93 protein-coding genes, 5 pseudogenes and 1 other annotated feature are annotated in these 97513 nt (G+C 61.4%); of the genes and pseudogenes, 29 read left to right on the forward strand and 69 right to left on the reverse strand.

The window, feature by feature from the left end; genetic code table 11:
* Positions 1 to 44: 44 nt before the first annotated feature.
* Positions 45 to 389: a YajD family HNH nuclease gene (locus tag MST27_RS05320; RefSeq protein ID WP_243604965.1), complete on the forward strand. Its 345-nt coding sequence runs from the start codon at positions 45 to 47 to the stop codon at positions 387 to 389.
* Positions 390 to 407: 18 nt separating this feature from the next.
* Here the strand turns inward: MST27_RS05320 and MST27_RS05325 are convergent, their stop codons facing one another.
* Positions 408 to 839 (reverse strand): universal stress protein, encoded by a 432-nt coding sequence (locus MST27_RS05325; protein WP_243604966.1) that lies wholly within the window; start codon positions 837 to 839, stop codon positions 408 to 410.
* A gap of 136 nt (positions 840 to 975) precedes the next feature.
* On the opposite strand from MST27_RS05325, the gene MST27_RS05330 reads away from it, so the two are divergent.
* Genes MST27_RS05330 through MST27_RS05340 form a run of 3 tightly spaced genes read left to right on the forward strand, consistent with a single transcriptional unit; the run spans position 976 to position 2833 of the window.
* Positions 976 to 1428 carry a group II truncated hemoglobin gene (locus MST27_RS05330; RefSeq protein WP_243604967.1) on the forward strand — a complete coding sequence of 151 codons (453 nt, stop codon included), beginning with the start codon at positions 976 to 978 and terminating at the stop codon, positions 1426 to 1428.
* Between the two features lie 55 nt (positions 1429 to 1483).
* On the forward strand, positions 1484 to 2032 hold the full coding sequence (locus tag MST27_RS05335) for a non-canonical purine NTP pyrophosphatase (protein WP_243604968.1): 549 nt from the start codon (positions 1484 to 1486) through the stop codon (positions 2030 to 2032).
* 9 nt (positions 2033 to 2041) lie between these two features.
* Positions 2042 to 2833: an SIR2 family protein gene (locus MST27_RS05340; RefSeq protein WP_243604969.1), complete on the forward strand. Its 792-nt coding sequence runs from the start codon at positions 2042 to 2044 to the stop codon at positions 2831 to 2833.
* Positions 2834 to 2898: 65 nt separating this feature from the next.
* Here the strand turns inward: MST27_RS05340 and MST27_RS05345 are convergent, their stop codons facing one another.
* Positions 2899 to 3414, reverse strand: a complete 516-nt coding sequence (locus tag MST27_RS05345; RefSeq protein WP_243604970.1) for a hypothetical protein — start codon at positions 3412 to 3414, stop codon at positions 2899 to 2901.
* Positions 3415 to 3691: 277 nt separating this feature from the next.
* A complete protein-coding gene (locus MST27_RS05350; protein ID WP_243604971.1) occupies positions 3692 to 5629 on the reverse strand; it encodes a sodium:solute symporter family protein in 1938 nt (645 codons plus the stop codon).
* Positions 5630 to 6207: 578 nt separating this feature from the next.
* Here MST27_RS05350 and MST27_RS05355 point away from each other — a divergent pair.
* Positions 6208 to 6627 carry an NUDIX hydrolase gene (locus tag MST27_RS05355; protein ID WP_243604972.1) on the forward strand — a complete coding sequence of 140 codons (420 nt, stop codon included), beginning with the start codon at positions 6208 to 6210 and terminating at the stop codon, positions 6625 to 6627.
* A 6-nt stretch (positions 6628 to 6633) separates the two neighbouring features.
* Here the strand turns inward: MST27_RS05355 and MST27_RS05360 are convergent, their stop codons facing one another.
* The 8 genes from MST27_RS05360 to ispF form a co-directional block, all read right to left on the reverse strand.
* Positions 6634 to 6780 carry a hypothetical protein gene (locus tag MST27_RS05360; RefSeq protein WP_243604973.1) on the reverse strand — a complete coding sequence of 49 codons (147 nt, stop codon included), beginning with the start codon at positions 6778 to 6780 and terminating at the stop codon, positions 6634 to 6636.
* A gap of 555 nt (positions 6781 to 7335) precedes the next feature.
* Positions 7336 to 8334: an RNA polymerase sigma factor RpoS gene (rpoS, locus tag MST27_RS05365; RefSeq protein ID WP_243604974.1), complete on the reverse strand. Its 999-nt coding sequence runs from the start codon at positions 8332 to 8334 to the stop codon at positions 7336 to 7338.
* A gap of 98 nt (positions 8335 to 8432) precedes the next feature.
* Entirely contained in the window at positions 8433 to 9257 is an 825-nt protein-coding gene (locus MST27_RS05370; RefSeq protein WP_243605059.1) for a peptidoglycan DD-metalloendopeptidase family protein, read from the reverse strand.
* 44 nt (positions 9258 to 9301) lie between these two features.
* On the reverse strand, positions 9302 to 10237 hold the full coding sequence (locus tag MST27_RS05375; protein ID WP_243604975.1) for a polyprenyl-phosphate transporter: 936 nt from the start codon (positions 10235 to 10237) through the stop codon (positions 9302 to 9304).
* A 17-nt stretch (positions 10238 to 10254) separates the two neighbouring features.
* A complete protein-coding gene (locus tag MST27_RS05380) occupies positions 10255 to 10890 on the reverse strand; it encodes a protein-L-isoaspartate(D-aspartate) O-methyltransferase (protein ID WP_158190168.1) in 636 nt (211 codons plus the stop codon).
* Positions 10891 to 10931: 41 nt separating this feature from the next.
* Positions 10932 to 11681, reverse strand: a complete 750-nt coding sequence (surE, locus tag MST27_RS05385) for a 5'/3'-nucleotidase SurE (protein ID WP_243604976.1) — start codon at positions 11679 to 11681, stop codon at positions 10932 to 10934.
* Positions 11681 to 12721, reverse strand: a complete 1041-nt coding sequence (gene truD, locus MST27_RS05390; RefSeq protein ID WP_243604977.1) for a tRNA pseudouridine(13) synthase TruD — start codon at positions 12719 to 12721, stop codon at positions 11681 to 11683. The genes surE and truD overlap by 1 nt, the downstream gene beginning before the upstream one ends.
* Positions 12718 to 13191 carry a 2-C-methyl-D-erythritol 2,4-cyclodiphosphate synthase gene (ispF, locus tag MST27_RS05395; protein ID WP_243604978.1) on the reverse strand — a complete coding sequence of 158 codons (474 nt, stop codon included), beginning with the start codon at positions 13189 to 13191 and terminating at the stop codon, positions 12718 to 12720. Before ispF ends, truD begins: the two co-directional genes overlap by 4 nt.
* 177 nt (positions 13192 to 13368) lie before the next feature.
* Between ispF and MST27_RS05400 the strand changes: the two genes are divergently transcribed.
* Positions 13369 to 13671, forward strand: coding sequence for an ArsR/SmtB family transcription factor (locus MST27_RS05400; RefSeq protein ID WP_243604979.1), 303 nt, complete (start codon positions 13369 to 13371; stop codon positions 13669 to 13671).
* A 41-nt stretch (positions 13672 to 13712) separates the two neighbouring features.
* Entirely contained in the window at positions 13713 to 14762 is a 1050-nt protein-coding gene (locus MST27_RS05405; protein WP_243604980.1) for an alkene reductase, read from the forward strand.
* Positions 14763 to 14908: 146 nt separating this feature from the next.
* Here MST27_RS05405 and fghA read toward each other — a convergent pair whose 3' ends face one another.
* Together fghA and MST27_RS05415 are read right to left on the reverse strand one after the other, a co-directional pair.
* Positions 14909 to 15748 (reverse strand): S-formylglutathione hydrolase, encoded by an 840-nt coding sequence (fghA, locus tag MST27_RS05410; protein ID WP_243604981.1) that lies wholly within the window; start codon positions 15746 to 15748, stop codon positions 14909 to 14911.
* A gap of 76 nt (positions 15749 to 15824) precedes the next feature.
* A complete protein-coding gene (locus MST27_RS05415; RefSeq protein ID WP_243604982.1) occupies positions 15825 to 16940 on the reverse strand; it encodes an S-(hydroxymethyl)glutathione dehydrogenase/class III alcohol dehydrogenase in 1116 nt (371 codons plus the stop codon).
* Between the two features lie 132 nt (positions 16941 to 17072).
* Between MST27_RS05415 and MST27_RS05420 the strand changes: the two genes are divergently transcribed.
* From MST27_RS05420 to MST27_RS05430, 3 genes and pseudogenes are all read left to right on the forward strand, one after another.
* Positions 17073 to 18116: a LysR family transcriptional regulator gene (locus tag MST27_RS05420; protein WP_243604983.1), complete on the forward strand. Its 1044-nt coding sequence runs from the start codon at positions 17073 to 17075 to the stop codon at positions 18114 to 18116.
* A pseudogene (gene hpf / locus MST27_RS05425) lies at positions 18101 to 18400 on the forward strand (ribosome hibernation-promoting factor, HPF/YfiA family); the annotation flags it as partial. The gene MST27_RS05420 and the pseudogene hpf, both read left to right, overlap by 16 nt.
* A gap of 100 nt (positions 18401 to 18500) precedes the next feature.
* Positions 18501 to 19667 carry a baeRF3 domain-containing protein gene (locus tag MST27_RS05430; RefSeq protein ID WP_243604985.1) on the forward strand — a complete coding sequence of 389 codons (1167 nt, stop codon included), beginning with the start codon at positions 18501 to 18503 and terminating at the stop codon, positions 19665 to 19667.
* 15 nt (positions 19668 to 19682) lie between these two features.
* Here the strand turns inward: MST27_RS05430 and ispD are convergent, their stop codons facing one another.
* The 23 genes from ispD to rpsB form a co-directional block, all read right to left on the reverse strand.
* Positions 19683 to 20387, reverse strand: a complete 705-nt coding sequence (gene ispD, locus MST27_RS05435; protein ID WP_243604986.1) for a 2-C-methyl-D-erythritol 4-phosphate cytidylyltransferase — start codon at positions 20385 to 20387, stop codon at positions 19683 to 19685.
* The gene (ftsB, locus tag MST27_RS05440) at positions 20384 to 20662 is read right to left on the reverse strand and encodes a cell division protein FtsB (RefSeq protein WP_243605060.1); all 279 of its coding nucleotides are present in this window, start codon (positions 20660 to 20662) and stop codon (positions 20384 to 20386) included. Before ftsB ends, ispD begins: the two co-directional genes overlap by 4 nt.
* Before the next feature lie 185 nt (positions 20663 to 20847).
* A complete protein-coding gene (gene eno / locus MST27_RS05445; protein WP_243604987.1) occupies positions 20848 to 22137 on the reverse strand; it encodes a phosphopyruvate hydratase in 1290 nt (429 codons plus the stop codon).
* Between the two features lie 34 nt (positions 22138 to 22171).
* Complete coding sequence (kdsA, locus tag MST27_RS05450; RefSeq protein ID WP_243604988.1) at positions 22172 to 23017, reverse strand: 3-deoxy-8-phosphooctulonate synthase; 846 nt, start codon at positions 23015 to 23017, stop codon at positions 22172 to 22174.
* Positions 23014 to 24645 (reverse strand): CTP synthase, encoded by a 1632-nt coding sequence (locus tag MST27_RS05455; RefSeq protein ID WP_243604989.1) that lies wholly within the window; start codon positions 24643 to 24645, stop codon positions 23014 to 23016. Before MST27_RS05455 ends, kdsA begins: the two co-directional genes overlap by 4 nt.
* A 156-nt stretch (positions 24646 to 24801) precedes the next feature.
* A complete protein-coding gene (gene tilS, locus MST27_RS05460) occupies positions 24802 to 26103 on the reverse strand; it encodes a tRNA lysidine(34) synthetase TilS (RefSeq protein WP_243604990.1) in 1302 nt (433 codons plus the stop codon).
* Between the two features lie 123 nt (positions 26104 to 26226).
* Positions 26227 to 27177: an acetyl-CoA carboxylase carboxyltransferase subunit alpha gene (locus MST27_RS05465; protein WP_243604991.1), complete on the reverse strand. Its 951-nt coding sequence runs from the start codon at positions 27175 to 27177 to the stop codon at positions 26227 to 26229.
* Positions 27178 to 27353: 176 nt separating this feature from the next.
* Positions 27354 to 30875, reverse strand: coding sequence for a DNA polymerase III subunit alpha (gene dnaE, locus MST27_RS05470; protein ID WP_243604992.1), 3522 nt, complete (start codon positions 30873 to 30875; stop codon positions 27354 to 27356).
* Between the two features lie 110 nt (positions 30876 to 30985).
* A complete protein-coding gene (rnhB, locus tag MST27_RS05475; RefSeq protein WP_243604993.1) occupies positions 30986 to 31627 on the reverse strand; it encodes a ribonuclease HII in 642 nt (213 codons plus the stop codon).
* Positions 31627 to 32760 carry a lipid-A-disaccharide synthase gene (gene lpxB, locus MST27_RS05480; RefSeq protein ID WP_243605061.1) on the reverse strand — a complete coding sequence of 378 codons (1134 nt, stop codon included), beginning with the start codon at positions 32758 to 32760 and terminating at the stop codon, positions 31627 to 31629. The genes rnhB and lpxB overlap by 1 nt, the downstream gene beginning before the upstream one ends.
* A gap of 1 nt (position 32761) precedes the next feature.
* Positions 32762 to 33538 (reverse strand): acyl-ACP--UDP-N-acetylglucosamine O-acyltransferase, encoded by a 777-nt coding sequence (gene lpxA / locus MST27_RS05485; protein WP_243604994.1) that lies wholly within the window; start codon positions 33536 to 33538, stop codon positions 32762 to 32764.
* A complete protein-coding gene (gene fabZ / locus MST27_RS05490) occupies positions 33535 to 33975 on the reverse strand; it encodes a 3-hydroxyacyl-ACP dehydratase FabZ (RefSeq protein ID WP_243604995.1) in 441 nt (146 codons plus the stop codon). The genes lpxA and fabZ overlap by 4 nt, the downstream gene beginning before the upstream one ends.
* Before the next feature lie 99 nt (positions 33976 to 34074).
* Positions 34075 to 35133, reverse strand: a complete 1059-nt coding sequence (gene lpxD, locus MST27_RS05495) for a UDP-3-O-(3-hydroxymyristoyl)glucosamine N-acyltransferase (RefSeq protein WP_243604996.1) — start codon at positions 35131 to 35133, stop codon at positions 34075 to 34077.
* The gene (locus MST27_RS05500) at positions 35133 to 35636 is read right to left on the reverse strand and encodes an OmpH/Skp family outer membrane protein (protein ID WP_243604997.1); all 504 of its coding nucleotides are present in this window, start codon (positions 35634 to 35636) and stop codon (positions 35133 to 35135) included. The genes lpxD and MST27_RS05500 overlap by 1 nt, the downstream gene beginning before the upstream one ends.
* A 46-nt stretch (positions 35637 to 35682) precedes the next feature.
* Positions 35683 to 38109, reverse strand: a complete 2427-nt coding sequence (gene bamA / locus MST27_RS05505) for an outer membrane protein assembly factor BamA (protein ID WP_243604998.1) — start codon at positions 38107 to 38109, stop codon at positions 35683 to 35685.
* Between the two features lie 69 nt (positions 38110 to 38178).
* Complete coding sequence (gene rseP / locus MST27_RS05510; RefSeq protein ID WP_243604999.1) at positions 38179 to 39531, reverse strand: sigma E protease regulator RseP; 1353 nt, start codon at positions 39529 to 39531, stop codon at positions 38179 to 38181.
* An 89-nt stretch (positions 39532 to 39620) separates the two neighbouring features.
* Complete coding sequence (gene ispC / locus MST27_RS05515; RefSeq protein ID WP_243605062.1) at positions 39621 to 40811, reverse strand: 1-deoxy-D-xylulose-5-phosphate reductoisomerase; 1191 nt, start codon at positions 40809 to 40811, stop codon at positions 39621 to 39623.
* Positions 40808 to 41623, reverse strand: coding sequence for a phosphatidate cytidylyltransferase (locus tag MST27_RS05520; protein ID WP_243605000.1), 816 nt, complete (start codon positions 41621 to 41623; stop codon positions 40808 to 40810). Before MST27_RS05520 ends, ispC begins: the two co-directional genes overlap by 4 nt.
* The gene (gene uppS, locus MST27_RS05525; protein WP_243605001.1) at positions 41617 to 42378 is read right to left on the reverse strand and encodes a polyprenyl diphosphate synthase; all 762 of its coding nucleotides are present in this window, start codon (positions 42376 to 42378) and stop codon (positions 41617 to 41619) included. Before uppS ends, MST27_RS05520 begins: the two co-directional genes overlap by 7 nt.
* Before the next feature lie 149 nt (positions 42379 to 42527).
* Complete coding sequence (frr, locus tag MST27_RS05530; protein ID WP_243605002.1) at positions 42528 to 43085, reverse strand: ribosome recycling factor; 558 nt, start codon at positions 43083 to 43085, stop codon at positions 42528 to 42530.
* On the reverse strand, positions 43082 to 43825 hold the full coding sequence (gene pyrH / locus MST27_RS05535; RefSeq protein ID WP_243605003.1) for a UMP kinase: 744 nt from the start codon (positions 43823 to 43825) through the stop codon (positions 43082 to 43084). The genes frr and pyrH overlap by 4 nt, the downstream gene beginning before the upstream one ends.
* A gap of 188 nt (positions 43826 to 44013) precedes the next feature.
* Positions 44014 to 44883: a translation elongation factor Ts gene (gene tsf / locus MST27_RS05540; RefSeq protein WP_243605004.1), complete on the reverse strand. Its 870-nt coding sequence runs from the start codon at positions 44881 to 44883 to the stop codon at positions 44014 to 44016.
* A 128-nt stretch (positions 44884 to 45011) separates the two neighbouring features.
* On the reverse strand, positions 45012 to 45752 hold the full coding sequence (gene rpsB, locus MST27_RS05545; protein WP_243605005.1) for a 30S ribosomal protein S2: 741 nt from the start codon (positions 45750 to 45752) through the stop codon (positions 45012 to 45014).
* Positions 45753 to 46040: 288 nt separating this feature from the next.
* Between rpsB and map the strand changes: the two genes are divergently transcribed.
* Positions 46041 to 46823: a type I methionyl aminopeptidase gene (gene map, locus MST27_RS05550; RefSeq protein ID WP_243605006.1), complete on the forward strand. Its 783-nt coding sequence runs from the start codon at positions 46041 to 46043 to the stop codon at positions 46821 to 46823.
* Between the two features lie 28 nt (positions 46824 to 46851).
* Positions 46852 to 49554 (forward strand): [protein-PII] uridylyltransferase, encoded by a 2703-nt coding sequence (locus MST27_RS05555; RefSeq protein WP_243605007.1) that lies wholly within the window; start codon positions 46852 to 46854, stop codon positions 49552 to 49554.
* 20 nt (positions 49555 to 49574) lie between these two features.
* Here MST27_RS05555 and MST27_RS05560 read toward each other — a convergent pair whose 3' ends face one another.
* The 7 genes from MST27_RS05560 to MST27_RS05590 form a co-directional block, all read right to left on the reverse strand.
* The gene (locus MST27_RS05560; protein WP_243605008.1) at positions 49575 to 49904 is read right to left on the reverse strand and encodes a Na+/H+ antiporter subunit G; all 330 of its coding nucleotides are present in this window, start codon (positions 49902 to 49904) and stop codon (positions 49575 to 49577) included.
* Between the two features lie 9 nt (positions 49905 to 49913).
* Positions 49914 to 50183 (reverse strand): K+/H+ antiporter subunit F, encoded by a 270-nt coding sequence (locus tag MST27_RS05565; protein ID WP_243605009.1) that lies wholly within the window; start codon positions 50181 to 50183, stop codon positions 49914 to 49916.
* The gene (locus tag MST27_RS05570) at positions 50168 to 50665 is read right to left on the reverse strand and encodes a Na+/H+ antiporter subunit E (protein ID WP_243605010.1); all 498 of its coding nucleotides are present in this window, start codon (positions 50663 to 50665) and stop codon (positions 50168 to 50170) included. The genes MST27_RS05565 and MST27_RS05570 overlap by 16 nt, the downstream gene beginning before the upstream one ends.
* A complete protein-coding gene (locus MST27_RS05575; RefSeq protein ID WP_243605011.1) occupies positions 50662 to 52164 on the reverse strand; it encodes a monovalent cation/H+ antiporter subunit D in 1503 nt (500 codons plus the stop codon). Before MST27_RS05575 ends, MST27_RS05570 begins: the two co-directional genes overlap by 4 nt.
* Positions 52161 to 52490 (reverse strand): Na+/H+ antiporter subunit C, encoded by a 330-nt coding sequence (locus tag MST27_RS05580; RefSeq protein ID WP_243605012.1) that lies wholly within the window; start codon positions 52488 to 52490, stop codon positions 52161 to 52163. Before MST27_RS05580 ends, MST27_RS05575 begins: the two co-directional genes overlap by 4 nt.
* Positions 52490 to 55282: a monovalent cation/H+ antiporter subunit A gene (locus tag MST27_RS05585; RefSeq protein ID WP_243605013.1), complete on the reverse strand. Its 2793-nt coding sequence runs from the start codon at positions 55280 to 55282 to the stop codon at positions 52490 to 52492. The genes MST27_RS05580 and MST27_RS05585 overlap by 1 nt, the downstream gene beginning before the upstream one ends.
* A 289-nt stretch (positions 55283 to 55571) precedes the next feature.
* Complete coding sequence (locus MST27_RS05590) at positions 55572 to 56033, reverse strand: outer membrane lipoprotein (protein ID WP_243605014.1); 462 nt, start codon at positions 56031 to 56033, stop codon at positions 55572 to 55574.
* 181 nt (positions 56034 to 56214) lie between these two features.
* Here MST27_RS05590 and MST27_RS05595 point away from each other — a divergent pair, with 181 nt between their 5' ends.
* Positions 56215 to 56454, forward strand: coding sequence for a hypothetical protein (locus tag MST27_RS05595; RefSeq protein ID WP_243605015.1), 240 nt, complete (start codon positions 56215 to 56217; stop codon positions 56452 to 56454).
* Positions 56455 to 56499: 45 nt separating this feature from the next.
* Here MST27_RS05595 and pdxH read toward each other — a convergent pair whose 3' ends face one another.
* The 4 genes from pdxH to dinG all read right to left on the reverse strand — a co-directional run bounded on the left by pdxH (position 56500) and on the right by dinG (position 61490).
* Positions 56500 to 57147, reverse strand: coding sequence for a pyridoxamine 5'-phosphate oxidase (gene pdxH, locus MST27_RS05600; protein WP_243605016.1), 648 nt, complete (start codon positions 57145 to 57147; stop codon positions 56500 to 56502).
* Positions 57148 to 57276: 129 nt separating this feature from the next.
* The gene (locus tag MST27_RS05605; protein ID WP_243605017.1) at positions 57277 to 57909 is read right to left on the reverse strand and encodes an OmpA family protein; all 633 of its coding nucleotides are present in this window, start codon (positions 57907 to 57909) and stop codon (positions 57277 to 57279) included.
* 140 nt (positions 57910 to 58049) lie between these two features.
* Positions 58050 to 59198 (reverse strand): serine hydrolase domain-containing protein, encoded by a 1149-nt coding sequence (locus MST27_RS05610; RefSeq protein WP_243605018.1) that lies wholly within the window; start codon positions 59196 to 59198, stop codon positions 58050 to 58052.
* Positions 59199 to 59345: 147 nt separating this feature from the next.
* Positions 59346 to 61490, reverse strand: a complete 2145-nt coding sequence (gene dinG, locus MST27_RS05615) for an ATP-dependent DNA helicase DinG (RefSeq protein WP_243605019.1) — start codon at positions 61488 to 61490, stop codon at positions 59346 to 59348.
* An 84-nt stretch (positions 61491 to 61574) separates the two neighbouring features.
* Here dinG and MST27_RS05620 point away from each other — a divergent pair, with 84 nt between their 5' ends.
* Positions 61575 to 62039: a CopD family protein gene (locus MST27_RS05620; protein WP_243605020.1), complete on the forward strand. Its 465-nt coding sequence runs from the start codon at positions 61575 to 61577 to the stop codon at positions 62037 to 62039.
* A gap of 92 nt (positions 62040 to 62131) precedes the next feature.
* Here MST27_RS05620 and MST27_RS22735 read toward each other — a convergent pair whose 3' ends face one another.
* The gene (locus MST27_RS22735) at positions 62132 to 62773 is read right to left on the reverse strand and encodes an OmpA family protein (RefSeq protein ID WP_476756127.1); all 642 of its coding nucleotides are present in this window, start codon (positions 62771 to 62773) and stop codon (positions 62132 to 62134) included.
* A 171-nt stretch (positions 62774 to 62944) separates the two neighbouring features.
* Here MST27_RS22735 and MST27_RS05630 point away from each other — a divergent pair, with 171 nt between their 5' ends.
* On the forward strand, positions 62945 to 63442 hold the full coding sequence (locus MST27_RS05630) for a DUF6231 family protein (RefSeq protein ID WP_275973073.1): 498 nt from the start codon (positions 62945 to 62947) through the stop codon (positions 63440 to 63442).
* 3 nt (positions 63443 to 63445) lie between these two features.
* The gene (locus MST27_RS05635; RefSeq protein ID WP_243605021.1) at positions 63446 to 63937 is read left to right on the forward strand and encodes a YchJ family protein; all 492 of its coding nucleotides are present in this window, start codon (positions 63446 to 63448) and stop codon (positions 63935 to 63937) included.
* 72 nt (positions 63938 to 64009) lie between these two features.
* Here the strand turns inward: MST27_RS05635 and fpr are convergent, their stop codons facing one another.
* Positions 64010 to 64786 carry a ferredoxin-NADP reductase gene (gene fpr / locus MST27_RS05640; RefSeq protein ID WP_243605022.1) on the reverse strand — a complete coding sequence of 259 codons (777 nt, stop codon included), beginning with the start codon at positions 64784 to 64786 and terminating at the stop codon, positions 64010 to 64012.
* 112 nt (positions 64787 to 64898) lie between these two features.
* Between fpr and MST27_RS05645 the strand changes: the two genes are divergently transcribed.
* Positions 64899 to 65825: a LysR family transcriptional regulator gene (locus MST27_RS05645; RefSeq protein WP_243605023.1), complete on the forward strand. Its 927-nt coding sequence runs from the start codon at positions 64899 to 64901 to the stop codon at positions 65823 to 65825.
* 23 nt (positions 65826 to 65848) lie between these two features.
* On the opposite strand, the gene erdR is transcribed toward MST27_RS05645, so the two are convergent.
* Complete coding sequence (erdR, locus tag MST27_RS05650; RefSeq protein ID WP_243605024.1) at positions 65849 to 66499, reverse strand: response regulator transcription factor ErdR; 651 nt, start codon at positions 66497 to 66499, stop codon at positions 65849 to 65851.
* A 236-nt stretch (positions 66500 to 66735) separates the two neighbouring features.
* On the opposite strand from erdR, the gene MST27_RS05655 reads away from it, so the two are divergent.
* Complete coding sequence (locus tag MST27_RS05655; protein WP_243605025.1) at positions 66736 to 67656, forward strand: DMT family transporter; 921 nt, start codon at positions 66736 to 66738, stop codon at positions 67654 to 67656.
* On the opposite strand, the gene MST27_RS05660 is transcribed toward MST27_RS05655, so the two are convergent.
* Positions 67636 to 68376, reverse strand: coding sequence for a tRNA-uridine aminocarboxypropyltransferase (locus MST27_RS05660; RefSeq protein WP_243605026.1), 741 nt, complete (start codon positions 68374 to 68376; stop codon positions 67636 to 67638). The two genes, MST27_RS05655 and MST27_RS05660, sit on opposite strands and share 21 nt — an antisense overlap.
* Before the next feature lie 120 nt (positions 68377 to 68496).
* On the opposite strand from MST27_RS05660, the gene MST27_RS05665 reads away from it, so the two are divergent.
* The gene (locus tag MST27_RS05665) at positions 68497 to 68889 is read left to right on the forward strand and encodes a PA3611 family quorum-sensing-regulated virulence factor (protein ID WP_243605027.1); all 393 of its coding nucleotides are present in this window, start codon (positions 68497 to 68499) and stop codon (positions 68887 to 68889) included.
* 21 nt (positions 68890 to 68910) lie between these two features.
* Here MST27_RS05665 and MST27_RS05670 read toward each other — a convergent pair whose 3' ends face one another.
* Positions 68911 to 71316: a phosphoketolase family protein gene (locus MST27_RS05670; protein ID WP_243605028.1), complete on the reverse strand. Its 2406-nt coding sequence runs from the start codon at positions 71314 to 71316 to the stop codon at positions 68911 to 68913.
* 128 nt (positions 71317 to 71444) lie between these two features.
* Here MST27_RS05670 and MST27_RS05675 point away from each other — a divergent pair, with 128 nt between their 5' ends.
* Together MST27_RS05675 and MST27_RS05680 are read left to right on the forward strand one after the other, a co-directional pair.
* On the forward strand, positions 71445 to 72839 hold the full coding sequence (locus tag MST27_RS05675; RefSeq protein WP_243605029.1) for an MBL fold metallo-hydrolase RNA specificity domain-containing protein: 1395 nt from the start codon (positions 71445 to 71447) through the stop codon (positions 72837 to 72839).
* 101 nt (positions 72840 to 72940) lie between these two features.
* A complete protein-coding gene (locus tag MST27_RS05680) occupies positions 72941 to 74026 on the forward strand; it encodes an LOG family protein (RefSeq protein WP_243605030.1) in 1086 nt (361 codons plus the stop codon).
* 21 nt (positions 74027 to 74047) lie between these two features.
* Here MST27_RS05680 and recX read toward each other — a convergent pair whose 3' ends face one another.
* The 5 genes and pseudogenes from recX to MST27_RS05705 form a co-directional block, all read right to left on the reverse strand.
* Entirely contained in the window at positions 74048 to 74503 is a 456-nt protein-coding gene (gene recX / locus MST27_RS05685) for a recombination regulator RecX (protein ID WP_243605031.1), read from the reverse strand.
* Between the two features lie 5 nt (positions 74504 to 74508).
* Positions 74509 to 75366 (reverse strand): annotated as a pseudogene (recA, locus tag MST27_RS05690) (recombinase RecA); the annotation flags it as partial.
* Between the two features lie 132 nt (positions 75367 to 75498).
* Positions 75499 to 75626: pseudogene (locus MST27_RS05695) on the reverse strand (IS30 family transposase); the annotation flags it as partial.
* A gap of 11 nt (positions 75627 to 75637) precedes the next feature.
* The gene (locus MST27_RS05700; RefSeq protein ID WP_020309267.1) at positions 75638 to 78280 is read right to left on the reverse strand and encodes a DEAD/DEAH box helicase; all 2643 of its coding nucleotides are present in this window, start codon (positions 78278 to 78280) and stop codon (positions 75638 to 75640) included.
* Between the two features lie 2 nt (positions 78281 to 78282).
* On the reverse strand, positions 78283 to 79794 hold the full coding sequence (locus MST27_RS05705) for a site-specific DNA-methyltransferase (protein ID WP_042938859.1): 1512 nt from the start codon (positions 79792 to 79794) through the stop codon (positions 78283 to 78285).
* A 175-nt stretch (positions 79795 to 79969) separates the two neighbouring features.
* Here MST27_RS05705 and MST27_RS05710 point away from each other — a divergent pair.
* Positions 79970 to 81179 (forward strand): annotated as a pseudogene (locus MST27_RS05710) (IS3 family transposase).
* Positions 80235 to 80351 (forward strand) — a sequence feature (AL1L pseudoknot). Its footprint overlaps the pseudogene before it by 117 nt.
* 179 nt (positions 81180 to 81358) lie before the next feature.
* Here MST27_RS05710 and MST27_RS05715 read toward each other — a convergent pair.
* A complete protein-coding gene (locus MST27_RS05715) occupies positions 81359 to 81973 on the reverse strand; it encodes a DUF6088 family protein (protein ID WP_020309305.1) in 615 nt (204 codons plus the stop codon).
* A 646-nt stretch (positions 81974 to 82619) separates the two neighbouring features.
* Here MST27_RS05715 and MST27_RS05720 point away from each other — a divergent pair.
* Together MST27_RS05720 and MST27_RS05725 are read left to right on the forward strand one after the other, a co-directional pair.
* Positions 82620 to 82904, forward strand: coding sequence for a helix-turn-helix domain-containing protein (locus MST27_RS05720; RefSeq protein WP_033956485.1), 285 nt, complete (start codon positions 82620 to 82622; stop codon positions 82902 to 82904).
* Positions 82905 to 83217: 313 nt separating this feature from the next.
* On the forward strand, positions 83218 to 83460 hold the full coding sequence (locus MST27_RS05725) for an AbrB/MazE/SpoVT family DNA-binding domain-containing protein (protein ID WP_020309227.1): 243 nt from the start codon (positions 83218 to 83220) through the stop codon (positions 83458 to 83460).
* A gap of 269 nt (positions 83461 to 83729) precedes the next feature.
* On the opposite strand, the gene MST27_RS05730 is transcribed toward MST27_RS05725, so the two are convergent.
* From MST27_RS05730 to dsbD, 7 genes and pseudogenes are all read right to left on the reverse strand, one after another.
* Entirely contained in the window at positions 83730 to 84161 is a 432-nt protein-coding gene (locus tag MST27_RS05730; RefSeq protein WP_243605032.1) for an antitoxin Xre-like helix-turn-helix domain-containing protein, read from the reverse strand.
* A gap of 327 nt (positions 84162 to 84488) precedes the next feature.
* Positions 84489 to 84932, reverse strand: a pseudogene (locus MST27_RS05735) (SOS response-associated peptidase); the annotation flags it as partial.
* Positions 84933 to 85185: 253 nt separating this feature from the next.
* A complete protein-coding gene (locus MST27_RS05740; RefSeq protein ID WP_017940153.1) occupies positions 85186 to 86103 on the reverse strand; it encodes a c-type cytochrome in 918 nt (305 codons plus the stop codon).
* Positions 86100 to 86747 carry a c-type cytochrome gene (locus MST27_RS05745; protein ID WP_045431035.1) on the reverse strand — a complete coding sequence of 216 codons (648 nt, stop codon included), beginning with the start codon at positions 86745 to 86747 and terminating at the stop codon, positions 86100 to 86102. Before MST27_RS05745 ends, MST27_RS05740 begins: the two co-directional genes overlap by 4 nt.
* A 57-nt stretch (positions 86748 to 86804) precedes the next feature.
* Complete coding sequence (dsbG, locus tag MST27_RS05750; RefSeq protein ID WP_017940151.1) at positions 86805 to 87581, reverse strand: thiol:disulfide interchange protein DsbG; 777 nt, start codon at positions 87579 to 87581, stop codon at positions 86805 to 86807.
* Positions 87578 to 88393 (reverse strand): TlpA family protein disulfide reductase, encoded by an 816-nt coding sequence (locus tag MST27_RS05755; RefSeq protein ID WP_017940150.1) that lies wholly within the window; start codon positions 88391 to 88393, stop codon positions 87578 to 87580. The genes dsbG and MST27_RS05755 overlap by 4 nt, the downstream gene beginning before the upstream one ends.
* Positions 88393 to 90138, reverse strand: coding sequence for a protein-disulfide reductase DsbD (gene dsbD, locus MST27_RS05760; protein ID WP_075750112.1), 1746 nt, complete (start codon positions 90136 to 90138; stop codon positions 88393 to 88395). Before dsbD ends, MST27_RS05755 begins: the two co-directional genes overlap by 1 nt.
* Before the next feature lie 192 nt (positions 90139 to 90330).
* On the opposite strand from dsbD, the gene MST27_RS05765 reads away from it, so the two are divergent.
* From MST27_RS05765 to MST27_RS05775, 3 genes are all read left to right on the forward strand, one after another.
* The gene (locus tag MST27_RS05765; RefSeq protein ID WP_132764320.1) at positions 90331 to 91026 is read left to right on the forward strand and encodes a response regulator; all 696 of its coding nucleotides are present in this window, start codon (positions 90331 to 90333) and stop codon (positions 91024 to 91026) included.
* Entirely contained in the window at positions 91023 to 92351 is a 1329-nt protein-coding gene (locus MST27_RS05770) for a sensor histidine kinase (protein WP_243605033.1), read from the forward strand. The genes MST27_RS05765 and MST27_RS05770 overlap by 4 nt, the downstream gene beginning before the upstream one ends.
* 89 nt (positions 92352 to 92440) lie before the next feature.
* The gene (locus MST27_RS05775) at positions 92441 to 93829 is read left to right on the forward strand and encodes an MBL fold metallo-hydrolase (RefSeq protein ID WP_045431018.1); all 1389 of its coding nucleotides are present in this window, start codon (positions 92441 to 92443) and stop codon (positions 93827 to 93829) included.
* 55 nt (positions 93830 to 93884) lie between these two features.
* Here MST27_RS05775 and MST27_RS05780 read toward each other — a convergent pair whose 3' ends face one another.
* The 4 genes from MST27_RS05780 to MST27_RS05795 are packed head-to-tail and all read right to left on the reverse strand — an operon-like array spanning position 93885 to position 95920.
* Complete coding sequence (locus MST27_RS05780; protein ID WP_243605034.1) at positions 93885 to 94667, reverse strand: sulfite exporter TauE/SafE family protein; 783 nt, start codon at positions 94665 to 94667, stop codon at positions 93885 to 93887.
* Positions 94668 to 94718: 51 nt separating this feature from the next.
* Complete coding sequence (locus MST27_RS05785) at positions 94719 to 95144, reverse strand: YeeE/YedE family protein (RefSeq protein WP_028238033.1); 426 nt, start codon at positions 95142 to 95144, stop codon at positions 94719 to 94721.
* Between the two features lie 9 nt (positions 95145 to 95153).
* On the reverse strand, positions 95154 to 95585 hold the full coding sequence (locus MST27_RS05790) for a YeeE/YedE family protein (protein ID WP_045431015.1): 432 nt from the start codon (positions 95583 to 95585) through the stop codon (positions 95154 to 95156).
* Positions 95582 to 95920 (reverse strand): ArsR/SmtB family transcription factor, encoded by a 339-nt coding sequence (locus MST27_RS05795; protein WP_028238035.1) that lies wholly within the window; start codon positions 95918 to 95920, stop codon positions 95582 to 95584. The genes MST27_RS05790 and MST27_RS05795 overlap by 4 nt, the downstream gene beginning before the upstream one ends.
* 188 nt (positions 95921 to 96108) lie before the next feature.
* Here MST27_RS05795 and MST27_RS05800 point away from each other — a divergent pair, with 188 nt between their 5' ends.
* Together MST27_RS05800 and MST27_RS05805 are read left to right on the forward strand one after the other, a co-directional pair.
* A complete protein-coding gene (locus MST27_RS05800) occupies positions 96109 to 96543 on the forward strand; it encodes a hypothetical protein (RefSeq protein WP_021207410.1) in 435 nt (144 codons plus the stop codon).
* An 11-nt stretch (positions 96544 to 96554) separates the two neighbouring features.
* Entirely contained in the window at positions 96555 to 97304 is a 750-nt protein-coding gene (locus tag MST27_RS05805; protein ID WP_028238036.1) for an MBL fold metallo-hydrolase, read from the forward strand.
* Positions 97305 to 97513: the final 209 nt, after the last annotated feature.

Raw genomic sequence — 97513 nt, forward strand, 5'->3', positions numbered from 1 at the left:
TGCAGACCAAACTGGTAGAGGACAACGAGCGAGCAGGCCCCACGATGAGTACCGGCAAACCACACACGCCCTACGCCCAGCGCGAACAGGGCTACCGCGAGAAAGCGCTGAAGATATACCCCTGGGTTTGCGGGCGCTGTGCCCGAGAATTTTCCGGCAAGCGCTTGAGCGAATTGACGGTCCATCACAAGGACCACAACCATGACAACAACCCGGAGGACGGCTCGAACTGGGAGCTGCTCTGCCTCTATTGCCACGACAACGAGCACGCTCGCTACACCGACAACCAGTATCAGGCCGAAGCCAGGCCGGGTAGCGATTTGGGCCCGAAGGAGACGTTCAAGGCCTTCGCCAATCTGGCGGAGCTGCTCAAAAACAAGCCGGACTGACATCCGGCTTGCGACGCCTCACTTGACCAACAGGACCGGCACGGAAACTTCGTGAATCACGCGGTTGGCGACCGAGCCAAGCAGCATGCCGGTGAAGCTTCCCAGACCACGGGTGCCCATCACCACCGTATCGCAACCCAGGCGCTTTACGGCTTCATTGACCTGTTCCGCGACGTTGCCGATGGCGGTGTGGGTTTCGTAGGAAATACCGGCCGCCGCGAGCTGTGCACCTGCCTCTTCAAGCAGGCCGCGCGACTTCTTCATCAAACTCGCGTTGAGTTCCTCCACCATGGCGCTGGTCACGTATTCGCCGTACATGACCGGCTCGTGCTGGGCATTGAAGACCTGGACCTTGAGCGGCTTCGGCGCCTCCTTGGCGAAATCGATGAGGTGCTGCAGGGCCCGCTTGGCATTGTCGGAACCGTCGTAGGCCAAAAGAATGTTGCGCATGTCCGTTCTCTCCCATGTGGTGACTGCTTTGAGCATAGCCAACGCCATTGCAGCCCGGCCAAGCACCTGCAGGTCCGTTGATCCAGCGCAATTTTTCAATCACCTTTGCACCGCCCCATCACCGAATCCTGACAGCATGACCACCTCTCAAGCACCGTTCGGCGTGGCCGACAGCTCTTTCCAGGCCGCTGGCGGCGAGGCCGGTATTCAGCGACTGGTCGACGACTTCTATCAGATCATGGAGCAGTCGAGCCTGGGTCAGAGCGTCCGTCGCCTGTATCCAGCCGATCTCGAGGGCTCGCGCGCACGCCTTACCGCATTTCTCTGTGGGTGGCTGGGCGGACCACGACGCTACGCCGAACAGTACGGCAGCATCAGTATCCCGCGCTTCCACACACGCTGGCAGATTGGCGAGGTAGAGCGCGAGGCCTGGCTTGGCTGCATGGCTGCCGCCATCGCGCAACAAGGTTATGCCCCGGCCTTCGCCGACTATCTGCTGACTCAACTGCGCGTGCCCGCCGAGCGCATCGTTCAGGCGAACTCTCGGCACTGCCCACTCGCCGCCATCCAAGAACCCTCGCAGCCTTGACGCGTCATACCCCTTAGAGGGGCCAGTGCGCCCCGCAGGCAGCCAAGGGGTCCCGATGAAAATCCGCTTCGCCTCCGTGAACCCGCGGAAGATCCAGGAAGCCCGGGATTTCCTCGGCCAGAGCGGCATCGAAATCGTTACCTTTCCGGTCCGGGTCGTGGAGACCCAGACCGAAGACTTGCAGCAACTGGTCAGCGACAAGCTGCTCGACGCCTTCAAGCTGATCGGCAAACCGGTCTTCGTGGAACACTCGGGACTGTTCATTAAAAGCCTGAACGGCTTTCCAGGCGGGCTGACTCAGACGTTCTGGGACCGTCTGCATGCCGTGCGCTTCTCCGAGCTGATCGGCAATCTGGACGATCCCTCCGCCGTGGCTCGCACGCTGATCGGCTACTGCGATGGCCGCAAACGACACTTCTTCCGGGGCGAGGTCGCCGGCCGGATCGCGCCCCAACCCTCCAGCGACACGGGTTTCGAGTGGGACAACGTGTTTATCCCCGACGGCTACGACCGCACCTTCGCCGAGCTGGGCGAAGGCCACAACGACCTGTCCATGCGCAAGCGCGCACTCGAGGCGCTGGCGAACCATCTGCGCGCCAACTGAGGAGTTTCGATGCAGAAGCTAGTCGAGGCCTACCAGCAGAATCGCCTCATCCTTTTCGTGGGGTCCGGCGTATCAGCCAACATCGGCCTGCCGCCCTGGCGCAATCTGATCAACGAGATCGCCCAGCAGCTCGATTACGACCCGGACGTGTTCGATACCTACGGCAACTTTCTTTCGCTCGCCGAGTACTACCGCATCAAGAAAGGCAACATCGGACCGCTTCGAAGCTGGATGGACCGCGAGTGGCACCGTGACATCGAGATTCGCGATTCGGAAATCCACCGCTTGATCGTTCAGGGCCGTTTCCCGGCCATTTACACGACCAACTACGACCGCTGGCTCGAAAACGCCCACGATGCCCATGGGGTGAAGTACATCAAGATCGCAAATGCTAGCGACCTGGTGAAAGCCCGCGACGATGTGCGGCAGATCGTCAAGTTCCACGGTGATTTCGATGATGACGATTCCATCGTGCTCGACGAGACCAGTTATTACGAAAGGTTGCAGTTCGAAACGCCGCTGGACATAAAGCTGAGGGCCGACACCTTGAGCAAGGCGGTGCTGTTTATTGGTTACAGCCTGTCGGATACCAATATCCGACTGCTGTTCTACAAACTATCGAAGATGTGGAACGAACATGAAACACTTGGCGTCCGGCCAATATCCTATGTCTTTTCCCATAAACCGAATCCGGTGCAAGAAGAGATACTCAGCCAATGGGGAATTCGTATGATCACATCGGAAGACGATGAACCCGGGCTTGCGCTGCGCAACTTTCTCAAATCACTGGTCGAAGGCTGAATGGCACTGCCCCAACAAACGAAGCGCAAGTGCGGCGCCCCATAGCGCCACACTTGCCGACGCACTCAGAAGTTGTAACCGAGACCAACACTGTAGAAGAACGCACCGTCGTCATAACGGTCGCGCGCATCGCTGCCACTCTTGAACAGGAACTGGTATTCAGCCATCGCCGTGATGAAGGTCTTGTCCTGCACCCAGTACTTCACACCGACTTCCGGGCCACCCATGAAGGTCTCGTCGACCTCTTCACCATAGAGCCCACCGAGGCTCAGGCCTACGAAGGGTCGCGTATTGCCGCTACCGAAGTGATAGTCGTAGAACACGCGAGTCGAACCATCGAACTGTACACTTTCGCCTTCTTCGTCACGCGCGTTGATTGTTTGGCGAATACCCCACATGGAGGACTCGTCCAGATATTTACCCCAGCTTCCCTGCACGGAGAACACGGTATCGTCGAAGCTCTTGTCGCTGCTTCCTGCCCCGCTGAGGGTAATTTCCCTATCGCCGGCCTGCGGTACGGCAAGTGCAATTGCGGGAGCCACGGCGACGGCCAGGATGGACATTTTGAATAGCCGGTTCATAACAACACCTCTTGTTTTGCATTGGCTGGACACGACATCGCTCGCGCGATGCGTAATTAAGTGACCCAACCCACTCCCGACCGTTCACTTTAATTTAAGGATATGACGTAACCTCCGGAGATATCAGTACTTTTTACTTTACCGCTGCGATTGTTCTAATCCCATTGCACGCTCACTCAATTAACAAGCGAGGCGAGAACAAATATCGAATTGAATAAATAACCAGGCCCCGAACGACGCGAATCGTTCGGGGCCCGGAAGGTCCGCCTGATTCAGCTCAGGTCGTACGATGCGATTGAATGGCGGGTTCCTCGGCGGGTTCATCCTCAGGATCGGTGTCGAACTCACGCCCCATTGCGATCCGCAACCAGACCGGTATGAGCAACACGCCCACACCTATACAGATCCAACTGAGCAGCGGGCCGGTATCAGGTGCGGGGAACAGCAGCCGCCCTACGCCGACCAGCAGCGAAAAGAGCGAAATCGCCGTCACCACCACGGCAAATAGACGGGATCCCAGCGCCTTGACCGAGACGCCCGGGCCGACGCCATTCAGTGATGCCGCATGTCCCCAGAAGCCGAACGGCCTCACACGGCGATAGAAACGCTTGAGCGTCGCGTCATCGGTTGCCGGCGTGATGAAGGTCACCAGGATCGCCGCCGTGGTCGTTGTCAACGCCATGATGCCGAGGCGTATCCACTCCCGCTCGGGATCGGTTCCCAGGTAATAGAGCAGCAGCGGCGCGGTGATCAGCGATACCGCCATCGCCGTCAGCTCCGAATAGAGGTTGATCCGCTCCCACAACCACCGTAGCACCAGCACCGAGCCCATGCCGGCGCCAAACAGCAGCGAGATGAACCAGGCCGTCTGGATCGAGCCCAGGTTAGCCATGATGATCATCGCGATCACCAGGATCAGGACATTGGACAGCCGGGCAACGATCACCAATTCGCGGTCGCGCGGCTTGCGTTTGAGCACGTGCGGGGCGATGACCCCGCCGTAAATATCGTTGCTCCAGTACGAAGCGCCCCAGTTCAGGTGGGTGTCCACCGTCGAAGCCAGCGCCGCGAGCAGACCCACGAGCATCAAGCCGCGTACGCCAGGGGGCAGCAGATCCTCGATCCCCTGCACGAACAGCGCCTCGCGGGCCGCCGTAAAGCCGTCCCCCGATGCCTCTCCGGAGGTAAAGGGGAACAGCACCAGCAGCCCCACCGCGATGGCCATCCAGAAAAGACTGCGCAGGAAAATCTGCAGCCAGGCGAAGACCAGTCCCGCTATTCGCGCGTCTCGGTCTGTCGGGCAGGCCATGCTTCGCTGCGCCAGGTAGCCCGTACCATCCGAGTTCATCTGGAAGAACCATTGCAGGCCGACGATCACGAGAAACGGCATCAGCGCCTCTCCGGCATTGGCCGGCGGCGAGAATGACAGCATCTTGCTGGCCTGGTCACTGCCGTAGAGCTCCACGATACGGTCGGTCAAACCGCCCAGGCCCCCTGCCGCGTCGAGTACGAACCAGGCGTACAACGCCGTCCCGATCATCGCCAGGCTGAACTGCACCACGTCGGTCTGGACCACTGCGCGTAACCCCCCGGTAATGGAGTACATCGCAGTGAAGGCCAGGATGAGCAGGATCGAAATCAGGTTGTTCGCTGTCATCACCTCGGGCTCGAGTCCGGTGATGCTCTCGCCAAGCTGTAGGCCGATGCTCGCGACGAAGCTCACCACCGGCTCGTAGAGCCCCGCCGGCAACCATTGATGCCACGGAAGGAATACCTCAGCGATTCGAATGGCGGCCACCAACACCATCGCCAGCACGACGCAATTGATCACTGTGCCGTAGTAGATGGCCTTGAGCAGTCGCAAGGGCGTGACGCCCTGGCCGCTGTAGCGAACACGCGTCAGTTCGGCATCGGTAAGCACACCGGCGCGACGCCACCCCACAGCGAACACGAAGGCCATCAGCAGGAATGCAAGGCCGTAAATCCATAAGCGCCAAAGCGCGAAAATGCCCGCCGTCGCGACCAGCCCGGTCACCAGCAGTGGCGTATCGGCCGCGAACTGCGTCGCGCCCATAGAAAAACCCGCTCGCCACCCCTTGATCGTCTTGCCCGCGAGGAAATACTCATCGAGGCTCTGAGAGGCCTTGCCACGCGCGCGAAGACCCGAGCCAAGGCCGTAGAGGATGAACGCCACCACTATCGCTAGATCCAACATCTTGTTATGTCCTTTGTTGGAGGGCTGTTCTGTTTGAGAGCCTGCGACAGCACGAAAATTCAGCGTCCTGATGAACGGAGCGCGCCGCGTCACCACACGCCCTCCAACGGCTTTTCCCGTGGCAGAATCGCTATCCGCCGATCACACCCAACGACCGCCATGCTCGAACTCGAACCCCGCCAGCTAAGGGCCGAACATCGCCCACTCCTGCAGCGGTTTTACCGCACTCAGCAGAGCCGTACGCGTATCGCACCAGAGGCCGAATGCTGGGCAATCGGCTCACCAATCGCGGCTGGGCTCTGCCTGACGCCGGTTGAAGGGGGGTGGTGGCTGACGGGTTTGCTGGTCCAACCAGCACGGCGTCGACAAGGCCTGGCGCCGTGCATCGTTGCCGCTGCCCTGCATGACCGCCCCGGCCCGACCTGGCTGTTCTGCCATCCTGACCTCGGTGACTTCTACCGCCGACTGGGTTTCCGCGAGGCGGATGAGCTTCCAGCCAGCCTATTCACGAGGCTTCAGCGTTATCGCCGACACAAAAGGCTGATGGCGCTCATGCATGAAGGTAACTACCGCAATTCATGAAGATTCTGACCATCGCTACCGCCTGCTTGCTGGACGAAGAAGGCCGCCTGCTGACGGTTCGCAAACGCGGCACCCAGCATTTCATGCTGCCCGGCGGCAAGATCGAGGCCGGCGAAAGGCCGCTTGACGCGGTCGCGCGGGAGCTGGCTGAAGAGATTGGCTTGACCCTTGACGAATCGGATTTGCACCCTCTGGGCCAATTCGAGGCGCGGGCGGCGAACGAGCCGGACCATTGGGTCAAAGCCGACGTGTTCGTCGGCCAGGTGAATCGCGGCAGCGCGATCCTGGCTCAGGCGGAAATAGATACATTGCTGTGGATCGCCCCGCACGCCCCACGAGACGCGCTACTCGCGCCCTTGCTCCGAGAGCGAATTCTTCCGGCGTTGAGCCAATGGCTCGGCGGGGCGACTGGCTGAACAATGTTACGGCGAGATGGGATCGCTAGCCGGGAAGGTTTCTTCGAGGGCCTCGTCCAGCTGGTCCTCGTCAGCATCTTCCGGTGAGCGCTTGACCTCGTCGCTCTGGTCATCGGTCGGCTTGACCGGTTCGTTCGGGTCATGGGCGTTCATGGCTACTCCGCGGCGTAAGGGTACGACAACTTAGGCCACGCAATAGGCACTACGTTCGATGCCAAAAAGACATCAGAACCTGCAAAAAAAAAGGGGCGGGGGTTTAAGCCCCCGCCCGCCTCCTTCCATGCTTCCTTTTATTTCCTGGCTCATCGTCCTGATGAATCCGCAATCCTGCGGACGATCCTGACCGACATCCTTGCCGGTTGTGCTTGTCCCTGAGCACAGGCCCGATATTAAGGGTTCCCGTGACAACGGCAACTGACAAAAATGCCTGATGGCACCAATGCCATTATTCTCCCAGCTAAATAAAGCTTTGATTTTCAAAGACTTAAGAATGTAAAAAAATGATTCAGGGCACCAGAGTGCGCGCGCTCGATGGTTTTGCTTACATGAGATGTAAGCAAAGGCTTACAAGCCGAACAATAAAAGTAGAAGCACGCGACTTGAGGCCAACGACCAACGTTCCTGGCGGAAGCGCAGGGCACAACGCAGGATCAAGTGGAAAGGATTAGGTCGGATCGCCCCCTCGCCTCGCAGCGAAGGGGACGCTCCTCAGCGGAACAGGGCGTCGCTCGACAGGCCGTTACGCTCAAGAATCTCGCGCAGGCGCTTGAGTGCCTCGACCTGAATCTGCCGAACCCGCTCCCGAGTCAGGCCGATTTCCTGACCCACCTCTTCGAGGGTACAGCTTTCGTGACCGCGCAGCCCAAAGCGGCGGATCACCACGTCCCGCTGCTTCTCGGTGAGGTCAGATAACCACTGGTCGATGCTCGCCGAGAGATCGTCATCGAGCAACAGCTCGCAGGGATCCGAGGGCCGGTCGTCCGTCAGGGTATCGAGGAGCGTCTTGTCTGTGTCCGGCCCGAGCGACACGTCGACGGAGGTCACGCGCTCATTGAGTCCGAGCATGCGCTTGACCTCAGCGACGGGCTTTTCGAGCAGATTGGCGATTTCTTCGGGACTTGGTTCGTGATCGAGTTTCTGGGTCAGCTCACGAGCCGCGCGCAGGTAGACGTTGAGCTCCTTGACCACATGAATCGGCAACCGGATGGTGCGGGTCTGATTCATGATGGCGCGCTCGATGGTCTGGCGGATCCACCAGGTCGCGTAGGTTGAAAAACGGAAACCCCGCTCCGGATCGAATTTCTCGACAGCACGGATCAGGCCCAGATTGCCCTCTTCGACCAGGTCCAGCAGCGACAGCCCACGATTGACGTAGCGTCGTGCGATCTTGACGACAAGGCGCAGGTTGCTTTCGATCATTCGCTTGCGGCCTGCCGGGTCGCCCTTTTGAGCCAGGCGCGCGAAGTGCACTTCCTGCTCGGGTGTCAGAAGGGGGGAAAATCCGATCTCGTTGAGATAGAGCTGCGTGGCGTCGAGCGCGCGCGTGTAGTCGATGAACTTGTGTTGCTTGACCGTTGCGGTCTTGGACTTGGTGCCAATCGAACCGGCGCGGGAGACCTCGGTAACCGGATCTGTAACCGCGGTCGGCTCCATGAGTAGAACGGCATCGTCTACGTCAAACTCCGGCACTTCTTTTTTGAGAGCCATTATTGTTTTCCTGTTCTGAGTTCGACAACAGGCTTGGGCGACACTCGGTCCCTGGTATCGCTCAAGCCCATCCTAGGGCCGGAACAGGATGTATCAAATCAACGCTTCGGAAGGTATTGGAGGGGGTCTACCGGTTTGCCCTGGCGGCGAATCTCGAAATGCAACTTCACTCGATCGGTCCCGGTCGATCCCATCTCGGCAATGCTCTGCCCAGCCTTGACTTGTTGACCCTCCTGAACCAGCAGCCTGCGGTTGTGACCGTAGGCGCTCACATAGGTATCGCTGTGCTTGATGATCACAAGTTCGCCGTAGCCCCGTAAACCACTGCCGGCGTACACAACAGCCCCATCAGAAGCAGCTAAAACAGGCTGTCCTAATTCCCCGGCGATATCAATGCCTTTATTCAAACTGCCGTTTGAGGAAAAACGCCCGATCAGCGTGCCGTTTGCGGGCCATGCCCAGCCGCTGGCTGAACGCGTGACAGGTTGCACCGGCGTGCTCGCCACAGGCTTGCTGGGCGCCGGCACGGATGGCTTGACCAATGGCGGCTGGCTGGGCACTGGCGTGGCAATTGGCGTAGAAGGCGCCGGCCGCGGCGGTGCTGGTTGCGCAGCCGGACGAGCGGTCACTGCGCGAGGTGCCCCGCCGCTGAAACGGATGGTCTGCCCAGGGTAGATCACATGCGGTGGATCGATGCGGTTCAGACGGGCCAGATCGCGCCAGTCCCAGCCAAAGCGGAAAGCGATGGACCAGAGCGTGTCACCGCGTTTGACGACATACTGTCCGCTCGTCACCCGCTCCCGGCTATTGCGGTCAACCACATGAACGCCCCCGGACGGAGGGCTGGCACAGCCGCCGAGCAACGCGGTGGCGAGCACGGCAACCAGCGCCCAGCGTATGGATGGCATGTCACTGCAGCGCATGCGAGATATGAACTTCAATACCCGCTCCCTTTGACGAGCCTGTTTCAGACGCTTTCTGCCATGGGCTGGCGCCGCCCGGCAAACCACTCAAGTCCCAGGACCAGCACGATACCGGAAAGCGCCAGCAGTATCGCCAGCATCAATTGCGGGTCCTGGCCGGTCAGATCGCCGAACCCGGCAGGCGACAGGTTTCGCTCCAGCACCGCGACCCGTTCTCCATGCGAATCGAGGCGCCAGGTCAGGGTTTCCTTCCACGGCCAGACCTTGTTCAACGAGCCGAGCATCAGCCCGGTCAAAAAGGCCAGTGTCAGGTCCCGCCAACGGCTCAGCACATAGCTCAGCAAGCGGGCAAAGCTGAGCAGTCCCACCAGGCAGCCGCCGGCGAAGACCAGCATCACGCCGAGGTCCAGGGCCTTCACCGCGCCAAGCACGACCGGGTACAGGCCGAGCAGCACCAGAATGAAGCTGCCGGATATGCCCGGCAGAATCATCGCGCAGATGGCGATGGCGCCGGCCAAAAACAGGCTCAGGCTGCCCGTGCCCCATTGCATCGGCGAGGCGACGGTAATCCAGTAGGCAAAGGCAATACCGAGCAGCAGGCTGATCAACTGGAACCATCCGCGCTGGCGAACCTCCTTGCCAACGAGGTGTACCGATACCAGGATCAGTCCGAAGAAGAACGACCATACCGGGATGGGGTGGTGTTCGAGCAAATAGCTGATGAGTTTGGCGAGGGTCAGAATGCTGGTGATGATCCCGGCAAAGAGCACCGTGAGAAAGGTGCCGTTGGCAACACGCCAGGCTTCGGCTATACGCCCCCGGACCAACGGCGCCACGGCATTGGGCACAGCTCCAATGGAGCGTAGCAGCTCGTCATAGATTCCCGTGATGAACGCGACCGTCCCGCCTGAGACGCCCGGAACGACGTCCGCCGCGCCCATCGCCATGCCCTTGGCATACAACAGCAAGGTGTTTTTCATGCTTCCTTCCGCCGAAGTCAAACGACAGGTCCATTGAGTAGCGGCACGAAGCGGACGGTATCCAGTAGGTGACGGGAAAACCCGTCTTCTTCTCGAATGATCAGCATCAGTTGCTGGACTTCACCGACACCGACCGGGATCACCAATCGGCCTCCGGGCGCCAGCTGATCGAGCAAGGCCTGAGGTACGTCGGCCGCGGCCGCTGTGACGATGATGCCGTTGTAGGGCGCCAATGCAGGCCACCCCTCCCAGCCATCACCCCAGCGAAAGACCACGTTGCGCAACTTCAGTTCGACGAGTCTTTCCTTCGCCCGATCCTGCAAGGCCTGGATGCGCTCGACCGAGAATACGCGTTCCACCAACTGCGCCAGCACGGCCGTCTGGTAACCGGAGCCGGTGCCGATCTCCAGCACCTTGTCCAACGGGCCGTCGGCGAGCAGCAGCTCGCTCATGCGGGCCACCATGAACGGCTGCGAAATGGTCTGGTTGTGCCCGATCGGCAGCGCGGTGTCTTCATAGGCGCGGTGCGCCAGTGCCTCGTCGACGAACAGATGGCGTGGCGTACGGCGGATCACTTCGAGCACGCGGGGGTCGGACAGGCCTTCCTCGTAGAGGCGCTGGATCAGCCGGTCGCGCGTGCGCTGCGACGTCATGCCGGTGCCGTGCCGCAACAGATCGTCGGGTCCGCGGTGGTTCACAACACATCCTCCAGCCAGTTGCCGAGACCTTCGAAGGCCTCGTGGAAGGTCCGGTCGAGCTGCAGCGGCGTGATGGAGACGTAGCCCTGCATCACGGCATGGAAGTCCGTGCCGGGACCGCCATCCTCGACGTCGCCCGCCACGGAAATCCAGTAGCCGTCCTTGCCGCGCGGGTTGGCTTGCCGGACCGGCGGTTTGGCGCGACGACGATGGCCAAGGCGGGTCAGCTGGACGCCACGGATGTGGTCGAGCGGCAGGTTGGGTACGTTGACGCTGAGGACGGTGCGCGGCGGCAGCTCGAGCGTCTGCTGCTGTTCGACGAGCCGGCGCGCGATGTAGGCGGCGGTGGGCAGATTGTCGGTCAGGCGCGACACCAGGGAAAAGGCGAACGCCGGCTTACCGGTGAAGCGCCCCTCGATGGCCGCCGCGACAGTGCCGGAATACAGGACATCATCACCCAGGTTGGCACCCAGGTTGATACCCGAGACCACCATGTCCGGTGCGTCGTCGAGCAAACCGTTGATGCCCAGGTGAACACAGTCGGTGGGCGTGCCGTTCACACCGATGAACCCATTGGGCATGGTCACGGGATGAAGCGGGCGATCCAGGGTCAGCGCACTGCTGGCACCACTCATGTCCTGGATAGGGGCAATTACCTTGCACTCGGCATAATCCGCCAGCGCGTCATAAAGCGCGGCGAGCCCAGGTGCATACACCCCGTCGTCGTTGGCGATCAGAATACGCATCAGATGTCCGTCTGCCCTGCCAGGCTGACCAGCTCACGCACCACGGCCGTGGCGAAGCATCCGGTCGGCAGGACGAATTCAAGTTGCAGAATGTCAGGCCCGGGATAATGCCACGACAAGCCGCCGATGGGGAGGCGAAGAATGCGCCGTTCATGCTTCATTCCGGCTTCTGCGAGCCACTTGGCGATTGCCGGTTCGGAGGCGGCGATTCCCGCCTCCAGCACTTGTATTTCGCCGCCTGAGGGTGATTCGCCCAGGCCCCACAGTGGGCCGGTCGGATGCAGATCCATGATGTGCAGTCGCGGATCGTTGCATTCGGCTTCGCCCGCCGGAAAGAAGCTGCGACTGTCGGTGAATGCCAGCAGATCGCCAACGCGGGCGCGGTGCCAGCTGCCATCGGCGACTCGCTCGGCCAGCACGCGGTTGAAGAGGTAGCTGCGCCCCGCGGACAACAGCCGCGAGCGCAGGTTGCGCTGCTCGGGTAACGCTTGCCGCTCGGCGAAATGCCGCGCCGCCTGGATATTGCCACCGTCGAAGCCAAACCGTTGCCAGCCGAAGTAGTTCGGTACGCCCTGCTCCTTGATTTGAGTCAGGCGTCGCTCCAGCTCAGCCCGATCGGCCTTCAGATCGGTCAGACGCAGGGTGAACCCGTTCGCCGAATGTGCGCCTCGCTGAAGCTTGCGTTGGTGACGGCCAACACTGAGGATCTTGAGCGTTTCGTCTTCGGCGCTGGCCAATGACGGATCGGACTTGCCGGGCAGATGCAGGCTGAACCATTGACGGGTCAGTGCTTGACGATCCTTCAGGCCGCCGTAACTGACGTTGCGCAGCGAGGTCCCCGCAGCCCGCGCGAGCCGACGCGCGGCCTCCTCGGTATTCAGGTTGCGCTTCTCGACCCAGAGCCAAAGGTGCTCACCAGCGCCGGACAACGGAATGTCGAGCACCTCGTCGACCTGGAAGTCCTCGGCGACCGCCTTGAGCACGGCCGTGCCACAAACATCGCCATGCGCCCTGGGGCCCAGCAGATGGTCCTCGGTCATGCGCCGACCAGCAGCGCGACGGCATGCACGGCAATACCTTCTTCGCGCCCCGTGAAGCCAAGCTTCTCGGTCGTGGTCGCCTTGACGTTGACCTGGTCGAGCTCGACCTGCAGGTCTTCGGCGATCAGGCGGCGCATCTGCTCGATATGCGGGGCCATTTTCGGTGCCTGGGCGATGATGGTCGCGTCGACGTTCCCCACCTTCCAGCCCTTCGCCTGCACCTGCGCCAGCACATGGCGCAGCAGCGCACGACTGTCGGCGCCCTTGAACGCCGGATCGGTATCGGGGAAGTGCTTGCCGATGTCACCCAGGGCCGCCGCCCCGAGTAGCGCATCGCTCAGCGCATGCAGCAGGACGTCGCCGTCGGAGTGCGCGAGCAGACCGAAGCGATGAGGAATCCGCACGCCGCCAAGGGTGATGAAGTCACCCTCGCCAAAGCGATGAACGTCGTAGCCGTGGCCGATGCGCATAGTCTCGTTACCTGCAGGAAAACAGCCGGCAATTCTACAGCAGCACGCCGGCCATGGGAGCCGCGGGCGCCGCCGTGGATCGACCGAACCGATAAGTACCATCAACCGAATTGATTCGGCATCGCCTGGAGGCGATATATAGTTCGCCCCATCGCGATATACCGAATCAGGTCCGCCATGCCAGACGAACTCGACGACATTCTCAAGGCCATCGCCCATCCGCTTCGACGGGACATCCTGCACTGGCTCAAGCAACCGGAGCGCTATTTCTCCGAGCAGCATCATTCGCTGGAGAACGGCGTCTGCGCTGGTCAGATCGACCAGCGCGCCGGACTGTCCCAGTCCACCGTATCGGCACACCTGGCGACGCTGCAGCGGGCGGGCCTGATCACCAACCGCAAGGTTGGCCAGTGGCATTTCTTCAAGCGCAACGAGCCGGCCATCGAGGCCTTTCTCGCACGCCTTCGCGAACAACTTTGAGCCTTAACCCGAACCGATCCGAGCAGAGGAGCTGCATTGTCATGCCAACACTTTTCGACCCGATCAAGATAGGCGACCTGGAACTGGCCAATCGCATCATCATGGCCCCGCTGACCCGCTGCCGCGCCGAACCTGGCCGGGTACCCGGTGACCTGATCGCTGAATACTATGCTCAACGCGCCGAGGCCGGACTGATCATCAGCGAGGCGACCTCCGTCACGCCGATGGGCGTGGGTTACCCCGACACACCCGGTATCTGGTCGGCCGAACAGGTGCAGGGCTGGAGAAAGGTCACCGACGCGGTGCACGCCAAGGGCGGCAAGATCGTCCTGCAGCTCTGGCATGTCGGCCGCATCTCCGACCCGATCTACCTCGACGGCGAACGCCCGGTCGCGCCCAGCGCCATCAAGCCGGCCGGCCATGTCAGCCTGGTCCGCCCGATGAAGGACTACGAAACGCCACGTGCGCTCGAGACCGACGAGATACCCGCCATCATCGAGGCCTACCGCAAGGGCGCGGAGAACGCGAAGGAAGCCGGCTTCGATGGCGTCGAAATCCATGGTGCCAATGGTTATCTGCTCGACCAGTTTCTGCAGGACAGCACCAACCGTCGTACCGACCAATACGGCGGCCCCGTCGAGAACCGTGCCCGCCTGCTGCTGGAAGTAACCGACGCGGCGGTTGGCGTCTGGGGGCCGGGCCGTGTCGGTGTGCACCTGGCGCCTCGCGCCGATGCCCACGACATGGGTGACTCCAACCGCGCCGAGACCTTCGGCTACGTCGCTCGCGAACTGGGCAAGCGCGGCATCGCTTTCATCTGCACGCGGGAAAAGGCCGGTGAAGACAGCCTGGGTCCGCAGTTGAAAACCCTGTTTGGCGGCGTCTACATCGCCAACGAAGGATTCGACAAGGCACTGGGCGATGCCTGGCTCAGCGAGGGCAAGGCCGACGCCATCGCCTTTGGTGTTCCCTACATTGCCAATCCGGACCTGGTTCAACGCCTGCGCCAGAACGCGCCGCTCAACGAACCCCGGCCCGAACTGTTCTACGCCAAAGGCGCCGCCGGTTACACCGATTATCCGTCGCTCTAGCTCCTTGCGATGGGAAGCCCGGCCGGATCTCCGGTCGGGCTTTTTTGTGCCTTTGTATCAACCGAAGACCACCGTCCGGCCCATCCGCGGCGCATCACCTCGGCCGCAAGCGCAGCGCGCCGCGACCCGCGACGCGGAGCGTGGCCTCAACCTTTCAGCGCCTGGGCATGGTGACGCAGATGATCGTCAATGAAGCTGGCGACGAAATAATAGCTGTGGTCGTAACCCGGCTGGATACGCAGCGTCAGTGGGTGTTCCGCCGCCTTCGCGGCTGCTTGCAGTGCTTCAGGCTTCAACTGCGTACTCATGAAGTCGTCACGATCGCCCTGGTCCACCAGAATCGGCAACTTTTCGTCCGCCTTCCCGATCAGGGCACAGGCGTCCCAGTCGCGCCACCGCGAACGGTCGCTTCCCAGGTACCCGGAGAAGGCCTTCTCGCCCCAGGGGCAATCGACCGGATTGGTGATCGGTGAGAACGCCGATACCGACGCGTAGAGACCCGGATTCTTCAGCGCACAGATCAGCGCACCATGGCCACCCATCGAGTGCCCACTGATGCCCCGCTTGCCAGAAACCGGGAAGTTCGCCTCGATCAGCGCCGGCAGCTCCTCCACCACATAGTCATACATCCGGTAGTTCCGAGCCCAGGGCTCCTGCGTAGCGTTGACGTAGAAGCCGGCACCGAGCCCGAAGTCGTAAGCTGCCTCGGCGTCATCCGGCACGTCTGCGCCGCGCGGGCTGGTATCGGGCGCCACGATGATCAGCCCGAGCTCGGCCGCCATCCGTTGTGCCCCGGCCTTCTGCATGAAGTTTTCGTCGGTGCAGGTCAGGCCCGACAGCCAGTACAACACCGGCAGCGTCTCGCCCCGCTCGGCCTGTGGCGGCAGGTAGACGGCGAACACCATGTCGCAATTGAGGGCGGAAGAGCGATGACGATAACGCTTGTGCCAGCCGCCAAAGCTTTTCTGACAGGAAATGTTTTCCATGAAACCTCCCGAAGCCGACAAGGGCGCGGAGGCAAGGGGTCGTCGAACCTCAAGCCTCAAGCGCCCTTGGCCGCCGTTAGAAATGAATGACGGTGCGAATGCTCTTGCCTTCGTGCATCAGGTCGAAGGCATCGTTGATCTCCTCCAGCCCCATGTTGTGAGTGATGAAGGTGTCCAGCGGAATTTCGCCTTTCTGAGCCTTCTCGACATAGCTCGGCAGCTCGGTACGCCCCTTGACGCCGCCGAAGGCACTGCCGCGCCAGACGCGACCGGTGACCAACTGGAACGGACGCGTGCTGATTTCCTGCCCGGCACCGGCGACGCCGATGATGACCGACTCACCCCAGCCCTTGTGGGCGCACTCCAGCGCCGCGCGCATCAGCTGCACATTGCCGACGCACTCGAAGGAGTAATCCACACCGCCGTCGGTCATCTCGATGATCACGTCCTGGATCGGCTTGGCGTGCTCCTTCGGATTGACGAAATCGGTAGCGCCCAGGGCTTCGGCGATCGGGAACTTGGCCGGATTGATATCGATTGCGATGATTCGGCTGGCCTTGGCCATCTTGGCGCCGATGATCGCAGCCAGGCCGATCCCGCCGAGACCGAAGATCGCGACCGTCGCGCCCTCTTCCACCTTGGCGGTGTTGATTACTGCGCCAATCCCGGTAGTGACGCCGCAGCCGAGCAGGCAGACCTTGTCCAACGGCGCCTCCTTGGGGATCTTCGCGACGGAGACTTCCGGCAGCACGGTGTACTCGGAAAAGGTCGAAGTGCCCATGTAGTGATAGATCGGCTCGCCCTTGTAGCTGAAGCGCGTGGTGCCGTCGGGCATCAGGCCCTTGCCTTGCGTGGCGCGCACCGAGCTGCACAGGTTGGTCTTGCCGGATTTGCAGAACTTGCACTGGCGGCATTCGGCCGTGTACAGCGGGATGACGTGATCGCCGACCGCCACGGACGTCACGCCCTCGCCTACCGCCTCGACGATACCGCCGCCTTCGTGACCGAGGATGCAGGGAAAGACCCCCTCGGAGTCCTCACCGGACAGCGTGTAGGCGTCCGTGTGGCAGACGCCTGTCGCCACGATGCGCACCAGCACCTCGCCCGCTTTCGGCGGAGCGACGTCCACTTCGACGATTTGCAACGGTTGATTAGGGCCAAAGGCGACGGCGGCGCGAGACTTGATGGTCATGGGGATCACTCATGTGTGGGAAGAAACTGTACGCAGTGTAGTTTCAGACGCGTGCAGGGTTAATCAGCTCCGCGTAGAAACATTATTGCCTGCAAGGGATAATCACGCGTTCAACCTATCGGGAGTGGCACGATGAGCCGTTGGGAAGGCCTGGACGAATTCGTAGCGGTTGCCGAGCATGCCAGCTTCATGCGCGCCGCTGAGCAGCTGCGCGTGTCGTCCTCGCATGTGAGCCGCCAGGTCGCCCGGCTCGAAGAACGTTTGCAGGCGCGACTGCTCTACCGCACCACAAGGCGCGTATCGCTTACCGAAGCCGGCCACACCTTCCTGGCGCGCTGCCAGCGGCTGATCGAGGAGCGCGACGAAGCCTTTCACGCCATCAGCGATCTGCACGCGGCGCCTACCGGCTTGCTGCGCATGACCGCCGCGGTTGCCTATGGCGAGCGCTTCATCGTGCCGCTGGTCAACACCTTCATGGCACAGCACCCCCAACTGCGGGTGGAAATCGAATTGTCCAACCGGACCCTGGACCTAGTCCAGGAAGGCTATGACCTGGCGATCCGGTTGGGTCGGCTGAGCGAATCCCGACTGGTCGCGACCCGCATCGCGCCGCGCGCCATGTACCTCTGTGCCGCGCCGGCATATCTGGAACGCTACGGGCGACCCCACACCCTGTCCGAACTGGCGCGGCACAACTGCCTGGTCGGCACGAGCGACACCTGGATATTGCAGGTCGACGGCCGCGAGCAGCCCTTCAAGCCCAGCGGCAACTGGCGCTGCAACAGCGGCCATGCAGTACTGGACGCCGCGCTTCGCGGCTTCGGGCTGTGCCAGTTGCCCGATTACTATGTGCAGGAGCCGCTGCGCCGCGGCGAGCTCGTCTCGCTGCTGGAGGCCAACCAGCCACCGAATACGGCCGTCTGGGCCGTCTACCCCCAACGCCGCTATCCCCTGCCCAAGGTTCGCCTGCTGATCCAGGCGCTGCGCGACGGCCTGGCCATGCGTCCGGAATACCGCACGGACGCAAACGATTCCGACCCGCACCGCGCGTCCGACCGGCCCTGCACGGCGGAACCCGCCCCACGGGCCCACGTCGAAAATTCTGTAGCCGACGCTCTGCGTACGCCGGAGCGACCCGGCGATTCAATCAGGAGGACAACATGCAGATTCTGGTGAACAGCAATCACAGCGTCGACGTGACCAGCCAGCTCGAAGAGCACGTGAAGGCGACAGTCGAGAGCGAACTGGAACGCTTCGACGATCAGCTGACCCGAGTCGAAGTTCATCTCAACGACGAGAACAGCGGCAAGAGCGGACCGCAGGACAAGCGCTGCCAGATGGAGGCGCGAGTGAAAGGCCACGAACCCATCTCGACGAGCCACAAGGCCGATTCCCTGGTGCTCGCCATCGATGGAGCCGCTGAAAAGCTCAGCCATGCGCTCGCTCACGCGCTGGACAAACGCCAGAACCACCACTGAAAGACCACCGACACGACCTGCCAAGCAGGCCGAGGCCGAATCCACGAGGGATCGAACCAGCCGATAACGAAAGAGGCCGTACATGAACAGATTGCTCGATCGCGAAACCCTGTCCCAACTGCTGGCCAAGCGCGAGGCACCCTGCCTGTCGTTGTACCAGCCCACCCACCGCAGCTTCCCCGAGCGCCAGCAGGACCCCATCCGCTTCAAGCACTTGGTCCGTCAGCTCGAGGAATCACTCAAGCAGCAGGGCCGTGCCGAACACGCCGCGACGCTGCTAAAGCCCTTCCACGAGCTGCTCGACGACAGCGAGTTCTGGAACAGCAACCGCGACGGGCTGGCGGTCTTCGCCGCAGCCGACTACTTCGAGGTGTTCCGTCTGCAACGCAGCGTTCCGGAACTGGCCGTCGCCAATGACCGCATGCATCTCAAGCCCCTGCTGCGTATCGCCCAGTCCGCTGACCGTTATCAGATCCTCGCCATCACGCTCGACTCGATCAGGCTGTTCGAGGGCAATCGTGACGGCATCGACGAAGTCAAGCTGGCTGACGGCGTTCCGAAAACCGTGGAGGAAGCGCTCGGTCGCGAGCTGACCGAAAAAGGCCAGACCGGCTTCCCGCAGGGCTACAGCCGCGCCAGCGAACGCGGTGACCCCATGCAGGTGGAAAGCGGCGGCGCGGGCCGGCAGGACGAGATCGATCGCGATCGTGAACGCTTTTTCCGCGAGGTGGACCGAGCCATTCTCGAGCACCACAGCCGCAAATCACGGCTGCCGCTGATCCTTGCTGCGCTACCGGAGCACCAGTTTCATTTCCGCAAGCTCAGCCACAACGAGTTCCTGCTGCCAGAGGGCATCGAACATGACGCCTCGCTGCTGAGCCGGGACGAGCTCCGCGACAAGAGCTGGATGGTCATGCAGCCACGCTACATCAAGCGGCTCGAAGGCTTTCTTGACCAGTACGGCGAGTCGCATGGACAAGGGTTGGCGACTGATCAACTCGACCAGATCGGCCAGGCCACGGTGGAAGGCCGAGTCGCGACGCTGCTGGTCGAAGCCGACCGACAGATTCCAGGCGTGACGAACAAGGAAGAAGGCAAGGCGATCCCCGCCAACGGCAGCGCGGCGACAACACCAGATCTGCTCGACGAGCTGACCATCTGGACGCTGGAACAAGGCGGCGAGGTGATTGCGGTCCCGACCGAACGCATGCCCACCGAAAGCGGCGCAGCGGCCATCTATCGCTACTAGCTGAAGCCGGCTCGATCAGCGCGCCCAGCGCTGCTCGAGCCATTGCAAATCTTCCGGGCGGGTGACCTTCAGGTTGTCCGCCCGACCTTCCACCAGACGGGGACTTTCCCCTACCCATTCGATCGCGGATGCCTCGTCGGTCACCGCTGCGCCTGCCTCGAGCGCAGCCTGGAGAGCATCGAGCAGCGCGCCGAGACGAAACATCTGCGGTGTATAGGCCTGCCAGATCACGCTACGGTCGACGGTTTCGACTACTCGGCCGTCCGCACCCGCGCGCTTGAGCGTATCGCGTGCAGGCACCGCGAGCAGGCCGCCGACCGGGTCGTCGGCGAGCTCGCCCAGCAGGCGATCCAGATCGCCACGGGCGAGGTTGGGGCGAGCAGCGTCGTGAACCAGCACCCAGTCCGTCAGCCGCGCGCCCCGTTCACGCAAATGGCAAAGCCCGGCGAGCACCGAGTCGGCGCGCTCCGCACCGCCATCGACGCGTTGGACGCGCTGATCGAGCGCGCAGGTCAATGACGGCCAATACGGATCTTCGGGCGCGATGGATACCACCAGGCCAAGCAAGCCGGGGTGATCAAGAAAACAGTCCAACGTGTGCTCGATAAGCGCCTTGCCCGCCAGTGGCAAATACTGCTTGGGCCGATCGGCACGCATCCGGCTGCCGACGCCTGCGGCAGGAATGACCGCCCAGAAGTCCGGCGTCATTCGCGCGGTCATTCGGTCAACTGGTAGAGGGTCTCGCCCTCCTTGACCATGCCCAACTCGTGCCGGGCTCGCTCCTCGACGGTTTCCATGCCCTGCTTGAGCTCCATCACTTCGGCTTCCAGGATGCGATTGCGTTCCAGCAGGCGCTTGTTCTCACCCTGCTGTTCGGCAATCTGCTTGTTCAACCCGCTGACCTGGGCGAGGCTGCCCTCGCCCACCCACAGACGGTACTGCAGGCCAACCAGCAGCATGATCAGGACGACGAACAACCAGTAGGGACTGCGCATGGTGGGCATCGAAAGATTTCGGTTGGTTTCCGGTAACGGTGTATGGGCAGCGATGGTCATCATGCTTGAGCCTTCCCTTGCTTGAGCTATGCGTTGCACGGTCGCCTGCAGAGGCGACCTTAGCAGCGCTGAACCCTAACCACAAAAAAGGGCGACTAACGTCGCCCTCGCCTGCCCGGCAGGGATCAGCCGCGGAACTCGGCGCGCCCCTTGTACGGTGCTTTGCCGCCGAGCTGCTCTTCGATGCGCAGCAGCTGGTTGTACTTGGATACCCGATCCGAACGACACAGGGAGCCGGTCTTGATCTGGCCCGCTGCAGTGCCCACGGCCAGATCGGCAATGGTGTGGTCTTCGGTCTCGCCGGAGCGGTGCGAGATCACAGCGGTGTAACCAGCAGCCTTGGCCATCTGGATGGCTTCCAGGGTTTCGGTCAGCGAGCCGATCTGGTTGAACTTGATCAGGATCGAATTGCCGATGCCCTTCTCGATACCTTCCTTGAGAATCCGCGTGTTGGTGACGAAGAGGTCGTCGCCCACCAGCTGGACCTTGCTACCGATCTTGTCGGTCAGCACCTTCCAACCGTCCCAGTCGGACTCATCCATCCCATCTTCGATGGAGATGATCGGGTAGCGCTGGGTCAGGCCGGCCAGATAGTCGGCGAAACCGGCTGCATCGAAGACCTTGCCTTCACCCGCCAGGTCGTACTTGCCGTTTTCGAAGAACTCGCTGGAAGCGCAATCCAACGCCAGGGTCACGTCGTCACCCAGCGTATAGCCAGCGTTGGCGACCGCTTCGGCGATGGCGGCCAGGGCGTCTTCGTTGGATGCCAGGTTCGGCGCGAAACCGCCCTCATCACCCACCGAAGTGCTCAGACCGCGAGCCTTGAGCACGGCCTTGAGGTGGTGGAAGATCTCGGCGCCCATGCGCAGCGCGTCGGCGAAGTTCTTGGCACCGACCGGCTGGACCATGAATTCCTGGATGTCGACGTTGTTATCCGCGTGCTCGCCGCCGTTGATGATGTTCATCATCGGCACCGGCATGGAGTACTGCCCCGGCGTGCCGTTGAGATTGGCGATGTGCGCGTAAAGCGGCAGGTCCTGATCCTGTGCAGCTGCCTTGGCATTGGCCAGCGACACGGCGAGGATGGCATTGGCACCTAGCTTGGCCTTGTTGTCGGTACCATCCAGCTCGATCATGGCGCGATCCAGAGCTTTCTGGTCCAGCGGATCCTTGCCTAGCAGAAGATCACGGATAGGGCCGTTGATGTTGCTGACAGCCTTCAGCACACCTTTGCCCATGTAACGGCTCTTGTCGCCATCACGCAGCTCAAGCGCTTCCCGCGAGCCGGTCGAAGCACCCGACGGCGCGCAGGCGCTGCCGACGATGCCGTTATCCAGGATAACGTCAGCTTCCACGGTGGGATTGCCCCGGGAGTCAAGAACCTCACGCCCTTTGATGTCGACGATCTTTGCCATTTTTTATTAACACTCCGTAGATAGCTTCAAGGCTTCAAGCAGTTTCGATTGGCGAAAAACTCTTGATCAGGTCATCCAGCTGCTTGAGCTGGGTGAGGAAAGGTTCGAGCTTGTCCAGGCGCAAGGCACAGGGGCCATCGCACTTGGCGCTGTCCGGATCGGGATGGGCTTCGAGGAACAGACCAGCGAGGCCTTGACTCAGGCCAGCCTTGGCCAGGTCTGTGACCTGGGCGCGGCGACCGCCGGCCGAATCGGCACGACCGCCTGGCATCTGTAGGGCGTGGGTCACGTCAAAGATCACCGGGTACTGCATCTGCTTCATGATGCCGAAACCGAGCATGTCGACGACCAGGTTGTTATAGCCGAAGGAGGAGCCGCGCTCGCAAAGGATCAACTGATCGTTGCCCGCCTCTTCGCACTTGGTGAGGATGTGCTTCATTTCCTGCGGCGCCAGGAACTGCGCCTTCTTGATATTGATCACCGCGCCGGTCTTGGCCATGGCCACCACCAGGTCGGTCTGCCGCGACAGGAAGGCGGGCAACTGGATGATGTCGCAGACCTCGGCCACCGGCTGCGCCTGGTGAGGCTCGTGCACGTCGGTGATCACCGGCACGCCAAAGGTCTTCTTCACGTCTTCGAAGATGCGCATCCCCTCTTCCAGGCCCGGACCGCGGAACGAGTTGATCGACGAGCGATTGGCCTTGTCGAAGCTGGCCTTGAATACATAAGGGATACCGAGCTTCTCGGTCACCTTCACGTAGGCTTCGCAAATCTGCAGAGCCAGATCACGTGACTCCAGTACATTCATGCCGCCGAACAGGACGAACGGCTTGTCGTTGGCGACCTCGATCTCGCCGACGCGAATGGTCTTCTGGCTCATGCCTTGCTCGCCTTGTAGTCCAGTGCCGCCTTGACGAAACCGCTGAACAGCGGATGTCCGTCACGAGGCGTGGAGGTGAATTCGGGGTGGAACTGACAGGCCACGAACCACGGATGATCCGGCGCCTCGACCACCTCCACCAGCGCACCGTCGCCGGAGCGGCCGGTGATCTTCAGGCCTGCCGCCTCGAGCTGAGGCAGCAGGTTGTTGTTGACCTCGTAACGATGGCGGTGGCGCTCGACGATGCGCTCCTTGCCATAGCAGGCGAACACATTGGAGCCGACCTCGAGCCCGCATTCCTGAGCGCCGAGGCGCATGGTGCCTCCAAGATCTGAACTGTCGCTGCGGGTCTCGACAGTGCCGGCAGCGTCTTCCCACTCGGTGATCAGACCAACAACAGGATGGGTGCTGTTCTTGTCGAACTCGGTGGAGTTGGCATCGGTCCAGCCCAGCACGTCACGGGCGAACTCGATCACCGCGACCTGCATACCGAGGCAGATGCCGAGATAAGGAATCTTGTTTTCGCGGGCGTACTTGACCGTCGCGATCTTGCCCTCGACCCCGCGCAAGCCGAAGCCTCCCGGTACCAGGATCGCGTCCATGCCTTCCAGCAGGCCGGTACCCTGATTCTCGATGTCTTCGGAGTCGATGTAGCGTAGGTTCACTTTGGTACGGCTCTGGATGCCAGCGTGGCTCATTGCCTCGATCAGAGATTTGTAGGCATCCAGAAGTTCCATGTACTTGCCTACCATGGCAATGGTGACTTCCTTCTCCGGATTCAGCTTGGCATCAACGACGCGATCCCACTCGGAGAGGTCAGCCCCGCCGCACTCCAGGCCGAAGCGCTCTACGACGAAATCATCCAGGCCCTGAGCATGCAGGACGCCCGGAATCTTGTAGATAGTGTCGACGTCCTCCAGACCGATCACCGCGCGTTCTTCCACATTGGTGAACAGCGCAATCTTGCGGCGCGAGGACATGTCGATCGGGTGGTCGGAGCGGCAGATCAGCACGTCCGGCTGCAGGCCGATGGAGCGCAGCTCCTTGACCGAATGCTGGGTCGGCTTGGTCTTGGTCTCGCCCGCAGTGGCGATATAAGGCACCAGGGTCAGGTGCATCAGCATCGCACGCTTGGCGCCGACCTCAACGCGAAGCTGACGGATCGCCTCGAGGAAGGGTTGCGATTCGATGTCACCGACAGTGCCGCCGATCTCGACCAGGGCCACATCCGCATCACCGGCGCCCTTGATGATCCGCCGCTTGATCTCGTCGGTGATGTGCGGGATCACCTGGATGGTCGCGCCCAGGTAGTCGCCGCGGCGCTCACGACGCAGCACGTCCTCGTAGACGCGACCGGTCGTGAAATTGTTGTTCTGGGTCATGGTCGTGCGGATGAACCGCTCGTAATGCCCCAGGTCCAGGTCGGTCTCGGCGCCGTCATGGGTGACGAACACCTCACCGTGCTGGAACGGGCTCATGGTGCCCGGATCGACGTTGATGTAAGGGTCCAGTTTGAGCATCGTGACCTTCAGGCCCCGCGCCTCCAGGATGGCCGCCAATGAAGCCGAGGCGATGCCTTTCCCCAATGAAGAAACAACACCACCCGTGACGAAGATGTAGCGCGTCATGAAAAACCCTAGAAGTCTGCGTTAAGCGGTCAGCGCCGCCGGGGAAAAGCGAAGGTGCCACTGCGCCGACGGCGGCAATAGCGAAGCTGCCACGGTTTTCGAGGAAAGCCGCAGAAGCTCTATTGGGACGGGAGCGTAGTCTACTCGAAAAACCCGTCAGCTCAAACCTGGGATCGACGGCGGCGTCCAGGACAACGACAAGCCCAGGGCATCGAACTGTGGCAGGTTGGCGAGCGCGATCAGCTCGTCATCCAGAAAGAGCAACGGCAGCCTCGCACGTGCGAAACCTGGCACACCCGCCTCGTTGAGCAAACGCTTGAGGTCGCGATGCCCCCGCCCCGGCACGCTCATGCGTTCCCCGCCCCGCCGGTACCGGACCTGCAAAGTGCCAGTCACACCGGCGCCCACCAGCCGTACGCTTCCGTTGCCCTCGAGGCAGGTCTGAACGCCGGGAGAAATATCGACCCTCTCCGGTCCGAGCCGCTGCAGCCAGGCGCCGGAAAGCCACCAGAGCCGATCGCCGCCGCGGTGCAGCTCACCATCGCCCAAGCGCCAGATCGGTGTGGCGTCGCACGCCGCATCACGCAAGGCGTTCCAACCGGCCCAATGATCATGATCGGGCAGCCGGGTAAGCGTCCGCAGCCAGCACCGCAGTGCATTGCGCTGGCGAGCAGGGGGGAGCATCGCGAGCGCTGGCAAGTCAAGGCTGGGGATAGGCAGCCAGTCGAGTCGGGGCGGGACGCGAGCGGCCTGCAGGTCGACCGCGGCGAGGTCATCGAGCAACAGCTGAGCCTCGGCGCAATGCCGGGCGGCGCGCGCGACGCTTGCGTCGGCTTGCGGCCAGCGCTCACGCATCACCGGCAACAGCCGATGACGCAGATAATTTCGCGAATGATCCAGGCTCCCGTTGCTCGGGTCTTCCACCCAGGCGAGCCCATATTCGTGGGCATAAGCCTCCAGCTCGTCCCTACTGCATTCGAGCAGCGGACGGAGCAGGACGCCCCTGGCCAGCGGACGCTGGGACGGCATGCCCGAAAGCCCCTGCACACCGGCGCCGCGCAACAACCGAAACAGCACCGTTTCGACCTGGTCGTCGCGATGCTGCGCAGTCAACAGCACACCACCCACCGGCAGATGCGACCCCAGCGCACGATAGCGTGCCTCGCGCGCCTTGCCCTCGAGACTGGCGCCCCGTTCAACCTGAACCTGCAGTACATCGAGGGGAACGCCTAGCGACTCGCAGATCGCCCTGCAATGCGCCGGCCACGCGTCAGCCGCGGGTTGCAGACCATGATGAACGTGCACGGCCGTGATCGGCGGCAAAGGCTCCCGGTCACGCAACGAGGCCAACAGGTGCAGCAAGACCGTCGAATCCAGCCCGCCGGAAAAGGCGACGTGCCAGTGCGGCGCGGATTGCCAGGGGCCCAAGGCGATGCGTAGGCGGGAGTGGAGGGACATGTGAGGAACCTGACGACGAACCGCGTCAGCATAAATCATGCGAAGCGATCCGCTGAATGAAGTCCGCGAGGCGACGCAAACGAAAACGGCGGGACTAGCCCGCCGTTTCGATGTTTCCGGTAATCACGCGATACCGTAGCTCATCAACCGCTCGTAACGGCGCTTGAGCAGGGCTTCGGTATCCAGGCGCTGAAGCATGTCGAGCTGAGCGACCAACTCGTCGCGCATCGACGCGGCGGTCGCCGCCGGATTACGGTGAGCACCGCCGAGCGGTTCGGCGATGACCTTGTCGACGATCCCCAGATTCTGAAGCCGCTCAGCGGTCACACCCATGGCTTCGGCCGCCTCGGGCGCCTTGTCGGCGGTCCGCCAGAGGATCGATGCGCACCCTTCCGGGGAAATGACAGCGTAGGTCGAGTACTGCAGCATGTTCAGCTGGTCGCAAACCCCGATCGCCAAGGCACCGCCTGAGCCACCCTCACCGATCACGGTGGAAATGATCGGCGTCTTCAGACGCGCCATGACTCGCAGGTTCCAGGCGATCGCCTCGCTCTGGTTGCGCTCCTCGGCGTCGATGCCCGGGTAGGCACCGGGCGTGTCGATGAAGGTCAGGATCGGCATCTTGAAGCGCTCGGCCATCTCCATCAGCCGACAGGCCTTGCGGTAGCCTTCGGGACGCGGCATGCCGAAGTTGCGGCGCACCTTTTCCCGCACTTCACGCCCCTTCTGGTGACCGATGATCATCACCGGCTTGCCATCGAGGCGGGCCGTGCCGCCCACGATCGCGGCGTCATCGGAGAAATGGCGGTCGCCGTGCAGCTCCTCGAACTCGGAGAACAGGTGCTTGACGTAATCCAGCGTATAAGGGCGCTGAGGGTGGCGGGCCAGACGGGCGATCTGCCAGCTGGTCAAGTTGCCGAAAATGCTCTCGGTGAGCGATACGCTCTTGTCCTGCAGGCGGGCAATTTCATCACTGATATTCAGCGAGTTGTCATTGCCAACCAGGCGCAATTCTTCGATCTTGGCTTGCAGGTCGGCGATCGGCTGTTCGAAATCGAGAAAATTCGGGTTCATAGGCATCCGTCATGCGTCGACGGCCAGGTGGCCGGAGGCTATTTTTTTGCGCCCTACCTTACGGGACGGACGCATTCAGGTCGAACAAAAAGTTCACAACACGCCCGATCACTGATCGAGCGCACAGGGTGCCTGCAATCGGGTGCGCTTGCGAGCGCCCGTTTCGGAGGCTACCGCTATCGGTATTGGAGGAAGACGTTGTCCCGTCCGAACTGGTCACGCAATGCCTGGATCAAGTTGTCCGCCGGATCGATCCGCCAGCTTTCTCCGAACTGCAGCAAGGCGCGAGCGTCGCGACTGGTGTACTCCAGCGTGATCGGGCAGGCGCCGCGGTGACGCCCGCAGACATCGGCCAGCCAACGCATACGATCGCCCTTGAGGGCATCCCCGACCACCTTGACGCGCAGACTCTCGGCCAGGCCGGTCCGCGCCTCCTCGAGACTCATGACGCGCTTGGCACGCAAGCGCAAGCCGCCGGAAAAATCGTCGTTGCTGACCTCCCCTTCCACCACCACCAGAGCGTCGGTCTGCAGCAGCGCCTGCGCCGAGTGGAACGCCTCGGCGAACAACGAAGCCTCGATACGGCCAGAGCGATCGTCGAGGGTGATGAACCCCATCTTGTCCCCCTTCTTGTTCTTCATCACTCGCAGGTTGACGATCAGCCCAGCCACGGCCTGCTCCCCACGCGCCGGCCGCAAGTCGACGATCCGCTGGCGGGCGAAGCGCCGAACCTCACCTTCGTATTCGTCAATCGGATGGCCGGTGAGGTAAAGCCCCAAGGTATCTTTTTCGCCCTTGAGTCGCTCCTTGAGTGACAGGTCGCGGGCCTTGCGGTGGTTGACGTACACATCCGCCTCCGGCTCGGCGAACAGACCGCCAAACAGGTCCATGTGACCGCTGTCGAGGCTGCGCGCAGTCTGCTCGGCAGCCTGAATCGCCTCCTCCATCGCCGACAGCAGGACGGCGCGGTTGCGATCGATGTTGGCCTGATAGGCCTTCGGCTCGTCGGAAAAAAACGGCCCCAGCCTGTCGAGAGCACCGGCACGGATCAGCGCTTCCAGGGTGCGCTTGTTGATCCGCTTTAGATCAACGCGGCTACAGAAGTCGAAAAGGTCCTTGAACGCTCCGCCTTCGTTTCGGCACTCGCAGATCGCCTCGACCGGCCCTTCGCCGACGCCCTTGATCGCGCCCAGGCCGTAAATGATCCGACCATCCTCGCTGACCGTGAACTTGAACTCGGAATTATTAACGTCCGGCGCGTCGATGCGCAGCTTCATGCTGCGGCACTCTTCGATCAGCGTGACCACCTTGTCGGTGTTGTGCATATCCGCCGACAGGACCGCCGCCATGAACGGCGACGGGTAATGCGCCTTTAGCCAGGCAGTCTGGTACGACACCAGGCCGTAGGCCGCCGAGTGCGACTTGTTGAAGCCGTAACCGGCGAACTTCTCGACAAGATCAAAGATGTTACCAGCGAGGTCCGCATCAATGCCGTTTTTGGCGCAGCCTTCGATAAAGCCGCCCCGCTGCTTGGCCATCTCCTCGGGCTTCTTCTTGCCCATCGCCCGGCGCAGCATGTCCGCCTGACCCAGGGTATAGCCACCCATGACCTGGGCGATCTGCATCACCTGTTCCTGATAGAGAATGATGCCGTAGGTTGGCGCCAGCACCGGCTTGAGCCCTTCGTACTGGTAGTCGGAGTGCGGATAGGAGATTTCCGCCCGGCCATGCTTACGGTTGATGAAGTCATCCACCATGCCCGACTGCAGGGGACCGGGACGGAACAGCGCCACCAGTGCGATCAGGTCTTCCAGGCAGTCCGGCTTGAGCTTCTTGATCAGCTCCTTCATGCCGCGCGATTCCAGCTGGAATACCGCCGTGGTCTCCGCCTTCTGCAGCAGCGAATAGGTGGGTTTGTCGTCCAGCGGGATGAAATCGATGTTGACCGGCTCGAGCCCCTTGCGCGCCTGGTCGCGATTGATGGTCTCGAGCGCCCATTTGATGATCGTCAGCGTCCGCAGGCCGAGGAAGTCGAATTTGACCAGCCCCGCCTGCTCGACATCGTCCTTGTCGAACTGGGTGACGAGTCCGCCACCTTCGTCATCACAGGCAATGGGCGCAAAGTCGGTCAGCTTGGTCGGTGCAATGACCACGCCCCCGGCATGCTTGCCGGTGCCACGAGTGATGCCTTCCAGCTTCAGCGCCATGTCCCAGATTTCGCGCGCATCCTCGTCCACGGCGAGGAAATCGCGCAGGGGCTCCTCCATCTCGTAGGCCTTTTCGAGCGTCATGCCGACCTCGAACGGGATCATCTTCGAGAGACGGTCAGCCAGGCCGTAAGACTTGCCCTGCACGCGCGCCACGTCGCGCACCACCGCCTTGGCTGCCATCGTGCCGAAGGTGATGATCTGGCTCACCGCATTGCGCCCGTACTTCTCGGCCACGTAGTCAATGACCCGGTCGCGACCGTCCATGCAGAAATCGACGTCGAAGTCGGGCATCGACACCCGCTCCGGGTTGAGGAAGCGCTCGAACAGCAGGTCGTAGGCCAGCGGATCGAGGTCGGTGATTTTCTGCACGTACGCCACCAGCGAGCCAGCACCCGATCCACGACCAGGTCCCACCGGCACGCCGTTGTTCTTGGCCCACTGGATAAAGTCCATGACGATCAGGAAGTAACCGGGGAAGCCCATCTGGATGATGATGTCGAGCTCGAAATTCAGGCGATCGACATAGACCTGCTTGCGGGCCTCGTAGTCAGGCGTGTCCTTGGGCAGCAGGACTTCGAGGCGCTCCTCGAGGCCATCGAAGGAAACCTTGCGGAAGTACTCCTCCATGGTCATGCCGGCCGGCACGGGGAAATCCGGCAGGAAGTAGGTCCCGAGCTGGACCTCGATGTTGCAGCGACGAGCAATCTCGACGGTATTTTCCAGCGCTTCGGGCAAATCGCTGAACAGCTCCCACATTTCCTCGGGGGTCTTCAGGTACTGCTGATCGGAATAGACACGCGGCCGGCGCGGGTCGTCGAGCGTGCGGCTTTCACCGATACAGACCCGGGTCTCGTGGGCCTCGAAGTCGTCCTGTTTGAGGAAGCGCACGTCATTGGTCGCGACCAGCGGCACACCGCAACGCTGGGCCAACGCTACGGCCGCATGCAGGTGTTCTTCGTCATTGACCCGATTGGTCCGCTGGACTTCCAGGTAGAAGCGCCGGGGAAAGACCTCCTGCCACTCGCCGAGCAGGGCTTCGGCTGCCGTCTCGTCGCCTTCGAGCAGTGCCTGACCGATCTCGCCTTCTTTGGCGCCAGACAGCGCGATCAGACCATCAGCGGCCTCCTTGACCCAGTCGCGCTCGATGATGATCTGGTCATTACGCTGGCCGTCCATCCAGCCGCGAGAGATGAGTTCGGTGAGGTTGCGATAACCCTGGCCGTCCATCGCGAGCAGGGTCATACGGCTCAGCGGACCGTCCTCGTCACGGCTCGCCAGCCAGATGTCGGCACCGCAGATCGGCTTGATGCCGGCGCCCTGGGCTGCCTTGTAGAACTTGACCAGCGAGCACATGTTGTTCTGGTCGGTAACCGCAACCGCCGGCATGCCCGAGCCTGCAACAGCCTTGACCAAGGGTTTGACCCTCACCAGACCGTCGACCAGTGAATATTCGGTGTGCAGGCGAAGATGGACGAAAGACACGGACATGGAAAGACAACCTGGACTGGCGAAACGACTGGTCGGCGATTGTACCGGAAAGCAGCAGGCGATTAGGACCGGCTCGGCGTATGGCGGTGTCGCCGCGACGCTCGGCTCCTCTAGACGGGCAGAACGTCACCGCGTGACGCAGAGGCGACGACCGAGACCTGTTCCAGCAAGACACGCACCGGCGCGAACGAACGACGGTGGATGATCGAAGGGCCGAGCCGTTGCAGCGCTTCGAGGTGGCTCGGCGTTGGATAGCCCTTGTGGGCCGACAGACCGTAACCGGGATAGCACAGGTCCAGCGCGCACATCTCGCGATCCCGACTAACCTTGGCAAGGATAGAGGCCGCCGCGATCGCCGGCACCTGGGCGTCGCCCTGCACCACCGGCGCACTGGGCACCGACAGTTGTGGGCAGCGATTGCCATCGATCAGCGCAAGCCGAGGCGTCACACTGAGCCCTTCGACCGCACGCTTCATTGCCAACATGGTGGCGTGCAGGATATTCAGTTCATCAATTTCCGGCACATCGGCGCGGGCAATGCACCAGGCGAGCGCCTTTTCGCAGATCTCCTCGTACAACGCCTCGCGTCGTGCTTCGCTGAGCTTCTTCGAATCGTTGAGCCCCTCGATCGGCCGAAGCGGGTCGAGAATGACTGCCGCCGTCACCACCGGGCCGCACAACGGCCCGCGCCCCACCTCGTCGACACCGGCGACCAGATCCTCGACCAGGTTGAAATCCAGCCCCATCTGCATCAGCGCGGCTCCACCAACTGCAAGACCGCATCCGCCGCCTGCCGGGAAGCATCGCGACGCAAGGTGCGGTGGATGGCATCGAAACGCTCTGTCTGGGCCTGGCCGCTATCCAGCAGCGATGCGATCTGTTGCGCCATTGCCTCGGGCGTCGCCTCGTCCTGGAGCAGTTCGGGCACGAGCGGTCGCTGCGCCAACAGATTGGGTAGCGAGATATAGGGGCTTTTGACCATGCGCTTGAGAATCTGGAAAGTCAGCGGCGCAACGCGGTATGCCACCACCATCGGTCGCTTGTACAGCAGCGCCTCCAGCGTTGCGGTCCCCGAAGCGATCAATACCGCATCGCAGGCGGCCAGGGCATCGTGGGACCGGCCGTCGATCAGCGTCACAGGCAAATCCCGGTTGGCCAGAAGCTGCTCGATCTGCTCACGCCGTTGCGCACTGGCGCACGGCAGTACGAACCGAACCCCCGGACGCATCGATCGCAAGCGCTCGGCCGCAGCCAGGAAGGATCCGCCCAGCCGTCCGACTTCCCCTGCCCGGCTGCCCGGCATCAACGCAACGACCGGGCCGGCGGGTGGCAGGCCCAGTGCGGCTCGTGCCGCTTCGCGATCCGCCTCGAGCGGAATGGTATCGGCCAGTGGATGCCCGACGAACCGCACCGGCACCTGATGCGCCTCGTAGAATTGCGCCTCGAATGGAAAGAGCGTGAGCATCAGATCGCATGCATCACGAATCTTCAGCACTCGCTTCTGACGCCAGGCCCAGACCGAGGGACTGACGTAATGCACGGTGCGAATTCCACCTCGCCTTAGCTTCATCGCCAGGTCCAGGTTGAAATCTGGTGCATCGATACCGATGAAGACGTCCGGCTGGGCGTCCAGCAGGGTCTGCACGAGGCGTTTACGCCGAGCGAGCAGCTCGGGCAAGCGTCCAAGGACCTCCACAATCCCCATGACCGCGAGGCGCTCCTGCGAAAAGTAGGATTGCATCCCCAGCGCTTCCATACGCGGGCCGCCGATACCGATGAACCGGACATCGGGCCGTAGCGCCTTAAGCGCTTCCATCAAGCCGGAACCGAGGATGTCACCCGACGCCTCACCGGCGACGAGCGCGACCGTCAACGGCCGTGACATTTCAACGGGTGATGCCACGGCTCGAAGCCTGGATGGAATCACGGAACAACGCGACTTCCGGGAACGCCTGCGCATCAGCCGCAAGCTCGCCAAGGGCTGCCTCGACCGTCAGACCCTTCCGATAGACGACCTTGTAGGCATTACGCAAGGCGTGGATCGCTTGCGCACTGAAACCGCGCCGCCGCATACCTTCGAAATTCATGCTTCGCGCTTCGGCCGGATTACCGAACACCGTGACGAATGCAGGAACATCCTTGCCGATCGCGGTACCCATTCCCGAGAAACTGTAGGCGCCTATGTGGCAATACTGATGAACCAGGGTGTAGCCGGACAGAATCGCCCAGTCGCCAACATGAACATGGCCAGCCAACGCCGTGTTGTTGACCAGAATGCAATGGTTGCCGATGACGCTGTCATGGCCGATATGCGCGTAGGCCATGATCAGGTTGTGGTCACCAATCGTGGTCTCGCTGCGATCCTGCACGGTGCCGCGATGGATGGTCACACCTTCACGGATCACGTTGTGATCACCCACGACCAGCCGTGTCGGCTCGCCCTTGTACTTGAGATCGGGCGTGTCTTCCCCTACTGACGAGAACTGGTAGATCCGGTTATGGCGGCCAATACGCGTCGGCCCTTTGATAACGACGTGAGAGGCAATGACAGTCCCCTCACCAATTTCGACGTCCGGGCCGATGATCGACCACGGCCCGACCTGGACATCTTCAGCCAGACGAGCAGCGGGATCGACGATCGCACGAGGGTCGATCAGACTCATATCTTCTGTTCCGCACAGATGATTTCAGCGGAGCATACCGGTTTGCCTTCGACGCTGGCACGGCAATCGAACTTCCAGATACCGCGCTTGGCACTGATGAAGGACGCCTCCAGCATCAGCTGATCGCCCGGAACGACCGGCTGGCGGAAGCGCAGCTTGTCGGAACCGACGAAATAATAAAGCGTGCCATCCGCAGGCTTCACACCCATCATCTTGAAGCCGAGCAGGCCAGCGGCCTGGGCCATTGCTTCGATGATCAACACACCAGGCATGATGGGGTGTTGGGGAAAATGACCATTGAAGAACGGCTCGTTGATCGTGACGTTCTTGTAGGCGCGAACACGCTTGGCTTCCGTGTCCAGCTCCACTACGCGGTCGACCAGAAGGAAGGGGTAGCGGTGCGGGAGGTATTCGCGAATCTCGTTGATATCCATCATGGAGGAAAAAGCCTGTAATGAATGGGGTAGCTGCGCCGCCACGACGGGCAGCGCAATCAGCTGGCAATCGGCCGCTAGCGGGACGAACAGACGAAACGATCAGGCATCTGAAGACGCATCCCCCTTCGGGGTCACTGCGGCCAGGCATTTTTCCACGTGCTGCAGACGACGGGCCATGTCGTCCAGCTGGCGGATTCGAGCGACACTCTTGCGCCATTCAGCCGCCGGCTGCATGGCCGTGCCGGACGAGTAGCTACCAGGCTCGGTGATCGACTTGGTCACCATCGTCATACCCGTGATGAACACGTTGTCACAGATCTCGATGTGACCCACCAGCCCGACCCCACCGGCAATCATGCAGTTGCGCCCAATCTTGGTGCTACCGGATATGCCCGTGCAGCCTGCCATCGCAGTGTTGTCGCCGATCTGAACGTTGTGCGCGATCATGATCTGGTTGTCGAGCTTGACGCCATTGCCAATGACCGTATCGGACAGCGCTCCGCGATCGATCGTGGTATTTGCGCCAATCTCGACATCATCGCCAATCCGTACGCCACCAAGCTGCGCGATCTTTTCCCAGCTACCCTGCTGGTTGGCGAAGCCGAAGCCTTCTCCCCCAATCACCGCGCCGGGCTGAATGACCACCCGCTCACCAATGTACACATCGTGGCAGAGCGTGACGCGGGCAGCGAGACGTCCGCCAGCGCCGATGCGGCTACGGGCGCCTACGAACGACTGTGCACCGATAACAACGTCGGGACCGACCCAGGCGTCTGCCTCGATGACCACGTTCGGCGCGATGCAGGCCGTTGGATCGACGTGAGCGCTGGGGTCGACGATCGCACTGGGATGGATACCGGGCTGGGTCTGAGGACGCGTCTCGAACAAATGTGACAACCGCGCATAAGCGAGGTACGGGTTGTCGACGATCAAAGCCATACCGGCGTAATCGGCTGCATCTTTCGCCGTGAGCAGAACGGCTCCGGCAGTGGAGCCGGCCAGATACTTGCGGTATTGAGCATTGGCGAGAAAGCTGAGCTGTTCGGGGCCGGCCTCTTGCAGCGTGGCCAGACCGGAAATCAGCTTTCCCGAATCGCCGCGGAGCGTCGCACCGAGGCGCTCGGCCAGATCGCCGAGGGTATGAACGACACTGGCCATCAGCGCAATTGGTTCATGCGCTCGATAACCTGGCGGGTGATGTCATATTGCGGCTTGACATCGACCACGGCACCGCGCTCGAGCACCAGATCAAAATCACCCTTCTTGATGACTTCTTCGACCGCCTTGTCCAGCTTGGGCTTGAGCTGTTTGAGCATGTCGCGATCCGCGGAGGCCTTGGACTCGTTCAGCTCTTTGGACAGGAACTGAAAATCACGAGCCTTTTGCTTGAATTCCAGTTCAAGACGCTCGCGCTCGGCCTGCTGCATCTTGTCGCCATCTTTGCCAAGGCGATCCTGAATGCGCTTGGCCTCGCTTTCCAAACCCTGAAGCTTGGTCAGCTGGGGACCGAATTTCTTCTCCGCATCGACCGAATAACGCTTCGCAGCGTCCGATTCGAGCAGGGCCATCTGGTAATTCAGTACCGCGATCTTCATTTCCGCGAATGCGGGGGTAGCTACCAAGGCAGCGGCTACGACGAGCAATTGGGTCAACTTACGCACAATGAATACCACTCTTGATAATGACGCCGGAGCCAGCTCCAGCTGATTAGAAGGTTTGGCCCAGCGAGAACTGGAAGACCTGCGTATCCGCATCGTCAGGCTTCATGACCGGCATGGCCAGACTGAAACTCAACGGTCCCATCGCCGTGATCCAGGTCAGCCCCACACCCACCGAACTGGCGAGATTGCTAAGGTCGATATCTCCGCAATCCTGGGTGTTCATGCTCGCCTTGAGGATCGGGTCGTTGGTCGTCGGGCACTCGGTGAGGAACACGTTACCGACATCCCAAAACACCGCTGTACGCAGCGAGCGCTGATCCTTCACGAACGGCATCGGGAACAGGTATTCGACGCCACCCTGAATCAGCACGTTACCGCCATAAGCCACCGGATCCTGATCGTCGGTATAGCGACCATCGTAGCCCGGTCCCGCGCCTTCGGCCGTGCTGATGACACTACCGTCGGCATTACGCGCCACGCTGGGCGTGCTGCGTGGGCCAAGGGAGCTGTCCTCGTACCCGCGAACCGAGTTGAAGCCACCTGCGTAGTAGTGCTCGTAGAACGGCAGGCCATCGGTCGACCCGTAACCACTACCATAGCCAAGCTCGGTATGAAAGCGCAGTGACGTGCTCTGGGTCAGTGGTACGAACACCTGGCCGCGGTAGTCGAGTTTGAAGAAAGCCAGGTCACTGCCAGGCAGCGTGGCCTCGAAATTCAGGCTCTGCGAATAGCCCCGATCCGCCAGGACACCCCGGTTGAGGGTCGACTCGGACCAGCCCACGGAACCTTTGAAGTTGAGGAAACGATCGCCCTCCTCCTCAATGAAGGCGAGAATCTCGTCCACCGAGTAACTGCCGATATCGAGCGAGTCCTGCTGAGCCGACAGCCCATAGGACAGGCGGGCAGTTTCGCTGATTGGATAACCGATGTTGACCCCGGCACCCATGCTATCGACCGAGTAGCTCGATACATCGTAATCGAGCTCATCGTAGTCGGTGGTCCGATAGAAGGCGTTGTAGCCCAGGCTGACCCCATCTTCGGTCCAGTAGGGGTCTACAAAGCCGAAGTTGTAGCGGGATTGGTATTCGCTTCGGGTAAGCCCGACGCTGACACGATTGCCGGTTCCCAGGAAGTTATTCTGGCTGATGGAGCCGCCCAGAATCAGACCGGCGTTCTGAGCAAACCCGATGCTCGCCATGATCGAACCCGAAGGCTGCTCCTCGACGCTGTAATTGACGTCGATCTGGTCGTCAGTGCCCGGCACCTGCGGGGTTTCGACGTTCACTTCCTTGAAAAAGCCCAGGCGCTCGAGGCGGGTCTTGGACTGATCGATGAGGTAGGTCGAGGCCCAACCGCCTTCCATCTGGCGCATTTCCCGACGCAGCACCTCATCTTCCGTCTTGGTGTTGCCGCGGAAATTGATGCGATTGACGTAGGCCCGTTTGCCGGGATCGACCACGAATGTGATCGCCACGGTATTGTCCTCGTCGTTCGTCTCGGGTACGCCGTTCACGTTAGCGAAGGTATAACCCTCGTTGCCGAGACGACGGCTGAGCAGTTCCGAGGTCGTGGTCATCACCTTTCGCGAGAAGACCTGACCTTCTTTGGCCAGCAGCAGCGACCGCAATTCTTCCTCGGGCACCTTGAGGTCGCCAGTGAGCTTGACATCGCTGACCGTGTAGCGATCACCTTCGGCGATATTGACCGTGATATAGACGTCTTTCTTGTCGGGCGTAATGGACACCTGGGTGGAGGTGATGTCCATATTGATGTAGCCGCGATCCAGATAGTAGGAGCGCAAGCGCTCGAGGTCACCGGACAGTTTTTCGCGGGCGTACTTGTCGTCATTGCGGAAGAACGACAGCCAGTTGCTGGTTTTCAGCTCGAACAGGTCGGTCAGGTCTTCTTCGGGGAAAACGCTGTTGCCCACCACGTTGATGTGCTTGATCGCCGCGACCGAACCTTCATTGATATTGATCTTGAGCGCGACTCGATTGCGTGGCTGCGGGACTACCTCGGTTTCGATCGTCGCCGAGTAACGACCTTGCGCCACATACTGCCGCTGCAGTTCGTTGCGCACGCCTTCCAGTGTGGCGCGCTGGAAAATCTCGCCTTCTGCCAGGCCGGACTGTTGCAGGCCAGACAGCAGGTCTTCGGTTTTGATGGCCTTGTTGCCGTCGATCTCGATGCTGGCGATCGAGGGACGCTCTACCACGTTGATCACCAGGACGTCGCCTTCCCGACCCAACTGAATGTCTTCGAAGAAGCCGGTCCGAAACAGGGCCCGAGTGGCATCGACGAGTCGGCTGTCGTCGGCCGATTGCCCGACATTCAGGGGCAATGCACCGAAGACGCTGCCGGCGGACACCCGTTGCAGGCCATTGACGCGGATATCGGAGATGGTGAAGGACTCGGCGTGAACTTCGGTAATCATCAGCGCGGAAATTACCGCGGGTAGCAGCAGACGTTTCATGAAGTCCTTTCTTTTCTAACCTGATCAATGAACCGGCACCAGGCGCGGCGACATCAAGGTATATGGCAATTAAAGGCGGCCAAGGTCATTGACCAGTGCAAGCAGCATCACTCCGACAACCAGACTGATACCGATCTGAACTCCCCAGCCCTGGACTCTGTCCGAAAGCGGACGCCCGCGAACCCACTCGACCAGATAGAACAGCAGGTGCCCCCCATCCAGAACCGGGATAGGCAAAAGATTGAGTACCCCGAGGCTAATGCTCAAATAGGCAAGAAAGTTCAGGAAGTCACTCAGGCCCGACTGCGCAGAAGCGCCCGCCACTTTAGCAATGGTTATCGGGCCGCTCAAGTTTTTTACCGAGAGCTCACCGAAGAGCATTTTGCGTAACGAATCGAGCGTCAGGACACTCATCATCCAGGTTCTGCGGGCACCTTCCGCAATGGCCTCGAGAGGGCCAAAACGCACGGTTCGCAGCATTTCCGCCGGCCATTCGCCACCGGCCACACCAGCACCGAGATAGCCCCGACGATCATCGCCCTCATCTTTGGCCGCCAGGGTGAGAGGCATATCCAGCCGCTGCCCTTCCCGCTCGACGACCAGCTTGACGGATTCGCCTGGTAGCAGGCGGACCTGATCGATGACCTGCTGCCACTCATCCAATGGCTGACCATTCAGACTGACCAGGCGGTCACCCAAACGTACGCCTGCCGCCTGTGCAGGACCTTCCGGATCAAGCTGCGCCACCACCGGCGCAATAGCGGGACGCCAGGGTCGGATACCAAGAGAGCCGATCGGGTCAGGTTCCTCGGCCCCCTGCAACCAGTCTTTCAGTTGCAGATGCAATTGCTGTTGCTGGCTGCTCTCAGGATCACGGACCGTGATGTCGAGAGTGCCGCTTTCACCGATACGCCTGACCAACTGAAGGTTGACGTCCGCCCAGCCAGACGTAGGTTTGCCGTTCACGCCGATAATTTCCTGGCCCGGCGTCAACCCGCCCCGCTCCGCGAGGCTGCCGGTTTCTACCGCCCCCACCACCGGCCGTACCTGCTCGCTGCCAAGCATCGCCAATGCCCAGAAGAACACAAGCGCGAGAAGGAAATTGGCTGCTGGTCCGGCCGACACGATAGCGAAACGCTGACGCACGGTCTTGCGGTTGAACGCCTGCCCAAGCAACGCAGCGGGCACCTCGGCTTCACGCTCGTCGAGCATCTTGACGTACCCGCCGAGGGGGATAGCCGCCACCACGAACTCGGTCCCCTGGCGGTCATGCCAGCGGATCAGGGGCCGTCCAAAGCCCACGGAAAAACGAAGCACCTTCACGCCGCAACGACGCGCCACCCAGAAGTGGCCGAATTCGTGGAAAGTAACCAGTACACCCAGGGCAATCAGGGTACCGATGATCATGTACAGCGCGCCCATATAATCCTCTGCCCGAAGGCGATCAAAACGGGAGGGTCGGCCAACCTCGGCCGACCGTCATCGGCCAAGATGGTATCGAGCGATAGCGGCTAACGACGCCGGCCATTCAACCAGCGCGAGGCCAGCTCACGGGCCCGCATATCGGCAGCCAGAATGTCGTCCAGGCTAAATGCGGGTGCGGCTGGCTCCGTGTCGAGCACATGCTCGATGATACTCGCGATTTCGGTGAAACGAATGCGCCCGCCGAGAAAGGCATCGACTGCGACTTCGTTCGCCGCATTCAGCATCGCAGGCGCGGTCCCGCCCGCAACAGCCGCTTCGCGCGCGATGCGAAGACAAGGGAAGCGCGTCTCGTCAGGCGCCTGAAAATCCAGCCGCCCGATACGCAGCAGGTCGAGCGCCGAAACACCAGAGTCGATTCGCTCTGGCCAGGCAAGCGCGTGGGCAATCGGCGTGCGCATGTCCGGGTTGCCCAACTGGGCCAAAACCGAGCCGTCGACATAATCGACCATCGAATGGATCACGCTTTGTGGATGGACCACGACCTCGACCTGATCAGGCCGCGCGTCGAAAAGCCAACACGCCTCGATCAGCTCGAGCCCCTTGTTCATCATGCTCGCCGAATCAACCGAAATCTTTCGCCCCATCGACCAGTTGGGGTGGGCACAGGCCTGAGCAACCGTCACCGATGACAACTGCTCCAACGGAAGCTCGCGAAAAGGCCCGCCGGATGCGGTAAGCAGGATGCGCCGAACGCCGACCTCGGCCAGACCGCGTCGATAATCGCCCGGGAGACATTGGAAGATAGCGTTATGCTCGCTGTCGATCGGGAGCAGCACAGCGCGACTGTCGCGCAGAGCCTGCATGAACAGGGCACCGGACATGACCAGTGCTTCCTTGTTGGCCAGCAGCACCCTCTTGCCCGCCTGGACCGCCGATAGCGTTGGACGCAGCCCGGCGGCCCCGACGATGGCTGCCATCACCGCATCGACATCCGGGTGCGCCGCCACTTCACAGAGCCCACCCTCGCCCACCAGCACGCGCGTAGCAATGCCTTCGTTGTCGAGCTGGCGTTGCAGCTCCGCAGCCCGAGGCGAGTCTGCGACCACCGCATAGCGCGGGCGATGCGTCACGCAAAGGGCGCGCAGTTCGGCAATACGGTTATGAGCCGTAAGCGCGAAGGCCTGGTAGCGATCCGGATGCCGGGCAATGACATCCAGCGTACTCAACCCGATGGAACCGGTCGCACCCAGCACCGTGACCTGCAAGGGCGCGCTCACCAGGCTGCCCAACCTGCCAGCCACAACAACACCGTGAACACGGGAACAGCGGCAGTAAGGCTATCGATACGATCCATGACCCCCCCATGCCCAGGCAGCAGTTGGCTGCTGTCCTTGATGCCGGAGCTTCGCTTGAACATGCTCTCGGTCAGGTCACCGACAACCGAAATCACGACGACTGTAGCGGCGCCCAGCAGGGCCAGCACGAGTTCACGCGCCAACCAGTCACGATAGAGCCCGACGGCAAGTGTGATCAGCAGACTGGTGATGAGCCCCCCGATCATGCCTTCCCAACTCTTGCCTGGGCTTACCTGGGGTGCCAGTTTGCGACGCCCCAACGTCTTCCCCGAGAAGTACGCACCGATGTCCGCCGCCCAGACCAGAACCATGACCGCCACAATCAACCAGTTGCCCTGCGGCCATTGTTTGAGTACCACCAAGGCCTGCCAGGCGGGAAGCAGGATCAGCAGGCCAATCAACAGACTGCCGTTGCGCCCACCCCAATGACGCTGGCTGCCTGGGTAGGTCAGGACAAAATAGGTCGCGGCAAGCCACCAGACCACGGCGGCCGACAGCAACCAGGGCACGAACGCTGGCATCTGGAAAAGCAGAACCAGCAATACCGCCACCAACGCTGCATACCCGACCCGGGCAGGCTGTTGCGTATAACCCGCCAGACGCGCCCACTCCCAGGCACCAAGCGTCACCACCGCACCGATGAACAGCGCGAAAGCCGCGCCATCAAGCAGGAAGAAACCGATCAGCGCGATCGGCACGAGCACGGCGGCGGTGATGATGCGTTGTTTCAACATTCTGCACGGGCCTCGGTTTCGACCTGATCGCCCGTCTTGCCAAAACGGCGTTGGCGTGTGGCGAAATCAGCGAGCGCGGTTCGCATTGCGTCGTGTTTGAAATCCGGCCAGAACAGGTCTGAAAAATAAAGTTCGGCGTAAGCCAGCTGCCACAACAGGAAGTTGCTTATGCGCCGCTCCCCGCCCGTGCGAATGCACAGGTCCGGCGCTGGCGTGTCGCCCGTCGCAAGATAGCTCTGGAAAAGCGCCGGACTGATCTCGTCAGGCTGCAGGCGTCCGTCCTGTGCTTCCCGTGCCATTCGCTGGGCCGCCTGTAGGATGTCCCACTGGCCGCCGTAGTTCGCCGCGACCTGGAGGATGAAGCGACCACGCCCAGCCGTCATTTCCTCGGCCTCGAGCATGGCGGTTTGCAGCTCGGGATGAAACCGGCTGCGGTCACCGATGATACGCAGGCTGATGTCGTTGTCGTTGAGCCGGCGCGCCTCACGCCGGAGCGCGGAAAGGAACAGCTCCATGAGTGCCCCCACCTCGTCGGCCGGACGCTGCCAGTTTTCGCTGGAAAACGCGAACAGGGTAAGCACCTCGACACCCGCCTCGGCACAGACCTCGATAACCGCCCTCACCGCGTCGACTCCAGCCTTGTGCCCGGCTACGCCCGGCAACAAGCGCCTCTTGGCCCAACGGTTGTTGCCATCCATGATGATTGCGACATGACGGGGTACATTCCGCATGGCAATCGGCCTGACCTTTTCCATGAAACGACTCTACCTGCGCTCAAACACGCTGCGAACAAAAGTAGGAACTGACGTGCCAGCCCCAGGGGGTTGGGGCTCGATAGCCCCTTGCCTGCCGGGTTACGACAGGCGCCAACATGAGCAGGGCGAAAACGACACCCGACACCGGCTCAAACCGCCATCAGGTCGCTTTCCTTGGCTTCCAGCGCCTTGTCGATCTCAGCGACGTACTTGTCGGTCAGCTTTTGAACGTCATCCTGGGCGCGACGTTCCTCGTCTTCACTGATTTCCTTCTCCTTGACCAGATCCTTCAGCTGAGCCAGCGCATCACGGCGGATGTTGCGCACCGCTACGCGCGCGTTCTCGGCCTCGGCACGCGCCTGCTTGGAGTAACCCTTGCGTGTTTCCTCGGTGAGTGCCGGCATCGGGACGCGAATGGTCGTGCCCGCAGTAGCTGGATTGAGGCCGAGATCAGAGGTCATGATGGCCTTTTCGACGGCCTGGATCATGCTGCGATCGAACACGGTCAGCGCCAGTGTGCGGGAGTCTTCGGCAGTCACGTTGGCAACCTGACGCAGCGGCGTATCCGCTCCGTAGTAAGGCACCATGACGTTATCGAGAATGCTCGGATGCGCACGACCAGTGCGGATCTTGGCAAAGGCGTGCCCCAGCGACTCCAGGGATTTCTTCATGCGCTCCTGCGCGTCTTGCTTGATCTCGTTGATCATTGGTTCGCTTCCTCGATGAGGGTGCCTTCGGCGCCGCCGAGCACGATATTCAGCAGGGCTCCGGGCTTGTTCATGTTGAATACACGCAGCGGCATATTGTGATCGCGGCACAGACAGATCGCGGTCAGGTCCATCACACCGAGCTTGCGGTCGAGCACCTCGTCGTAACTCAGCTGCTCGAATTTTTCCGCGTTCGGATCCTTGAACGGGTCGGCGGTGTAGACGCCATCGACCTTTGTTGCCTTGAGCACGACGTCCGCATGGATCTCGATCGCTCGCAGGCAGGCAGCCGAATCGGTGGTAAAGAAGGGATTGCCGGTGCCGGCGGAGAAGATCACCACCTCGCCGCTCTTCAGGTGGCGCATGGCCTTGCGGCGATCGTAGTGATCCGTGACCCCCACCATCGAAATCGACGACATGACCAGCGCCGGGATGTTGGAGCGCTCCAGCGCATCACGCATGGCCAGTGCATTCATGACGGTGGCCAGCATACCCATGTGGTCTCCGGTGACGCGGTCCATTCCCGCCGCGGACAGCGCCGCGCCACGGAACAGGTTGCCGCCCCCGATCACCAACCCGACTTCAACGCCGATCCCCACCAGCTGCCCCACTTCCAGCGCCATGCGATCGAGCACCTTGGGATCGATACCGAAGTCTTCCGATCCCATGAGCGCTTCGCCGCTCAATTTGAGCAGGATGCGTTTATAGCGAGGATTGCGTGCACTCATCTGCTGAGCCATTGGCGTTGTCTCTCCTGCGGCGTTGTATGACTGGCCGATTGGCCGGCCTGAAAATATCTGCGCTATGACAGCGCGAGCAAGGCTTGGTGCCACGCGATGACTAAAACGTGACGAAACTTTGCTTCTCCAATTCGACAAAGAGGCCGCGCGCGTGAGCGGGCAGCCTCTTCGAGGACAACGGAGCGATCTTACTGCTTGGTAGCGGCGACTTGCGCGGCAACCTCGGCGGCGAAGTCGACTTCGGCGCGCTCGATACCTTCACCCACTTCGAACCGAACGAAGGAGATGATCTCGGCACCGGCTTTCTTCGCCAGATCGCCAACCTTGACGTCGGGATCCTTGACGAACGGCTGTTCGACCAGGCTGGCCTCGGCCAGGAACTTGCTGATACGACCGGCAACCATCTTCTCGACGATCTCGGCCGGCTTGCCCTTGATCTTGTCTTCGTTCAACGCCATGAAGATTTCCTTCTCCTTGGCGACCGCTTCCTCGGAAACCTGCGACGGATCCAGGAACTGCGGGTTGCTTGCAGCGACGTGCATGGCGATCTCGCGCGCCAGATCGACATTGCCGCCCTTCAGCGCAACCAGTACGCCGATGCGATGACCATGCAGGTAGGAACCGACCAGGTCGGCCTGAACGCTGCTCAGGCGACGGATGTTCACGTTCTCACCGCACTTGGCGACCAGCGCTTCACGATCGGCTTCCTGGGCAGCGATCAGCGGCGCGGCCTCGGTCATGTTCTCGGCGAAGGCCTTCTCGATGCTGGCGTTGACGAACGCCTTGAAGTCGTCCTGCAGGGCCAGGAAGTCGGTCTGCGAGTTGACTTCGATGATCACGGCCCGCTTGTTGTCGTCAGAAACCTTGACGGCGATGGAGCCTTCAGCAGCGATGTTGCCAGCCTTCTTGGCGGCCTTGATCGCACCCGCGGCACGCATGTCATCAATGGCCTTCTCGATATCGCCACCGGCGGCGGTGAGCGCCTTTTTGCAATCCATCATGCCTTGGCCGGTGCGCTCGCGCAGTTCTTTAACCAGGGCTGCAGTGATCTCTGCCATGTTTGCAAATCCTCTCGATTCGGTTATTCGATCTCCGCCCTTCAGTCCGGGCGAACAATTCAGAAGTGGCAAAAAGGGGGCATAGCCCCCTTCTTGTTCAACGGGTATCAGCCAGGCGACAGCAGCACTCAGCCTTGAGCGGCCTCGGGAGCCGTTTCCTCGACGAACTCGTCGGCACCGCCGGCGGTGTTCTGACGACCACGCAGGACCGCGTCAGCCATGGAGCTCAGGTAGAGTTGCACGGCGCGAATGGCATCATCATTACCAGGGATGATGTAATCGACGCCTTCCGGGCTGCTGTTGGTGTCGACAACACCGATCACCGGAATACCAAGCTTGTTGGCCTCGGAAATCGCGATGCGCTCGTGATCCACGTCGATAACGAACATGGCGTCCGGCAGACCACCCATGTCCTTGATACCGCCCAGGCTGCGCTCGAGCTTCTCGAGATCGCGAGTGCGCATCAGCGCTTCTTTCTTGGTCAGCTTGTCGAACGTACCGTCCTGCGATTGAGCTTCCAGATCGCGCAGACGCTTGATCGAGGCGCGAATGGTCTTGTAGTTCGTCAGCATGCCGCCCAACCAGCGATGATCGACGTACGGCGAACCACAACGGGCCGCTTCTTCGCGAACGATCTTGCCAGCGGAGCGCTTGGTGCCTACGAACAGGATCTTGTTCTTGCCAGCAGCGAGCTTCTCAACGAAACGCAGTGCGTCGTTGAACATCGGCAGCGTCTGCTCGAGGTTGATGATATGAATCTTGTTGCGCGCGCCGAAAATGTACTTGTTCATTTTCGGGTTCCAGTAACGGGTCTGGTGGCCGAAGTGCACACCGGCCTTCAGCATATCGCGCATGGTGACTTGAGACATGGGACTTCCTCGGATAGTCGGGTTAGGCCTCCACGTGTCCCGATATCCAACTCTTGCGAGCACCCAGGATACCGTGTCGATACGTGTGTGGGGTCAAGCTCTAGCGGGCACTCCCGCAGAGCGGCGCGTTTTATAGCACAAAGGGGCACCTCAGGCTAGCGCATCTTTCATCGGCATGCGCTGCCCCAAGGGCCGAAAGCCTGGTGTCGCCTGCAGGCCACCAGTGCTTTGGTTTATCATCTGGCCTTTCGTTTTTCCGCCTGCGCCTCTTGGCGCCAAGAGGATTGCATGACCGTATCGATAAAAACACCTGATGAAATCGAGAAGATGCGTGTAGCCGGTCGCCTGGCCGCCGAAGTACTGGAAATGATCGGCGAATACGTCAAGCCCGGTGTCACTACCGAAGAGCTCGACCGGCGATGCCATGACCATATCGTCAACGTCCAGCAGGCAATACCAGCCCCACTCAATTACAAGGGCTACCCGAAGTCGATCTGCACGTCGATCAACCACGTGGTCTGCCACGGCATCCCCAACGACAAGCCGCTCAAGGATGGCGACATCCTCAACATCGATATCACTGTTATCAAGGACGGCTACCACGGCGACACCAGCAAGATGTTCCTTGTCGGCAGGGCGCCGGAATGGGCCGAGCGGCTCTGCCGGATCACCCAGGAATGCCTCTACAAGGGCATTGAGATCGTTCGACCAGGCGCCCGGCTGGGCGACATCGGCGAGGTGATCCAGAAACACGCGGAGAAGCACGGATTCTCGGTCGTTCGTGAATACTGTGGTCACGGGATCGGCAAGGTCTTCCACGAAGAGCCGCAAGTGCTTCACTATGGCCGCGCCGGCACGGGCCTCGAACTGAAAGAAGGCATGACCTTCACCATCGAGCCGATGATCAATCAGGGCCGCTCCGAAACCCGCCTGCTGGGCGACGGCTGGACTGCGATCACCAAGGACCGGAAGCTGTCTGCGCAATGGGAACACACCATTGCGGTGACCGCCGATGGCTATGAGATCCTGACGCTACGCAGCGACGACACCATCGCCCGTACCTCGCCCTGATATCACCGGCCCCTTCTAGGAGACGATCATGCCCCAGGTTGACCCCGATCTGTTCGATCGCAGCCAGTTCCAGGCCGAACTGGCGCTCAAAGCCAGCCCGATCGCAGCCTTCAAGAAGGTTATCCGCCGCGCCCGCGAGGTGCTCGACGAACGTTTTCTTGCCGGTCGCGACATCCGCCGCCTGATCGAAGATCGCGCCTGGTTCGTCGATCAGATCCTGCGTGCCGCCTGGGAGCGCTTCGACTGGAGCGCCGACGGCGAAATCGCACTGGTGGCCGTGGGCGGTTACGGACGGGGCGAACTGCACCCCTATTCCGACATCGACCTGCTGATCCTCCTTGACGACAGCAACCAGGAAACCTTTCGCGACGCCATCGAAGGTTTTCTGACCCTGCTTTGGGACATCGGCCTCGAGGTCGGACAAAGCGTACGCTCGGTTGCCGAGTGCGCAGAAGAGGCCCGCGCGGACCTGACGGTCATCACCAACCTGATGGAAAGCCGGACGGTTGCCGGCCCTGAACAGCTGCGCCAGGAAATGCTCCGGGTGACCAGCCCGAGCGAGATGTGGCCCAGCAAGGATTTCTTCCTGGCCAAACGCGCCGAACAAGCAGCCCGGCATTCGAAGTACAACAACACCGAATACAACCTCGAACCCAACGTAAAGGGTTCGCCGGGTGGCCTGCGCGACATTCAGACCATCCTATGGATTGCGCGGCGCCAGTTCGGCAGCCTGAACCTGAGCGCCATTGTCGACCAGGGCTTTCTTACCGAAGGCGAATACAGCCTGCTGGTTTCCAGCCAGGAATTCATCTGGCGCGTTCGCTACGGTCTGCACATGCTGGCCGGACGCGCCGAGGATCGCCTGCTCTTCGATCACCAGCGCAGCCTGGCGGCAATGCTTGGCTACGAGGACAGCGACGCGAAGCTCGCCATCGAGCGATTCATGCAGAAGTACTACCGCGTGGTCATGAGCATTTCCGAGCTCAGCGACCTGGTCGGGCAGCATTTTGCCGAGGTCATCCTCTGGGAAGGCGAAACGGGTCCTGCCGTGGCGCTGAACAGCCGATTCGTGGTGCGTGACGGGTATCTGGAAGTCGCCAATGACTCGGTATTCAAGCGCCGCCCGTTCGCCATCCTGGAGACCTTCGTCCTGCTCGCCCAACATCCCGAGATCCAGGGCGTACGCGCCGAAACGATCCGGTTGTTGCGTGATCACCGACACCTGATCGATGACGATTTCCGCAGCGACATCCGCAACACCAGCCTCTTCATCGAACTGTTCAAGTGCAAGGAAGGCATCCATCGCAACCTGCGCCGGATGAACCGCTATGGGATCCTGGGGCGCTATCTGCCGGAGTTCGGGCATATCGTCGGCCAGATGCAACACGACCTGTTCCACATATACACCGTCGACGCCCACACGCTGAACGTCATCAAGTACCTGCGCAAGCTCAGCAAGCCGGGTGTCGCCGAAAAGTATCCGCTGGCCAGCAAGCTGGTCGAGCGTCTACCGAAACCCGAGCTGATCTACATTGCCGGCCTTTACCACGACATCGCCAAGGGCCGTGGCGGTGATCACTCCGAACTGGGTGCGGTAGATGCCCAAGCCTTTTGCGTTCGCCACAAACTCCCTGCCTGGGATACCCGCCTGGTGGTCTGGCTGGTCGAAAATCATCTGGCAATGTCGACCACCGCGCAGCGGAAGGATCTGTCCGACCCGCAGGTGATCAACGATTTCGCGCAACAGGTCGGTGACGAAACGCACCTGGACTATCTCTACGTGCTCACGGTCGCCGACATCAACGCGACCAATCCGACACTGTGGAATTCATGGCGTGCCAGCCTGTTGCGCCAGCTATACACCGAAACCAAGCGAGCGTTGCGCCGCGGCCTGGAAAATCCGCTCGACCGCGAGGAGCAGATCCGCCAGACCCAGCGCGCCGCACTCGACAATCTGGTGCGCAACGGCACCGACCCCGACGACGCCGAACAGCTCTGGGCGCAACTGGGGGACGACTACTTCATGCGCCACAGCTCTACCGACGTCGCCTGGCATACCGAGGCGATCATCGAGCACCCAAGCGACGGCGGCCCGCTGGTTCTGATCAAGGAGACGACCCAGCGCGAGTTCGAAGGGGGCACGCAGATCTTCATCTATGCGCCCGACCAGCACGACTTTTTTGCCGTAACGGTCGCCGCGATGGACCAGCTGAACCTGAACATCCACGATGCCCGGATCATCACCTCGAGCAGCCAGTTCACGCTCGACACCTACATCGTGCTGGATGCCGACGGCAGCCCGATCGGCAACGACCCGGAACGCACCGAGGAAATCCGCCAGGGCCTGATCGACGCCCTGCGCAACCCGGATGACTATCTGACCATCATCCAGAAACGCGTTCCTCGGCAGCTCAAGCACTTCGCCTTTCCGCCGCAGGTCACCATTCACAACGACATGCAGCGCCCGCAGACCATCATCGAGGTGGTCGCTCCTGACCGCCCGGGATTGCTGGCCCGTATCGGTCAGCTGTTCCTGGATTTCGATCTTTCGGTGCAGAACGCGAAAATCGCCACGCTCGGCGAACGCGTCGAAGACGTGTTCTTCGTGACCAATGCGGATAATCAGCCGCTATCGGATCCGCAGCTGTGCCTCAAGCTACAGCAGGCGATGATCAAGCAGCTCTCTCAGGAAAACGAGCGCCAACCATCACCCAGCAGCATCGTCATCTGAGCTGCCCCCCGCTGCGACCGTCAGTCCCAGGGCTTTCCGCGGGTCTTGGCGGTCACCGGCAGCTTCTGCTGCATGGCCGCCTTGGCCAGGACATGGGCGCTGACCGGTGCGGTCAGGAATAAAAAGAGGGTGATCAGGATCTCGTGCATGCTCAGCCCCTCACCCTGGTGGCTGAAAAAGATCATCGACCCAATGACAATGCCGCCTACGCCGAGCGTGGTGGCCTTGGTCGGGCCATGCAGCCTGGTGAAGAAATCCGGCAGGCGATAGAGACCGATGGCGCCGACCAGCGCAAAGGCGCTGCCGACCAGAAGAAACAGACTCACCAGCACTTCGATCCAGAATGGCATCGCAGGTCCTCAATCGATGATGTCACCGTGCAGCAGATGCTTGCCCACCGCAACGGTACTGACGAAGCCCATCACCGCAATCAGCAGCGCGGCCTCGAAGAAAAGATCTGATGCCAGCCAGATGCCAAACAGCACGATCATGGCCAGCGCGTTGATATAGAGCGTGTCGAGAGCCAGGACCCGGTCTGGCATGTCGGGTCCTTGCACCAGGCGCACCAGATTGAGAACCGCAGCGGCCCCGATCACACCCATGCACAGCGGAATTACGAACGCGAGCATACGAATATCTCCAGCAGCGGGGTTTCGTAGCGACTCTTCACTTCTGCTATCAGCGTTTCGATATCCGGAGCATCCAGCGCATGGATCAGCAACACCTTGTGATCGGCACGCAGGGACGCCGAAACGGTCCCAGGCGTCAGCGAAATGATACTGGTCAGCACGGCAAGGACGAACGGATGCTCGATTTCCATCGGTACTTCGATGAATGCCGGTTGCAGCTGCCCGCGCGGGCCAAGTACCAGTTTGGCCACGTGTATATTGGCAACCGCGATGTCATAGAGCACCTTCAAGGTAAACCCCAGGAGCTTGAGCGGGCTCCGCACCGCGGGCACCTCGATGAGAAAACCTCGTACGAGCAGCGGGATCGCCCACCCCAGAAACAACCCGAGCAGCACATGGCCCGCGGCCCAGGTGTTGTTGAGCAGCAACCAGAGCAACGCCAGCAGCAGTGTCAGCGCCGGATTCGGCAGCAACCTTCTCATGCGCCACCTCCCTGGATGATCTGCATATAGGGCATCAGATCGAACAACTGAGCTGCCGCGGCCTGCACATACGCCTGGATGGGGTTTGCAGCCCCGACCATGACCAGGCTACCCAACAGCAGGCCGACCGCCGCAGCCACCCGTACCGGGTCGGCTGGCGTCGCCACAGTCGCAGCATCGCTGGCTCGCCAGAACACCATGCTTCCGGCGCGGTTCAGTGCGATCAACATGCCCAGGCCACCGATCAGCACAACTGGCCAGAGGAGCGCCGCATCGAGTCCTGTGGGTACGGCGCGCAACAGCATGAGCTTGCCGATGAAGCCCGAGAACGGGGGCAAACCGGCAATCGAGATGGCACCGGCGAAAAACATCGCGCCCAGCATCAACGGCTGCCGAACGGCCGGCGCCGACACCAGCTCGCCTGCCGCATCCCCGCGCTGACGGGCGATCAGATCGGCAACCAGGAACAACCCGCCAGAGATCAGCGTGCTGTGCAACAGGTAATACAGCGCCGCGGCGAGGCCGGTTTCCGAGCCGAGGGCGACACCCGCGAGCAACGTGCCGACCGATACCACCACCAGGTACGACAGCACCAGTTGCAGGTTTTGCGCCGCCAGCGCGCCCAGCACACCACCGACCAGCGTCAGCATCGACAACGGCCATAACCAGTCAAGCACCATGCCCTCCAGCGTGCCCGCTTCACTCCCGTAGATCAGCGTGAAGACACGGACGACTGCATAGAGTCCGAGCTTGGTCATGATCGCGAAGAGCGCAGCCACCGGGGCCGTCGCCGACGCATAGGCTCGCGGCAACCAGAAATACAGCGGCAGGATGGCGCCCTTCAGCCCGAAGACCACCAGCAACAGATAGCCAGCCGCCGCCAGCAGCGGCGCGTCGGCCGGGTCCGCCGCACCGACACGAATGGCCAGGTCGACCATGTTCAGGGTGCCGGTCAGGCCGTAGAGCATGCTGACCCCGATCAGGAAGAGCGAAGAGCCGAGCAGGTTCAGCACAACGTAATGGATACCGGCCTGGACACGCCGCGCCCCCTGCCCGTGCAGCAGCAGCGCATACGAGGAAATCAGCAATACCTCGAAGAACACGAAAAGGTTGAACAGGTCGCCGGTCAGGAAGGCGCCATTGATACCCATCAGCTGGAACTGGAACAAGGCGTGGAAGTTCGGGCCACGCTCGTCATCGCCGCGACAGGCATAGAGCACGGCGAAGCCCGCCAGCCAGGACGTGACGAGCAGCATCAGGGCGCTCAGGCGGTCCAGTAACAGCATGATGCCGAACGGTGGCGCCCAGTCTCCCAGCCTGTAGACCTGAAGCACGCCGGTATCCGCAACCGCCAGCAACCAAAGCGACAGCGGTACCAGTAACCAGGTGGCGACCAGCGACAGCAACCGCTTCACACGCAAGCTGGCGCGATGCAGAAGCAACAGCGCGCAGCCCGTGAATAGCGGCAAGAGTATCGGCAGGATCATCGCGTGATTCATTCGCGCGGCTCCCGCCCGTCAACGTGGTCAGTGCGCAACTCGCCTAGCCCGCGCAGCGCCAGCACGACCACGAAGGCGGTCATGGCAAAGCCGATTACGATGGCCGTCAGAACCAGTGCCTGCGGCAAGGGGTCGCCGTATTCGGCACTTCGCCCGATGACGGCGGGTGCGCCAGTGACGAGGCGTCCCATGGCGAAGATGAACAGATTCACTGCGTAGGAAATCAAAGTCAGGCCCATCACCACCGGAAAGATACGCGCCCGCAACAGCAGGTAGACGCCGCTGGCCGTCATGATCCCGAGCGTTATCGCCAGTACGGCTTCCATTACAGCACCTCCTTGCAAGACTCGCCCTGGCTGACGTGGCCAATGTTCGACAGGATCAGCAGTGTCGCCGCGACCACGGTGAGGTACACACCCAGGTCGAAAAGCATGGCCGTCGCCAGCTCGAATTCACCTACCAGCGGCAAATGAAAATGGCCGAACGCGGAAGTCAGGAACGGGCGCCCGAACAGCCAGCTACCGAGCCCGGTCAGCCCGGCGATCAGCACACCGGCGCCCGCGATGGCGTGGTAGCTGAACGGCTGACGCGCCTGCGCCCAGGTCACGCCGTGAGAGATGTATTGGAGAATCAGCGCGACCGCCGTAATCAGCCCGGCGATGAAGCCACCGCCCGGCAGGTTATGCCCGCGCAGGAAAATGAAGACCGAGATCAGCAGTGCCATGGGCAGCAGCGCACGAGACAGCGTATCGAGCACCATCGGATGGCGGTCGGTCGACCACAGTCGGCCACCGTAATCACGCACCGGATGAGGCAGCCGAAGCCGGTGGAGCAATCCGAAAATGCCTACCGCGGCGATCGCCAGGACGGTGATCTCTCCGAGCGTATCGAAGCCACGGAAGTCGACCAGGATCACGTTCACCACGTTGGTCCCGCCCCCGCCCGGTACGCTGTTCTCCAGGAAGAACGACGCAATGCTCTCGTACGGCCGTGTCAGGACCGCATAGGCCAGAAGCGCGATCATGGTGCCGAAGGTGCCGGCCAGGATCAGATCACGGAAGCTTCGCAGACTGCTGGATTCGACAGGCGTGCGATCGGGCATGAAGAAGAGCGCGAGGATCAACAGGATGATGGTCACCACCTCGACCGATAGCTGAGTCAGCGCCAGGTCCGGTGCCGAATAGCGGGCGAAGGCCAACGACACCATGAGCCCTACCACGCTGAGCACGATCAGCGCCATCAGGCGGCGCCGGTGGAAGATGACGGTGAGTACCGAACTCAGCGAAAGGATGCCCAACCCAACCACGGTGATGCTGTCGAGAGGCGTTGGCTGGATCGGACCCCGTAGCGCCTGCAGAGGGGTCAGCGCGAACACGACCAACACCAGGGTGCTCAGCAACATCAACGCCAGGTAGCGCTGCAGCGAGCCGTTTTCCAAACGTTCGGTGATCCAGCGGGCGGTAGCGGCGATGCGGTCGACCACGACGGCGAATACCTGCAGCGAGTCGACCCTCGGCAGCCCCTCGTACCAGCGAAACGCCCATTTGCGCATCGAATAGATCAACAGGCCACCGGCCAGCGCCACGAAACTCATCACCAGCGGCAGGTTGAAGCCGTGCCAGATAGCGAGGCTGTATTCCGGCACATTCCCGTTCAGGCTTCCGGACACCGCAGCGGCGAGCAAGGGGGCCACGGTGTACGCCGGCAGCGTGCCCACCAGCAGGCAGAGCAGCACGAGGATCTCGACCGGGATCTTCATGTAGCGCGCCGGCTCGTGCGGGGGGTACTTGGGCAGGTCCACCGGCTCGCCATTGAAGAACACGTCATGCACGAAACGCAGCGAGTAAGCGACCGAGAACGCACTCGCCAGGGTCGCGAGCGTCGGGATGGTCCAGTAGAAGCTTCCCAGCAGATGCTGATCGAGCGTCTCGGCGAAGAACATCTCCTTGCTCAGGAAGCCATTGAGCAGCGGGACCCCAGCCATTGCCAACGAGGCAACCATGGCCAGCGCGGCGGTGTGCGGCATGTACTTGAGCATGCCGTTGATCCGTCGCATGTCGCGGGTTCCGGTTTCATGGTCGATGATGCCGGCCGCCATGAATAGCGACGCCTTGAAGGTCGCATGGTTGATGATATGAAAGATCGCCGCAACTGCGCCCATGGGCGAATCCAGGCCGAACAGCAGCGTGATGAGACCCAGATGGCTGATCGTCGAATACGCCAGCAACCCCTTCAGATCATGCTGGAACAGCGCCATCACCGCGCCGAGCAGCAACGTTGCCAACCCGGTCAGACTGACCAGATAGAACCACCATTCCGAGTCCGAAAGTGCTGGATAAAGGCGCGCAAGCAGGAAGACGCCGGCCTTGACCATGGTCGCCGAATGCAGAAACGCCGATACCGGCGTCGGGGCGGCCATGGCCTGCGGCAACCAGAAGTGGAACGGGAACTGTGCCGACTTGGTGAACACGCCGAGCAGCACCAGGATGAGCGTCAACGGGTAGAGGCCGTGACTGCGGATCAGATCCCCGGAGACGAGCACGTCGCTGAGCTCGAAGCTGCCGACGATATGACCGATCAGCAGAATACCGGCCAGCAACGCCAGTCCGCCGCCTCCCGTGACGGTCAAGGCCATGCGCGCACCCTGCCGGGCATCGGAACGATGGCTCCAGAAGCCGATGAGCAAGAAGGAAGAAAGGCTGGTCAGCTCCCAGAACATCAGCATCAGGAGCAGGTTTTCGGACAGCACGACGCCAAGCATCGCGCCCATGAACATCAGGAAATAGCCGAAAAATCGGCCGATAGGCTCCTGTTTGGCGAGGTAGTAGCGCGCATAGAGGATGACCAACAGACCAATGCCAAGGATCAGCAGCGCGAACAGGAAGCCCAACCCGTCCAGCCTCAGGCTGAGGTTGAGCCCCAACTCTGGCAACCAGGGCTGCGACACCATCAGCGTTTCGCCACCGAAGACCTCGGCGCGCTTGGAAAGCAACAGAACGAGCGCCGCCAGCGGTGCCAATCCGGCGCCGAACGCGCACGCCGAGCGCCCAAAGCGTTCGAACAGCAGCGGCAGGCATATCCCCAGAAATGGCAGAGCGATGATTAGCGCGAGCGCCATGAGCAAAGACCCCTTTTATGCCGCGCCTGTGCGCGACGTTCTTATCCCTAGCTAGACCAGACTTCAGCTCGAAGCGGCATGGCGATGTGCGCCGATTATCCATAACGATGGCACTATCGTCATGGATTCATGTATTTCGAAAAACTAATGGCGCGGCTCTAGCCCGCGGCTGGATGCATGAGCACGCATCCGAGGACGACACTCGTAGGCCAACGCCCGACGAGCGACCCGCTCGACCGGCGGCGTGTCCGCGGCCGGTCGAAAAACGGCGATCAACCCGCCAAACCGGTCATGGTGCGACGCGACTGGTCCCGTTGACAGTCATAATTCTCACGCGCTGGCCGACCTGAAAGACCTGGTTCGGCTCGACCTCCTGGACATAGGCCCGCATGTTGCCGTCGTCCTCGCGCACCGTGATCTCCACGCCCTGTGTCCGGGTAATACCCTCTTCGGCCGCCGAGCCGAGCATGCCGCCCGCCACGGCGCCAATCACCGCAGCCACAGCACTGCCGCGCCCACCACCGACGCCGCTGCCGGCAATCCCGCCGACGACTGCCCCGGCACCCGTGCCGATCGGTGTCTTGGTGCCTTCCAGCTTGACCGGACGCAACGACTCGATCGTCCCATAGCGGACGGTCTGGACCTGACGTGCCTCATCGCGCGAGTAGGAGTCGCCCGTTAGGTTGGATGTACAGCCGCCCAGCGCCAACGCCACGGCGGCAAAGGAAGCGAAAAGGATCGAGTTGCGCATGGGTAGTCTCCTGGGAAACGAAATTCATCCCGACGGCCGACGTCATCGCTGCGGCGAAACAGCGCTTGGCAATCGCCGCGTGCTGACTCAGCATTCAGGGGATAGGACCTTACTTTACCCGAGGCGATCCCACCGCGCCTACGCGCCGGATGGATCGAGGCTATCTGCGAGAGATTGCGCCGTGGATTATTTCATCATCGCCATTACAACCTTCGCCGGCTTGGCATTCCATGGCTGGCTATTCGTTCGCTTCAGGCGCTGGGCAGACCGCGACCTGGCCCTCGCATTGGCGGGCGAGGATCCAGGCCGGCGCGAATGGGCATTGCAGCGTCTGGCAGCAGCACGCGAGGCCAAGGTCAAGCGACGCGAGCTGCAACCCTGGCTGGAACGGGAACTCGAACGCTACGAGTCATGCAAGTGAACTCAGGGCCCTCGAAGCGAGAGCCGACCAAGCGCGGCAGGCAGCTCAGGGGGCGAGTCGCTCAAGCGACCAATTGGCGGCAACACGACGGTAATTCAGCCGGTCATGCAGCCGGCTCGGCCGGCCCTGCCAGAACTCGATACGCTCGGGCAACAAACGATATCCGCCCCAGTGCGGCGGGCAAGATGGCGCTTCGTTGAGGAAGCGCCGCTCGGTCTCGGCCAGCAACCGCTCCAGCTCGGCGCGATCGCGGATGACGCGGCTCTGCGGCGATGCCCAGGCACCTAGCCGACTGCCTAGCGGTCGCACCTGGAAATAGGCGTTGGATTCTTCGGCGCTGACCTTTTCCACGCGGCCTTCGATACGCACCTGGCGCTCGAGCGTTGGCCAGAAGAAGGTCATGGCGGCAAAGGGGCACGCCTCCAATTGCTCGGCCTTTGCGCTGTCGTAATTACTGAAGAAGGTGAAACCCCGCTCGTCGAGCGCCTTGAGCAGCAGCACGCGGCAGTGCGGCCGGCCCTCGGCATCGACGGTGGCGAGGGTCATGGCGTTGGGCTCGACCGGGAGTTGTTCGGTCTGGACAGCCTCATCGAACCACTGGCGAAACAGCCCGAACGGCTCGTCGGGCGCATTGGTTTCGCTAAGTCCTTCACGGGTGTAGTCGCGGCGCATGTCGGCCAGGGTCTGTGTCATCGCAAGCCTCCTCGAATCGGTAGGAGCCGAAGCTTAGCGGGTTTGCCGGCGCATCTCGCTTGATTCAACGCAACACAAGGCCAAACAGAAAAGGCCTGGCTATGGCCACGCCTGATCAACATCAACCTCTCACTTCGCCTGCGTCACCTCGGCGGTCGCCACGCGCGTCGGCTCGGTGACCGGCTCGTTGTACCGAGCGACCAGCGCCAGCAAGGTCGCTTGCGGTGCCAGCAGCATCTCCACTCGGCGGTTCAATGCCCGCCCTTCGGCGTGCTCGTTGGAGGCACGCGGCATATCCGAACCCAGCCCGCGAATTCGCAGTCGATCATGCTTGAGGCCGCTCAGGCGGAAGATGGCGGCTACGGCGCCCGCACGCTTGCGGCTCACTTCGCGATTGACCTCCACCGAACCGGTGGCATCGGCATGCCCGAGAACCACGACGGCCGTCTTTTCATCTCCCTCGACCAGCTTAGCCACGCGACTGATCGGCCCCAGCGTGACGGGCAGGAGCATGCCGGGACGATCAGGATTGAAGGAGGCATCGACAGGCGCGGTTACTACCAGCATGCCGTCGCGACGGTCGACCTCGAAGCTGCTGTCCTTCAGCGCATCGCGGAGCCGTGGCTCATAGGCATCCAGCCAGGCCGGATCAACCACAGGCTCTGGCACCGCAGCAACCTCCTCAGCCGGTTTCTTGCTATCCGAACTACAGCCGGCGATGACCAGACAGAAGATCAGGGAGGCGCTTTTCAGCAGTTTCATGTGCCAGTTTCCGTGAAAGATGAAGTTGCGAAGACAAAGCCGTACGTGGTCAAGGCGCAGCTTAATGCAAGGTTTCGTCTCAGATTGTGGACGCAGGTCATTGTTATGAAAAGTCTCGACATCTCTATTAGACGAGTGGTTCAACCCAGGCAGAGTTTGACGGCTCGCGCTAGCGCCTGGGCGCGTGGGTCCATCAGCACATAAGGCCCCAAGGTATTGGTGACGAAGCCGAACGCCAGATCGCGATCAGGATCGGCAAAGCCGATGCTGCCACCCGCTCCGGGATGCCCGAAGCTCCTTTCGCCCATGCCGAAGGTGGCGTTGGCGACATCCGGAAGGTCGAGCCAGCAACCCAGGGCGAAGCGCGTCATGGTCAGCAGGGTACGGTCCTCACCGACGCTATGCTCCCGCGTCATCTCAGCGAGCAAGTCCGAATCCAGCAGCTCTCCATGCAACAACCCGTCGTAGAAGCCGGCCAACGCCCGGGCGTTGCCGTGACCATTAGCCGCCGGCTGGCTCATCCGGCGCCATTCCGGCTTGTTCCCGCTGTTCATGATCGATGGCGGATTACCGAACGCTCGCGCGCTCAGCGCCTGCGGGTCGCCTGTCATCGCGCGGAACAAGCGCTGCGCCGCTGCATCGCCGAAATTGTTCTTCTGCCGGGTCAGGTAGCCGACGCGCTGGAATTCGGAGTCAGCCAGGCCAATGTGGAAATCCAACCCCAGCGGCTGGGCGGTGCGGGCGACGATCGCCGCGCCCGGTTCGCGCCCGTCGGCACGTCGGATCAATTCGCCTAGCAGCCAGCCGTAAGTGATCGCGGCATAACCATGCCCATCGCCTGGCGTCCACCAAGGCTGCTCGGCCGCCAGCGCGGCTGTCATGGTGTCCCATTCATACAACGCTTCGGGAGGCAGCGGCCGGCGGATCGCGGGCAGTCCCGCACGATGACTGAGCAACTGCCGCAGCGTGATGCCCTGCTTGCCATTCGCGGCGAACTCCGGCCAGAGGCGCGCGGCAGGCTCATCGAGCTGTAGCTTGCCCTCGCCAACCAGTTGCAGCGCCGCCACCGCCGTGAAGGTTTTGGTGCAGGAGAACAGATTGACGAGGGTATCGCTCTCCCAGGCCTGTTCTCCCGCATTGTCGGCGACGCCCGCCCACAGATCGACGACGGTTTCGCCCCCAATCTTCACGCAGACGGCAGCACCCCGCTGCTGGCTCTGCTGAAAAAGCGCCTCGAAGGCGTCCCTGACCGCTTCGAAGCGCAGGTCGAAAAAGCCCTGAATTTGCACGCTATGCTCCGCCCATTTGGAAATCGACGCCCATTGTCGTCGCCCCGCCGCCAGAAGGGAAAGCCGACGACGTCCCCAGACCCGGCGATCAGCCAGCCGAATGTCGGCGGATCAGATGCAATGAGCCGCGCCGGCCATCGCCAATATTCATTGGATCTCGCGGCGGAACGGCGGCAAGGCGTTGAGGATGGCCTTGCCATAGCGCTGGGTCACCACACGGCGATCGAGCAAGGTGATGGTGCCCCGATCCTCCTCGGTACGCAGTAGCCGCCCGCAGGCCTGCACCAGGCGCAATGACGCGTCCGGGACGGCAATCTCCATGAAGGGATTACCACCACGCGCCTCGATCCATTCCGCCAGGGCAGCCTCGACAGGGTCATCCGGGACGGCGAATGGAATCTTGGCAATCACGACATGCTCGCAGTAGCGGCCAGGCAGATCCACACCCTCGGCGAAGCTGGCCAGTCCGAAAAGCACGCTCGGCTCGCCACCATCCACGCGGGCCTTGTGCTTGTTCAGCGTTTCCTGCTTAGACAGATTTCCCTGGATCAGAACCCGCCGACGCCAATCGCGCTCCAGACCGTCGAACACGTCCTGCATCTGCCGGCGCGAGGAAAACAGCACCAGTGTCCCCTGAGAGCCCTCGACCAGCCGAGGCAGCTCTCTGACGATCGCGGCGGTATGTACCGTTGCATCGCGCGGGTCGGCCATCAGATCGGGGACGCGCAACACACCGGCATCGGCGTGATGGAACGGGCTCGGCACCACCGCCGTGACCGCACAACGCGGCAGCCCCGCACGCATGCGGTATCGGTCGAAACTGTTCAAGGCTGTGAGCGTGGCAGAGGTCACCAACGCCCCGTAGCAGACGTTCCAGAGATTGCGGCGCAGCGTTTCCGCAGCCAGGATCGGGCTCGCGTTCACTTCGATATCGAACAGGGCACCGCCTTCGGCCAACGTCAACCAGCGGGCCATTGGAGGGCTGTCCTCGGGATCGTCGAGGGTAAAGGCAGACCACAGATCCCAGTTGTTCTGGGCCCGGGTCAAGAGACTGCCGAACAGGGGGTACCACTCCTCCGCCTGATGGCTGGCGATGCCGACGCTGGCTTCGCCGTCCATCGCCTCCTTGAGCAACTCGGCCAGGCGCGTGAACAGATCCGTCAACTTGGCGAAGCCCTTTTTCAGCTCCAGCCCGAGCTCCACCAGGTGGTCGGGCACCACGCCGCCAACGAAGCGATGACGGGGCCGCTCACGCCCCTCCATGTCCTCCCCTGCCCGGAAGTCGGCGATCTGCTCGCAAGCGCTGAACATGAACTGCTGCTGGGTACGCAGTTCGCGGGCGATCTCTGGAACCGCTTCGACCAACCGCCCGAGATCGCCCGGCAGAGGATGCTGCGCGAGCAGCTTCGTCAGGTTCTTCTCGACCTGACCGAGCCAGTCGGCAGTCGAGCGCAGGCGGGTGAAATGGGCGAAATGGCCGATCGCCTTGTCCGGCAGATGATGCCCCTCATCGAAGACATAGAGCGTGTCGCGTGGGTCCGGCAGCACCGCGCCCCCGCCAAGCGCCAGATCGGCGAGCACCATGTCGTGGTTGGTCACGATCACGTCGACCTTGGTCATGCCCTCGCGCGCCTTGTAGAACGCGCACTGCTGGAAGTTCGGGCAATGTCGGCCCGTACACTGGCTGTGATCGGTGGTGAGCTGGCCCCAGTCAGCGTCCGCGAGCTCCTCTGGCCAGCTGTCTCGATCCCCGTCCCAACGGTTGCCGGCAAGCTTTTCGATCATGCTGCCGAAGAGCTTTTGGCTGCGCTCGTCGACGTCGATGCGAAACCCCTCCTCTTCGAACAACTGGGCGGTGGCGCTCTGCGCCTGACCTTCCTGAAGCAACACGTCGAGCTTGGACAAACACAGATATCGGCCGCGCCCCTTGGCCAGGGAAAACGAAAAGTCGAGCCCGCTGTTGCGCATCAGGTCCGGCAGATCCTTGTATACGATCTGTTCCTGTAGCGCGACGGTCGCGGTCGCTATCACCAGACGTTTGCCCGCAGCCTTGGCCGTGGGGATCGCCGCCAGGCTGTAGGCGACCGTCTTGCCGGTGCCGGTGCCCGCCTCGACCGCGACAACGGCAGGCTCACCGGCGCGACGGCCCTCGTCATCGGCCTCGATGGCGCCGAGCACTTTCGCCACCTCGGCAATCATGAGGCGCTGGCCATAGCGCGGCTTGAGCCCTTTGGCCTCGAGAAAGCGAGAGTAGGCCCCCTGGATCTGGGTCTTGAGTTCGGTGCTGAGCATGAGCGCGGGGCTGTATATATCTTCAGCATTCTGATTGGGCGGCTATGATAGCGCGCGATTCCCCAACCGCCACCGGAGATTTTCATGCCCCCTTTCGCGCTGTTCTACGTCCCGCATGTACTGACTGCCATGCTCTGGGTAGGCGGAATGTTTTTCGCCTGGATGGTGCTGCGCCCTGCCGCTGGCGCGCGGCTGCAGCCCCCCGAACGCCTGACGCTCTGGGCGGAGGTGTTCCGACGGTTTTTCGTGTGGGTATGGGTAGCCGTACTGATATTGCCGATCAGCGGTCTGGGGATGTGGCACATGCGCTTCGACAGCCTGGGCGCAGCGCCCCGCTACGTGCACATCATGGCTGGTGGCTACCTGGTCATGCTGGCGCTGTTCCTGCGCATCCAGCTATTGCAGCTGCCGGCGCTGAAACGGGCCGTTGCCGCCAAGGACTGGCCGGCTGGCGGGGCCGTACTGGCGCAGATTCGCCGCCTGGTGGGTGTCAACCTGCTGCTGGGCGTGCTGGTGATAGCACTGGCCAGCGCGCGCCCGATGTTCTAGGTCCAATAAAAACCGGGCATGACCCGGCGGCACTCAAGCTTGGCAACCATGCCAGCCCCACACCGCCAGGCAATGCCCGGTCCGACGATCAGTCAGGGACGGGCTTCTACTTCCGCCTCTACCCGACGGTTGATCGCACGACCTTCCTCGGTGGAGTTGTCAGCCACCGGGCGGGACTCGCCGTAACCAACCGAGTCGACCCGGCTGCCATCGAGACCATACTGGTTCACCAGGACATCACGAACCGCATTGGCGCGACGCTCGGACAGGCGCTGGTTGTAGGCGTCGGTGCCGACGGAGTCGGTATGGCCTTCGACAACCGTGGTGGTCTGCCCGTACTGCTTCATGAAGTCGGCCAGGTCACGGATGTCATCCATGCTGTCCTGCTTGACCTCGGCTCGGTCGAAGTCGAACTTCACGTCCAGTTCGACGCGGACAGGCTCGGCGGCCGGCTCAGGCTCTGGCGCGGCGGGTGCCGGCTCGGGCTGAACGGTTTCGACCATCGCCACGGTTTCCTGCTCGGTGCCGTTGGCCCAGCAATAAGCCGCTGCCATGCCACCGCCGATCAGCGCACCGTAACCGGCGTAAGTGCTGCTTTCGATTGCCCCGAGCGCGGCACCGGTCACACCGCCTACAGCCGCACAAGTGGGCCAATCCTCTTTCTGCACCCCTGCACAACCGGCCAGGACGGTGGTCATTACTATCACGGGTACTGCTGTCCGTATGCTACTCATCGATAAACCTCCTGATATGGGATCGGCCAGAGCGTTATGCGGGCGGCATAAGCTGCTCCAGTTGTAACGAGACTAGGCCGGCATGCGCCGCCGCGCTAGTCTTGACGCTTTGACAGGCGCATCGAGCAGCGTTATCCGCACCCGTCGGCACCTGACCCAGAGGATCATGGCTTGATCGCACCCAGCCCACCGCACAGTCCGCAACACGCGCTGGCCGCTCTGCTGGAGCGGCATGCACCCGCTCGCCTGATGCATGTTGGTCAGAGCGACCTGCCCGCCATCGAGGCCTACCGTGAAAGCCGCCCGGACGCCCAGATCGATCGTGCAACCGATACGCCCCTGCCCGCCTCGATAGCCCACCAGCGCTACGACATGGCGATCGTGGCGGACTGCCTCGAGCATCTGCCCAAGCGAGACGGCCTGCAACTGCTCGGCGGGATCCGCAACCTCAATGCCAGCCGCATTGCGGTTCTGGTTGATCTGAATGCTTGCGATTGGCAGGCAACGGATTTCTACGCACTGGCGCTGCAGGTCGGCGCACGCTTCGAACGCGACGAACAGACCTTGACCCTCTTCACCTACGACCTGCTTGATTACAAGCAGGTTCCAAGTTGGTTGAATGCGAAGTTTTGGGCCAATCCGCAGATGTTCGGCAAATATTGGTGGTAATCGATGAATTCAACCGATCCGCTTGGCCACGACACCAATTGCCCCTGCGGCAGCGGTGACCTGCTCGGCGAGTGCTGCGGGCGTTACCACGCCGGCGTACCCGCACCCAGTGCGGAGCGCCTGATGCGCTCGCGCTACAGCGCTTACGTACTGGGACTGATGGACTACCTGAAAGCCACCACATTGCCTGCGCAACAGTCAGGACTCGACCTGCAGTCCATGCGCGACTGGAGCGCCGCCAGCACTTGGCTGGGCCTGGAGGTCGAAGACAGCCAGGTGCTGGGTGGCCAGCCGGAGCATGCTCGGGTCAGCTTCACCGCCCGCTGGCACGACCGCGCCGGCGAGCACGCGCAACACGAACGGTCGGCTTTTGTGCAACGCGACGGACGTTGGTATTTCATCGATCCCACGGTTGCGCTACGGGCAGGCCGCAACGACCCCTGCCCTTGCGGCAGCGGTCAGAAGTTCAAGAAGTGCTGCGCACCGTATCTCTGACACGTCAGCAGACACAGGACAGAAAAAAGGCCGGCAAGCGGAGGCTGGCCGGCCTTTCGAAGCGGTCGCGTCTTACTTCTCGACGAAGGCACGCTCGATGAGGTAGTGGCCAGGATCACCCATACGGGGGGATGCCTTCAGGCCGAAGCTGTCGAGCACTTGGCTGGTTTCGGCCAGCATGCTGGGGCTACCGCAGATCATCGCGCGATCATCATCGGGGTTGATCGGCGGCAAGCCGATGTCCTGGAACAGCTTGCCGTTACGCATCAGGTCAGTCAGCCGCCCCTGATTCTCGAACGGCTCGCGTGTGACCGTCGGGTAGTAGATCAGCTTTTCCTTCAGCGCCTCGCCGAAGAACTCGTTCTGCGGCAGGTGCTCGGTGATGAACTCGCGGTAGGCCACCTCGTTCACGTAGCGCACGCCGTGGACCAGAATGACCTTCTCGAAGCGCTCGTAGGTTTCCGGGTCCTGGATGACACTGATGAACGGCGCCAGGCCAGTGCCGGTGCTCAATAGATAAAGATGCTTGCCGGGCAGCAGGTCGCTCAGTACCAAGGTGCCGGTCGGCTTGCGGCTGACCATCAGCGAGTCACCTTCCTTGAGGTGCTGCAGACGCGAGGTCAAGGGGCCATCCGGCACCTTGATGCTGAAGAACTCCAGGTGCTCTTCATAGTTGGGGCTGGCAATACTGTACGCCCGCATCAATGGCCGGCCCTCGACCTCCAGGCCGATCATCACGAATTGCCCATTCTCGAAGCGCAACCCGGGATTACGGGTGGTCTTGAAACTGAACAGCGTGTCGTTCCAGTGATGCACACTCAGGACACGTTCGACGTTCAGGTTGCTCATGTACGGATTCCCCTCTAGCGCTCAGCCGCGCTGCAAATTTTCACGAAGTGTATCCAGCCGGCTATTATCTGTTAAACGAATATTAACGATATAGGTTATCGGTTATATAGATATGCATTTTACGTTGCGTCAGCTTGAGGTCTTCGTCGCCATCGCCCGTCAGGAAAGCGTTTCCCGAGCGGCACAGAGCCTGGCGCTCTCGCAGTCCGCAACCAGCACGTCACTTGCCGAACTCGAGCGTCAATCTGGATGCCAGTTGTTCGACCGCGCCGGCAAGCGGCTGTGGCTCAACGCACTGGGGCACCAGCTGCTCCCGCAAGCGGTCAGTCTGCTTGACCAGGCCAAGGCGATCGAAGACTTGCTCGCCGGCAAGACCGGTTTCGGCTCACTGACCGTTGGCGCAACCCTGACGGTGGGTAACTACCTCGCCACGCTGCTGATCGGCAGCTTCATGCAACGTCACCCTGAATGCCGAGTGAAGCTGCATGTCCAAAACACGGCGCACATTGTCCAGCAAGTCGCGCAGCACGAAATTGATCTGGGGCTAATCGAAGGCGATTGCCAGCATCCGGACATCGAGATCATGCCTTGGGTCGAGGACGAACTGGTCGTTTTTTGCGCACCACAGCATCCGTTGGCCGGTGCGGACCAAGTCAGCCTGGAACGACTGTCCCAAGAGGCGTGGATTCTGCGGGAGCAAGGCTCTGGTACGCGACTGACATTCGACCAGGCCACACGTCATCACCCATCGAAGCTGAACATCCGCCTTGAGCTCGAACACACCGAAGCCATCAAGCGTGCAGTCGAATCGGGGCTGGGTATCGGCTGCATTTCCAGGCTCGCCCTGCGCGATGCCTTCCGCCGCGGCAGCCTGGTAGCGTTGGAAACGCCGGAGCTGGACCTGACGCGACAGTTCTACTTCATCTGGCATTCGTTGAAATACCAGAGCGCGGCCATGCGTGAATTCATCGACCAATGCCAGGCGTTTACAGCCGGGGTCAGACGCAGCGATGAGATCGTGCTGCCGCCGATCGCCTGACGCAAACGACCCGGTTCGCGCGGTCAGTTGCCGGGGATCGAGCCCATCTGTTGCAGCAGCAGCGCTGCCTGAGTGCGGGTGCGTACGCCCAGTTTGCGGAAAATCGCCGTTACATGCGCCTTGATGGTGGCCTCGGAAACGCTCAGTTCATAGGCGATCTGCTTGTTCAGCAGGCCATCACAGACCATCGTCAACACTCGGAACTGCTGGGGTGTCAGGCTAGCCAGGCCCTCGCTGGCAGCCTTGGCTTCGGCACTCACATGCCCGACATCCTCGATATTGCTCGGCCACCAGACATCCCCGTCGAGTACCGCGCGCACGGCTTGCTGAATGGTTTCCAGCGAACTTGATTTAGGGATGAACCCGCTGGCGCCGAACTCACGCGACCGCGCCACAACGGCCGCATCTTCCTGCGCCGATATCATCACGACGGGAATCTGCGGATATTGCCCACGCAGCAGAACCAACCCAGAAAAGCCGTAGGCGCCCGGCATGTTCAAGTCCAGAAGCACCAGATCCCAGTCCGCCGAACGGTTCAGCAAGGCTTCCAGTTCGGCGATGCTCGCCGCTTCGGACAGGCGCACACCCTCGCCCAGGCCAAGCGTCAACGCCTGCTGGAGCGCACTGCGAAAAAGGGGATGATCATCGGCAATGAGGATTTCGTAAGCAGCCATGGCAGACCTATGGTTTTTATATTGGCGCTTTCACCGGCCTGGGCCGATTCCGAAGGGCGTCGGTGGTCACCGACCTGTCGTAGTCACGAACCGGCGTGATGATATCTCGCCAGCACTCGAAATTCGATTGCCGAGCTGCACTTATTTTGGCGGCGCAAGCATGACGACCCGCGAATTGGTGGTCAAGTAGCCCGCTTTGATGCAAAGTTTGCGGCCTTTTCCCGACGAGCCACACCATGCGTAACCAAGCCCTGCGTGCCGATTTCCTGATGCTGATCACTGCCATGATCTGGGGCAGCGCCTTTGTCGCGCAGCGTGTCGGCATGGACAACATAGGCCCCTTCCTCTTTACCGGACTGCGCTTCGCCCTGGGCGCGATCGTGCTGTTGCCTCTGGTGCTGCGCCAGGGTCGTGGCGCGGCCCGACACGAGCCGTTCTTCCAGCGTGGCCTGTTATTGGGCGGGTTCTTCATGGGGCTAGCGCTGACCATCGGCATCAACCTGCAGCAGGTGGGCCTGTTGTTCACCAGCGTGACCAACTCGGGCTTCATCACCGGGTTGTACGTGATCGTGGTGCCGCTGCTCGGATTGTTGATTGGGCAGAAAACCGGGTTCGGGACCTGGGTGGGCGCGGTACTGGCGGTCGTGGGTATGGCATTCCTGAGTATCGGCGAAGACTTCACGGTCGCATCGGGCGACTGGATCCAGCTCGCCGGCGCCTTCGTCTGGGGTATCCATGTCTTGCTGGTCAGTTTCTTCGTTGGCCGACACGATGCGATCCGCCTCGCCTTCCTGCAGTTCGTCACCTGTGCGGTGGTCAGCCTGATCCTCGCGGCCTTCTTCGAGGAAGCGAGCCTTGCGCAGATTCGCCTGGCCGCACCGGCACTGATCTACGGTGGCATGTTCGCGGTCGGCGTCGGATATACCTTGCAGGTGGTGGCGCAAAAGCACGCCATTGCCTCGCACGCTGCGATCATCCTCTCGCTGGAAGCTGTGTTCGCCGCGGTAGCCGGGGCGGTATTCCTCGATGAAAGCCTGTCTCTGCGCGGCTACTTCGGTTGCGCCTTGATGTTCGCCGGCATGCTCGCGGCCCAGCTCTGGCCGCGCCGACCTAAGCCTCAGGCGTTGAGCGACGTTTCACCCGGCGTCAGCACCTGATTCACGCCCCTGGGCGATCCGCGCCAGCGTGCGATGCGCGGCATCGTCCAGGTTCGGCAGGCGGTGGTGCTTGGCGCCCAGGTAATGATCAGTGAAGACATCGAGCCAGGCGTCGAGCGCCTCCGCAGCGGACGCATCGCCCGCCAGCCCCAGGCACAGGGCGGCCACCTCGGCCGTGCACAGGTGCTCACTGCGCTTGGAACGGCGCAGGCGATAGCGAGAGACGACCTCGGCCTGGAGGCTGAGCACGGGCAGGCCATCGAGATAAGGGCTCTTGCGGAACATCTTTCGCGCTTCCGTCCAGGTGGCATCGAGCAGCACGAACAGCGGGCGCTTGCCCGGCGCAGGGCTCACCTCTTCGACCACCCGGCCAGCTTCGGCGTATTCGCCGGGAAAGACCAGGAACGGCTGGTAACCTGGATCGGCGAGCAAAGCCGTCAGGGTCGGGTCGACCTCGGTGCGCTGCCAGCCGAACGCATGCGTGTCGCCGACCACGTCGGCGATCAACCAGCCGGTGTTGCTCGGCTTCAGCGGCTCGATGTCGTGCATAATCAGGCACATGCCACTGCGCGCGTCGACCGATGGGCGCAGGTCGCAGAGGCAATGGCTCTGCGCAACGCGGCACCGCTCGCAGCGAGTGGTACGCGAGCCACGGGCAACGAAGGGTTTGGCGGCTCTGGCCTGGCGGGCGTTACGTAGACGCGCTACGGCATGGGACATGACGGGAATAGGTGTCGGAGCGGGCGCGCATTCTAACAGCCTCGCTGTGGCGGCCGGCAGCTTTCACTGAACCGCGCCGACAGGGGCCGGTCGAACGACGGCAGTCATCAGGAGAAACTCATGCACCGTCTGACTACGCTATTCGCCCTCTGCCTTGCCTTTCCCTTCGCCTCGACCGCGTCCGCGCAAGACTCCGCGCTCAGCCAATTGCTCGAGCAGGTCGCCCGTGAAAGCAGCGTCGGCACACCGCGCGCCATCAACTCCGACTTGCTGGACGAGGGGTACAGCGTCGATGGCAACGAATTGGTCAACCACCTGAGCGTGCAGCCCCGTCATGCCGCCCAGATGCGCGACAACCCGAAGGACGTCCGTACGCAGCTGGCTGCCAGCGTATGCAACAACAACGGCTTGCGAGAGCTGATGAATCGAGGCGCGGTGTTGCGCTTCGAGTTCAGTGAGTACCAGAGCAAGAAGCCCATCACCACCGAACGCTACCGCGCCAGCGACTGCTAAGCAGCCGCGCGCAGCCCCGCTTCACCGCAACAGGCGCGGATCGCCCTTGCCGGCGACCGCCGCCGCTTCGTCAGGCTTGAGCAGTGCGGTGCGCGGCACGTCGAGCAAGCGGGCGCAGGCCGCGAGCACGTTGGCCCAACTGGCCCTGTTGGCGAACTGCATCCCCGCCTCGTCCAGCGTGCCGCCACGATTGCGGTACCCCAGCACCGAATTGCGCTGTGCATCCGGCAAGATGGGCCAAAGGTGCCCGCGTACCACTTCAGGTCGCATGTGGGTGAGCAACACCCGCAACGGCATCCGCTCCGGGAACAGCCGTTCCGCGACGCCATCCGCGGCCAGCGCATCGATTTCCCAGCGGTCCCGCGGCGCTCTGAAGCGCCCAGGTTCCTGAAGATAAACCAGACGATAGGCGACGTCCGCTTCACGCAAGCGCGCGGCCGCCCGTTGCATTTCGGCCAGCTGGTAACTGCCATTGGCAATCAACAGCAACGGCTGGAACCCCTTGGTCTCTTCAATGAGAATCGCGCCATCCTTTGCCAGACGTTCGGCCTGCGCCTGATCGAACAGCGCCGGCCGGTCACGCTTGGGCATGACCATGCACGCCAGAGTCCCGCGTGCCCGGTAGATCGTGGGCAACAGCGCCAGCGCACTGTTGTAGTCGGCAGGAAAGAGCACGCGGACCATGTCGTTCATCTCGCCCAGCAACGCTTCGCAAAAGGTCGTGTCCTGATGCGATTGCTGGTTCTTGCCGTTTTCCCAGGTATGGGACGTCGCGATGATCGGCCAGCCGAGCCAGCCCGCCGGACGCCCGACTTCCTTCTGCTGACGAGCGAACAGGAGACCCTGCCGCACGGCGCCGAGCATCTTCACACAGAACGCCTCGTAGCTGGCCACCAGGTTCAGTCCACCCTGGTTGGCCAGGCACGCCGACACCACCGCCTCCTCGTTGAGCGCGGTAATTACCCGTCCGTCCACCGCCTCGCGCTCGTTTTCCGGCTCAACCACGCGATGCTTGAGCGCCTGCAGAACGCCACTCAACCGATTGCTCGCCAGCTCGTCCGGATTGCCGACCCGCGCGCGCAGGCCTGGGTTCAGGCGCGTCAGCTCGACAAAGAAATCGTCCACCGCGGCCATCGGCGAACAGGCCCCATCGCGGTAGTCCAGTTGCGGCATCGTCGGCTCGTCCGGGTATCGTCGCGCCATCGGATTGTCGCGCTCGAGTGGCCGCCTCTGACGATGACGGCGCAGTAGCTCACGGGCAGCCTGCAACTTATCTGGCGGTACGAATAGCGGTGCGGCGTGTTCATTGAACAGGGCGCGGGACGTCTCATCGTGATGCGGATTACCCGGCAAAGGCAGGTTGTGCGCGGCATTGCTACCGGCACCGTAGAATCCGAAGCCCTTTTCGGTTTCGGCGATACCGTAGGGAATCGGCAAGGGATAGGTCAGGATGCCACGCCCCCTTTCCTCGACACGCCGCTGCAGGCGCTGCTCCATTTCCCACAGCATGCAGACGAAGGCGGCCGGGTCACGACCGTCGAAGGAGATCGGGTCGAAGCCGCATCGACTCAAATGCTGGCGAAACCCTTCCAGCCCTTCATGCGTGCCCAGCTGCGTGCGTTGCTCGATACGCCGGCCGTTGGCGATCATGATCGGCAGGGCCAGGCCGCAATCCTCGGCGCGCCACCAGCGAGGCATCCAGTCGCTTCCCCGTTGCTCTTCGGCAGCGCCGTCGGACAGGAAGGCCACCAGCGTCTCGCCAGGCAGCGGCAGATGCGCGTATTGCAGCTCGGCAAAACCCAGATAGCCCCCTTCGGCAATGCCGCCGCCGGTATGCGCATTCACGTGACTGCCCAACGGAGCCGCAGGCACTCCGTCAGCCGCCAGCGCGTAACCATAGAAGTCCTGCAGCAGGCGATTGATCCCGGCCTCGCCACCGCCGTAGGCCTCTTCCTGCTCAGGATGCAGGTTGTCGCTCAGCAGGTTCAGCGCCTCGATCGCCGCCACGCAATGCCCCTGCCCCATCAACCAGCCGCGGGTCGTACCGGTCAGGGCATTGATACCGAGGTATCCCGCATAGGCCGGGACCATGTTAAGCGATCCTCCGGTATGACCCTCTGGTGCGGGCTTGAAATCCTCGGCGGCCAGCGGCGCCCCATCGAGCCTGATGCGCCGCGCATAGGTCATGTGCACCACCAGCCACAGACCAGCCGAGGCAAGATGGTCGATCGCATGAAGCAAGCGATATACATCGCCCAACGACGGCTGCAGACCGGCCTGGACGATCTGATGAGCCAGCCGGTAGACGGCGGCCTGCGTGTCCAGCCTGTGCTCGAACGGCCCGTAGCCCCGACGCCAGAGCGCGAAGTCCGGCTGGCTTTCGGCATGGCGATCGAGTTCGACAAGACTGGGCAGTAGCTGGGTCATTGGGCTCGCTCCGTTGGTAGATGGTTGCGATAGTCTAGTCAGCGGCCAAATGCGGCTCTCTGACATGCATCAAGACGCCACGACAGGCCGGCAGGCATTCTGCGCACACCCTACAGACAGGAGCGTATATGGCTTTGCTCAGCTTTCTCGGCGCCATCCGGCAGGTTACCGGCTCGTGCTATCTGATCGAAACTCACGGCGGCGCACGCGTGCTGCTCGATTGCGGCATGCACCAGGGTCGCCGTGAAGAGGAGCAAGGCAATCGGGCGGCCTTTGCCTTCGATCCGAAGACACTCGACGCCGTTGTCGTATCCCATGCGCACATCGACCATAGCGGCCTGCTGCCCAAGCTGGTCGCAGCTGGCTACAGGGGCCCGATTCACGCGACGACGGCAACCGCGCAACTGCTCGAGCTGATGCTCCTGGACTCGGCGAGCATCCAGGAAAAGGATGCCGAGTGGGAGAACCGCTGGCGGGCACGCCTGAACAAGCCGCCGATCAAGCCGCTCTACACGCGTGTCGACAGTGAACGGATGCTGCAGCAACGCCAACCACACGCGTATGGCGAGACCTTCGAGGCTGCACCCGGTATCAGCGTGACTCTGTTCGATGCCGGTCACATCCTGGGCTCGGCGATCGTCCAGGTCGATGTCGTGGACTACGGACGCCCGCGCCGCCTGGTGTTTTCCGGCGACCTCGGCAACCACACCTCACCCCTGATGCACTCGCCTACGCCCTTGCATGAAGCGGACGTCGTGCTGATGGAGTCGACCTATGGTGATCGGGATCATCGGGACCATGAGGCGACGGTCGAGGAGCTGGCCGAAGTCCTGCAGCAAGCGCACCGGGACGGGGGCAATGTCCTGATGCCGTCCTTCGCCGTTGGCCGCACACAGGACCTGATCTATTACCTCGGCCAGCTCTACCAGCAAGGCCGGGTGCCTCAACAGGCGGTTTTTCTCGACAGTCCGATGGCCATCAGCGCCAACGCGATCTACGGCAGGTTTCGCGAGCAACTGGAACTCGGCGGCCACGCCGATGACCGCAGCCTGCGGCTCGAAAAATGGCTGCCCATTCTCAAGACGACGCCGACGCCGGAAGAGTCAATGACCATCAACCGCTTCAAGAGCGGCGCGGTCATCATCGCCGGCAGTGGCATGTGCACGGGCGGGCGCATCCTGCACCACTTCAAGCACAACCTGTGGCGCGAGGAGTGCCATGTGATCATTCCAGGATTCCAGGCGCGGGGTACGCTGGGCCGAGCGATCGTCGATGGTGCGAAAACCGTCAAGCTTTTGCATCAGCGAATCGCAGTCAACGCCAGGATTCATACGCTGGGAGGCTTCTCAGCGCATGCCGGACAAACACAACTGATCGAATGGGTCGGCAATTTCCAGCCCAAACCGGAGCTTTATCTGGTTCATGGCGAACTGGAAAAAATGCTGATCCTGCAGCGGACGCTGGCCGATCGCCTGGGCCTGCAGGCCAATATTCCGGAACCCGGTGATCGCATTGCGCTCTGATGCCGATATTGGCGCCGTCCCAGCCAGGCGCTCAGGCCTCGCGTGCCGCCTGCCTGGCCGGCCCCCAGCGCGCCAACAGACCGATTAGGGAGACGCCCCGTATGCCTTTCGACCCGGACGACTACCTGTCGCGACACTTCAAGACGAGCGGTGCGGACCTGTCCAGGAAGCTCGACGAGCTGGTTTCGCTGGTGACGCCACCCGCCAGCCCGAGCCTCGAGCTCTACCGAGAAATGCTGGTGACGGTGATGCGCATGGCGCAGGCTGATCGCAGCCGCTGGGACGCGAAGATCATGTTGCAGACGATGCGCGAGATGGAGCATGCCTTCAGCCGCCTCGAGCCGCTCAAACGACGCCGCAAGGTCACCGTGTTCGGCTCTGCACGAACACCCGTCGAGCATCCGCTGTATGCCTTGGCGAAGAGCCTCGGCTCGATGCTGGCCAGCTATGACCTCATGGTGATCACCGGCGCAGGCGGCGGCATCATGGCCGCTGCGCATGAGGGCGCCGGCACCGACAACAGCCTGGGTCTGAATATCACGCTGCCGTTCGAACAGCACGCCAACGCGACCGTTGACGGCACCGATCACCTGCTGTCATTCCATTTTTTCTTCGTACGCAAGCTGTTCTTCATCAAGGAGGCCGATGCCCTGGTGCTTTTCCCGGGCGGCTTCGGCACGCTGGATGAAGCGCTCGAGGTCCTGACACTGGTCCAGACGGGCAAGAGCCCACTGGTGCCCATCGTGCTGCTCGACGAGCCCGGCGGGACCTACTGGAAGGATGCCTTGCACTTCATGCGTCATCAGCTCGAAGGCAATCGCTATATCCTCCCCACCGACATGCGGCTGATGCGCCTGGTGGACAGCGCCGAGGCGGCCGCACAGGAGATCAACCGTTTCTACGGCAACTTCCATTCGAGCCGCTGGCTACAGGACCGTTTCGTGATGCGGATGAATCACCTGCTGAGCGAAGCGGCGATGGAACAGTTGAATGAGGATTTTGCCGACCTTTGCCTGAAAGGCCGGTTCGAGCAGCAGGCCTGCTGCGAAACGGAGCAAGACGAACCGGAGCTACAGACGCTGCCACGCCTGGCGTTCGCCTTCAACGGTCGGGATCACGGCCGACTGCGCGAGTTGACCGATTACCTCAACGACCCGGACAACTGGGCCAGGTCCGACGGACCTTGAGCCTTCCATTGATAAGAAGATTCAGCCATGGCGCAACAGTCGGCCGATCGCATCCAGTGCATAACCGCGATAACTAAGGAAGCGCCCTTGCCTGGCGCGCTCCTTCTGATCGGCCGGCAACAGGCCGCCAAACTTGCGCTGCCAGACAGCACGTAGCTGCTCGTTCCAGTCGAAACCGCTCTCTTGCAGGGCGCGTTCGATGTCATGTCGATCCAACCCTCGCTGCCCCAACTCCTCGCGGATGCGCAGGGGCCCGTAACCGGCATTGGCCCGCATCCGAACGAAGCTCTCCAGATAACGCGACTCGCTGAGAAGCCCCTCTTCGGCGAGCCTGTCCAGTGCGGACTCCACAAGCTCGTCGGGGGCACCGCGAGCGCGCAGCTTGCGGCTCAGCTCGACACGCCCATGCTCGCGACGTGCCAGCAGATCCATCGCAGCCCGCCGCACGGCGGCGGGACTATCAAGCACGACGGGCATGGCGATCAGAAGTCGGCTTCGACCAGATCCTCAGCGACCGGATTGGCCTTGGTATTGGGAGACACCACCAGTAGCTTGTCGCGAATCTGCTGTTCGATCTCCCGACCGATCTCCGGATTTTCCTCGAGGAATTTGGCGGCATTGGCCTTGCCCTGGCCGATCTTGTTGCCCTTGTAGGCGTACCAGGCACCCGACTTCTCGACCAGGCCCTGTTGCACGCCGAGGTCGATGACCTCGCCATTGCGGTAGATGCCCTTGCCATAGAGGATCTGGAATTCGGCCTGGCGGAACGGCGGAGCGACCTTGTTCTTCACCACCTTGACCCGGGTTTCGCTACCGACCACCTCGTCACCCTCTTTCACCGCACCGGTACGGCGGATGTCGAGACGGACAGAGGCGTAGAATTTCAGGGCGTTACCACCCGTGGTGGTTTCCGGGCTGCCAAACATCACGCCAATCTTCATGCGGATCTGGTTGATGAAGATCACAAGACAGTTGGCATTCTTGATGTTGCCGGTGATCTTGCGCAGCGCCTGCGACATCAGGCGCGCCTGGAGGCCCACATGCGCATCGCCCATCTCGCCTTCGATCTCGGCCTTGGGCACCAGCGCGGCCACGGAGTCGACGATGATGACGTCGACCGCATTGGAGCGCACCAGCATGTCGGTGATTTCAAGGGCCTGTTCGCCAGTGTCGGGCTGGGAAACGAGCAGGTCGTCGACGTTCACGCCCAGCTTGCCAGCATAGTCCGGGTCCAATGCGTGTTCGGCGTCGACGAAGGCGCAGGTGGCACCAGCTTTCTGGGCTTCGGCGATTACCGAGAGGGTCATGGTGGTCTTACCGGACGACTCGGGACCGTAGATAAAGCAAGTCATGCTAGAAACCGCCAAAACTGGTTCAGGTAGCTGTCCACACATCCTCCATCATCTCCCCTCCTCACGCCAAGCCCCTAAACTGTAAAGAATGGGCGGTTGCAGGAGCTGAGTGCAACACGGTTATTGAATTGAGGCAGGTGTATCTATTGCATCGCCATCGCTATTTCTATCGCCTCTATCATCACTTCAATCGGGAATTTCCAGTTGAAGCGTTTGCGTGGCCGGATGTTAAGTTCGTAGGCAATGGCATACGGTGCCGTCAGGGAGCTTTGTTAATGGCATTAAGTAGCTGCTCACGCAACCCACGACCCTGCTCGTCCTTTTTCTGAGCCATCAGGTACACACCCTTCCCGCCTGATTTCTTAGCCCATAACTCACCGATTAAGCGTTTCTCTTTACTGTCGTCGTTGCTTACGCGGTCGCCGCCCTTGTACTCAATGACAAACAGGCGTCCATCTTTGAGACGAGCCACGAAATCGGGATAGGTACGTTGACTCGCCGTCGGCATCCAAAACTGGGTAATATGAACAAGGTTTCTCACCCAAAATTCGACCTCATCCAGCAGCTCGATCGCCTGCGCACAGAGATATTCCTCTGCGTCGTCACCCTTCGCTGTTTTCCAAGGGAGCATGCCCGGAAATGGGTAGTAGTGCTTCTTAAACTTGAATGATCCTGCGTAGTACGAGGTAGCCGGGTACAGAGCCATGTCTGCTGGATAAGTAAACGCATGATCTGGTTCAGATGACGTAACCAGCTCCAAGTCATCATGGAACAGCGCCTGCTGAAATCCTTTGTCATAGGCGTTTTTCTTCGCCAGCAACAATTGCTCGCCAAGCTTTCTTCTAAGAATGAACTGACCTTTCAGAAGCTGCGAAAGCGAGAAGCCCCGTTCCTCAATCAACCCTGTAACCGCCCGACGTAACCATTCACGTAGAACCGGCTGCTTGATTGATGGCTCGCGAATCTCCTGATCCAACCACCCAATCAAGTCTGATGCGGTACGGTCCTGCGCGAAGCCGGGAAGGTACGTGCCCACATCGTCTTTCACATTCTGGAACTGAACCATTTTATCGTCGAGATATACCTCGAAGGTCATGCTCGATTCGTCAAAGTGGAAGGATGTAAGGTCCGGTGGGGATGACAGCAAATCCCAGTTAAACGACGCTGAAACCGCGCCACGGTCAACCAGCTCAAGCTCGCCTTGCTCGACTGAATACAAGCGAGGAACCTGAAACAGAACTCCCCTTTCACTGGGAGCTTTGGCTGCTACCGTAGCTTGCTGATGCCTTTCAACCTCAGCAGCAACTGCCGCTTTTTTCTCCTTACCTATAACCGTCGATACGATGGCTTCAACCGTAAGAAAGTCCAGTTCGTCTTTCAGCTCGACTACTCCACCAGGCCCTTCAGCATCGAGTACAAACAGAACCCGTTCGTGATCACGTTCTGGGATCTTCGAGAAATCAGGAGCCTTTGCTAAGACAACCCTCGATACTGGAAGCTCGGGCGTACCTACTTGACCGCCTTGCAATGCCAGCTCCGGAGGCTTCTCCTTGCGGATGGCAGCAGCAGCTTCCATGGGGTTGAAACCAATATTAATGAGCGATTGGGTCAGCTCACCTGCAGCACGTCCAAATGTATCTGTGGTGACGTGGGCGTAGGCTTTGCTCATCGCGTCCTGGCGGCGCGGAACCGCATATGGCATGCGCAGAACACGTCCTAGAAGCTGCTGAATATCTTTGTCTGATTTCACCTGAGCAACCGAGCAGAAGACGTATGCAAACGAGCAATCCCAACCTTCTTTCAGCGCCTGCTTGGTAATGATGACTTCGATGGGACAGTCATTAGCAAACAGGTCGATTCCATCTATTTCACGTTGCGTACCAGTAGCGATAGCAATCGCTTTTTCGTCCACACCATCGGTGTCGACAAGGTGCCGTTTGACCTCTTCAACAGTGGCTTCACTCTTGGCGTTCTCAGCTTGGATGAGCAGTATGGGACGAATATATTCAGGCTCATCAAGCGCTGTCTTGGCGAGGCTTTTACGTCTCGCTACAGCACTGCTGACAGCAACCTGCCATTCACCGTTATGCTCTTTGAGGATTACGGGAAATTTGATCATATTTTCCGCTTTCAACTCGAATGCGGACACGCTTACCAATACGTTCGAACTGGACACATCAGGGGTTGCAGTCAGCTCCACCACAGCTTTTGGACCAAGACGCTCATACACCGTGTAGGAGAGTGGCGTAGTCGCATTATGCGCTTCGTCCATGATGACCAACGGACCATACAGCTTGAGAAGATTTGCGAATGAGGCTACCGCCTTTCCATCCTTGCCCTTGTCGAGATGTTGGAGTTCCGCCGCAGAACCAGTGAAATGACCCTCAAGATCTTCATGGTGCTCGTAAACCTTACGTCCTTCTTCTTTGTCCACCCTTAGAGCTGCCACGGTAGAAATAACAACGCAAACTTTGGTCACTAAATCGGCTGGACGTATGCGGGTGAATTCAGCCACATCAAAAATTGCTACCTGGCCGCCAAAAGCATCATCCAGCTCTTGGCGGTAGGGGTGCCGATGATCGCGAAATGCTTCGATTGTCTGAGTCTTAATCTGCGTGGTTGGCACCATCCAGAGAACCACCGGGTGCTGACGCTCAAGGTAAGAGGATCCGCAGATTTGGATGATATGGGCACCCATTACCGTCTTACCTCCACCCGTTGGGATGCGGAGGCAGACGTATGGGATATCCGGCAATCCGGGCATCAATTTATAATCACTGACTAACCCAACATCGACGTTGTCCTCAAACGCCTTCGACGGTCCTTCGAGCCGCGCTGCATCAAGGAATTTTTCAAGACTGGTCAATGCACGGTTTTGGTAAAGCTTGAGCGTGAGCGCCATGATCAGCGAGCCTTGATGTCGTATGGGGTTTGCCGAAAGGTGATTTTCGATTCCAGAAGAAGCTCAGAAGAGATTGCGCAAGCTTCACCATATATCACCGTCGGTCCTTCGGTTTTAGTTAAAGCTTTGAGGATCCGCTTGGTGAGTACATTGCCGCCAGTCGCGGTCAAATCGCCAAGTATGCCGTTGAAGAGGAGGTAATAAGAGGTGCCATGATGCTTCCCGAGAAAAGGGGATTTCTCAGCGGATGACGAGCGAGCTGTGCCGGTTTCGGCGAACCAAACGTGAGCTGCCAATTGCTCGAAAGAAATCCCTTCTCGGATATGACCAGTATCATCGAAAACCGGAACTCCCAATTTGTAATATCGATAGCCACCACCACCATTCCAGCCAATGACTTCAGAGATGCCACCTTGCTCACCGTTTACAACTTGCCGCAGCCGAGGGGAACAGAAAAGACGAGCATTATCGGACATCTCAATGCCTATCCAATTACGCTTCATTTTGTGTGCAACGGCAGCGGTAGTGCCAGAGCCTAAAAAGCTGTCCAGTACGAGATCTCCAGGCTTGCTTGCCACCTCCAGAACCTGCCTCAGCAAGCGCTCAGGCTTCGGAGTGTCGAACGCCTCCACATCCTGAAACAGCGCCAAAATTTCCTTCTTCGCCTCTTCGGTGGTACCAGCGTCTATGGCATGCCACAACGTCATAGGTACAAGCCCTTCGTCTTCCCATGGAAACCGTTTGAGGCGAGGCTTACCCTTCCCATTCTTGGGAAAGTAAACACGGTTTTCCGCACGATACCGATTGAATTCCGACTCCAGTGCACCCCAGCACCGCCCTTTGGGAGGCAAATGGGTTTCGCCAGAATCACTAACAATTGGGTACATCTGGTTTGGTCTAAAACCTTGCGCTGAAAACGGAATAGATCGCCACGGACCACGCGGATCTTTGTCGGGATTACCATAGCCTTTATCGTTCGGAGGAAGCAGGTTTCTATACTTCTTCCACTTCGAAGCTTCCATTTTGGCGTATACGAGCATCGTATCGTGGGACGACCCAACCGCAGCGCGGTTTTCACGGGACGTGCGTTTCTGCCATATGATTTCAGCGATGAAATTCTTACGCCCAAAAATCTCGTCGCAGATGACCTTAAGGTAGTGGGCCTCGTTATCATCAATGGTTATCCAGATCGAACCCTCCTGACTCATCAGCTCACGCAAAAGCTCCAGCCGGGGGTAAATCATGGACAGCCATTTCGAATGCTCTAGGTTGTCGTCATACCGTTCAAACGCCGACTTCGTGTTGTACGGCGGATCGATGAAGATGCATTTCACCTGACCGGCGTAGTAAGGAAGCAACGCCTTCAGCGCGTCGAGGTTGTCGCCTTCGATCAGCATGTTCGGAGAGTCCGGCTCTCCATAGGACATTTCAGCAACCGGCTCCAGCAGACGGTACGGCGCTAGGGCAGCCCGCGTCAGGTCGGCATCACGGTTGCACCAAGACAGTAGTGGCATTCAGGGTTCCAAGGACGGCAAATCAATCCCGTACTTTACCTGCTTTGGAGGTGGGCTATCCATCGCCACGGCCCTCGACGAGCCTACCTATGCGGGTAGTCCACCTAAGTGTTAAAGGCGCCTGAACCGCCCCGGGTATCGCGGAGGCTCCACCTTTTGAGAAACTGGAGCCACTATGCCAAAGCCACCGAAGTTTTCCCCTGAGTCCGCGAGCGTGCGGTGCGAATGGTCTACGAAGTCCGGGAGTCACACGACTCCCAGTGGGCGGCCATCGAGGCGGTGTCCAGCAAGATTGGTTGCACTGCTCAGACCTTGAGCAACTGGATTCGCAAGGCCTCTTCCCCCTCAAGCCCCACCCCCTCGGCAGATCCTCGCATCAAAGAGCTGGAACGCGAGATTCGCGAGCTCAAGCGGGCCAACGAGATCCTCAAGGTCGCCAGCGCTTTTTTCGCCCAGGCGGAACTCGACCGCCGTTTGAAGTAATCTGGTCGCTCATCGACGAGCACCGCAAAGCCTTCGGGGTCGAGCCACTGTGCCGCGTGCTGCAAGTGTCTCCATCGGCTTACCGACGCCATGCCGCACGTTTACGCGATCACTCACGACGCTCAGTTCGAGCGATCCGTGACGAGATGCTTGCCGTGCAGATCCGCCGTGTCTGGCAGGAAAACTACGAGGTCTATGGGGCCAGGAAGGTCTGGCGGCAGATGCATCGCGAACGCCAGGGCGTGGCGCGCTGCACAGTGGAGCGATTGATGCGTGAGATGGGGCTATGCGGTGCGGCACGAGGCAAGACGGTGAAGACCACGCAAGCCGATCCAGGCAATGCCAGTCCCAGAGATCTGGTGAAGCGTCAGTTCACCGCCGAACATCCCAACCAGCTCTGGGTCGCCGATTTCACGTTTGTTTCAACCTGGCAGGGATTTGCCTACGTCGCGTTCATCGTCGATGTTTATTCGCGGTTCATCGTCGGCTGGCGCGTCAGTCGGCACATGCGCACGGAGTTTGTTCTGGATGCGCTCGAACAGGCGCTTCACGCCCGGCGTCCTAAGCCTCATCGACTGGTTCATCACAGCGACAGGGGCTCGCAATATCTGTCGATTCGCTACAGCGAACGGCTGGGTGAGGCCGGCATCGAGCCATCAGTTGGCAACACCGGTGACAGCTACGACAACGCGCTGGCAGAGACCATCAATGGCCTTTACAAGACCGAGCTGATCCACAAGCGAGGGCCATGGAAAAGCGTAGAAAGCCTGGAGTGGGAAACGCTGAAGTGGGTGACCTGGTTCAACCATCAGCGGCTGCTGGAGCCGATCGGAAATAGGCCGCCAGCCGAGTTTGAGGCACTATACGAACAGAGTCAGGCAGCCATTCCAGTGGCAGCCTGACTCAAACACAATAGCCTCCGCGATACCCGGGGCGGTTCAGCCTGCAACTATACAGGTCGCTTGCAAACGGGTGTGCAATGAGGCCATTTGCACGTGCCGGAGGCAGTGAGCACCGTGTTTTTTCATATTTAGAAGCTCACCTTATTCTGTTGCGGTTGGGTCGGATTAGAAGTCGGACACTAAGCATCCTTAGCGGCAAGGGTCAATGCAGAGCGCATCCATTTCGGCATTTTGCAGGCCCGGAGCTTGATCAATTCTTCGCTGCTCAGCGCACTGGTGATCTTGGAAATCACCTGCTTGGACAGCCCCTCTTTTCCAATGTAGTAGAGAGCGGTGAGCACCATCCCTACCTTCGTACTGGCATGCTGCAAGCGATCACTGGAGACATGCCTGAGACGAATCACCGCATTGCCAACCTTAATTTCGCGAGTAGAACCACTGGTGTAGAAAGTCGGTAGCACCTGCATTTGCGTGCTGAGGCCCAGCCTCCGAACAGCCTCTGCGCCGTGCATCTGTATCGTCTCTCCGTTTGCCTTGGTGATGACTTCCATAACAGCCAGCGGGCTGGAGCGAACCCTGCCGATGTACTTACTCTGCTTCGGCCGCATGTAGACGCCCCGAGTAACACGCTCAAGCTCGCCTCGGCTGACCAGCCGAGCTACTGCCTTGGCTATGGCGCCACGCGTTCCAAGTTCCGCAAAGCGGCTGATGCAGAAGGGCTGCCCTTTGGGTAAGCGCTTGACCCGTTGCGCAATACGGGTGGATACCGACAGGGCACAATCAGTGTTGGACATTGCGGCTCCCTACCATCCGCGCACCGCAGAAAAGGCCCTAGTTTGTACCGGGCTGAGAAGATCCTTCTCAGCCAGCAAAGCCCGCAGCCCCACACCCGAAAGCTTGAATGGTTAGGTTCGCAGGTGGCGTCCAGCGGAAAAGATAACTTCCGTTGTTCGAAGATTGCCCCTACCACTTGCGGGGTGAGTGCTATAGCTGGCCCCACCCCCTACCCTGTAGACGTAACCCGGTTGGTTGTCTTCTTCATCCTCAGCGACGCTCACCTCAGTAAGGGGCTCCATCAGCCAATGCGTCTCCCCCCTCAGGTGACCAGGCGATACCAGAAATGCCTGGGCCAACCATGAACGATCGTCTAGCTCCTCAAGCACCCGCTGGAGCACTGGGACAGTCGGAATCATGAGCATGCTACCAATTTTTTCATCGCCGTAGTCCCGAACTAGCTCCACGTAAAACCACGGATAGTGGATCTCCTGCTCAACAAACTGCCAGTGCTGTACTTGAGGATCACCAAGAATACCTCCTGGAAGCAGCTCTGCATGCCGGTACGTCATGAACATAGCAATTCCCCCAAAATATTAACAATAGTTAATGGTTATCTGATGTTCAAGGCGGCTTCATCATCCCTTTTGCGGGGAAGAAAAAGAGATGGAGCTGAAGCGCGCATTTGGCATCGCACTAAGGGACACGAGAAAAGCTCGCCATCTCAAGCAAGAAGACTTCGGGGGCGTCAGCAGCCAAACGTACTTGAGCCAGTTGGAGGCCGGCGCAAAGGGACCTACCCTTGAAAAGACGCATGACCTTGCCTCTGTAATGGACGTCCACCCATTGACGATCCTGGCACGTTGCTACCTTCTAATGGATGACACGCTCACGCTGGATCAACTGTTTGAGCGCGTGCGTGCAGAGATTGTCGGAAATTCACACAGTTGAGCTACTGGACGACAGAGAAAGGGGCCTTGAGGTGTTGCCGCCGACGCATTATTGACCCGGGCGCCGACACTATGCTGACCCAACCCAGCAGTCTGAAATATGAAATGCAACAACGAGTTCGGCGTTCGAAACAGGGGCAATGAAATTCCGGTACGTGGGTCAAAAGAGCATCGGCTGCAGCACACCGTCGTTGCCACTCTCTGACAGACAGCTTTTTGCTATGCTGCCGGCCTGCGCCGCGGGACTTAGTTGGCAACGGCTCGCCGCTGCCTCCCCCTGCGGACACTTCATTCAATCGCCTCCTGGAGTAGCGATGAAGCATCATGTGGTGATCGAAGACTGGGACGGCGACGGCGCTATTCGCTTGCCTGACGACGTTTTGCAGGAAATGGGCGTCGACGTTGGGGATACGCTCTACCTTCTTGAGGAATACATAGGCAGCACCCGCTGCCTAGTAATCAGTAAGACACCACGTGTTCCTGATCGCGTTGATGAGCTGGTTGGCCACTGGGAGTCCTTCGGCAAGGTCGCAAGCGATTCGGCCAAGGATGAATAAACCAATGCCACTTGCTTTGGCCCCCTCAGGGGTGTTCTAGCCTCTCTATTGCTGAGAACTACTGCGCTGCTAGAAACAGGGCAAGGTGCCGACGGTTGTCACGCGCGTGTTTCGCTTGGAGAGGATGCTCAGGCGCTCCAATGAGACTGCCGATCGCCATGTGGTGTAACCAGATGGCGCCATCTTGAAAATTGCCGGGATTGAGCGGGGGATCTGTCGATACTGAATGATCGCCCTCTTCCAAAGCGGCGGAGGCCGAAAATATCTGACTACTTCATACCATCCCAAGGACTGGAAGAGTAGACAAGTTCACCTCCCCCACAAAAAGCGTCGATCCGCTTGTAAACCTCGAACAGTGGCATGAGGTCGCCCTGCGCCATGATTTCCAACGGTTTACGGCCATTAAAGAATTCGTTGTGGTTCTCAAGACCCATAAAGCCGTAGACGTTTTCAGGGTTATCAAATACCAGCCGCAGGCTGGCATGGCAGTTCAATACAATGCTGGCCCGCTCCAGTTGATCACGGTCGAGTTCAACGCTTTTGCCCTGCTGAGCACGGGAAATGCTGCTGCGCGAGACACGAAGAACACTGCTCGCCTGCTCGGTAGTGGCCTTCCATTTCTCCAGGATTCTCAGTGCCGTGCGTAGAATTACGCCGCCCTGATCCTTCGAGAGTCCGAGAGCTTTGGAGGTTTCTTGCATGGCGGCCGCTCCTGCATCTACAGCAACAAAGGGGGTCGGTTGCATACGAGCTGCCACGGTACCCGATGTTCGGCTGTGTTAACGCTACTACCAGAAATTTCGTCAGCACCCAGGTTGGAAAATGATAATGGTCTGCTTGCACAACCTAGCAATCAGGCTCAGCTATTCGCCTAAGGTCCGGAGAGGGAACTGTCTCCGGCGGCTTGCTGGAACATTGGGGCTTCGGATCGCGCGTGCGGACATTCGGGTCTGTACTCATGGCATGATCCTCCTCCCGATCAGCTTTCCAATTAAGCGCAGCACATGATGCCGGACGGCGCTGACCACCTAGACGAGAGGATGGCCGATCGGCACGATCAAGTCGGGTCGGTCATTTCGCACGTTTCCCACATCCTTGCTGACCGGGAACCATTCGAAGATTTCGGACGGCTCGCCCTGGTGCAAGATCATCGCCTCGGCGCGCTCCTTGGGCGTGGTTGGGTCCAGCCATTCCTGGGCAAGGTCGGGAGGAAACACCACCGGCCGGCGGTCGTGGATGTCGACCATGCCGCCGTGGCTGTCGGCGGTGATGATCACGAAACCTTCGTGCTCGCTGAGTTCGTGATTCATCAGCGAGAACTGACCGATGCTGGCGCAGAACGTGGGCTTCCGGTCTCGTCGGCGAATGAAGTAGGGCTGCTTTCTCGGCCCGCCTTCATCCACCCATTCATACCAGCCATCAATGGGGCAGAGCGCCCTGTGCGGCCAGGCCGCGCGAAAGAAAGGACCATGGCCACTACCTTGGCCGCTGTGAAGGTGGCGGGTGGCTCAGCTAGAGCGGTTATAGAGAAGCGTAGAGCGAGGGCTACGGTCAGGAAGCGTGTCATGGAGGAAGCGAGCGCCATTGAAAGGGCGCGCATTGTAGGGCGTCAGGTTGGGGGCTGTGGAGACAGCAGTCGACCCACGGCTGCCGGTCGCGACAGGCAACAACCGGCCACAAGCGGACTGTCAACGCAATGTGAGGAAACTAGCGGCTGCCTGCTTCTCAGATCCCCTTCCCTAGCATCTTGCCGTTTACGATTTCCCCGTAAAGGTTCACGCCGTCATTGGCGTGGTACTTATCTCGGGTTTTCTCGACTGAGCCATCAATCAAGCGTGGGTCTTGCGGTCGCTCGTGACTGTTCATGAAGGCCGCCACGTTCCAGGCGTCTTCATCTGGCAGGGTGCCGCCTTTGCCCAGTGGCATGTTTTCCTTGATGAACGCCGCAGCCGTGTTGATTCGATGCATGCCTGCACCCCAGTTGAACGAGTCCGCGCCCCAGAGTGGCGGGAATACATAAAGGTCACCAGACTTCTGCCCTTCCCCGTTCGGCCCATGACAGACGGCGCACTGTGCGTCGTAGACCTGTTCTCCCTTCGCCAGGTCGTATCCGCCTTCGGGTTGTGGCACTTCCGGATAGGCCCGACCTGACAGCTCTTGACCTGTGGGTGCTCCGGTTGCAAGCCAGTAGGAATAGGCTGAAAGCGCGGCGATAACGGGGCCGTCAGCCTCGGGTGCCTTGCCGTTCATACTGAATTGGAAACAGCCCTGAAGGCGCTCGGCATAGCTGTTCACCTTGTCGTTTTTCTTCCGGTACGCCGGATACATGGTGTAGGCAGCCCAGAGCGGTGCAGAGTTGGCTTTCCGGCCTTGTTCGAGGTGGCAGTTCGCACAGGCCAGGCCGTTGCCGACATAGTCGGGCGCATGCGTCTTGGTATCGACGAATATGGCGCGCCCCTGCTGTACCAACTGCCCGTAGGTGTTGTCAGGCAGTTCGCTTTCCTTTGGCGGTTGGAAGTACTTGCTGCTGGCGGGATCACCTGCTCCGGTCAGGATCTGCGACTGATCTTCCATCGCGATGTCGTCCGCGAGCACCGGGAAGCCCAATGACATCAACAGCAGCGCGGTTGTATGGGTCTTCATTTGGCTGCTCCTTTGTCAGTCAGGCCTGCGAAGTACGTCGAGACCGCCGTTACCTCGTCCTCGGTCAAGCTACGTGCGATTTGGCCCATCAGGTCGTTGGGGTCGTTCTTGCGGGTGCCCTGACGCCACGCGGTCAACTGAGACGACAGATACTGTGCCGACTGCCCGGCCAGCGGTGGGAAGGCGTCGCCTACTCCCGTTCCGCTGGGGCCGTGGCAGGCGACGCACTCGGGGATGTTGCGATCCCAGGCGCCGCGCAGCGCAAGGCTTTCGCCAGGCCCGTCGACCAACGCGGTGCGGTCGATTCGCTCGACCTGCGGTTGCGGCTTGTCAGCCAGCATCGTCGAGACGGCGTCGGCTTCCTCATGGCTCAAGGCCGCGGCAATGGGCTGCATGATTGGATTCGCCCGCGCACCGGACGCGAAATCAGCCAGTTGCTTGCGCATGTAATTCGCCGACAAGCCGGCCAGGCGGGGGAATCCTGCAGCAGCCATGCCTTCACCCTCGGCGCCGTGGCAGGTAGCGCACGCCATCGCGGCGGGGTTGGTCCCGCCTTTGCTGTACACCGCAGCGGCATCCGCGGCGTGCGCGGACACGGAGATCGCAAGGAAGAGCCCGGCCAAGGGCCAGAGGGGGACGTTCATGTAGCCTCCAGATCGTTCTTGTTATAGGTGCCGGTGCTGACTGACCGTGTGGTGTTGCTAGCGTTTTGACAACGGCCCCATGATGCCATTCAACGCCTCGGGACGAGGCGCGCCCTGATGCTGCTGCAGACGCCCTTGCTCATCCAGGTAATAGATAGCCGGGGTCGCCGAGGCGCCCATTTCGCCCATCAGGATGAGGTTCGCCTCAAGCTGTTCATTCAACTCGGGCGCGATACGCTCGATGGGTTTGAGCGTGCTGGCCTTGCCCGCGGCCTCGTGCTCATTGAGAGCCGCTTCAGGGTCTTTCGCGGCCAACAGCGCAGCGGATTTGCCTGCGCTGTCCGGGCGCAACATGCCGACCATGACGTGACGGAGCTGAACGTCGCCTGCTTCGACCCAGGGCCGTGCCTGTTTCCAGAACATGTTGCAGAACGGGCAGTTCGGGTCGGAAAACATGTAGATCACCCGTGGCGCCTCAGCCGCGCCGTCAGCAATCCAGGTGCTGCTTTCGAGCCGCTGCCACATCTCGCTGCTCATCGGCTCATACACCAGCTTTTCCAGCGGTGCCTTGGTCAGGTCTTCGCCAGCGGCGTCCAGCAAACTGCCGATCACGACATGATCACCGTCCGGTGTCAGATACAGCGCAATGCCTTGTCCGTTGTAACGCGCCGCGTAGCCCTTTAATCCGCCCGGCGCGTCGAAACTGCCGACCACTTTGGCTCCGCGCGCTTCAATGGCCTGAACCGCGGGAGGCAGCGCTTCGGCCAGCGCCCAGGGCGTCGGCAGTAAGGCGAGCGTTGAGATAAAAAACGAAAGTGAACGTACCGGTTTCATGGCTGGGTTTTAACCTCTAGTTGCTCAAGGGCGCGCGCCAGGCTGGCACGGGACAGCTCGCCGAGGTGGCTGCCAACCTGGCGTCCCTCGGCGTCATAAAAAAGCGTGGTGGGCAGCGACGCAGACCCTACGTGCTGGCCCAGACGACCGCCGGTATCGAGCAGGACGTTTTCCAGGCCGAGCCCTTCGCCGTCGAGGAAGTCGGCAATCAATCGCTCGCCCTCGCCCTGGTTGACGAACAGAAAGGTCACGTCGGTGTTGTCTTGTTGCGCCTGCGCAAGGACTGGCATTTCTCGTCTGCAAGGAGGGCACCAGGTGGCCCACAGGTTGACTACTAGGGGCTTGCCAACGTAATCCTGCAAGGCGACGGGTTTACCCTGGTTGTCCCGCAGGCCCATCTCAGGCAGTCGCGTGCCCTGCTCGAACGCGTGCAACGCAAAGGTCCCGAACCCCCAGCTGAGCACACCCACCAGCACCGCTGCGCCCAGCGGTCGGCGCAGCCCGCTGTCGCGCCAGGCCAGCAAGGAACCCAACAGAACGGCCACCACCAAGCCCGGCCAGGCAATGAAACCGCCGTCACGTATGTCGATCACGCGCCAGGGCTCATCTCGGAAATGCTCGACGTACACCAGCACGAAGGCCAGCCGCGCGACCAGTAGCGCCACCAGCAGCAGCCTGAAGAGCTGTTGTTCCGGATTCCGCTCGCTGCGCCGCCCAACCCACCAGCCGGTCAGCATCGCTATAAACAGGCTCACCAGCATCAGCACATGTGGGACGGCAAGTGCCAGTGGCCCCAGGTTGATCGTCAGCATCAGCCACGCTCCATAGTCTGGTTCCATCTGTTCAGAAATTGATTCGCATCGACCTCGCCAGTGATGCGCTGGGTACGTCGCTCTTCCCCGTCCGGGCCGATGAAGAGCAGCGTCGGCGGCCCCATGACCTGATAGCGGTTCAGCAGCTCACGACTGGCGGGATCGGTCTGCGTCACGTCCGGCCGCAGAATCCGCACGCCAGTTAGCGCCGCCTGCACCTGCGCGTCGCCGAACACCTCCTTTTCCATGACCTTGCAGGACACGCACCAGTCGGCGTAGTAGTCCACCAGCACCCACTGGCCCGCGGCCCTGGCGGCAGCCAGCTCACGATCAAGGTCGGCCGGCTCGCTGAAGCCGACAAATCCGTGTGCAGGCTCTGCACCTTGCGAGGACGCAACGCTGCCCGTGAATACACCGAGCGGCCGCAAGACGTCCTGTGCGCCGCCAGCCGCTCCGAGCAGCAACGCTACGCCCCATATACCAGCCAGCGACGCCACCGCGCGGCTGAGCGCCTGATGCCGCACCAGTTCCCGCGACAGGTGCAACAGCCCGCTGGCGCCCACGACCAGAAGCGCGCCCCACAGCCCTACCCAGAGTGGGTCGGACAACAGCGGACGCAGCACGTAGAGGGCGGCGACCAGAAACAGGAAACCGAAGGACACCTTGACGCGATCCATCCACGGCCCAGGCTTGGGCAGGAAGCGGTTGCCCACTGTCACCAGCAGCACCAACGGCGTACCGATCCCCAGGCCCAGCGCGAACAACACCAGGCCACCGTTCAGGGCGTCGCCGCTTTGGGCGATGTACAGCAGCGCCGCGGCCAGCGGTGCGGTCATGCAAGGGCCCACCAGCAGCCCGGACAACACACCCAACGCGCTGGCCCCGGCGAGGCTGCCGCCCCGGCGCTGGCGGCCGGCCTGCTCCAGCCGATCACGCAGGCCGGCCGGCAGTTGCAGCTCGAAGAAGCCGAACATGGGCAGCGACAGGAGCACGAACAGGCCAGCGAAGCTTGCGATCAGCCACGGCTGCATCAGCCATCCCTGCAGATTCGCACCCAGTAGCGCCGCCACCACCCCAAGGGCGGCGTAGACCAGCGCCATGCTGAATACATAGGCGCCAGCCAGGGCCATGCCGCGGCGAGGCCCGGCCTGGCTACCCACCACGATGCCGGCCAGGATAGGCAGCATCGGCAGCGAACAGGGCGCAAAGGCAAGCAGCAGGCCGAGTCCGAAGAAGATCAGCAGGCTCCAGCCCAGCGACTGCTGCTGTAGCCCGCTGGCCAAGGCCTGGTCGTCGGCCTGAACCGGCGTGGACGGAGGCGTGCTGCTGCCGCCCAGGTCTACCGTGCGGGTTTGCGGCGGATAGCACAGGCCGGCATCGGCGCAGCCTTGCCAGCCGAGTTCAAGCGACGCGATATTCGCATCGGGGAGCTGCACTTCCAGGCTGTCGCGATAGATTCGCGAATCACCAAAATACTCGTCATGGTAGGGCTCGCCAGGCGGCAACTGGGGCTCGGTCCCCGGTGCCAGCCCTGCGAATCGTAGGCGCTCCTGGTAGAGGTAATAGCCGGGCGCAATGTCCCAGCGCAGCACGACTCCGCCAGCGTCAGGCTGCTCGACGTGCAGCGTGAACGCTTCGTCCACGGGCAGAAAGTCCTGCTGCTTCTGACCGAAGGTGAACGGCGAAGCGTTCGCCAGCTGCACGGACCATAGGCAGCAGGCCAGAAAGATAAAAAGCGCTCGCATGCACAACACCCGATTACCCGATTCGACGGCGAGCTTGCCGACTCGGGATTAAGAGGCGATTAACGAGGCTTGCCCGGACACAACCTGTAAGGCTGAGCGGCGTTGAGGCACGAGCAACTCGGCGTACCATCTGCTAACGCGCCGTTAATCCAGGCGGACGATACTGACTGCTGCCTATCAAGCGATTCCCACATGCACGTACTGCTGACAGAAGACAACGCACTGATCGCCAGTGGCATCGTCGCCGGGCTCGAAGCCCAGGGCTTCAGCGTGGCCCATGCCGCTACGGCCGGGCAGGCCGACTCGCTGCTGCGCACAGCCAGCTTCGACCTGATGATTCTCGATCTGGGTCTGCCTGACGAAGACGGCCTGCGCTTTCTGCAGCGCCTGCGCCGCCGCGGCCTCGAGCTGCCTGTGCTGATCCTGACCGCCCGGGATGCGGTAACCGAGCGGGTCTCCGGGCTTCAGGCGGGCGCTGACGACTACCTCGTCAAACCCTTCGACCTGCGTGAGCTCGCCGCCCGCCTGCATGCCCTGCTGCGCCGCGCTGCCGGTCGGGCGACACAGATGATCGAACACGGCCCGCTGAGCTACGATCCCGCCGCCTGTGCGGCGTTCATGGCAGGCGAACCCGTGGACCTGTCGCGCCGTGAACAGGCGCTGCTCCAGGCGCTACTGCAGAATCCCGGCCGCGTGCTATCGGCCGAGCAGCTCAAGGACGCCGTGTACGGACTGGGCGATGACGTTGAAAGCAACGCCCTGAATGTCCATATCCACCATCTCAGGCGCAAGCTGGGTAACGGCATCGTCGAAACCGTCAGGGGGATCGGTTATCGCCTGGGCCCTGCCGGCCATGCGTCGGCTCCCACCGAGGCACCCGACGCATGAGCTTGCGCCTGCGCCTGACCCTCACCCTTGGCTCGGCCTTCGTGCTGCTCTGGGCGCTGGCCGCGACCTGGATGCTCTTCGATGTTCGCAATCAATTGATGCAGTCCCTCGATCAGCGCCTTGCTGCGTCGGCGCGGATGGTCGCGGGTCTGCTGGTGCAATTGCCGCAACCGCAACTGAGCGAAGGCACCCGTCTGAGCGCCGAACAACTGGGCATCGAGAACGGCCTGGCCTGCCAGATCAGCTCTCTACGGGGTGAAATCCTGGCGCGCAGCCATGCGACGCCAGACAGTGCCCTCGACGCTCAGCGCACCGGATTTCACGACCAGATGATCGGCGATACCGCCTGGCGTAGCTTCACCTTCATCCAGAACGGCATGCGCATCACCACGGCCGATCGCCTTGACGAGCGCAGCGCACTCCAGCGTTCGGTGCTCCTGGCCGCGGCGCTGCCGGTTTTCGTCGCGTTGCTGGGCAGCCTGATCGTGTTGTGGATCGGAATCGGCAACGGCCTAGCGCCGCTCAGACGAATCCGCACGGCCCTGGCGCAACGCAGCGCCGACTCGGTGGAGCCGTTGCACATCGAGCGGCTGCCGCGAGAGCTGACGCCCCTGGTCGAAACCCAGAACCAGCTGTTCGCGCGGATCGCGCACATGCTCGAACGCGAACGCCGGCTGACCGATGACGCCGCCCATGAACTGCGCAGCCCGCTGACCGCCATCAAGACCCACCTGCAGGTGGCGGCCATGACCGAGGGCGATACCGCGAAACGGGCATTGGCCCAGGCCGAGGTCGGCACGGATCGTCTGCACCGGATCCTCGAACAGCTGCTCATGCTGGCGCGAGTGGAAGGCCGCGTGTCCTTTGATGACGGGCTCAGTTGCACGGCGCTCGAAGTCGCGCAACTGGCGATCGCTGACGCCAGCCAGCAGCCTGGGCCGCACATCGAGCTGTGCGGGGCGCAAGAGGTCTCCCTTCGCCCACTGGCGATGCCGCCCACCCTGGCGGTCGCGGCATTGCGCAACCTGCTCGACAATGCCCGCCGCCATACCCAGGACGGCACGACCATCCGCTTGACGATCTCCCAGCTGGATGAAAGCCGGGTTCGCTTCAGCGTGCAGGATCACGGCTCGGCCATCCCGCCGGAAATGCTCGAGCGTCTGACGGAGCGCTTCTGGCGCAGCGGCGAAGGTGAAGGCAGTGGTCTGGGCCTGTCCATTGTCAAGGCGATCGCCGAGCGCTGTGCCTGCGATCTGCGTTTCGTACCGCAGGCGGATGGTCTCGTCGTCGAGCTGGTGGTCAGCCTGCAGGCTCCCGCTCCCTGATGACGGCATCTCGATAGCGTGAACGTCCAGCCACGCACACCGTCCGAATAGTTGACTGAGCAATCCGTTAACCATCGTCGGAGGTGGCAATGCTTGTTTTCGAACCTTTTTATACAGACGGCCTGGCGCAGATTTCCTATCTGATCGGCGACAGCAAGGCCGCGGTAGCCGCGGTCATCGACCCCCGCCGCGACATCGATATCTACCTGCAAATGGCCAAGGCGCGAGGCCTGCGAATCGCCTACGCCATCGAAACACATATCCATGCCGACTTCGTGTCCGGCGCCCAGGCGCTGGCGAAGCGCACCGGGGCACAGATCATCGGCGGTCGCGCGGATAACTACGAGTTCGAGCTTCGCCAGGTCAGCGGTGGCGAGACCATAGAGCTCGGGCAGGCCACGTTGCAAGTCATGCACACGCCCGGGCATACGCCAGAACACATCTCCCTGCAGCTGTTCGACGCCCAGCAGGGCGACCAGCCGATCGCGCTGTTTACCGGCGACACCCTGTTCAACCTGGACGTCGGGCGCCCCGACCTGCTGGGCGAAGGCAGTGAACGAAAACTCGCCGGCGCGCTGTACCACACACTTTTCGATCACTACCTGCCCCTTGGCGACCGGATCGAAATCTACCCCTGCCACGGCGCCGGCTCGGCCTGCGGCAAATCCATCGGCGACCGACGCCACTCCACGCTCGGCAGCGAGCGTCTCTTCAACCCCGCGTTGCGCGAGCAGCGGAGCGAGGACGAGTTTATCGATTGGCTACTGGCGGACATGCCGGAACCACCCCGTCACTACGCGCGCCTGAAACAGCTGAACGTGCGTTCGGCCGTACAGATGGAGGGCGCTTCCCTACCACCGCCACTCGCGCCGTCCGAGTTCGAGACACTGGCGGCGCGCGGCATGCAGGTCGTGGACGTCCGCTCGATCCTCGCGTTTGGCGGCGGGCACGTGCCCGGGGCGATCAACATTGCCCTGCGCAACGAGTTCGTGAACTGGGCTGGCTGGATGCTCGACGACGCTCGCCCGATCCTGCTGGTGGGCGAATCGGCCGACGATGTTCACCAGGCTGTCACCCAGCTCTACCGGATAGGCCTTGACGATATTCGCGGCTATCTACGCAACGGCATGACGGACTGGCAGAACGCGGCGCTACCGCTGAACAGGCTTCAGGAATGGACGGTTCATGAACTGAATGCACGTCGTGAAGCGCCCGATGTGCAGGTGCTGGATGTACGCAGCCCTCAAGAGGTCGCGGCGGGCCGGGTGCCTGGCGCTAGGCACATCTTCGTCGCGCACCTTGCTGACCGGCTCAACGAGCTGGATCCGGACAAGACCACCGTCACCTACTGCGGCTCCGGCTATCGCGCCTCCATCGCCGCCAGCATCCTCAAGAAGGCCGGCTTTCGTGATGTGGCCAATGTTCCGGGCTCCTGGATGGCCTGGAAGGCGGCAAACCTGCCGGTCCAGGAAGGCTAACGTCTTATCCGGTCGCGCGGCGCAGGTGTCTGGCTTGCTACCTGCGGGCGCGCGATCAGAAGGCGACTTGAAGCAACAAAGCCGACGCGGCAACAGCCGCTACCAACCCGAAGCCTCGCTGCAGCACGCGCCCGTCCAGGCGAGATGAAACCGTGCGGCCGGCAAACATCCCCAGCACCGCACCGGCCGAAAACGGCAGCGCCACTGCCCACTGAATGCCACCCGTCAGCGCGGCGGACAACACGCCGCTGACCGACACCAGGCCGATGACCGCTAACGACGTGGCGGCAATCGAACGCATCGGCAGATCACTGAAGCGACTGAGCGCCGGAACCAGCACGAACCCGCCGCCGACCCCCAGCAAGCCGGAGAGAAAACCCGCCAGGGTACCGGACGCGGCGACGGTCGCTGCACAGCGTGAGGTCCAGTGAAAACGGCCCGTCTGCGGGTTCAGCCGACAGGGCACGGCTCTCGGGTTCGAGTCATCGTTCGGCGGGCGCCTGAATGCCCTGAAGGCAACCCAGAACATCACCAGCGCAAACACCACGGCAAGCACATCGTGCTCTACCCGCGCGGCCAGCCAGACGCCGACGGGCGCGAGCAGCACACCGCAGCAGGCCATCAGGGCCGCCGCCTTGTACCGGACAATGCCGTCCCTCGAACCAATCACCGCCCCGACCCAGGCCGCGAGCCCGACCGCCATCAACCCGATGGGCGCGGCCTGATGCAGCTCGAGCCCGACCACGAAGATCAGCAACGGTACGGTGAGAATGCCGCCGCCGGCACCGGTCAGCGCCAGGACGAGGCCGACCAATAGCCCGAGCCCGACCTCAACCATCGTTGCGCTCCGGAAGCCTTAGATCTTTCGATTTACAGCGACCGCAACCTTTCACTGCGGCTTCCCTGAAAAGCGTGTCTGCATCTCGTAGAGCGCCATACCCGCCAACATGGCGAGGACAAAGATCAGCGGTTCGCTCCGACCACTCAAAAGCGTCGCGACCGCCGGACCCGGACAGTAGCCGGCCAGCCCCCATCCCGCTCCGAATGCCAGGCTGCCCAGCACAAGAGGGCGATCGATCCGGGTGGCGGTGGGCATTCGCATGACATCTCCCAGCACCGCCCGGGACCGTTTGGAGGCGAAATAGAACCCGACACTGCCGACCGCAATCGCACCGCCCATAACGAACGCGAGCGAGGGGTCCCACGGACCGGCCAGATCGAGAAAGGCGATCACTTTGGACGGATTGGCCATCCCTGACAGGATCAGGCCGAGGCCGAAAATCAGCCCCGCTACAAAGGCGCTCAGCAATTTCATGGCAACTCCTCAGCCCAGCAGGTGGCGGATGACGAACACGGTCAGAAAGCCGCTGGCCATGAAGGCGGCCGTCGCGACCAGCGAGCGCGGCGACCGTCGCGACAACCCGCAGACGCCATGCCCGCTCGTACAACCGGAGCCATACCGCGTGCCGATCCCGACCAACACACCAGCCGCGATTAGCGTCAAGGTGCTCGCCTCTACGTCGATGTCTGGTTGCTCGAACGCGGCCTGAAACAGCACCGGCGCGATCACCAGCCCGGTAATGAAGGCAACACGCCAGAACACATCGCCTTTGCCTGGCCGCATCAAGCCGCCGATCACGCCGCTAATGCCCGCGATTCTTCCGCTCAACAGAATAAACAAGGTCGCAGCAAGACCGATCAGCGCGCCCCCGGCGAGCGAGGACCACGGTGTGAAATGTACCCAGTCAATCGTCATGTCGAGGGTTCCTCGCGTTCGGGATGCTGACAGTAAAGCCGGTAGAGCACCTGCATAACCTCCATCGCTTGTTGGCTGGCGATGCTGTAATGCACTTGCTTGCCCTCGCGTCGGGTGCTGACCAAGCCGTTATGGCGCAGCACCGTGAGCTGCTGCGACAGGGTCGGCTGCACAATGCCCGTCGCATTGGCGAGGTCACCCACGCAGTGCTCACCCTGGGTCAGCTGGCAGAGCAACAGCAGGCGGTCAGGGTTGCCGAGCACTTTCAGCAAGCCGCAGGCGTCCGCAGCACTGCGACGAAGCGTTTCGATATCGAGATCTGCCATGTGGGCCATTTTGTTCAGGTGGGTCAGGTGGATTTGACAATACGATTTATCAATATATATTTCAATAGTTCGTATAGACGCTACAGCGGACGCCCGGTCGGAACTCGACGTCCCGCACTCGTCCTAAAAATATGCGGCATCGCTGTGACTTTTCACCTCGCCGCGCCCACCCCGCCGGCGCGAACCAGGAGATCAACATGTCATCGATACAGCAAAACAGTACCAATCATGACCAGGCGGACCGGGTTCGCCGCTCAACGTCCCAACCTGTGAATCAGGAAATCGATCGGCAAACGGACGAGAACATTCGTCGATTCAGCGGGATGGGACGAAGCGCAATCCTTCAGCGTATCGACGCCCTGGATCGCGAGTGGGACGTGGAGCGCGTGCTTGAGGTCAATGCCTCCTCTCTCGCGCTGTCTGGCTTGCTACTTGGCCTGACAGCAAACCGAAAGTGGTTTCTGCTGCCTGGCGTCGTGCTGCCGTTTCTTCTGCAACACGGCTTGCAGGGCTGGTGCCCGCCGCTGGCGATCTTGCGCCGGCTGGGTATCCGCACGCGGGGCGAGATCGATCAGGAAAAGTATGCACTGCTCAGTGCGCTGGAACAGGCACCGCTGAACACTCACCACTAGCCGAGACCATCATGATATTTCGCCAGCTGTTCGAGCCCGTGTCGTCCACTTATACCTACGTACTCGGGTGCGAGGACACCGGCCAGGCCGTGCTCATCGACCCGGTCATTTCCGCAACGGACCGCGACCTGGCCGAGCTGGCCAGGCTGGACCTGCAGCTGGCGTTCACCTTGGATACCCACATACATGCCGACCACATCACCGCCGCGCTGGAGCTGAAGAAGCAGACCGGCTGCCGTATCGCGGGGCCGGCTATCGACAAGTTGCCCTGCACGGATGTGGGCATCGAAGAAGGTGTCCCTTTCATCGTCGGCAGCCTGCAGTTCACACCCTTGCATACCCCCGGGCACACAGACGGGCACTTTGCCTATCTCCTCGCTGATCGCCTGTTCAGCGGTGATGCATTGCTCATCGACGGCTGCGGTAGGACTGACTTTCAGAACGGCAGCGCCGACGACCTGTTTCACAGCGTTAGAAACAAGCTGTTCACGCTGCCAGACGACACCCTGGTCTATCCCAGCCATGACTACAGCGGCCGACGAGTCTCGACCATCGCCCAGGAAAAGCAGCGCAATCCCCGACTCGGTGAAGCGATAACGTTGGAGCGCTTCCGCGACATCATGGCGGAACTGAACTTGCCCTATCCCGCGTTCATCGATCACGCCGTGCCGGGGAATCGCCAGTGCGGCGTATGCCCACCCGACCTGACGGATAATTTCCGTCGCTATTGCGAACAGGTTGAGCACAGTCCTGAGGGTTGAGCACGTCATGCCAGCCCCCTTGAGGCCCGGGGAATCCATCACCGTTCGCAGCCTCCAGGCGACGTTACCAAGCATCTATTTCGCTACGTGAGGGATTGAATATGAAGACCCCTGATCGACCCCGTTTCCGCGTGAGCGCAAACCGGCAATCGGGAAGCCGCCGCGTTCGCTATGTCGAAACTATGTTGGCGCTGATGGAAAATTGACCC

The sequence above is a fragment of the Stutzerimonas marianensis genome (assembly GCF_022810315.1).
In the GTDB taxonomy this organism is placed as follows: domain Bacteria; phylum Pseudomonadota; class Gammaproteobacteria; order Pseudomonadales; family Pseudomonadaceae; genus Stutzerimonas; species Stutzerimonas marianensis.

Coding starts and splice junctions, on each gene's coding strand:
- MST27_RS05320 (WP_243604965.1), top strand. CDS start 45: ATGAGTACCGGCAAACCACACACGCCCTACGCCCAGCGCGAACAGGGC.
- MST27_RS05325 (WP_243604966.1), bottom strand. CDS start 839: ATGCGCAACATTCTTTTGGCCTACGACGGTTCCGACAATGCCAAGCGG.
- MST27_RS05330 (WP_243604967.1), top strand. CDS start 976: ATGACCACCTCTCAAGCACCGTTCGGCGTGGCCGACAGCTCTTTCCAG.
- MST27_RS05335 (WP_243604968.1), top strand. CDS start 1,484: ATGAAAATCCGCTTCGCCTCCGTGAACCCGCGGAAGATCCAGGAAGCC.
- MST27_RS05340 (WP_243604969.1), top strand. CDS start 2,042: ATGCAGAAGCTAGTCGAGGCCTACCAGCAGAATCGCCTCATCCTTTTC.
- MST27_RS05345 (WP_243604970.1), bottom strand. CDS start 3,414: ATGAACCGGCTATTCAAAATGTCCATCCTGGCCGTCGCCGTGGCTCCC.
- MST27_RS05350 (WP_243604971.1), bottom strand. CDS start 5,629: ATGTTGGATCTAGCGATAGTGGTGGCGTTCATCCTCTACGGCCTTGGC.
- MST27_RS05355 (WP_243604972.1), top strand. CDS start 6,208: ATGAAGATTCTGACCATCGCTACCGCCTGCTTGCTGGACGAAGAAGGC.
- MST27_RS05360 (WP_243604973.1), bottom strand. CDS start 6,780: ATGAACGCCCATGACCCGAACGAACCGGTCAAGCCGACCGATGACCAG.
- rpoS (WP_243604974.1), bottom strand. CDS start 8,334: ATGGCTCTCAAAAAAGAAGTGCCGGAGTTTGACGTAGACGATGCCGTT.
- MST27_RS05370 (WP_243605059.1), bottom strand. CDS start 9,257: ATGCGCTGCAGTGACATGCCATCCATACGCTGGGCGCTGGTTGCCGTG.
- MST27_RS05375 (WP_243604975.1), bottom strand. CDS start 10,237: ATGAAAAACACCTTGCTGTTGTATGCCAAGGGCATGGCGATGGGCGCG.
- MST27_RS05380 (WP_158190168.1), bottom strand. CDS start 10,890: ATGACGTCGCAGCGCACGCGCGACCGGCTGATCCAGCGCCTCTACGAG.
- surE (WP_243604976.1), bottom strand. CDS start 11,681: ATGCGTATTCTGATCGCCAACGACGACGGGGTGTATGCACCTGGGCTC.
- truD (WP_243604977.1), bottom strand. CDS start 12,721: ATGACCGAGGACCATCTGCTGGGCCCCAGGGCGCATGGCGATGTTTGT.
- ispF (WP_243604978.1), bottom strand. CDS start 13,191: ATGCGCATCGGCCACGGCTACGACGTTCATCGCTTTGGCGAGGGTGAC.
- MST27_RS05400 (WP_243604979.1), top strand. CDS start 13,369: ATGCCAGACGAACTCGACGACATTCTCAAGGCCATCGCCCATCCGCTT.
- MST27_RS05405 (WP_243604980.1), top strand. CDS start 13,713: ATGCCAACACTTTTCGACCCGATCAAGATAGGCGACCTGGAACTGGCC.
- fghA (WP_243604981.1), bottom strand. CDS start 15,748: ATGGAAAACATTTCCTGTCAGAAAAGCTTTGGCGGCTGGCACAAGCGT.
- MST27_RS05415 (WP_243604982.1), bottom strand. CDS start 16,940: ATGACCATCAAGTCTCGCGCCGCCGTCGCCTTTGGCCCTAATCAACCG.
- MST27_RS05420 (WP_243604983.1), top strand. CDS start 17,073: ATGAGCCGTTGGGAAGGCCTGGACGAATTCGTAGCGGTTGCCGAGCAT.
- MST27_RS05430 (WP_243604985.1), top strand. CDS start 18,501: ATGAACAGATTGCTCGATCGCGAAACCCTGTCCCAACTGCTGGCCAAG.
- ispD (WP_243604986.1), bottom strand. CDS start 20,387: ATGACCGCGCGAATGACGCCGGACTTCTGGGCGGTCATTCCTGCCGCA.
- ftsB (WP_243605060.1), bottom strand. CDS start 20,662: ATGCGCAGTCCCTACTGGTTGTTCGTCGTCCTGATCATGCTGCTGGTT.
- eno (WP_243604987.1), bottom strand. CDS start 22,137: ATGGCAAAGATCGTCGACATCAAAGGGCGTGAGGTTCTTGACTCCCGG.
- kdsA (WP_243604988.1), bottom strand. CDS start 23,017: ATGAGCCAGAAGACCATTCGCGTCGGCGAGATCGAGGTCGCCAACGAC.
- MST27_RS05455 (WP_243604989.1), bottom strand. CDS start 24,645: ATGACGCGCTACATCTTCGTCACGGGTGGTGTTGTTTCTTCATTGGGG.
- tilS (WP_243604990.1), bottom strand. CDS start 26,103: ATGTCCCTCCACTCCCGCCTACGCATCGCCTTGGGCCCCTGGCAATCC.
- MST27_RS05465 (WP_243604991.1), bottom strand. CDS start 27,177: ATGAACCCGAATTTTCTCGATTTCGAACAGCCGATCGCCGACCTGCAA.
- dnaE (WP_243604992.1), bottom strand. CDS start 30,875: ATGTCCGTGTCTTTCGTCCATCTTCGCCTGCACACCGAATATTCACTG.
- rnhB (WP_243604993.1), bottom strand. CDS start 31,627: ATGCAGATGGGGCTGGATTTCAACCTGGTCGAGGATCTGGTCGCCGGT.
- lpxB (WP_243605061.1), bottom strand. CDS start 32,760: ATGTCACGGCCGTTGACGGTCGCGCTCGTCGCCGGTGAGGCGTCGGGT.
- lpxA (WP_243604994.1), bottom strand. CDS start 33,538: ATGAGTCTGATCGACCCTCGTGCGATCGTCGATCCCGCTGCTCGTCTG.
- fabZ (WP_243604995.1), bottom strand. CDS start 33,975: ATGATGGATATCAACGAGATTCGCGAATACCTCCCGCACCGCTACCCC.
- lpxD (WP_243604996.1), bottom strand. CDS start 35,133: ATGGCCAGTGTCGTTCATACCCTCGGCGATCTGGCCGAGCGCCTCGGT.
- bamA (WP_243604998.1), bottom strand. CDS start 38,109: ATGAAACGTCTGCTGCTACCCGCGGTAATTTCCGCGCTGATGATTACC.
- rseP (WP_243604999.1), bottom strand. CDS start 39,531: ATGGGCGCGCTGTACATGATCATCGGTACCCTGATTGCCCTGGGTGTA.
- MST27_RS05520 (WP_243605000.1), bottom strand. CDS start 41,623: ATGTTGAAACAACGCATCATCACCGCCGCCGTGCTCGTGCCGATCGCG.
- uppS (WP_243605001.1), bottom strand. CDS start 42,378: ATGGAAAAGGTCAGGCCGATTGCCATGCGGAATGTACCCCGTCATGTC.
- frr (WP_243605002.1), bottom strand. CDS start 43,085: ATGATCAACGAGATCAAGCAAGACGCGCAGGAGCGCATGAAGAAATCC.
- pyrH (WP_243605003.1), bottom strand. CDS start 43,825: ATGGCTCAGCAGATGAGTGCACGCAATCCTCGCTATAAACGCATCCTG.
- tsf (WP_243605004.1), bottom strand. CDS start 44,883: ATGGCAGAGATCACTGCAGCCCTGGTTAAAGAACTGCGCGAGCGCACC.
- rpsB (WP_243605005.1), bottom strand. CDS start 45,752: ATGTCTCAAGTCACCATGCGCGATATGCTGAAGGCCGGTGTGCACTTC.
- map (WP_243605006.1), top strand. CDS start 46,041: ATGACCGTATCGATAAAAACACCTGATGAAATCGAGAAGATGCGTGTA.
- MST27_RS05555 (WP_243605007.1), top strand. CDS start 46,852: ATGCCCCAGGTTGACCCCGATCTGTTCGATCGCAGCCAGTTCCAGGCC.
- MST27_RS05560 (WP_243605008.1), bottom strand. CDS start 49,904: ATGCCATTCTGGATCGAAGTGCTGGTGAGTCTGTTTCTTCTGGTCGGC.
- MST27_RS05565 (WP_243605009.1), bottom strand. CDS start 50,183: ATGCTCGCGTTCGTAATTCCGCTGTGCATGGGTGTGATCGGGGCCGCT.
- MST27_RS05570 (WP_243605010.1), bottom strand. CDS start 50,665: ATGAGAAGGTTGCTGCCGAATCCGGCGCTGACACTGCTGCTGGCGTTG.
- MST27_RS05575 (WP_243605011.1), bottom strand. CDS start 52,164: ATGAATCACGCGATGATCCTGCCGATACTCTTGCCGCTATTCACGGGC.
- MST27_RS05580 (WP_243605012.1), bottom strand. CDS start 52,490: ATGGAAGCCGTACTGGCGATAACGCTCGGGATCATGACGGCCAGCGGC.
- MST27_RS05585 (WP_243605013.1), bottom strand. CDS start 55,282: ATGGCGCTCGCGCTAATCATCGCTCTGCCATTTCTGGGGATATGCCTG.
- MST27_RS05590 (WP_243605014.1), bottom strand. CDS start 56,033: ATGCGCAACTCGATCCTTTTCGCTTCCTTTGCCGCCGTGGCGTTGGCG.
- pdxH (WP_243605016.1), bottom strand. CDS start 57,147: ATGACACAGACCCTGGCCGACATGCGCCGCGACTACACCCGTGAAGGA.
- MST27_RS05605 (WP_243605017.1), bottom strand. CDS start 57,909: ATGAAACTGCTGAAAAGCGCCTCCCTGATCTTCTGTCTGGTCATCGCC.
- dinG (WP_243605019.1), bottom strand. CDS start 61,490: ATGCTCAGCACCGAACTCAAGACCCAGATCCAGGGGGCCTACTCTCGC.
- MST27_RS05620 (WP_243605020.1), top strand. CDS start 61,575: ATGCCCCCTTTCGCGCTGTTCTACGTCCCGCATGTACTGACTGCCATG.
- MST27_RS22735 (WP_476756127.1), bottom strand. CDS start 62,773: ATGAGTAGCATACGGACAGCAGTACCCGTGATAGTAATGACCACCGTC.
- MST27_RS05635 (WP_243605021.1), top strand. CDS start 63,446: ATGAATTCAACCGATCCGCTTGGCCACGACACCAATTGCCCCTGCGGC.
- fpr (WP_243605022.1), bottom strand. CDS start 64,786: ATGAGCAACCTGAACGTCGAACGTGTCCTGAGTGTGCATCACTGGAAC.
- MST27_RS05645 (WP_243605023.1), top strand. CDS start 64,899: ATGCATTTTACGTTGCGTCAGCTTGAGGTCTTCGTCGCCATCGCCCGT.
- erdR (WP_243605024.1), bottom strand. CDS start 66,499: ATGGCTGCTTACGAAATCCTCATTGCCGATGATCATCCCCTTTTTCGC.
- MST27_RS05655 (WP_243605025.1), top strand. CDS start 66,736: ATGCGTAACCAAGCCCTGCGTGCCGATTTCCTGATGCTGATCACTGCC.
- MST27_RS05660 (WP_243605026.1), bottom strand. CDS start 68,376: ATGTCCCATGCCGTAGCGCGTCTACGTAACGCCCGCCAGGCCAGAGCC.
- MST27_RS05665 (WP_243605027.1), top strand. CDS start 68,497: ATGCACCGTCTGACTACGCTATTCGCCCTCTGCCTTGCCTTTCCCTTC.
- MST27_RS05670 (WP_243605028.1), bottom strand. CDS start 71,316: ATGACCCAGCTACTGCCCAGTCTTGTCGAACTCGATCGCCATGCCGAA.
- MST27_RS05675 (WP_243605029.1), top strand. CDS start 71,445: ATGGCTTTGCTCAGCTTTCTCGGCGCCATCCGGCAGGTTACCGGCTCG.
- MST27_RS05680 (WP_243605030.1), top strand. CDS start 72,941: ATGCCTTTCGACCCGGACGACTACCTGTCGCGACACTTCAAGACGAGC.
- recX (WP_243605031.1), bottom strand. CDS start 74,503: ATGCCCGTCGTGCTTGATAGTCCCGCCGCCGTGCGGCGGGCTGCGATG.
- MST27_RS05700 (WP_020309267.1), bottom strand. CDS start 78,280: ATGGCGCTCACGCTCAAGCTTTACCAAAACCGTGCATTGACCAGTCTT.
- MST27_RS05705 (WP_042938859.1), bottom strand. CDS start 79,794: ATGCCACTACTGTCTTGGTGCAACCGTGATGCCGACCTGACGCGGGCT.
- MST27_RS05715 (WP_020309305.1), bottom strand. CDS start 81,973: ATGTCCAACACTGATTGTGCCCTGTCGGTATCCACCCGTATTGCGCAA.
- MST27_RS05720 (WP_033956485.1), top strand. CDS start 82,620: ATGGAGCTGAAGCGCGCATTTGGCATCGCACTAAGGGACACGAGAAAA.
- MST27_RS05725 (WP_020309227.1), top strand. CDS start 83,218: ATGAAGCATCATGTGGTGATCGAAGACTGGGACGGCGACGGCGCTATT.
- MST27_RS05730 (WP_243605032.1), bottom strand. CDS start 84,161: ATGCAAGAAACCTCCAAAGCTCTCGGACTCTCGAAGGATCAGGGCGGC.
- MST27_RS05740 (WP_017940153.1), bottom strand. CDS start 86,103: ATGAAGACCCATACAACCGCGCTGCTGTTGATGTCATTGGGCTTCCCG.
- MST27_RS05745 (WP_045431035.1), bottom strand. CDS start 86,747: ATGAACGTCCCCCTCTGGCCCTTGGCCGGGCTCTTCCTTGCGATCTCC.
- dsbG (WP_017940151.1), bottom strand. CDS start 87,581: ATGAAACCGGTACGTTCACTTTCGTTTTTTATCTCAACGCTCGCCTTA.
- MST27_RS05755 (WP_017940150.1), bottom strand. CDS start 88,393: ATGCTGACGATCAACCTGGGGCCACTGGCACTTGCCGTCCCACATGTG.
- dsbD (WP_075750112.1), bottom strand. CDS start 90,138: ATGCGAGCGCTTTTTATCTTTCTGGCCTGCTGCCTATGGTCCGTGCAG.
- MST27_RS05765 (WP_132764320.1), top strand. CDS start 90,331: ATGCACGTACTGCTGACAGAAGACAACGCACTGATCGCCAGTGGCATC.
- MST27_RS05770 (WP_243605033.1), top strand. CDS start 91,023: ATGAGCTTGCGCCTGCGCCTGACCCTCACCCTTGGCTCGGCCTTCGTG.
- MST27_RS05775 (WP_045431018.1), top strand. CDS start 92,441: ATGCTTGTTTTCGAACCTTTTTATACAGACGGCCTGGCGCAGATTTCC.
- MST27_RS05780 (WP_243605034.1), bottom strand. CDS start 94,667: ATGGTTGAGGTCGGGCTCGGGCTATTGGTCGGCCTCGTCCTGGCGCTG.
- MST27_RS05785 (WP_028238033.1), bottom strand. CDS start 95,144: ATGAAATTGCTGAGCGCCTTTGTAGCGGGGCTGATTTTCGGCCTCGGC.
- MST27_RS05790 (WP_045431015.1), bottom strand. CDS start 95,585: ATGACGATTGACTGGGTACATTTCACACCGTGGTCCTCGCTCGCCGGG.
- MST27_RS05795 (WP_028238035.1), bottom strand. CDS start 95,920: ATGGCCCACATGGCAGATCTCGATATCGAAACGCTTCGTCGCAGTGCT.
- MST27_RS05800 (WP_021207410.1), top strand. CDS start 96,109: ATGTCATCGATACAGCAAAACAGTACCAATCATGACCAGGCGGACCGG.
- MST27_RS05805 (WP_028238036.1), top strand. CDS start 96,555: ATGATATTTCGCCAGCTGTTCGAGCCCGTGTCGTCCACTTATACCTAC.